This window comes from Spirosoma sordidisoli, assembly GCF_004138325.1.
Lineage (GTDB): Bacteria > Bacteroidota > Bacteroidia > Cytophagales > Spirosomataceae > Spirosoma > Spirosoma sordidisoli.
The window spans coordinates 633,332-716,721 of sequence record NZ_SBLB01000004.1 but is presented as its reverse complement, the minus strand read 5'-3'; the positions used below and the strand labels follow the sequence as shown (position 1 = coordinate 716,721).

Sequence of the window (83,390 nt, the reverse complement as noted above, 5' to 3'; positions counted from 1 at the left end):
CTGGGTACCCAGAACCGGCAATCGGCACCGAACTGCTTCAGTGCCGATTTATCGGTTACGGGTAGCTATCTCGAATGCCTTGATGGTAGTCTTTGCCATCACTCAAAATTCGGGATGACTCATGTTTCCAAAGGACCCCGTCAGGGGGTTTACCCCTGACGGGGTCCTTTGGAAACACCTGATCAAACTGGATGGTACTGCCAGGGGTAAACCCACTGGCAGACCGCCCCCCGTCAGTGGGTTTACCCCTGACGGGGGGAATCGAATGCCCCGCCCTGCCAGGAATAAATCCACTGGCAGGGCGGGGCATTTATACGAAATCGTTTCGCCAACGATAAGTCCGGTTACCGAACGATATTAACGGGGGCCGGTTTGGCCGGCCACGACCTTCCATTGGTTGCCCTCCAGCGAGAGAACGTCGGTGAAACGGAAGGTGGTGGTGTCCGGTTTGGCGTGTGAGGCTGTGCCCTGCGCCACAATGACGTTCTCGCCCAGTACGGCCGTCGTATCGAACCGGATGCTTTGTGCGTCGACCTTGTCATGATCGGCAATCAGGCGTCGGGCAATAGAGTCGACGGCGGTTTGCGACAGAGCCTCTTTTTTGGGTTTACCCCGTCCGAACGCTTTCTTTCCCGCGTTGGCCAGGTCTTTGAACACCGGCCAGTCGGCCGCGATACCGACCACGAACACAACCGTAATCAGGCTCGGAATAATCAGTTCGCGCTGAACGCTATTAGTGCGCCGGCTGACCGAATACCCTTTGATCGACGACCAGTTGTTGATAATGTGAAAGACGGCCGCACCGAAAAACAAAACGCCAAACCAGGCGTGGGTATGGTCGATGGTATGGTTACCCTGGCCCAGATAGATGAGTAGACCCGTTACGGAAAGGACTGCAAAGACGGCCGCAACCGACAGACTAACAAGGTTTTTTGATTTCATGGATGTTTAAGTGACGATTCTGCTCAAAATAGCACCAAACCCGGAAAACTACTTAAGGTGTTTGTCAAGGAACGCAAATACCTTCGCCAGGTTCTCCGGCGTATTGAACTGAGGACCACCGTGCCCCGCTCCCTCAAGCAGGGTAAGCGATACGCTGGCTGGGCCGAGTACGTCCTGAAGCGCAGCTGCCAGTAGTTTCGACTGCTCAGTCGGCACCAGCGGATCTTCGGTGCCGTGCTCAATAAAGAAGGGCGGGGATGCCGGGCTGATGTAGGTAGCGGGACTGGCTCGTTTGACCAGATCATGAGCTTCCTGGATGGGTTTGCCAATCAGCGCCGACTCGGGTGAGTTGGCCGCGTCATGGTCAGGACGACCTTTGCCGCTGGCTCTGAACTGAGCGTCCATCTGATCAAACTGGATCGGGCCAAACCAGTCGACAACGGCCTGAACCCGCGCAGGCTGACCCACGTTCGGGTCGCTCGGATCGTCGAAGTCCGTGAGGGTGCCGGTTGTTCCGGCCATAGCTGCCAGGTGACCGCCTGCCGAGCCGCCCCAGGTAGCCAGCTTGTTGGGGTTCAGTTTGTAGGTTCTGGCGTTGGCCCGAACGAAGCGTATGGCTCTTTTTACGTCCTGAATCTGCGCCGGGAAGATGGCTTCTCCACTCAGCCGGTAGTTGATACTGACCACCGCATAGCCTCGTTTGAGCCCTTCCAGCATGGGCGTAAGCTGTCCATCGGCTTTATCGCCCATTTTGAACGCTCCCCCGTGAATAGCAACAATAACCGGAAAGGGCCCTGCGCCGGTTTCGGGCAGGTAAATATCCAGCTGTTGAGCGGGTGATTGGGCTGCATAAGGCACATTGAGCCATTTCCGACTAATGGATTGGGTGTTGGGTTTGCCCATAGGTCCTCCGCGCGGCATGCCCGGCGGTTGAGCCAGCAATACACCCGCCCAACCCATCAGGCAGGCCAGCCGGACCAAATTACGCATCCATTTTACTGATTGGGCAAAGGGGGTCACGTACATAAGATTATGAGAGAAAGAATACATCAAAATAATGACTGGCACAGCTGGCAAAGTTGCTGGCGACAGGGCGGGTCATCAGGATACGTTTCGGCTTTTTTCAGACATAAATCGAACATGCAGATCCGATGGACCGGGCAGGCACCGGACTAGCCTGCTCCTGGTCAATGTAGGTATTTATAGCCATCTTTAGGCCAAAACGCTTTTCCATGCGCATTACTCAGTACGACGGACTTTACGGAGAAACAATGACCGGTGCCGACGGCGAATACCTGTTCTCGGAACTGATCGAAACGCGCAGCCGTACGTTCGACTGGATCATACAACCCCACATTCACGCCCGGCTGTTGCAGGTATTCCTGGTTCTTTCCGGACGCGTCGAGTTTAAAGACGCCAGTCGAACGCGCCAGCTGGAGGGCCCCTGCCTCCTGCTGATTCCACCAACGGCGCTGCATGGCTTTGTCTACAGTGCTGACGTAACGGGCCATATTCTGACCCTGTCTGATACCTGGATAGACGGGCTGTTTCCGGCTTCGTCGGGCGTGGCTTCCATGCTGGGTCATGTGCAGTGTCTGACGGTCTTCGACGGGGCGTACTCGCCCCAGACTGTTCAGGAGCTGATCCGGCATATCGACGACGAGTTGTTCGACGACCGACCCGAAAAACGCGGTATGGTGCAGGCCTGTCTGCAGCGGCTCTTCATTGTGTTATACCGAATCTGGCAGCAGAACCACGACCTCGAAAACCGGCCGGACGATCCGTACCTGCGCTATTTTCGGGCGTTTCAGCAGCGGATCCGGCAGGTTGGCGGTCGGCACAGTATTGGCCAGTTTGCCGACGAACTGGCCGTCAGCCCTGTTCATCTCAACCGAATCTGTCAGGCCGTAGCCGGGAAGTCGGCGCTGCAACTGGTGCAGGAACATCGGCTCAACGAAGCCCGCAAGTACCTGCTTTATACCAGCTATACGGTATCCGAAATAGCCTACCTGCTGGAGTTCGATTACCCGAACTACTTTGCCCGGTTCTTCCGCAAACATACCGGCCTGTCGCCAACCGATTACCGGGCATCGACTAACCAGCGGGTTTAAATCGCCATCAATGCCCCGGTTATGAAACCGGCTGCGACTGGCGCTGCCGGTAATAAACAAGCAGCGTTGTTACGATCAGTAACAGCAACCACAGCGGGGCATAGCGAGCCAGCGTTTCAACCGCGGTAGTAAGCCAATTGGTTTGTCCCGACAGTCGTTCTGCGATCCAGGCCAGGGCCGCAACCGAAGCAAAGAGGGCGCCTGATAATCGCACCCTTGTGTATACCATACTGCGACTCAGAACTATAAGCCAGGGCATAACAAGTCCGATAACGAATACCTGTGTGCACTCTATACCCAGGTTGAACCCCAACAGGCTAAGTGCCAGATGGCTCGGATCGAGCGATAAGTTACTTAGCGTGTCGGCAAAAGCCAGGCCATGGATAAGCCCGAAACCAGCCGCTACGTAGCCCTCCCGCCCCGGAAACAACGGGCGGAGTGCGTGAATCGCCGAAACCAGAATTGACCCCGCAATCAACACCTCAACGGGTTGGGCCGGCACCCGTAACCACCCAACCGTGCCTGCCAGCAAGGTGAGCGAATGCCCCAGCGTGAAAGCCATCGTTAACCTGAGTAGCCGGATCAGACTGTAGCGCACACCGCCGTCCGGATGCCACCGCTGACGCCCGGCCCGCAGGGGTGCCGGCAGTAGGAGCACCAGCAGAAAAAGCAGATGATCGGTACCCTCGGCAATGTGCTGAACGCCCAGCTCGACCATTGTCTGAAACCCCGTATATAGAGTTCCAGGCTTCAGCCTAACGGCCAGGGGCGGAACCGTGCCGCTGGGTATGTCAAGTTCAATCAGACCTATCTGAACGGGACTTTCGTCGGCCAACGCCCCCGATGCCCAATCCTGACGCACAGAAACCAGTATTTTATGCGTAATCACCTGATGAACGATCGCGTCGTAGTAGAGCGTAAACTGGCGCAGATCAGCGCCGGAAGGTGGTTTGAGCCAGCAGTGAGCTACCAGTTCGCGGTAAGTACCATTGATCGAATTCGTGCTGGAGTCGACCGACAGAGCGCCGATACCGACCGACCAGGGCTGCCCTCCCGGACCAACCGCGCGGATATGCTGCCGGAGGTAGGCGCTGAGCTGCGGACCAAAACGGGTTATCAGCCGGGCAGAACTATCGTTAACGGCATGACCGAAGGCAAACTGTAATTCGCTGAGTGGTAGCTGAACGGTCGCGTCGATACGGTCGCGCTGAACGGTCAGCAGCACGACTGAGTTGGGCATAGGGTGCGCTGACAACCGGTTTGCCGGTGTAAACGCTATACACACTATACACGTAGCCAGCACCCAGTAATACAGGCCACGCAACGGTTGGGGAGCGAGCTGCATCAGAATGTGAAGTTGGCGCCATAATCGCGTTTGCGATCCCGCCAGATGGTGTGGAAATGGGTAACGTTGCGGATCACAATACCGCCCTGACCCGAAAACTCGATCCAGACGCTTGGTCCGTCGATTCGGGCATAATCGCCGTTGCTGTTAAGCGCCGTTGTGCCAGAATAGGCAATGTAGGTCTGGTCGAGTTCGCTCTCGTACGTTTTGAGCAGTTCAGCCGCCGTTGCATTATCCACGTCCTGCACCCAGGGCTTCATGGCTGCCAGAACCAGGGCTTTCTGCGCGGTGGTAAGTCCACTAACCGCCAGCCCCGATTTGGCAGTTGGAAACTGGCCGTCCTTACCCGGGCCCATCAGGATGTCGGTCAGCGATGTCGTTAGTTTCGCCGTAGTCAGCTGCGTTGCCGATAAGCCTGCCAGCATGGCTACCATACCGGCCTGTTCATTCCCCATTGCCTGAATGGTTGTGCCATTACTAACAAAAGAGGCCGGTTCAATCGCTTCAAAATACGGAGTCGCTCCCACAACGGTTCCATTCTTATACGTCATCGCTACCGCCAGATGATGGCCCCCAAACTGGAGTTGCCAGGCATCGGTGAGCGAGGGCGTTCCCAGCAGGGCGATGTAATAATTGCCGGAGCCATAGGTTGAGCCACCTCCGTTTGCATTCAGATAATCGTCGGCCAGCAATAGCTGCTGTACTTCGGCATACCCTTCACCCGCCTGCGAGCCGGTAGCCGCCTGAACCAGGGCTTTGGCAGCCGCCAGCTGGGTGGCTGATAACGAACTGAACGCAATGCCCAGTCGCTTGGCCTGGTAGAGGGCCTGGGGCAGATTAGACCAGCGTACAACATTATCACGGGTGTAGGCGAGCTGGGCCGTTGCCAGCTGCGAGGCCGATAAAGTTGCCTTAAACGCTTCAGCCAGGCAAACGATGTTGGCAACCCCGGTTGCGGTTGTGCAGTTGGCGGTATTGGAACTGGGGGTCGACGCGCTCACCGTTAGGGCCAGATTGCATGACTGACCACCAAAACTGATAGCAAAAGTAGCCGTTCCGGAACCGCTGGGCGTGCCCGATAATGAGTAGGTCAGACTGCCGGACCCATTGGCCAGTGTACCGGCCTGTAACGTAGCGTTCAGCCCCGTAATGCCAGTGGAAGCAATGGCGGTAGCGGCTGCGTAAGCGGCTCCATTTCCGCCGGTGTAAGGGAGGGTAGCCGTGGCTGTATAGGCTGTACCACTCAGGGCTGTGGCCGAAAACGTAGCCGACCCGCAGGATAAGCCCGTTATCGTTGCCGTTGGACTGACGGCGTCGTTCGTTGACGAGTTACAGGCATACAGGGCTACGAACAGACTTGACACTAGGAAAAGCTTCCGGAAGATTGCTGGCATAAGCTGGTTTTTAAGAACAGACGGAATGACTATGTATTGTACTGTCTGTACGCAGCCCTAACCTGGCGTGTTGCAGGGCTGGTGGATACATTCAGAACATAGTCGTATACAATTCCAACCTGATAGAGACAGAGCTGTAGGTCCGCTGCGGATCTACCTGTCGATGAATAAGCCGGAGTCCAGCCAGGTAGTAGATTCGGCCGGTTGGGCCCTTCAGCAACCAACGAGCTGTAGTTCAGCGCTTCGCCGATTTTGTACCAACTGCAACCGGGTTGGCCAGCGGCTGGCTATTTCGCTCATAACCACCTTAACCTGCTTGTCTGCTCCATGAATAGTACCCCCATTTATCTGGGGCTGATGCTGATGCTGTCAGTCTCAACAGCTACCCCATCGGTCAATGCCCAGTCGCGCGTGCAGCAGCCCGTACTGGGTGCCCGAACCGTTCGTGTTCTTACGCTGAACGGACTGAAGTTTAAAGACCTGAACCGAAATAATCAGCTGGACCGATATGAGGACTGGCGCCTGTCGGCCGAAGAACGGAGTCGGGATCTGCTGGCAAAAATGTCGGTCGAGCAGAAAGTAGGGTTTATGCTGATCAGCGATACCCGCCTGAAAAACGAACGCTCCGGCTTCGGCCCGAATCAGCCGGCGCCCACCGGACCCATCACCAGCGAATTCAGCGAGGACGATATCGTTCAGAGTTCGAACATATTCACCCGTCGGCCGCTGCCAACCCCCGTCATGAACGCGGCTGGCACCACCAAAGGGGTTACTCAGTTTCACCTGCGCCATTTCATTCTGCGGGCCAACGTAAGCGCCCGAACAACGGCCGAGTGGGCCAACCGGCTACAGGCCCTTTGCGAGAGTCAGCCATTGGGTATTCCGGCCATTGTGGCGTCGAACCCGCGCAATCACATCACCGCTTCGGCCGCCATGGGCACCAGCGTCGGCAAAACCGTTTTTTCGGTCTGGCCGGGCGAACTAGGGCTATCGGCCATGCGCGATCCGGAACTGGTTCGGGAGTTTGCCGACGTAGCCCGCCAGGAATGGGCCGCTGTGGGACTTCGGAAGGGGTACATGTACATGGCCGATATTGCCACCGAACCCCGCTGGCAACGGGTCGACGGTACATTTGGCGAAAATGCCGACTGGGCGGGGCGGATGATTACCGAAATTGTGCTGGGATTTCAGGGCAAAACCCTGGGACCAGCGTCGGTTGCGCTCACGACCAAGCATTTTCCGGGCGGGGGAGCTACCAAAGCCGGACAGGACCCGCATTTCGAGTTCGGCAAAGAAGAGGTTTTCCCGGGAGGTATGCTGGAAAACAACCTCATTCCGTTCAAAGCCGCTATCAAAGCAGGCACCTCGTCTATTATGCCCTACTACTCGATGCCAGTCGGCACGAAATACGAACAGGTGGCTTATGCGTATAACAAAGGTATCCTGAGCGATCTGCTTCGGAAAGAGCTGGGCTTTACGGGCATCATCAACTCCGACACGGGCCCGATCGATATGATGCCCTGGGGGGTAGAGAAGCTGTCGTTGACAGAGCGCTACAAAAAAAGCCTCGAAGCGGGGGTGAACCTGTATTCCGGCAATGCCAACCCGGCTAAACTGCTCGAAACGGTGCAGACCGGCATGGTCGACATGGCGCTGATCGATGACTCGGTACTGCGGCTGTTGCGGGAGAAGTTTCTGCTTGGCCTGTTTGAGAACCCGTACGTTGACGAGGACGCAGCCGAAAAGCTGGTTGGTAACGCCCGATTCACCGAGCGGGCCAATCTGGCCCTGCGTAAGTCCATTGTGTTACTGCGTAACGAAGCCCGGACCCTGCCGCTGAAGGCGAAGACAAAAGTGTATTTCGAATCGTACCAGAAAAAGTACGGCACTCCGCCTACGGGTCCGGGAACGGTTTATGCACCCGCCAACCCCCAGGCGTACGCCGTTGAGTTTGTAAACACCCCCGAAGCGGCCGACGTTATCCTGCTGTGGATCGCGCCATCCATGCAGCCGCTGTTTGGGTCCGACGGGTCACCACTTCAGCTGGCTTTATCCAAATGCGCAGTCGAAGTAGGCTACATCAACGCGCTGGCAGCCAAAAAACCGACGATCCTGGCGCTCAACTACACCAATCCATGGATTATCGACGAGGTCTATAACACCACTACGAACAGCAACATGCCAGCCGTTCTGGCTACATTCGGCACCACCCCAGAAGCACTGCTGGATATCGTTACGGGCAAGTTCAAACCAACGGGTAAGATGCCGTTTACTACGCCCCTGTCAGAGTCGGCCGCCAGCCAGCAGCGCGAAGATGTACCTGGCTATCGGGAAGGCGCGAACTACGCGCTGTTCAAATACAACGAAGGAATCAGTTACTAAGGCGGGGCGTAACCCGTTGCCCTAAAACAGGAGAGCCGCAAAAGCGGCTCTCTCAAAACGGTACAGATAGGTTGTGTTTACAGCGGAAAGACGAGGTCGAACCGCAGTGTCATCAGGTCATCGGTCTTGAGTCCCATCAGCGACGGCCGCTCGACATTGTATTCGGTCAGGCTGACCGGAAATTCGCCGGTAAGTGTCATCTTGCCACCAGCCTCTTTGCGGGTGACCTGTACGCTCACCGGCTTTGCTACCCCATGAAAAGTCAGATTGCCTCTGGCGCTCAGCGTGCCGTCTTCGTTGGCTTTGATACCCGAGCTGACAAACGTAACGTTCGGATACTTCAGCCCCTCGAGCACTTCGATGGCGTGCGAATCGCGGTTGTTGTTCTGACTGTCGAACGAGGCTACCTTGATCGAAACGGCCACACTCTCGGGTGTTTTGGTCTCGTCATTGTAGATCATGGCGCAGTTGACGTCATGACTAACGCCCTCCCACTTGTGAAGCGGGTGTTTGGCCGCGTAGGTCACGGTTGACAGCGATTTGTCGGCCACGAGTTTGCGCTTGGCCAGCGGCCCGGCAAAGCCCCACAAGCACAGGACGAATAAGCAGAGTAGGATACGGGTCATAATTTCTAAAACGTTAGGGCCACAATAGAAGCCGCATAAGCACCAAATGTCGTATAGGCCGCTGCCCGGTGAACGGGTTTGAGGCTGCTGTCGGTCTGGATTTTCTGGGCCAGCACATTGGTAGCTACCATACCGGCCAGGTGAACTACGGCCAGGTATTTATGGACTCTGATCCAGCTCAGCCCTCGTTTGGCACCTACTACCGGCGGTGGAGCCGTTAGCGACAGAGCGAGCGTAGTGCCGTAAGAAACGTTGATGTACGAGGCCATTCGTTCGTGCCAGACTTTGGTATCGGCGTATTCCTGCCCCTTCGCGTTATAGAGTTTAGCGCCCAGAAGCCCCTGCGCCACAAAGCCGGCCAGCGTGACAAAGCCGCCGATCTGGTGCGCCACCAGCATCGTTCTCCGAATCTTGAGTTCCTTAGCACGCCCAGCCGATGAGAGCGGAGCCATGTTCGTTACGCGCAGCAAACCCTTCGGCCCCCAAAATGCCCGCTGGGTGAAAATCATTTTCTGCGGCAGCAGACTGGGCGTTTCGTTGGCGTCAGCCAGCCCCTCCAGCAGGGCATTGGCCGACTCATCGGCGGTTGCCGGCAGGGTATCTGAAGCCGCCGGGGCGTTTCTGGAGGTGGTATCAGTGGCCGGGGTTTGCGCCAGCAGGCTCAGGCTCGTCAGCAACAGCGATAGAAAGGCAAGTGGGCGTAGGGACGTCATATAGAATGATAAAGCTGGATTACGCGGTTATCTGGAGCGAGTTGCCGTTGGTGCTGAGCGTCGTTTTATACAGTTTCATGGCGGGCTGGCTCGGGCCTCCGGCTGCTACTTTCACGCTGCCGTCGAGCGCAAAAACGGAGCCGTGAACGCTACAGCCGAAGTCGTTGGACGACAGCCGGTACGAAACGGCATCCTGCCGCTCGTGCGAACATAACCGCTGGATCGCCACGTATTTGTTGCCGCTCGTATTGGCCACCAGCACGTCGCCTACCCGAACAAATTCGCCCTGTGTCTTGAGCTTGCTGAAATCGGTGCTGGTTAGATCAAGCGTAAAGCTGATAGCGCCTTTGCTGGCCTCCGCATTGCCCGTCAGGCCGGGCGAGGTAACCGGGGTGGTAGTGCCGCCACCGGGGGCAGGATCGTCACCACCACCGGAGCAGGACGTAAGGGTGCCCAGGCAATAGAATGACATCAGCGCAGCGCTGCTCAGACCGAGGCTGCGAATAAATTCACTGCGGTCCATCGTGTTTTCGTTCGTTGGTTTGGTTAGCATAGATGATAAAATATAATGTAGTTACATGAATTAACGGACTTCGGATCAGGAAATTGCCGACGTTGGTCTGGCAGAAAAGCTGGCCCGAAACAGCGGTTTATGTTACAGTTTATACCGAAGCGAGAGGAACGCTCCGGTACTGAGCAGATCGATCTTAAAATACCCCACACCTTTGAGCGGCACTTTCATGAACGGCTCGATCTGCCACGACAGCCGCCTGCTCAGCGCGCGTTCGTACCCGACAGACAGGTTGAGGTGGCTGAGTCCATACTGGGTGGTGCTATCTACGGCCAGGGACCGATATCGGATGCCCGGATCGCTGGGTGTGGCATAGTTGTAGGTGTAATCTTCTTTCAGGAGAATATAGCTCGTTACTCCTCCGCTTACAAACCAGCGGCTGGGTGGGCGTCCGTTGCTGCGGGTTTGGCTGATAACATCGTAACGGAGGTTTATCGGAATGTCGATCATGGTACACTCGCCACTAACGCCGGTCGGCTTTACTTTCCAGTACCAGTGGGCGGGCCATTCGTAATCCGTAGGGCGGGCGTTGTACACTTTATGGCTCCATACTGCACCAGCCTGCAGGCTCCAGCGCGACGCAAGCCGGTACTCCAGCGCCAACCCTACGTTTGTGCCCGGTCGCGCAAAGTTGCGTAATCCAACGGCGCTCAGATCCGGAGACACCATAAACCGTACGCTCAGCCCCCGCGGTATTGACGATGACGCCGACGCCGGTTGTTGCCGGGCAGCGGTATCAGGCTGAGCCGTTACGGGCCGGGTGGTAAACGCTACCTTGTCCGGCCATTGCCCCGGTCGAATGGCCAGCCACGTCACCGATGAAGACGAAGTGGTAGTCAGCCGGGGTTGGTCAACCGTCTCCACGGGCTGGCTTGCTGCCGAACTGACATCGGCCACGGGTGCGGTCCAGTCGGGGTTGGCAGTACGGAATGGCTGTCGGGCCGGTTTGAAACTGTTGGCAGAACTGGTAAGTCCAATCATGGCCAGCGAACGTTGGTCAGCCCGGCTGGTGAGTGGGTTGTATGGGCTGGTTAGCCGGCGTCTTGTCTGGCGCGTCTGGCTCCGGTTACGGCTGGAGGTCGATCGCTCCGTAGCCGGGCGTACGGGCAACGGTTCAGGTGCCGAACTAAGGGCTGCCGGCCGATCAGGAACGGCTTCGTCGACAGGTCGTATGGTCGCTGGTTCTGGCAAAGGTTTGTTTGTTGATGAGGTTCCGTTTGGCAGGGCTTTGGTTTTGATCCGGGCCAACGTAGCCGCTGCCGGGATTGTTACCTTTTTTTCCTCCTTTACGCGGGCCAGGGTCCGCTCCGTTGCAGGCTCCGGTCCCGGACTGGCCAGCGGATCAAACGCAAGCGGTGCCCAGACCCGCCGGTTGGGGGGGGTGTTGCCAGTGGTTGCCAGACCCGATTGCGCGGGGGCGGTACGACGGCTGTACTCTTGGCGGGAGGTGTACCAGCTACCACCTATCAGGAGCAGCATAAAGAGTAACACCAGCGGAAGTCCCCACCGAATGAGTCGTTCGCGCAGTTGTACAGGCCCCGCCGTGGTTCGGTCGTGGGTGTCGAGCTGGTTGCGCATGGCCTGCCAGGCCGCCGGATCGAACGGGGGATCGAACTCTTCAGCCGACTTTCTGAAGAGGCCGTCCAATTGGTCATCGGTTAGCTCTTGCATACTCATCGTGGTTTAATTGCTTCAGCAGTTGGCGCAGGTTCTCCCGCGCCCGGGCCAGGTTCGATTTTGATGCACCCACCGTAATGCCGAGTTGATCGGCAATTTCGTCGTGCGTAAATCCGTCCATGACATACAGATTAAAAACCAGCCGGTAAGCTGGCGACAGCCGCTGAATAAGCTTCAGCAGGTCTTCATGAGCGAGCAGGCTAAAGGCATCGGCCGACGGGCTGACCGCCGTTGGTTCAGCCTGCTCAATGGTATCGTGATAATGATGACGCACCTCCTGCCGATAATGGTCGATGGCTGCGTTGATCAGAATACGCCGGAGCCAGCCCTTGAACGGTTGGGCCGAATCGTACTGATCCAGCCGGGTAAATACTTTCAGAAAGCCATCGTTTACTACCTCCAGCGCGCCTTCGCGGGTGGGCGAGTAACGCAGACAGATGCTCATGGCATACCCGTAGAACTGTCGGTACAACAGCTCCTGACTCTGCCGGTGGTTGCGGAGACAACCCGCCAGCAGATCAGACAGCGCCGGTATGTTGGGAGCGTTGGACATTCGGTTTAGTTCAGGTGCCGGAGGTACTGGCGAGGGGCTGCTACGCGGGCAACGCCCTGTCGTTATAACAGAATCGATTACGGCAAGGGCGCTTCGGGGGTAGTGGCGTTAACAACGGGCCAGACGCCGGGGCGCGGTACGCTGACCCCTTTGGTACTGCCCCGCTGTCCCTGATCATTGCCGAAGTAGTACAGCGGCCACCCTTTGTAGGTAAGCTGCGTTTTGCCAACGGCTGTAATCGTCCCGAAATCGCTCTTTTTTAACGCTGAGGGAATGTCGCCCAGGCTGGATACTTCGGCAATGGGCCAGGTGGCGTTATTGCTTAGGTCGGCCTGGGTGTACCTGTTGGTGTTCTTTTTATCGTTGGCGAAGGCGTATAAAGTACGGCCTGTATTATCTGTCAAATATAACGAGTTGCCGATCCCTTCTTTCTGATCGAAGGTGTAGTTCTTGCCGTCCAGCCCTACCAGCTGCCGGGATGCGAACAGGACCGTATACGTTGGTTTAGCCACCTGCCAGACGTTACCTACGTTTTCGCCGTTGACATCGCCCGCCTTGGTGTCGTTTTTATAATAGTAAAGCGGCCATCCTCTGAACGCGGTTTGTTTTGTGCCGTCGGCCCGGGTAATCGTAGTGAAGTCGGCCGGGTTCAGGCCCGTAGCAATGGCTGGCGCTTCTTTGTAAAAGATGGGCCAGTTTGTCAGGCAGTTGCCGGTGCAGTTGGCTTTGCCGTCGGCGTCGTTGGCGAAGAAATAAAGGGTTTTGCCGCCCTCGCCCGCCAGCACATTCCCCAGCGTAGTCGATGCCAGTACAAGATCCGGCGAAGCAACGGTAGGATTCTCCTCGTTGCAGCCCGTCAGGCTTACGATGAACAGAGCCGTCAGCATCAGCAGCCGACGCGAAAAGGTATAGTGGGTCATTGTATCAACTGTGTTTGGGGGTGAGAAATGAACAGTTGAACCGGTTCATTCGTCTGTACGGGCAAACTGACGAATGGTTGCGTGGGTTGAAAAAAAATCTGATCGGCCTAATACCCCCAGGCCAGCAATCCCCCATCGACCGAAATTGTCTGGCCCGTTATATAGCCCGATGCGGGCATACACAGAAACGACACGGCCGATGCTACCTCGGCGGGCTCGCCAACCCGGTTCATGGGCGTTCGGGCCAGTATGCTCGCTAACTTATCGGGATTGTTCAGCACCGGTTCGGCCAGGGGGGTACGTATATACCAGGGCGCCACGGCATTGACCCGGATGCGGTCCGGCGCCCACTCGACGGCCAGGTTGCGGGTCAGTTGTAACATGGCGGCTTTGCTCATGCCGTAGAGCGAGCCGCTGCTGGTGTGGGTAAGGGCCGACACCGACGATACCATGACTACCTTACCCCCAACGGCGGAGGAGCGTAGCAACGGGTAGGCCGCCTGCGTAAGTTCGTAGGCCGACCGGAGATTCGTGTTCAGAATGTGTTCATACTCGGCCGGGCCGTAGTCGGCGGTGGCTTTGCGGATATTAGTGCCAGCATTATTGACCACGATATCGAGCTGGCCCCACTCGGCCTGGATGGCCGCCATAACCTCGGCAGCGGCACCCGGCTGACCAATGTCGGTTGCCCGGCCCGCCACGGTATGGCCCTGCTGGCGGTACGTATCGAGCTGATCCTGCAGTAAGCTATTGTCGCGGGCTACGATGAATACGGCTGCCCCCAGACTCAGAAACTGGTTGACTATGGCCTCGCCGATACCTTTGGTTCCGCCCGTTATCAGAGCATATTGACCGCTGAGGGTCCATAAGGGTTGATTCATGGACGAAAGGTCATTAAATTTAGCGATTCTCCCAACTCATTTTCATCCCATGAACTACCGAATCAGGCTGCTGACGGGGCTGTTGGTCACAGCAGGCCTTGTTGTACACGCCCAGAACAAACCAAAGCCGGAAGACGTAAAGACGTTTACGCTCCGGAACGGCATGAAATTTATGGTCCTCGAAGACCACTCCATTCCGAACGCCAATTTTTATACGTTCTGGAAGGTGGGCGCCCGCAACGAAGTACACGGCATTACGGGTCTGTCTCACTTTTTCGAGCACATGATGTTTAACGGTGCGAAGAAGTACGGCCCCAAGCAGTTTGACCGCGTCATGGAGGCCAACGGCGGCTCGAACAACGCCTATACGACCGAAAACACAACGGTCTATACCGACTGGTTTCAAAGTGGCGCTCTTGAAACGATCTTCGACCTCGAAGCCGACCGTATCCGCGACCTGGCTATCGACCCCAAAATGGTCGAAAGCGAGCGGGGCGTCGTGCTGTCGGAGCGGAGTACAGGGCTGGAAAATAGTAACTACCGGGTCATCAGCGAGCTGGTAAAATCGGTGGCCTTTGTCGAGCATCCGTATATGTTCCCGGTCATTGGCTTCGAGTCGGATATTAAAAAGTGGACGCAGGCCGATCTGGAGCGGTATTTCAAAACCTACTATTCGCCCAACAACGCTGTAGCCGTCGTAGTGGGTGACATTACAGCCGCGCAGGTACGGAAACTGGCCGAGCAGTACATCGAACCCATACCGGCCCAGCCCTTACCCGACAGCATCCGTACCGTAGAACCGCCCCAGAATGGCGAACGGCGCGTAACGACCTACAAGGACGTAGCTACCCCCAATATCCTGCTGGCCTATCATACCCCCGCCACCCGCCATCCTGATTATTACGCCCTCGATCTGCTGAGTGGGGTGCTGAGCGCCGGTAACTCGTCGCGGCTGGTGAAGGCGCTGGTGCTGGACTCGACCATCGCATCGCGGGCGTTCACGAACTTTGGCGAGTCGTTCGACCCGAATCTGTTTTACATCTACGGCATTGCGGCCAGCAACGTATCGGCCGAGCAGCTGGAACGGTCAATCTTGAACCAGATCGACAAGGTAATTGCCGAGGGAATCTCCGACGCCGAGCTGCAGAAGCTGAAGAACCAGAAGCTGATGGAGTTTTACCGAACCATGGAAACCATTAACGGAAAAGCCAACTCCCTCGGTACCTACGAGCTGTTCTTCGGCGATTACAAAAAGCTCTACGAAGCCCCGTCGCTTTACGAAAAAGTGACTAAAGAAGACGTACAGCGCGTTGCCAGAACCTACCTCACCGCGCGTAACCGCACCGTCGGCTACCTGCTGCCAGAACCCACCAAAAAAGGAGCCGCCAACTAAATCGACATGAAAACAATTCTTACGCTCATTACGGCGCTTCTCTTCGCGGGTACAAGCCAGGCGCAGACTTTTAAAGTGCCACCGTATCAGAAACTTAAACTTAAAAACGGACTTACGGTCTACCTGATGGAGCAGCGCGAAGTGCCGCTCATCAACGTATCGGTAGTGTTCGATGCCGGGGCGGTGCAGGATGGGAACCGCTACGGGCTGGCCAACATGACCGCCGAGGCCCTGCTGTTCGGCAGCGCGAAATACACCAAAGCACAGCTGGAAGAAAAAGCCGAGTACGTTGGAGCCAGTATCGAGACCTATGCCGGTAAGGAAGTAGCCAAGCTATCGGCCTCTTTTGCGGTGAAAGATCAGGATCTGCTGTTCGATATCATTCAGGATGTGGTTACCAAACCGACGTTCGATCAGGGCGAATTTGATAAGTACAAACAGCGCCAGCTGCTGCAGCTCACCCAGCAGAAAGAAAGCCCGCGGGCCGTGGTGAACAGCTATTTCAATCGGTTTGTCTACGACGCTCACCCATACGCCAATCCCATTACCGGAACACCCTCGGCGGTGTCGGCCATTACCACCAGCGACGTTCGTCAGTTTTATCTTAAAAACTACACGACCGATCGGGCGGCTATTGCCATTGTGGGCGATTTTAACTCCGCCGACATGAAAAAAAGAATCACCAGCCTGTTCGGGAACTGGAAGACCGCAGCCGCTACAACGCCCAAACTGCCCGAACCGCAGGTAACGTTCGACAAAAACCGGGTGCTGCTGATCAACAAGGACGACGCCCGTGAAACAACGTTTCTGATCGGAGGCAAAGGCATCACGCAAAACAACCCCGACTTTATTCCGGTAACCGTTGTCAACACCATTCTGGGCGGTCGGTTTACGTCCTGGCTGAACGATGCGCTGCGGGTCAACTCGGGGCTTACCTACGGGGCAGGCAGCCGCTTTGGTACCTATCGCAACAGCGGTACGTTCGCCATCTCGACCTTTACCAAAGTCAGCACAACCACCGAAGCCATCGATCTGGCGCTGCACGTGCTCGACAGCCTGCACCGAACCGGTATCGACGAAAAGGTGCTCGAATCGGCCAAGAATTACGTCAAAGCCGACTTCCCGCCCCGCTACGAGTCGGCCAGCGAACTGGCTAACCTGCTGACCGATATGTTCAGCCTGGGTTTCGACGAGTCGTTTATCAATAATTTCCAGAAGAACGTCGACGGCCTGACCGTGGCCAAAACCCGGCAGATCATCGATCAGTATTTCCCCAAAAACAACCTGCAGTTCGTCCTGATCGGTAAAGCCGATGCCATTCGGGAAAAGGTAAAAAAATACGGGACGATCACCGAGAAAGAAATAAAAGCCGAGGGATTCTGATCAGATGCCAGCTAATACAGAACATGGCCGCCATAGTGATAACGCCTATCACCCCGGCGGCCATGTTCTGTATTAGCACCAGATATACCTGAGCCATGACCCCATGGCAATGACGTTCTGTGCCTTAGTAATTACACTCTGACTGTTGCACTTTACAGATCATCCCTGGCCCGTTAGGGCCTTCACAGCGCAGCGTCGGTAGCAACCATTCGAGATCATCCCTGGCCCGTTAGGGCCTTCACAGCGCAGCGTCGGTAGCAACCGTTGAAGATAATCCATGGCCCGTCAGGGCCTTTACAGCGTAGCGTCGGTAGCATTCGGGAGGAAAATTCTCTACCTTTACGCTTGAGTTTTCGGTGCCTGATGCTGCTTCATAGTAGCTTTCACGGCTTAAAAGGGAATCCGGTTACAGACCGGAGCTGTCCCCGCAACTGTACGTTTCACGGAGAACCGGTTCAATCCACATGGTCACTGTCACTGCCGAAGCCGGCAGAAGATGGGAAGACCCGAACCGGTGAAACAAGCCAGGAGACCTGCCGAAGACCATCCGTTGTTCTGGCGTTCGGAGGAAACGCCCCAACCGCGTGCCGGTCCGTTTTGACGGGCGGTGCCTACTTTTTTCTCGATGTATTGGTGAAAAAAATCCTGCATGAGCGGGCTATGCTGGTACTTGTCGGTCTGCTGATCAGACAGGCTACTATGGCCCAGTTCGTTTCGGTTCCGGCCGATTCGGGTCGGGTGCTGTCAGCCGTGACGGTACGGGCTATCGCGCCCGAGCGATTCCTGGCCGGGCAAAAGCTCCAGCGGGTCGATTCGGCTACGCTGCTCCAGTTCCGGTTCGGCGCGCTCACCGACCTGCTGGCGTTCAGCAGCCCGCTGGCGTTCCGAAATTACGGACCGGGTCAGCTCGCTACGGTATCGTTTCGGGGCACCTCGGCCAACCATACGGCCGTACTCTGGAACGGTATCAACATCAACCAGCCTAACCTGGGCCAGACGGATTTTTCGACCCTGCCCGTGGCGGGTTTCGACCGACTGGCGGTGCAGTACGGCTCGTCGGCCAGCGTAGTGGGGTCAGACGCCGTTGGAGGGAGCGTGCTGCTGAGTAGCGGTCCCGACTGGCGGTCCGGACTGGGCGTATCGCTGGGGCAGCAACTGGCCAGCTTTCAAAACAATCAGACACAGCTGGGGCTTCGCTATGGTACGCCGACCGGCCGGGTCTGGCAGCTATCGGGCAAGACACTGGCGTACCGCAGCCAGCTGAACAACCAGTACCCGTACGCCGAGCGACGCAATTATTTTGTTGAGCAGTCGCGCACAGGGCAGCGGGGCTTTATTCAGGACGTGTACCTCCGTCATCGGAACGGACGGCAGGTATCCGTCAATACCTGGCTGACTGATAATGATCTGGTCGTAACCCCCCAGGATACCATTGCCCGCGAACGCACCCGGACCCAGTCGGCCCGGCTGCTGGCTACCTACGAGGCCGACAGAACAACCCTGCGGCTTGGCTGGATACGCGACCGGTTCGATTACGCGAAAGGTAACTTCAGCACGCCCAGCCGCACCCGCACAGACCGATTGCTGGGCCGTGCGGAACGGGAGTTTCGGTTGTGGCCGGGTCGGAGTAGTCTGCTGACCGATCTGCGTATAGGGGGCGAGTGGTCACATTACCGAACCTATACCGACGGCTACGGAGGGCAGCTGATCACCGAAAACCGGCAGGATGTGTATGCGCTCCTGCGGATGCAGGCCACCCGCTGGCTTGTGTCGGCCACTATCCGTCAGGCCTTCGTAACGCGCTTCAACCCACCCCTGACCCCATCGCTGGGAGCCGAACACCAGATTATACGTCAGAATCGACTCACATTAACTGCCAAAGCATCGGCCGGGCGCAGTTACCGCGTACCCACGCTGAACGAACGCTACTGGGAGGGGCTGGGCAACCCGGACCTGCGGCCCGAAAATGGGCTGAACCTGGAAACGGGCCTTAGCCTGACCGCCACCCTGACCGATCAGTTGCGTATGACCGCCGATGTAACCGCGTACCGCAATCGAATCGACGACTGGTCGTACTGGAATCCGGATTATGGATACCGGGTCGAGAATCTGCAACTGGTCGTGGCCCGCGGAGCCGAACTGACTACCTCACTGGCGTACGATCATAAGGGGTGGCGGGCCGGAATCCGGGCGGGGTATGCGCTTACCCGTTCGGCCCAGCAGCGGGCCTATAGCACCTACGCCCAAGATGTGATCGACAAGCAACTTCCCTACGTACCCATCCATACGGGTACCATCAACGCCTACGTAGGCCGGGGCCCCACCCGCCTGACCGTACAGACCCAGGCTACCTCGCGCCGGTATATCACCTTCGACGAAAGCCAGTCGTTCGACGGAGTCAGCCTGACCAATGTGCTGCTGGAAAGTACCGTTCGTGTCGGTCCCGCATCGATTCGGGTACAGGGGCAGGCCAACAATGTCTTCGACGCGCTCCTGTTCAGCGTAAAGCGTAATGCCCTGCCCGGACGAAATTTTGCTATCAACCTGCTTATTAATTCATCGTTTGTTTCTCATGACTAATCAATTGACCAACGCACTCGTGACCAGCTTGTTGGCGGTCGGCCTCTGGAGCTGTAATACCACCGACCCGACACCGTCTCCCTACGAGTCGGGCGCTTATATCCTGAACTCCGGAAATTTTACGGACAACAACGGGTCCATCACCTTCCTGGCGCGCAACAGCACCAACCCAGCCACTGACATCTTCAACGCAGCCAACGCGCGGACGCTGACCGGCGGTTTGCAGGATTACACAGAAATTGACGGGAAAGGAATCATCCTGGTCGATAACAGTACGGCTGGGCAGGATAAAATCGAAATTGTCGAAATCGGTACCTTCAAATCGCTGACTACCCTGAAAGCGCCCGACGTAGAGAATCCGCGTTACGTTGTCCGGGCAGGTCTCAACAAAGCCTATATCACCTGCTGGGGAGCTACAGGCAGCGGAGCTAACTTCTTCGCCAGCCCCGGCTACGTACTGGTGGTGAACCTGGCATCGCGTACGGTTTCCAAAAAAATTACGCTGCCCAAAGGCGCTAACCGGATCACCGTGGTTGGCAGTGAAGCTTTTGTCGGCAGCGACGGGGGCGACCGGACCCTGACCGTAATTAATACCGAAACGGATGAACTGAAACAACCCGGTATCGATGTCGGGGTAAACACCAACCCCATTGACGTTGATGCAAACGGGCGGCTGTGGGCGTACGTGCAGGAGACCAACGAAATGGTACGGGTCAATACGGCCAGTAAAGTTGTCGACAAGCGGCTCAAGGTAGGCGGGTCGCCCAAAACACCGGGTTCGTTTGCGCTGAGCCAGGATAAGAAGACGTTCTATTTTGTCAACTCGTTCTACGACGCGGCTGATAACTATCGGCAGAAAGGGGAAACCTACCGCTTCGGCATCGATGATACCAGCATACCGGCTACGAGTCCGTTTATCGGGCGGCTGTTCAGTGGGCTGGGGGTTGATCCGCAAACGGGCATTATCTACGCCGGGGTAACACCTTCTTACAAGCAGGCCGGGTACGTAATCCGTTACCAGCCGGGTGGCGCGCTGATTGATTCGGTACGGGCCGAGATTGGTCCGTCGCGGTTTTTCTTCCGATAGGCCAATAGGCCAAATACTGTGAAGGAGCCAAGCTAGGTCGGGTTCGGTTATCCCAGTCAGAAAGTCGATTAAATTTTTGGAATATTTTTCTGTTTGTCAGACTAATTGTCTACTTTTGCACTCCCAAACTCGGCACACGAATCAACAACATACGAGGGTGAAGGTCTGCCTCGGCAGAAACCACATCTGACTTTTAGGCAAACAAACCTTGCATAGCGGGGTCTTGTCTGCCTGTTTAAGGTCAGGTGCAACGCGCCCGACCTTTTTTCATGTTGTTTGAGGGCCTGAAAACGAAGCAGATACTAGGAAGTATCCTACTATTTGCCTACTTTTGCGGCCCGATTTGGCAAGTCGCCGGGTCTGGAAACGAGTACCTTAAATTACCTGCTTACTTTAAACAAACACAAATGTCTGGTTTAATTGGCAAGAAAATCGGGATGACCAGCGTGTACAATGCGGACGGGCAGGCTCTGGCATGTACAGTGATTGAGACGGGTCCCTGTGTCGTAACTCAAGTTCGTAGCGTCGAGAAAGACGGCTACGCGGCTGTGCAACTGGGTTATGGCGAGCGTAAAGAAAAGCACACCAACAAGCCGGAGCTGGGCCACTTCAAGAAAGCTGGTACCACCCCGAAGCGCAAACTGGTTGAATTCAAAGAATTTGAGCAGGAGTTGAGCCTCGGAGCAACACTTACGGTAGCCGACGTTTTCAACGAAACTGATTTCGTTGACGTAGTCGGAACCGCCAAAGGCCGCGGTTTTCAGGGCGTTGTGAAACGTCATGGATTCGGTGGGGTAGGCGGTCAGACGCACGGCCAGCATAACCGGGGTCGTCACCCGGGTTCGATTGGCGCCTGTTCGTTCCCCTCGCGGGTATTCAAAGGCCTGCGCATGGCCGGTCGCATGGGTGGCAATCGCGTGAAAGTGCAAAACCTGCGTGTGTTGCGCGTAATGCCCGAGCAAAACCTGCTCGTTGTAAGCGGTTCTATTCCGGGGGCTAAGAATTCATACGTTATTATCGAGAAATAGGCCATGGAAGTAATCGTATATAACAGCAAAGGCGAAGACACCGGCAAGAAAGTTACCCTGCCCGAAGAAGTCTTCGGTATCCAGCCCAATCAGCACGCGATTTACCTCGACGTGAAACAGTATCTGGCCAACCAGCGCCAGGGTACGCACAAAGCGAAAGAGCGTGCTGAAAACGCCCACTCGACCCGCAAACTGAAGAAACAAAAAGGTACGGGTGGTGCCCGCGCCGGTAGTGCCAAATCGCCTGTATTCGTAGGTGGTGGTACGATCTTCGGTCCCCGTCCCCGCGATTATAGCTTCAAGCTGAACAAGAAAGTGAAATCGCTGGCCCGCAAATCGGCATTTGCCGTAAAAGCGCAGGCCGACAAGATTTCGGTTATTGACAGCCTTACGCTCGAAGCACCCCGCACGAAAGATTATATCCAGTTCCTGAATGACCTCAAGGTGACCGGTCGCAAAACGCTGCTGATTCTGCCTGACGTTAACCAGAACGTGGTTCTGTCGAGCCGGAACGTGCAGAAGACGAAAGTAACGACGGCTTCTCAGGTAAATACCTATGACCTGATGAACGCTGATCAACTGCTCATCAGCGAAGAAGCACTGACATCCATCCAAACGCTCTTCGACAACGCAAACTCATGAACGTACTGAAACGACCAATCGTCACCGAAAAGATGACGGACCTGAACAAGCAGGGAAAGTATGCTTTTGAGGTCGAGCTAAAAGCGAACAAACTCGAAATCGGCAAAGCCATCGAGAAGATGTATGGTGTTAATGTTTCTTCGGTTCACACCATGCGTGTGTACGGCAAGAAGCGGAGCAAGAACATCAACGGACGCATTGTAACGGGTAAGACCCCAACCACCAAGAAGGCAATTGTAACGGTGGCAGAAGGCGAAGTAATCGATATCTACGCTGACCTGTAAACCGGGCATTGCCCTACCAATTAATCAGTCATGGGAGTTAAAAAAATGAGACCAGTTACGCCAGGTACCCGCTTCCGGGTGGCACCTGATTTTGCGGAACTGACAGCCTCCAAGCCGGAAAAAAGCCTGCTGGAGCCCCTGAAGAGAACCGGTGGCCGCAATAGCGAAGGTCACCGCACTATGCGCTACATTGGTGGAGGTCATAAGCGGCACTACCGCATCATTGACTTCAAGCGCGATAAAGTCGGCCAGCCCGCCGAAGTTTTGACTGTAGAGTATGATCCCAACCGTTCGGCCCGTATCTCGCTGGTACAATACGCTGACGGCGAGAAACGCTACATCATTGCCCCCCAGGGTATCACCGTTGGCCAGACGATCATGTCGGGCGAAGGGTCTACGCCGGATGTGGGTAATGCTCTGCCGCTGAGCGCTATGCCAATCGGTACAATCGTTCATAACATTGAGCTGACACCCGGCAAAGGGGGCTCGATGGCCCGTTCGGCCGGTACATATGCCCAATTAGTTGGTCGTGAAGATAAATATGCTATCCTGCGGTTGCCTTCGGGCGAAACCCGCCGGGTACTGAGCGCAGGTATGGCTACGGTTGGTTCGGTATCGAACCCCGATCACATGAACGTGGTCATGGGTAAAGCCGGTCGTAACCGCTGGCTGGGCATTCGCCCCCGTACCCGTGCCGTCGTAATGAACCCTGTCGATCACCCCATGGGTGGTGGCGAAGGCCGGGCTTCGGGTGGTCACCCACGCTCGCGCAACGGTCAGATGGCCAAAGGTCAGAAGACCCGCAAGAAGAACAAGGCTTCGAACAGCATGATTATTAGCCGACGCAAAAAGTAACAGATAACAATGGCACGTTCACTCAAAAAAGGCCCATATATTGATTTTCGCCTAGACAACAAAGTCCAGGCGCAGAACGATTCGGGTAAGAAATCGGTCATCAAAACCTGGTCGCGTCGTTCTATGATCTCGCCGGATTTCGTTGGCCACACGTTCGCTGTTCATAACGGCAACAAGTTCATTCCGGTCTACGTCACGGAGAACATGGTAGGACACAAGCTCGGCGAATTCTCGCCGACCCGCAACTTCCGGGGACACACCGCGAAGAAAGACAAGGGCAAACGATAAACTAGCATAGGGTTTTGGGCAGCGGGCTCGGGTAACTTACCCCAACGCCCCTTCTCCCAGGCCCAAAGCCATACAAACATGGAAGCAGTAGCAAGACTTAAAGATGTGCCCACGTCGCCCCGTAAGATGCGGTTGATCGCCGACCTGATTCGGGGTCAGCGCGTAAGCCGGGCGTTGGGTCTGTTAAAATACCAGCCTCAGGCTAGTGCCGCTATACTACAGAAGGTGCTGCTGTCGGCAGTAGCCAACTGGCAGCAGAAGAACGAGGACGAGCGTATCGAAGACGCCGACCTCTATGTAAAAACGATCTTCGTCGACGGCGGTCCGATGCTGAAGCGTCTTCGTCCGGCTCCGCAGGGTCGTGGTCACCGGATCCGGAAACGCTCGAACCACATCACCATCGTGATCGACAGCGCAGCCCAGCCGGTGTTAGAGCAGGCAGAAGCACAAACCCCAGAAAACGAGAACTAAGAAATGGGACAAAAAATTAATCCAGTTGGCCTACGACTTGGTATTGTTCGGGGCTGGGAATCAAGCTGGTACGGCGGCAAAGAGTTTTCGGACAAACTCGTTGAAGACGAGAAAATCCGGAAATACGTAGCGGCTCGTATTCCGAAAGGCGCCATTGCGCGGGTCGTTATCGAGCGTACCCTGAAGCGCGTAACGCTGACCATTCACACAGCCCGTCCGGGTATCGTGATTGGTAAAGGCGGTGGCGAAGTTGACAAGATCAAAGAAGAGCTGAAAAACATCACGGGCAAAGACGTACAGATCAACATTTTCGAGATCAAGCGGCCCGAAATTGATGCCAAACTGGTTGGTGAAGCGATTGCTCAGCAACTGCAGGCTCGTATCTCGTTCCGTCGCGCCATGAAGCAGGCTATCCAGTCGGCCATCCGCGTAGGCGCACAGGGTATCAAAGTGAAAGTATCGGGTCGTCTGGGTGGTGCTGAAATTGCCCGCTCGGAGCAGTACAAAGAAGGTCGTGTACCTCTTCACACCCTGCGTGCCGATATCGACTATGCTATCTCGGAAGCGCAGACTGTATACGGCAAGATCGGTATCAAAGTCTGGATCTTCAAAGGTGAAGTCTACGGCAAGCGCGATCTGTCGCCAGCCGCTATGATGAGCCAGGCGCAGGCCGGTGAGCGGGCTGCTGGTGCCAACGACCGTGGCGATCGCCGGGGTCCGCGTGGTGACCGCGATGGCAACGACCGCGGTGGTCGTGGTCGTGGTGACCGCGGTGGCAACGATCGGGGTGGTAACAACCGCGGTGGCCAGGGTGGCGGCCGTGGTGGTAACAACCGGGGCGGTGGCCAGGGTGCTGGCGGTAACCGGGGCGGTGGAGGTCCAAGACGATAAATGAGTTTCAGTTTTCGGTTTTCGGTTCAGTGGTTGTGAAGCCCGGGCAGGAAACGGAAAACTGCAAACTGTAAACTTCTTATACAGATGTTACAGCCAAAAAGAACTAAATTCCGTAAGCAGCATAAAGGCAGGATTCCAGGTATCGCATCGCGCGGTCATGAGATTGCCTTCGGTACGTTCGGCATTAAGTCACTGGAGCCGGGTCGTATCACCGCCCGCCAGATTGAAGCCGCCCGTATCTCCGTAACCCGGGCCATGAAACGCGAAGGTCAGGTTTGGATTCGCATTTTCCCCGATAAGCCGATCACCAAAAAGCCGGCTGAAGTACGGATGGGTAAAGGTAAAGGTGCCCCTGAGTATTGGGTTGCCGTGGTAAAGCCTGGTACGATCATGTTCGAAACGACGGGTGTTGATCTGGCAACAGGCATGGAAGCGCTCCGCCTGGCCGCTCAGAAATTACCGGTTCGGACCAAGTTTGTTGTCCGGCGTGATTATCAGGAGCAAGTCGAAGACTAGTCCCCCTAAGCGACGAACAAAATGAAAAAAGAAGATTTGAAAGGATTGTCGGTCGATGAAATTCGTGCCGAGATCGGTGCCGAACAGAATCGTTTGCTGAAACTGAAGTTTGCCCATGCCGTGTCTCCAATCGAGAACCCCATGCGCATTCGCGAGAGCCGGAAGCGGATTGCTCGCCTGAACACCGAACTGACAGCTAAATCGCGGCAAGCCTAATAAGACACGACGATGGAAGAGCAACAAGCACCAGCACCACAGGAGGAAGCACAAGCCCCGGTGGTAGCAGCCACAGAACAGCCGCAGGCCGTCGCTACTCCCGCCAAAACGGGTGAGTCGACAACAGAGCGGAACGCTCGTAAAGAGCGGATCGGGCGGGTAACGAGCAACAAGATGCAGAAAACGATCACGGTTGCGATCGAGCGTAAAGTAAAGCACCCGCTGTACGGAAAGTTTCAGAAAAAAACGAAGAAACTGACGGTTCACGACGAGAACAATGACTGCGGCATCGGCGACACCGTCCGCGTTATGGAAACCCGTCCGATGAGCAAAAACAAACGTTGGCGTTTAGTCGAAATCATCGAAAAAGCGAAGTAAGCCATGGTACAGCAAGAATCTAGATTAGGAGTAGCCGATAACTCAGGTGCTAAAGAAGTACTGGTTATCCGCGTTCTGGGCGGTACGGGCAAACGGTATGCATCAGTAGGTGACAAGATTGTCGTCACGGTGAAGCAGGCCCTCTCGTCCAGCAATATGAAAAAGGGTACGGTTTCGAAAGCCGTTGTGGTTCGCACCAAGAAAGAAATCCGTCGGAAAGATGGATCGTACATCCGGTTCGAAGACAACGCTGCCGTACTGCTCAACAACAACGATGAGCCACGTGGCACCCGTATCTTCGGACCCGTAGCCCGTGAGTTGCGCGAGAAACAGTTTATGAAGATTGTATCGTTAGCGCCGGAGGTAATCTAAGCAATGGAAAAGAAAATAACGCTGCCGAAACATAAATTCCATATCCAGACGGGCGATACCGTTCTGGTCATTGGTGGAAACGCAAAGGGCCAGCGCGGTGTAGTGAAAGAAGTGATCGTTGAGAAAGATCGCGCCCGGGTTGAGGGTGTGGCCATGATCACCAAACACATGAAGCCGACTGCGTCGAACCCACAGGGGAGCCTGGTTAAAACGGAAGGATCAATTCACATCAGTAACCTGAAACTGGTTGATCCTGCTACGGGCGAGCCGACCCGTACGGGCCGCAAACTGAACGAGAATGGCAAATTGCAGCGGTACTCGAAGAAGACGGGTAACCTGATTCCAGACTCGTATCGTAAGCAATAACACTAAGCAAGGTCTAAGAAAATGGCAACGCCAAGACTGAAAGAAAAATATTTGAGCGAGGTCGTACCTCAGTTGAAAGACAAGTTTCAGTATAAGTCGGTTATGCAAGTACCGCGTCTGAGCAAAATTGTCATCAACAAAGGGATCGGAGCTGCCGTCGCTGACAAAAAGCTGGTTGATGTAGGCGTCGAAGAACTGACGACCATCACGGGTCAGCGCGCTATCCCGACTCTGTCGAAGAAAGCCGTCTCGAACTTCAAACTGCGGGAGAAAATGCCCATCGGTGCGAAAGTGACCCTGCGTGGTGAGCGGATGTATGAATTCCTGGATCGCCTGACAACGGTTTCGTTGCCCCGCGTTCGTGACTTTAAAGGCATCAGCGACAAGGGCTTCGATGGTCGTGGCAACTACACCTTCGGCGTGCAGGAGCAGATCATCTTCCCCGAGATCAGCATCGATAAGGTTTCCCGGATTTCGGGTATGGACATCACCTTCGTGACGACTGCCAATACGGATAACGAGAGCTACGAACTGTTGAAAGCAATGGGCATGCCGTTCGCCAAGAGTGGCAAATAATAACCAACCGACATGGCAAAAGAATCAATAAAAGCACGGGAGCGGAAACGCGAGGCATTAGTTGCCAAATACGCTGCAAAGCGGGCAGCCCTGAAAGCCGCCGGCGATTACATCGGTTTAGATAAACTGCCCAAGAATGCATCACCTGTTCGGTTGCACAATCGCTGCAAACTGACGGGGCGGCCCCGGGGTTACATGCGCAAATTTGGTATTTCACGGGTAACATTCCGGGAAATGGCATCGGCGGGCAAGATTCCGGGCGTAACTAAGGCAAGCTGGTAGTTTCCAGACCCTACTATCATTTGTAATTCAGTTTCCGTAATTTTGCGAACTCTTTCGGAAACAGGGGTTTGCAAGTAACGCAACGCTAAGAATGAATACAGATCCTATAGCAGATTATCTGACCCGCGTCAGAAACGCTATCCGGGCGAAGCACCGGGTCGTGGAAATCCCTGCTTCCAACATAAAGAAAGAAATTACGAAGATCCTGTACGAAAAAGGATATATCCAGAACTACAAGTTCGACGATAGCACTCCACAGGGAACGATTAAAATCGCCCTGAAGTACAACCCGACGACCAAACAGTCGGCGATCGTTGATCTACAACGCATCAGCCGTCCGGGTCTGCGTCAGTACCGGGGTGCCGACAATCTGCCGCGCATCTATAACGGGCTGGGTGTTGCCATCCTGTCGACCTCGAAAGGGCTCATGACCGACAAAGAAGCCAAAACGCTGAACGTCGGTGGTGAAGTATTATGTTACGTGTATTAATCCGAAATAGAACGATGTCACGCATAGGTAAGAAACCCATTGCCCTGCCCAGCAACGTAACGCTGACTGTGAACGATGATAACGTCGTAACAGTAAAAGGGCCTAAAGGAACGCTGACCCAACCGATTGACCCGGATATTTCGGTAGCCGTTGAAGATGGTCAGATCCAGGTGTCACGCCCCACGGAGCAGAAGCGCCACAAAGCGCTGCACGGACTGTACCGCTCGCTGGTCAATAACATGGTTACGGGTGTAAGCGAAGGCTTCAAACTGGATCTCGAGGTAATCGGGGTTGGTTACAAAGCGTCGGTTGCCAACAACATTCTCGAACTGCAGCTGGGCTACTCGCACAACGTGTACGTAGCCGTGCCGAGCGAGGTGAAAGTAACAGCCGTTACGGAAAAAGGTCAAAACCCGAAAGTATATCTGGAAGGATCAGACAAACAACTGCTGGGCGATGTAGCGGCCAAAATCCGCTCGCTGCGTAAAGTTGAGCCGTACAAAGGCAAAGGTATCCGCTTCATTGGCGAGCAGGTTCGTCGGAAAGCTGGTAAATCTTCGTCTAAGAAATAAGTCATTAGCTGGTCGTTACTTGTCCGGCTGTGGTACATAAGACTACGGCTCGTGACGATTACCGGCCGACAATGGCCATCCATGACAACTTAAATCGCCTATTTGGTCGGAATCAAATAACATGGCAACGAATAAACAAGAAAGAAGACAACGGATTAAGTTCGGTATCCGGGCCAAGGTGTCGGGTACGGCAGAACGCCCCCGTTTGTCAGTGTTTCGCTCGAATAAAGCGATCTATGCTCAACTGATCGATGACGTTGCCGGCAACACGCTGGCTTCCGCTTCCTCGGTTGAACTGAAAAGCGAGACAGAAGGTAACACTGTCGAAACGGCGAAAAAAGTCGGACAGCGGCTTGCCGAAAAAGCACTTGCCAAGAACATCGACGCCGTCGTGTTCGACCGTAACGGCTACCTGTACCACGGTAAAGTAAAAGCACTGGCCGATGCAGCCCGCGAGGGTGGCCTCAAGTTTTAAGCGATAGCGCGAAGCAATGAACACGAACGCAGCAAGACCGACAAAATTTAACGAAGCCGACCTGAAAGAAAAGGTGGTGGCCATCAACCGCGTAGCGAAGGTGGTGAAAGGTGGTCGCCGGTTTAGTTTCTCGGCCATCGTCGTCGTCGGCGACGGTAACGGCGTAGTTGGTTACGGATTGGGCAAAGCCAACGAAGTAACGGACGCCATTGCCAAAGGTGTAGAAGACGCCAAGAAGAACCTGGTGCAAGTGCCGCTCCTGAAGCGCACGGTACCTCACGAAATGGAAGGTAAGTTCAGCGGTGGCTTTGTGCTCCTGAAACCGGCCGCTCCTGGTACTGGTCTGATCGCGGGTGGTGCTATGCGCGCCGTTCTCGAGTCAGCTGGTGTACATGACATCCTGGCAAAATCGAAGGGGTCGTCAAACCCGCACAACGTAGTTAAAGCCACGCTTGATGCACTGCTGAAAATGCGTCTGCCTCACCAGGTAGCGTTCCAGCGCCAGATCAGCGTAGCCAAAGTATTTAACGGTTAACCAACAGCAACATGGCACGGGTACGCATCACGCAGATCAGAAGCACGATCAAGCGGCCGCAAACGCAGAAAAACGCCATCAAGTCGTTGGGCTTGGGCAAAATCAACCGTAGCGTTGAAGTTGAATTCAACGACGCAATGAAAGGAGCCATTAACAAGGTCCAACACTTAGTGCGGGTTGAAGAAATTTAAGTATCTTTGCGATTCTTTTGGCTTTCTGTCCGCGCCGACATCTCTGTCTGCGTCGTGACATAGGGTCAAAAGAATCATCTTTTTACTACTAACACAATGAACTTAAGCAACCTTAGACCGGCAAAAGGTTCCGTCAGAGAGCGCAAGCGAGTCGGACGCGGGCAAGGCTCGGGGATGGGCGGTACGTCTACCCGTGGCCACAAAGGAGCGCAGTCGCGCTCGGGCTATAGCCGTAAAATCCACTTTGAAGGTGGTCAGATGCCGCTGCAACGGCGTGTACCGAAATTCGGTTTCAAGAACATCAACCGCGTTGAGTACAAACCCCTCAATCTCGATTCGATCCAGGCTTTGGTTGACGAAACCAAGGTTACGGTCGTTGATTTTGATTTCATGGTAACGCACGGTCTGGTCAGCAAGAAGGACCTGATCAAAGTGCTGAGCCGGGGCGAAATTACGTCGGCCATTGAAGTGCATGCGCACGCCTTCTCTACCAGCGCTAAAGAAGCCATTGAGAAAGCAGGTGGCAAGGCCATTGTGCCGACAAAACCAGCTAAAGAGGAAGCAGCGAACTAACCGTGTGAGCGCGGCAACAGCCGCCGTACCTGTATGAACCGACTCATCACCACGTTTAAGAATATTTTTGCAATTGACGAGTTGCGGAGTCGAATCCTCAACACATTGCTTTTCATCACGGCGTTTCGCCTTGGTTCAGCTATCGTGTTGCCGGGTGTTGACCCCAACAAACTGAATCTGAACCCCCAGGGTCTGCTCGGTTTGTTAGACACTTTTTTAGGAGGTGCGTTCAGCAAAGCGTCGATTTTTGCATTAGGCATCATGCCGTACATTTCGGCATCGATCGCCATTCAGCTGTTGACGCTGGCTCTGCCTTACTTCCAGAAGATGCAGAAGGAAGGTGAGTCGGGGCGTAAGCGGTTAAATCAAATCACGCGCATACTGACCATCGGTGTAACAGCGGTTCAGGCGATTACGTACGTAAACACAACCATTCCGCAGGAAGCACTCCTGATTGATCGGGGCCTGTTTACCATTTCGTCGCTGTTTATACTGACTTCAGGTACTATTTTCTGCATGTGGCTCGGTGAGCGGATCACAGATAAGGGTATCGGTAATGGTATATCCATGATCATTATGATCGGTATCGTGTCGCGGCTTCCGGGTGCTATCATCGGCGAAGCTCAGTCGCGCGGATCATCAGGGGTGCTCCTGTTCGTACTTGAGCTGGTTGCCCTGTATTTCGTTGTCATGGGCGCTGTTGTACTGACGCAGGCCGTTCGCCGGATTCCGATTCAGTATGCCAAGCAGGTTATTGGAAACAAAGTAGTGGGTGGTCAGCGGCAGTATCTGCCGTTGAAGCTAAACGCAGCCGGTGTTATGCCGATCATCTTTGCCCAGGCGCTGATGTTCATTCCGGGCTACGTAGCCCAGCTGTTTGCGGATAAAAGCGACTTTGCCGCCAGTGTTCAGAACGCATTCGCCAGCTATACATCCTGGCAGTACAATGTGCTCTTCGCGCTGCTGATCATTGTCTTCACGTTCTTCTACACGGCTATCTCGGTTAACCCAAACCAGATTGCTGATGACATGAAGCGGAGTGGTGGGTTTATCCCCGGCGTTAAGCCTGGTATTCAAACCTCCGATTACATCGGAACCGTTCTGGACCGGATCACGCTGCCGGGGGGTATCATGCTGGCGATCGTGGCTATTCTGCCCGCTATCGCTAACCTGTTCGGTATGACAAGCGGCTTTGCCCAGTTCTTCGGCGGTACGTCGTTGCTGATCATGGTCGGTGTGGTGCTGGATACCCTGCAGCAAGTGGAGAGTTATCTGTTAATGCGCCGGTACGAAGGCCTGATGAAATCGGGTCGGGTACAGGGCCGGACAACAAGCGAGACGGCAGCAATAGCCTAAAGACAATGGCTGGTTCTGATAAAAAAGACAAGATGATTTTTCTGAGGAGCGATGAAGAAATCGCCCTCATCAAAATCAGCGCGCAGGTACTCGGAAAAGCGCATGCCGAAGTGGCAAAGCTGATCCGGCCTGGAGTCACGACAAAGGAACTGGATGTAGTTGCTGAAACGTTTATTAGAGACAACGGTGGTATCCCTTCTTTCCTGGGATTCAATAAATTTCCGGCTTCCCTCTGCATTTCGGTCAACGACGTAGTGGTTCACGGATTCCCCAGTCGGTATGAGTTACGTGATGGCGACATCATCTCGGTCGACTGTGGCGTAAAGCTGAACGGCTATCACAGCGATAGTGCCTACACTTACCCGGTCGGTGATGTAAACCCGGCGATTCGTCGGCTACTGGCCCGGACCAAAGAGTCGGTATACATTGGCGCTGAGAAAGCCGTAGAAGGTAATCGGGTAGGGGATATCGGTTTTGCTATTCAGACCTATACCGAGAAATTTGGCTACTCTGTTGTTCGGGAGCTGGTAGGACATGGCGTCGGTCAGGATCTGCATGAAGCCCCCGAAGTTCCTAACTACGGTAAACGCGGACAAGGGCCACGGCTACGTGAAGGTATGGTGCTGGCTATTGAGCCGATGATCAACTTCGGTAAAAAAGGCATCACCCAGGACAGAGATGGCTGGACAATCCGGACTATTGACCGGAAGCCTTCGGCCCACTTTGAACATACGGTTGCCGTACGGAAAGGTAAGGCTGAAATTTTGACCACCTTCGAGTACATCGAGGCCGTCACTGCTAACACGAGCCTGATGGTTGAAACACAGGATTTAGTAGCGGCTTAAAGCAGACATGGCAAAGCAGAATTCTATAGAACAGGACGGTGTGATTTTGGAGGCATTATCGAATGCTATGTTTCGGGTCGAGTTGGCCAACAAGCACGAGGTAATCGCTCACATCTCCGGCAAAATGCGGATGAACTACATCAAGATTTTGCCAGGAGACCGCGTAAAGTTAGAAATGTCGCCTTATGATTTAAGTAAGGCGCGGATTGTGTACCGGTATAAATGAGTTTACAGTTTTCGGTTTACAGGTTTCGGTTGGCTATCAATCGAAGTGTTGAAAACCGGAAACCAAAGACCGAAAACTTTTTAAACCATGAAAGTTAAAGCGTCGATTAAGAAGCGCAGTGAAGACTGCATCGTGATCCGTCGGAAAGGCAAGCTGTACGTGATCAACAAAAAGAATCCCCGTTACAAACAAAGACAAGGCTAAGCATGGCACGTATTGCAGGTGTTGATATCCCGGACAAGAAGCGCGGTGAGATTGCGCTGACTTATATCTACGGCATTGGTCGTAGCCGGGCGAAGAAGATCTTGACCGACGCTGGTATCAGTGTTGACAAGAAGGCCAGTGAGTGGTCTGACGATGAAGCGAGCGCAGTGCGTAACGCCATCTCGAGCGAATACAAAGTTGAAGGTCAACTGCGCTCCGAAGTTCAGTTGAGCATCAAGCGTCTGATGGACATCGGTTGCTACCGGGGTCTGCGTCACCGCAAGGGCCTGCCGGTTCGGGGTCAGCACACCAAGAACAACTCGCGTACCCGCAAAGGCAAGCGTAAGACAGTTGCTAACAAGAAGAAAGTAACCAAGTAATAAACTGGTCGCTCATGGTCATGCTGGATCATTTGACATCATTGGGTTGTTCATCAGCCGGTGGTAAGTAATGACATCCCGTGACACACTGACGATTACCTCAAAACAATGGCTCAAGCAAAACGCAAAGACAAAGCGAAAAAGCGGGTAGTAATTGTTGAACCCGTTGGTCAGGTACACATCCGGGCTACGTTCAACAACATTATTATTTCGATCACCAACATGAACGGCCAGGTTATCTCCTGGGCGTCGGCTGGTAAAATGGGATTCCGTGGTTCGAAGAAGAACACGCCCTATGCCGCCCAGACGGCTGCTCAGAACTGTGCTGCCGTTGCTCACGACCTGGGTATGCGGAAAGCCGAAGTATTCGTGAAAGGTCCGGGATCAGGCCGTGAGTCGGCTATCCGTACCATTCAGAACTCGGGTATCGAAGTAACTACAATCCGTGATATTACCCCGCTGCCGCACAATGGATGCCGGCCGCCAAAACGTCGTCGCGTATAATAACGGATGACATGAATAGGGGCAGGCGACATTTGGTTGTGTCTGTCCAATGTTTCACAATTATTCATTCATTAAAGAATGGCACGTTACACAGGGCCAAAAGCCAAAATTTCGCGCAAGTTCGGTGAGCCGATTCTCGGACCGAGCAAAGCGCTTCAGAAAAAGAATTACGGACCGGGTATGCACGGTCGGGGTCGTAAGCGGAAGCAGTCTGAATACGCACTCCAATTGCTGGAAAAGCAAAAAGTGAAATACACCTATGGCATTCTGGAACGCCAGTTCCGTGCCTTGTTCCACCGGGCTCAGGTTCGGGAGGGCATTACGGGTGAAAACCTGCTCAAACTGTGCGAAGCTCGTCTCGACAACACCGTTTACCGCATGGGTATCGCTTCGTCACGCCGGGCGGCTCGTCAGCTGGTGTCGCACAAGCACATCATTGTTGATGGTGAAGTAGTCAACATCCCATCGTATTCCCTCAAGCCAGGTCAGCTGATCGGCGTTCGGGAAAAGTCGAAGTCGCTGGAAGCCGTTACCTCGAGCCTGTCGGCCCGCAACACCAAGCGGTACAACTGGGTAGAGTGGGACGGTACGCAAATGACGGGTAAGTTCATCAGCTACCCTGAGCGCGACCAGATTCCGGAGAACTTCAACGAGCAGGCCATCGTCGAATTGTATTCGAAGTAATCGGGCTGGCAGAACTCCAAGGGGTTCTGCTGCCTTCATATATAGTTTACGGTTTTGCAGTTTTCGGTTGTGAACCTCGTAAAGGCGGTCGTTTGACCGGAACCATCCAACCGAAAAACTGAAAACTCTTTTTGAGTCTTCACGCCAAGGCAGAGAACTGCTGTAAACAATACGAAACGTATGTCCATTTTAGCGTTCCAAATGCCCGACAAAGTCGTCGTGGAGAAAGCCGACGACTTTCACGGGGTATTTGAATTTAAACCCCTTGAGAAAGGATACGGTGTAACAATCGGTAACGCGCTTCGGCGGATTCTGCTGTCGTCGCTGGAAGGGTATGCTATTACGAGCGTAAAATTCCCCGGTGTGCTGCACGAATTCTCGTCCATTGAGGGCGTCGTTGAAGATGTGACGGAGATCATTCTGAACCTGAAAATGGTTCGTTTCAAGAAGATCAACGACATGGTCGACAACAAAATTACGGTTAATATCAAAAAGCAGTCTGTTCTGAAGGCTGGTGATATATCGAAGTTCTCGCCGTCGTTCGAAGTGCTGAATCCCGAACTGGAGATTTGCCATATCGATGATACCCGGGATCTGGAGATGGAAATCTTCGTTGAGAAAGGCCGGGGCTACGTTCCTGCCGATGAGCCACGCGCCAATGAGCTGCCGTTTGGTCACATCCCGATCGATGCCATCTACACGCCGATCAAGAATGTAAAGTACAGCGTTGAGAACACGCGGGTTGAGCAGAAGACCGACTATGAACGGCTGCTGCTGGACATCGAAACCGATGGATCCATTCACCCCGAAGAAGCGCTCAAAGGAGCTGCTTACATCCTGATTCAGCACTTCATGCTGTTCTCGGATCAGACGATGACTTTTGAAACGGCTAAGCCGGAAGAAGAAAACGTCGTTGACGAAGAAGTACTGCACATGCGCAAGCTGTTGAAAACCTCGCTGGCTGATCTTGACCTGTCGGTGCGGGCTTACAACTGCCTTAAGTCAGCTGACGTTCGGACGTTGGGTGACCTGGTTCGGCTTGAGATTTCAGACATGATGAAATTCCGCAACTTCGGTAAGAAATCATTGACGGAGCTTGAGCAACTGGTTGCTGAGAAAAACCTGACGTTCGGTATGGACGTCGCTAAGTACAGACTAGACGAAGATTAAGATTTCGGGCCTAGGGCTTTGGACATCGGGAGAAATTGCCCCATGCTCTTTGCCCCAAGCCCTAAGCCAAGATAACAATGAGACACGGTAAGAAAGATAATCACCTCAGCCGGACGCACTCGCACCGCGAAGCGATGTTGCAGAACATGGCTTCGTCGCTGATCCTGCACAAGCGGATCGAAACGACGCTTGCCAAGGCAAAAGAACTCCGCAAATTCGTGGAGCCCATCCTGACGCGGGCTAAAGAAGACAACAACCAGAACCGCCGGGTGGTGTTTCAGTCGTTGACGAACAAAGAAACGGTTAAAGAACTGTTCGGTACGGTAGCCGATAAGATCGCTGACCGTCCGGGTGGTTACACGCGGATCATCAAGCTGGGCAACCGGGCTGGTGACAATGCCGAAACCTGCCTGATCGAACTCGTCGACTTCAACGAAACGCTGCTGGCTGCTGCTGCCGAGAAAGCAGCTGCTACGACCAAAACGCGTCGGAGCCGTCGGGGTAGTGGAGCTCGCCAGGCTGCTGGCGCTGCCGAAGCCGCACCCGTTGCTGCCGAGGTAGTTGCGGAAACACCTACAGCTGAAGCGGCTCCGGCTGCCGAGGTTGAGACCGCGCCCGTAGCTGAAACGTCGACAGAAGCACCTGCTGATGAGACGCCTGCAACGGATGCTGCTGCTCCTGAAGCTTCAACCGACGACGAGAAAAAATAAAGCCGATGGCGCACTGCCTGAAATATAAGATTGGGTTAGCCGGTATCGGTTAACCCTTTTTTTTAGTCCTTTGTATTCCAAAACGCATTCATGAAACATACGCAGCAACCCGAAGCCCTGCTGGTTTTACAGGACGGCACGGTATATCGAGGCCTGGCACTCGGTAAGAAAGGAACCGCCGGGGGCGAGATTTGCTTCAACACCGGCATGACCGGTTATCAGGAAATCTATACCGACCCCTCCTATTATGGGCAGGTTATTATCAATACCACGTCGCACATTGGTAACTATGGCGTGTTACACGATGCTGAACAGGAGTCGGGTAGCGTGAAAATCCGGGGCATGGTCTGCAACTTCTTCTCGAACATTCACTCGCGCTACACCGCCGATGGATCGTTGCAGGATTATTTCGAGCGGGCCAATATCGTAGGTATTCACGGTGTCGATACGAGGCAGCTGGTACGCTACATCCGCTCCAAAGGGGTAATGAACTGCATTATTTCGTCGGAGATCCTGGACCCGGCAGCCCTGCTGGCAGAACTGCACAAAGTACCCGACATGGAGGGACTTGAGTTATCGTCGGAAGTCAGTACACGAGAATCGTACGAGCAGGGTGATCCGGAATCCCGCCTGCGGGTGGCCGTGCTCGACCTGGGCGTAAAACGGAGCATCCTGAGCAACTTCAACGAGCGGGGCGTATTCACGAAGGTATTCCCTGCCCGGACGCCATACGCTGAACTGGCGGCCTGGAAACCCAATGGCTACTTCATCGCAAACGGTCCGGGCGATCCCGCAGCTATGCCGTATGCCGTTGAAACGGTGAAGCAGGTGCTGGACGAAGAGAAACCCGTGTTCGGCATCTGCCTGGGTCACCAGATCCTGTCGCTGGCCAGCGGTATCTCGACCTATAAAATGCACAACGGCCACCGGGGCCTCAACCACCCGGTCAAGAACCTGATCACGGGCCGCTGCGAAGTAACGTCGCAGAACCACGGTTTTGCGGTTCGGGCCGAAGAGGTGCTGGATCATAGTAACGTTGAACTGACGCACGTCAACCTGAACGACAACACCATTGAAGGAATCCGGCGCAAGGATAAGCCCGCCTTCTCGGTGCAGTACCACCCCGAATCGTCGCCGGGGCCGCACGACTCGCGCTACCTGTTCGATCAGTTCGTGCAAATGATGAATGAATAAACGAAAGTCCGGAGTTAACGCTCCGGACTTTTTAGTTTATGCCGAATGAGCGCTAGTCCCCGTTTGTCGGTTTGCGAAAAAAGTTGAAAAGTTTTGTGAGAACAGCCTTGTCGGTTGCACTACTAATCGAAACGCACCAGGTCAGTCTTTAAGTCTGCTCTGTCAGCGAGTCGATGAATCAAAACTTCTTCAACATGTTTAACGCAAATCAATTCATGAAACGATTAGCCGCCTTATCGCAACAGTGGCTACTGTTGCTGACAGTTCTGTTCGTAACCTGTTTAGCCAGCTGTGAGCGGGGAATAGAACCCCGGTCCACGTCTCCCGCCAATGGGGCGCGCGTTCGTGTCAATCAGACCATTACAGAGGTCGTTGTCGGCAATGATAATTTCTCGTTGCTGCGGGCAGCCGTTGTTCGGGCCGGTCTGGCCTCGGCCCTGGCCTCGGGTAACCTGACTGTTTTTGCGCCTACCAATGCCGCCTTCCAGGCCGCCGGCTTTGCCGATGAGACCGCTATCAACAATGCGGATCTGAACACACTGCGGCAGATCCTGCTCTACCACGTGATCGGAACCGAGCGTTATTTCTCAGACCGAATACCTGATGCATTGTCCTCTATTAAAACCTTGCAGGGCGAAGATGTGCAGGTGATTCGTGATCAGCAAGGGGCCGTTGCCGTGAACGGGGTTCTGGTCTCGCAGCCGGATCTGGAAACCAACAACGGCGTTATTCATGTCATTGGTCAGGTTCTTTTGCCGCCGGCCGGCAATACGGTTGAGGTAGCAGCTGGTAACCCTAATTTAACGTATCTGGTAGCGGCATTACAGCGGGCTTCACAAGCCGGTTCGGATCTGTTCCAGCTACTGGTGCAGGAAACGGTCACGGTTTTTGCGCCGACCAACGCGGCTTTTCAGGCAGCTGGCTTCCCTACGATTGCGTCCATCCAGTCGGCTGATCCGGTTGTCTTACGGCGTATTCTGACCTATCATTTGGTTCGACAGCGGTTCTTTACGCCCCAGTTTTCGGTTGGTGATCTGGAAACGATTAATGGTGAACGGCTGACAACGACCCAAACGGTCACCGGAGCAACCGTGCAGGGTGTTGGCAATGCCGCTCCTATTCGGATTCAGCTGCAAAATCTGATTACATTACGCGGGGTGGTGCATGTTATTGATCAGGTGCTGTTGCCAGATGGCGGGGCTCAGGCCCGTACCGTTACCGATCTGGTCGTTGCCAACCCTAATTTCTCATTGCTGCGGATGGCCGTTGTTCGGGCGGGGCTGGCCTCGGCCCTGGCCTCGGGTAACCTAACTGTTTTTGCGCCGACCAATGCTGCCTTCCAGGCCGCCGGCTTTGCCGATGAGACCGCTATCAACAATGCAGATCTGAACACACTGCGGCAGATTCTGCTCTACCACGTGATCGGAACCGAGCGTTACTTTGCCGACCGCTTACCCGCGCGTCTGACCGGGTTTCGCACATTACAGGGCGAGCAGGTGTACGCCGTTCGGGAGCAACGGGGTATTCTGGTTAACGGGATTACGGTAACGCAGGCTAACGTGCGGGCCACAAACGGTGTCGTCCACGTTATTGATCGTGTGCTACTGCCACCGGCCGGTAATCTGGCCGAGATAGCCGTTGCTAATCCGAATCTGACGTATCTGGTGGCCGCTCTGCAACGGGCCGGGCTGGTACAGACTATTGCAACGGGTGGTCCATTCACAGTCTTCGCGCCAACCAACGCGGCTTTCCAGGCGGCCGGCTTCCCTACGATAGCGTCCATCCAGTCGGCTGATCCGGCCGTGTTGACACGCATCCTGACGTACCATGTGCTGAACGAGCGGGCGTTTGCGGCTGGGCTGCGTACCAATGCCGTTACAACCATTCAGGGTGGTCAGGTCTTTATTACGGCCTCGTCGGCAGGGGTGTCGGTGAAAGGAAACGCTAACGCGAGTCCGTCTACTGTAGTTACTGCCGATGTGCTGGGGCTCAATGGTATTGTACACGTCATCGATCAGGTACTACTGCCATAAGCCACTCTGACCGGCTACATGGTATATCGCAGGCACTGCCCAACGGTAGTGCCTGCGTATTTATCGGCTTATGTAGGTTGCATTATAGGCCGCAAAGACTCCGTAGCCGCCTTCCATGTTGGAGAACAAAACGGGTGTGCCGGCAAAGAGGCTGTTAGGCGTATTGAGCTGCTCACGGAGTGTGGCGTGGTACTGGTAGTAATTCTGATCGGTATTGAACAGACCAAAGCGCGTTCGAGCCGTGCGCACGAGGCTTCCTGGTGTTACAGTCAGCGTAAACGAACCGGTAGTCGAATAAGGCCCTGGACCGGTATTATTCTCACGGAGAACAAAGAAGTCGGGGCGGCTGATACGTGTCTCGGGTAATCGACCCTGCTGGGTTTGTATAGTCTGAGTCAGCTCACCCCAGCCCCGATAATAGTTGAGGCCACCGGGCGAAGCCCAGTCTATGGTTGTTGTGTAGCGAATACTGGTACGGTTGCCGGTCTGAGCCAGTATACTGGAGTCAATCCGAACCTGCCCAATCGGAATAGCGGGCGGAACCGTTGCCGTAGCCTGCACACGTCGGTCGTCGCCCATCGATACGGTTAACTGATACGTTTGCCCCGCCCGTATCCGAAAACGCCCCAATGGCCGAGTCACGTAATAGCCCAGGCTATCGCTGTACAGCAGGGGGATAGATGCCTGACCATCGCTGAGGGTAACCGTAGCGGTTTTTACCAGTAAAGTAGGCTCAAGTGTGGCAATAATCTGTGGCTCAGACATGGCCACTTTAGCCGTCAGTAATGTGTCCTGGGGTGAAATAAAGCACAGGACGTATAGCTTCGACTGCCGATCGGCGGCTAATCGATTCGGGTCGATGGAGTCGGTTGTTTTCAGGCAGCCGACCAGCAGCCATGAGAAAAAAAATACCAGACCAGCGCGTACCATTCAGAAACGCAGTGTATAGTTTACCGATGGAATAAAGGTAAACAAAGATATGCGCTTCAGCGTCAGCTGGTTGTTCTCTTCCAGATGCAGGTCATAGTAGAGGGGGTTTCTGCGTCCGTACGCATTGACGATACCAAGTTCGACCAGATGGGTGAGCCGCCGGGCTACGTATGATTTTTGCAGCGTAAGATCGAGCCGATGAAACGGTTCTGCCCTGAAGGTATTGAACGATCGGCGAACCTGTACCAGCGGCCCTTCGGTACCGAATAGCTGCTCCGAAGGTGTATTCAGGTCGTTGGGTTTACCCAGCCCCAGATGCCCGAAACTCGGAATGCCCGAAACCGGAAGTGATTGCGGATTACCCGAGCTGAACATCCAGTTGGCCGACAGTTTCAGCGTTGATCTGATGGCATACGTGCCTACCCAGGAAAGGGTGTGTCGCCGGTCATGATTCGGATAAAACGGCTGTCCGTTATTCAACTCGTCGAACCGCCAGCGGGTTATAGCCCAGGTATAGGCCAGCCAGCCCGACAGGCGGCCTACTTTGCGCTGGAGCATCAGCTCCACGCCCGATGCACTCCCATTGCCTGTAGTTACGTTGCGCTCCCACTGTATATTGGCTGCATCCTGGGTGTTGGTGATGCCAATAAAGTCGGCATTCGGGTGGTAGCCAATGATGTGCTGCATCTGCTTCTGATATACCTCCAGGCTGAGCTGCCATTTCGGGGTCAGATCGTGTACCGCTGCCAGAACAAACTGCCGAGCCTGTTGCGGACGAACCCGATCCGTGGCAGGAACCCACAAATCGGTAGGCAGGCCCTGCCCGGTGTTGGTTAGCTGATGAACAAACTGATTCATCTCCGCGTATGAACTCCGCAGAGCGGTCTTATCGGTCAGCCGGACTGTGATTGACAGGCGGGGTTCTGCCCGGAAAAACGACTGACCCTGTACGCGGTAACGCGTAACCCGCCCGCCCGCTTTTAAGGTGAGCCTGTTGTTTGTGGTCCATTCGTCTTCGGCATAAACAGAGGTTTCCTGGGATTGGTTATGTTCTACCGATGTCTGTTGGCCAGGGGTAATGGCGTTAAGCAATTCGTATCCATTGAGCCGGAAGGTGCGCCTGGTCAGTATTACTCCTGCCCGAATCTGATGATGTAGCCGGGGAAAATAATCCAGGTCATATTTAGCCGAGTAGTCGGTTAGCCCATCGAACGAGCGCCAGGTTTGAGCTACGCCATCGGGGCTGGTCGGTATGAACCGGGTATGGCTCGAAAAATAGTAGTTGCTATAGATGAGCGATAGGTTCGAGAACAAACGCTCGCTGAACAGGTGGTTCCAGCGGAGGGTACCCGTGGCGTTTCCCCAGCGAATACCATTTTCCCAACGCCGGTTCTGATCGAGGCTGTCGCCCCCGCCGAAGAAGTCGCGACCGAAATAGCTGCTCAGGTACAGTTGATTCCGGCGATCCAGATCGGCGTTTACTTTCATGTTGAGGTCGTAAAAGTTGGCTTTCCAGTCGGTTCCGGTGAAGTTATCGAGCAGACCGACTACAAAGTTGCCCAGGGCGGAGGGGAAGTTAGTTCGGCGCGCGGTCAGCAAAAAAGACGCTTTGTTTTTGATCAGCGGCCCTTCGAGCAGCAACCGGGAGGTTACCAGCCCCGTACCTATTTCGCCATGGTGGGTTTGTCGATTACCATCGCGCATGGTCATATCCACAACAGAGGATAGTCGGCCGCCGTAGCGGGCCGAAAAGCCTCCTTTCTGCATGGTGGTGTTCTTCAGGGCATCGACGTTAAAGACCGAGAAAAAGCCGAACAGATGATTGGCATTATACACCGGAGCATCGTCCAGAATCAGCAGGTTCTGGTCGCCCCCGCCCCCGCGCACGTGCAAGCCTGCCTGCCCGTCGAGACCTTTCTGTACGCCCGGTAGTAGTTGCAGCGTTTTGAGTACATCCTTTTCGCCGAGCACGGCCGGCAACTCGTTCAGCGTAGCTACGGGCATGCTATGCTGGCTGGTTTGTGGACTGGCTCCGGCCCGTTCAGACGCATCGGCCACCAGCACTACCTCGTCGAGCTGATCGTTATTAGGCAGTAATATGTTGATTGACTGGTTGCGGTCGAGCCGAATACGCTCATAGACCCGCTGGTACCCAACCAGGGAAACAAGCAGCTCCACATCGTCGCTCGCTGGAAGCGACAGCGCAAAATACCCGTAGGCATTGGTCGTGGTAGCCACTTTACCGACTACATAAACCATGGCCCCGGCCAGCTGTTCACCGCTGTTCTGCTCTTTTACGTAGCCACTGATGGTATACCGCCGGGTTGGTTGACTGGCCCGACTGACGGGAGGAGGAGGGGGGGCTGGTGCCGTTGCAGCTTCGATCAGGTAGCAATCGCCGACCTTACGAAACGACAGCTGAGTGCCGCGTAGCAGTTGGGTAAGTAACGGCTCGGTGGGCAACGACCAATCGGTGGGTACGCTAGCTGAGCGGCCGTTGATAACCGCCGGATCGTACAGGAAATAAAGCCCTCGCTTCTGGTTAAGCTTCTGCAAACCTTCCTGGAGCGACAGGCGAGATTGCCCAAGCGCCGTGCTGACCATAAAAAGCAGACCGGCCAACAAACGATGGGTATAGATGAGACAACTACCGGCATGTAATGGTCTGTACCGCATAAGCCTCTGGTGGGTTAAGGACTCAGAACGAAACCATGGTCTGTTTTTGTAAGGCTTAATTGACTCAGTTCCGCTATGGCCCGCAGAACCGTTTCCGGGTCGCTGATGGGTAAGACACCGGTTACGGTCTGATTGCCCGATACCGTATTCGCCAGCCTGACCGGAATCCCAAACTGCTCCTTAAGTGTCCATACCACCTCAATCAGGCTGGCATTTTCAAATACCAGTTGATTGCGAATCCAGGCGTTGTAAAGGGTAGGACGCACGGTTCGCTGGCGCGGTTGGGGGTCAGATGCGCTGGTTTCTACCAGTTGGCCCGGCTGGAGCGTTACGGCTGGCTGTGCATCGTGAAAACTGACCCGCACCTGCCCCGTATTCAGCACAACCCGTTGCTGATGGGGACGATTCTGTACGGAAAAGGTTGTACCCAGCACCTGCACATCAAAAGGCCCATTGGTGCGAACGGTAAACGGTGTATGCGTGGCGGTATGGGTAACGTCGAAAAAGCCTTCTCCCGTCAGTTCAATGGTTCGAGCCGATTCGGTGAAGCTGCTGCGCTGGTAACGAACGCTTGAGTGGCTGTTGAGCGCTACGGTTGAACCGTCGGGCAGGGTTATGGTCCGGCGTTCGTTATAAGCGGTCACTTCCGTTACGTACTGTTGCTGCCAGAACCAGTACCCCGCCCAGCCGGCCAGCACCAGGGCGGCTACCGATGCCGCTACCGTCCACCACCCCGTCCTCAATACCGGTTTGTGCATTGGTAGAACCGGCGCTGGCGCTGCGGTTGGCGTCGGTTGTTGCTGGATCAGTGCTTCCAGTTCCTGTAATGAGTTGTCCAGTCGGGGTTGTTGGCCACTCAGGATACCATACATCCGCTCGGCTTCCCGGAAAGCAGCCAGGTTCGGCGGGTTGGCCTGTTGCCATTGCTCCCAGAACAAGACCGCTTCCTGATCGTTTCCGCGACAGTAGGCCAGAAACTGATCATCGAGCAGGAAGTCGTCGGCGGTGTAGGTATCATACTTCATGGGGTATTGGTACAGCACGTATAGGTGGTGCTATCTGATTGCTGGTTTGTTGATGACGTGTTTTTGTATAGTGCAGCCTGGTCGGCCAATCTCACAGACGATTGCTAATTTATTTGTACAGCCAGTCTATCCGAGGCCTGTAGCAAGACCGGTAACCAAAGTGGCCAGGCGCTCAGAAGGTTATGATACTCGGCCTGACTCAGCGTTTGCCGAAGTGTTTTCAGGGCCGATGAGAGGGTGTTATAAACCGTATTGATGTGCATACCGGTTTCTTGACAAATCTGTTCGTTTGACATTCCCCTGAAAAAGCGCATCTCGATCAGCTCTTTCTGGCGGGGCGTAAGCTGAGCCAGGGCAGTCCGGAGTCGGCTGCGGATCTGCTCTTCCTGCTGGGCATGAATAAGAATGTCTTCATACGACTGTTCAGAAGACTCTTCCTGATTGTCGATGGGTGTAAACCGGCTCGTTTGTTCAAACACACGCAGCAGTTTGCGACGCAAATAAGTAATCAGATACGAACGAACGTTATCGACCGGCATCAGGGTATCAGCGCGCTCCCAGATTTCCAGAAAAATCTGGTTGATCGCGTCTTTAGTCGTGTCGGCGTTGTGACCAAACCGCTGACCGAAGCGAAGCAGATCTGAATACAGGTGCCGGTATAGATTGGTCAGGCTCTGGTAATCGCGACGGCGAACCCCTTCCCATAGAGCATGGAGGGTTCCAGACGAGTCGGCAGAAGGAGTTTCGATTGATAGCATCGAGGTCGTATTGACAGAACAAACACGAATCAGGGGAATACTCAGTACTATGTAACGCGAAACCCACCAAATAGTTAGCCGGCATCAGTATAATTAATACGGCTGACGGCCAGTGCTATACGACAAAAAAGACGGTCTGCCGTTAGCGGATCTGGGTATTGCCGTCAATTGACTGCCGCCAGAACTCGCGACTCCAGATTCGTTGGAACGGCCAGTGTCGGCTTTGTAAAGCAACCGGCAAATAGGCGTGCGCTTGCTTGGGCGATTGCTGGTAATACGTATCATCGTCAGTCAATATAAGCGATCGATAGATCTGATCTACTTTAACTGTCAGATCGGCAAAGGGCAGTTCGGGTTGCCAATTGGGTCGTTGGGCGGCCAGTTTATCTTTCAGTAAAAAACTGGTCGGTACTGGCGTTACAGGTTGCGGCTTTGGTTTGAAGCGACCCTCCGATACGCTAAGCGCATAATGTAGGTACGCTTTCAGCAGCCGGGGACCTTCGTTGGTGACGTTCTCGACCGCGAGCTGATCCGGCCACAGACTCGTTACCACATAGACCCGTTCCCGCGCCCGCGTTACGGCCACGTTGAGCCGGTTTTCGCCCCCGCGCGCGTTGAGGCTTCCGAACTGCATGGTCAGACGACCGCGTTCGTCAGGCGCGTATCCCACCGAGAAAACGATGACATCGCGCTCATCGCCCTGAACGTTCTCTATATTCTTAACGAACAAACCGGGAGGGGGCGCGGCAAGCGGAAGTCCCGTAATGCGTTCGTCGAGCCGATCCTGGATCAGCTGCTGTTGCTGGTAGTTGAACGTCACGATACCGACCGATCGGCCGGGTAGCTCAACCGCAATCTGATCGAGAAGGGACAGCACCGCTTCAGCTTCGGCCAGGTTGGTATTTTGCTGCCATAGTCCCGCTACGTTCCTATACTGTATGGCGGGCGTATGGCGGTTAACGTCGGCGAAATGGGGCAAAAGCTGAAGTTTGTCCTGGTAGAAATACGTGTTCGAGAACGTGATCAGATCGAGCGAACGACTCCGGTAGTGTTCAGTCAGCGATAGCTGCGGCAACTGTTGAGAGGCCAGCTCGAGCAGGGATTCAACCTCCAGTTCGGCCGGGGTTTCTTCGTCGACTTCGTCGGTCAGGCGAGTCCGATAGAGATCGCTGGGGCGCAGCTGCTGGTTGTCGCCGGTTACGACGATCTGTTTGCCCCGGGCCATGGCAGGAATACCCTGTTCGGCAAAGCACTGCGAGGCTTCGTCGAAGATCACCAGATCGAACAGGTCTGCCCGTAACGGAAACACAGCCGATACCGTTTCGGGGGAGGCCAGCCAGCACGGAACGAGCCTGAATACCTCGTCGGCAAAGCGTTCCATTAGTTTACGGACGGGCCATATGTTCCGTTTCTTGGTAGTCTGGTGCAGCAGGTCGCGGTAGGTAACTACGTTGTTGAGCCGGTTGAAGGTCAGGTTTTTATACGTCTGCTCCCGAAGCTTGACCAGCAAATTGTCCTGGCTGAGTACCTGTTTGCGATGGACGCTCGTTTGCAGGGCCTGCTCCAGCTGGGTCATCCGCAGCGAAGAAACCATGCGTAACACGGGATATTGCTGCTCAAGAGCATCGATCCAGGCCAGGTAAAGCGCGTTCTGAACGGTAGCGGTCCAGGCTGTTGGTTCGGTATGCATCAGGCGGTCGACTAGAATTCGCTCGGCTTCTAAAAAACCGGCTTGTAGCCGGTCGGCCTCCAGCAGGTAGTCAAAGTCGCGCTGGAGCGACTGCCGCAGCCTGTCGGCCTGAGCTGGATCGGACCAGATGTGGTCGAGCTGGGTGCTGGTCAGGTACGACTGGCTGCTGATCTGTTGAGCGTCGACCTGCCGGGCCAGGGCCAGCAAACGGGTAACGCTGTTGATGAACTGCGCATGCGTTTGCCAATGGGCTTCGGGGAGCGAACGCAGAACCGGCAAGTCGGCCAGCCGGTCGAGTACAGACCGAACCCGGCGCAGGAGCCGCAGACTATCGGGCCCGTCAGACAGCGGCAGACCCGCCAATAGAGGTCCGGCTTCGTATCGAACGGCTTCGAGTCTGATGCGGGTATCGACCTGGGTGGCCAGCTTCATCAGATCGGCTTCGCTTAGGGTCAGCCGGTTAGCAGCAGCTACGGCCACGAGCTGGCGATTGCCGGGATGGGTTAGCTGCCACCAATTCCACCGAATCCAGGAGGGGCGGGCGGCCAGCGCATCGGTAAGGAGGGCACGAAAGGACCGCAGCTCGGCAACGGGCAGCGAGGTTTCAGGATTGTCGGCGTCGGCCCAGGTGTCGGCGAGGTCGGTAAGTCGCGTTTCGGGTATCGCCAGGGCCGGATGGGCTGGGTTTACCCGTAGGGCCTGCAGCAGGTGCCACTGGCTGTCAGCGTCGGGCGTATCGAGTAGTGCCAGCAGCGCCGTAAGTGACCAGTCGTGGGCGTGCCAGTCGGCGAGTTCGGCCAGCGTTAGTGGTTTGCCCAGCTGGGCGGTAGTCAGTTTGTGGGCGTCAGTCCGGGTTTGTACCCAACGACTGATGGTCTGATCGATTCGGGGCTGGTCGGCGGTGGTATAGTCTGCCATTGACTGGCGATCGGCCCAGGGGTGATCAGTGCCCAGCCGTTGCTGATAGGCTGAAAAGTCACGTAGTCGCTCGACAAAGTTATCCACATTGGCTTTGTGGAATTGTTGATAAACATCGTCGACCTGAGTGGTTGGGCCGGATGTGTCGCTGATCAGGTATAATTCTTTGGCCGACAGGCCGAACAAGCTCGTGTCGAACAGGGCTTCTTTGAACGCGCCGAGTTCGGCAACCGCTTCGTCGATTCGGCGGCTCTCTACCTCAAAGTCGCGTTCCAGCAGCACGGCGTTCAGGCTGTTGTTCTGCTGTCGATAGGTATCCAGCTGCTCGATCTGCCCGGCTATCTGAGCGTACAAGCCCCGGCGGTCGTCCTGAAAATCATGAATCAGGGCCAAAAAGGCACCAATACCGACGTCCTGCAACCGCGCCTGGACCACATCGAGCGCGGCCCGTTTCTGACAAACCAGCAGTACGCGTTTGCCACCCGCGGCCGCATCGGCCATCAGATTCGCAATCAACTGCGACTTTCCCGTACCTGGCGGCCCCTGCACTACCAGCGATTGCCCGGCTTTCACGGCCCGCAGGGCCGCTTCCTGCGATGCGTCGAGCGGTAGTGGCGTATGGATCTGTTTTTCGGAAAGCAGCGAAGAGGCCGACGGCGAGGGTATGTCCGCATCCTGTGGCCCGTTCTCCTGTTCCAGAATCAGCTGATCATAATCGGGAACTAGATACGAACCGGCCTGCGGAAAAATGCCCAGTACGGCTTCGGGGTATAGCTTTAGCTCGCCGGTGCGTTCGAGCTGGTCGAGTGTTTTGGCGGTTTGTTTGTTGAAAAACCGGAGCTGATCGGTGAATAAGTCCTGGTTGAAATGGATGTCGAACGGGCTGTCTTTAAGCCATTCGTACAACTGCGTACGAAACACCAGCGGGTCGCGGTCGAAATCGTCGGCTGTTTTCTCGATGACCTCATCGGGTAGCCTGATCTGGTTAAACTGACCATACGCCAGAGCGAAAGTCGGATTCAGAAACGCTACTTCGTCGCCCCGGCGAACGAGCGTCCAGACTTTACCCCGCTGTTCGATCCGTACCGGAAAGAAGAGGAGCGGGCCATGAACAACCGTGCCATCGCCAAACTTACCCTGTACAAACGGCCAGCCTACATACAGGTCTTCGGTGCCGCGTTCTTCTTCGATAAACCGGGCAGTACGATCTATACGCCGAAGTTTCCGGCTTACTTCGTTGCTCCGTTCCTGCCGGGCATCGAGTACGTCGCAGACCGGCACCGCAGCTTTTCGGGCCATCAGCTCAGCCACGATCGTGAACGAAGGCTTGTTGAGCACAAAGTTAGCTTCGTGCAGGTCCAGAAACTGACCGGCTGGCAAACTGGTCAGCAGCAGCGATCGGTTACGGCTGCTGAGGTTGGTCAGGCGTCGGCGGTAGGCGCGCAGGATGTCGGAACGAAAGGTTGGCCCCATATTCCTTACAAGATTAAACACAATCGCAGGACTTGCCATAGCGCGCTATGATAAGTCCTGCGATGTATAGGAACGCTAGAATAGAAAACCGGCCCGGTCAGGCATCTTCCTTTACGCGTTCAACCTCCTCTTTCTTCTCTGGAATGAGCCAGGAAGCCAGCACACTGATGGTCAGGATGGCGATGATGATGTAGAGCGAGTAAACGGGCTGAAAACCAAGCTCTTCGAGCCAGTGTTCGGTCAGCATTTTCACGCCTATGAACGTCAGCAGCACCGCCAGGCCGACTTTCAGGAAGCGGAACTGACTCATGATACTCGACAGGAAGAAGAACATGGACCGCAGCCCCATGATGGCAAACACGTTCGAGAAGAAAACGATGTACGGATCTTTGGTGATCGAGAAAATAGCCGGGATCGAGTCGACGGCGAAGATCAGGTCCGTAAACGCCACCACAATAACGATAATGAAGAGGGGCGTAACGAACAGTTTCTGATCCGACTTCCGGCGGACAAAGAAATTATCGGTTACGTTGCGCTTGTACACGTTGAGGTATTTGCTCGCAAACCGAACAACCGGGTGTTTACTGGGCTCGATTTTTTCGTCCTCGTCTTTCTGGAAGAAAAGCTGAAGACCGGTATAGACCAGAAATGCGCCGAAGATGTAGATGATCCACTCGAAACGCTGCAACAGGGCCGCCCCCACGAAGATGAAGACGAAGCGTAGGACAATAGCGCCCAGAATCCCCCAAACCAGAATCTTCTTATAGTACCGTTCCCGAACGCCGAAGGAGTTGAATATCAGAATGAAGACAAAGATGTTGTCGGCCGAGAGCGAGTATTCGACCAGATAGCCCGTTATGTACTCGAGGGCCATGTTATTCTGAAACCGGGCCAGGCTGGTTGCAAAATCGCCGGGGACCAGATCAACGTGGTCGGCATACAGGTTCTGTACTTCCTGCAACCTCGCCATATCGGTGATGCCGTGAACGAGATACCCGTAGTTTTTGAGCAGAAAATAAAACCCGACCGACAAGGCGACCCAGATGGCACTCCAGGTGGCGGCTTCTTTAAAATGGACAACGTGGCTTTTCTGCCGGGAAAAAACCCCGAGGTCGAGTGCCATCACGATCAGCACAAAAGCGGCAAAAGCCAGAAAGAACGTAGTTTCGCTGGTTAGCATAGCATATCGGCAAGAACATCAGTCTAACCCTGTCCTGCCGGAAAAGTTAGTTTAATTCGGTAAAACTATAATCAATACGCCGAATGGTTTCGCTTGGTTCGGCATAATATTGGCTTAGTGAGTCTTAGGCCTTAGTTTTGACCCATGTTTAATAGTAAAAAAGTCGTTGTAGTGATGCCCGCCTACCGGGCTGCCCTCACGCTGGAGCGTACCTACCGTGAAATTCCATTCGATCTGGTTGATGACGTCATTCTGGTTGATGACGCCAGTCCGGATAATACCGTTGAGGTTGCCCGTAAGCTGGGGATCCGGCATGTTATCCGGCATGATCGGAATAAAGGCTATGGTGGTAACCAGAAGACATGCTATGCACAGGCACTGGAGCTGGGAGCCGACATCGTTATTATGCTGCACCCTGATTACCAGTATACGCCCCTCTTACTGCCTGCTATGATTACCATCATTGGCAATGGGCTTTACCCGGTTGTGTTTGGCTCCCGAATTTTGGGGAAAGGCGCTCTCAAAGGGGGAATGCCTATGTATAAATACATTGCCAACCGCTTTCTGACGTTCACGCAGAACCTGCTCATGAACCAGAAACTGTCGGAGTATCACACCGGCTACCGGGCGTTCTCGGGCGAGGTGTTGCGCAGCCTCGACTTCACTCACAATTCCGACGACTTCATCTTCGACAACGAGATGATTGCGCAGATTTTCTACAAAGGCTTCGATATTGGCGAGGTGACCTGCCCCACCAAGTATTTCGAAGAAGCATCGTCCATCAATTTCCGGCGCTCCTCGATCTATGGCCTGGGTGTACTGCGCACCTCGCTCTTCTACATGCTCACAAAACTCGGGCTGATGCGCTGGAAGGTGCTGTCGTAGCGTAGACCGGTGCGTCCGTAACTACTTCCAGTACCATCGCTTCGAGGGTCAGGCCGGGGCCAAACGCACAGCTCAGTATGTTATCGGGTTGAGACAGCGTAGGTTCCGTCTCGTCGGCCGACGCCGGTTCGGTCAGTTGCCGGCGCTGCAGCTTGTTCCATACCTCTTTCAGCACGAACAGAACCGTGGCCGACGACATATTCCCGTTCTGGCGCAGCACCTCGTAGGCGTGGCGGTTGTCGAAGGGGGTTATGCCCAGCTGCCCTTCGATAACTTCCAGAATCCGCCGGCCGCCAGGATGGAGGGCGTAGTGGCCAATATCATCGAGGGTCAGGCCGCACTGGTCGAGCAGGCGCTCCATCAGCTGACCAATCCCCTGCTGGATAAACGTCGGTACTTCGGCGGTGAGTGTCATCTCAAAGCCGAAGTCGCTCACGTGCCAGGCCATAGCGTGTTTCCCTTCGGGGAGCAGGTCGCAGTAGAACGACCGCAGCCGGAACGACTGCTCGGGCCGAGGTCGGCTCTCTACCAGCACCGCGGCCGAGCCGTCGGCAAAGAGCGCGTTGGAAAGCAGGTGGTCGGTTTCGGTTTTTTTCTGGAAGTGAATCGTACACAGCTCTACGCACACCACCAGTACCCGCGCGTCGGCATCGGACCGCACAATGGCATCGGCTGCTTTCAGCCCGTTAAAGGCTCCGTAACAGCCCATAAAATTGATGGCGAGCCTCTGGGTGGTATTCGGCAGGCCCAGTGCTTCGATAATCTCGATGTCGGGACCTGGTGCATACAGGCCCGTACAGCTGACCGTGATCAGGTGCGTAATGGTCTGCGGATCGAAGTCGGCATAGTTGGCAAAGCAATCCTGAATGGCTTTCAGGGCCAGGGGAACAGCCTCCTGCCGATATACGCCCATCCGCTGACTCACCGTCGGAAACGGCTCCATACCGGGCGTGTTGGCATAAAAGGTAAACTCGTCTTTGGGCCGAACGTAATCGGCCAGTACGGTATGGCGCTGGTCGATACGCGTATGGCGATAAAGAGCCATAAGCCGTCGGCTGTCACGCTCGTCGAGTTGCAGCACATCGGCCATAAACTCAGCCGCTTTCTGTTGGGTCGATGAATAGGCGGGTACGGCGGTGCCGATGCTATTGATATAGCCGCTGCGATGCTGTCTCATAGAGTGGGTGCTCCGCCAGTACGGAGGCTAAACGTATGAACAAAACTGGGTTCTCGTATAACTGCGCGTTGAGCTGAAAGTTCTTTAAATTGAGCGCACTTTAACCAAAAAGCCATGAACGCCCGAACCCTGTGGCTGCACCTGCGGGTACCTTTCTCGTTTTTTCTGCTGCCCATCTTCTGGTTCGCCGTCAGTCAGTCGCCCACCTTCCACCTGGGTCGTATCGTTGCCGTAGGACTGATCATTCATCTGCTGCTGTACCCGGCCAGCAACGCCTATAACAGCTATTTCGATAAAGACGAAGGGCCCATTGGCGGACTTGAATCGCCCCCGCCCGTTACCAGCAGCCTGTACTGGCTCTCGTGGGTGCTCGATGTCGTTGCGTTGCTTCTGGGTGCTTTTGTCAACTGGGCCTTTGTCGTCTATCTGCTTGTCTACGGCTTTATCACCAAAGCGTATAGCCACGACCGCATCCGGCTCAAAAAGTACCCGATCTTCAGCTGGCTACTCATCAGCGGGTTGCAGGGCGGGATCACCTATGTCATGACCTATGTGTCGATCAATAACCTGCCGCTGTCGGCGGTACTGGAACCCCGGCTGTTGCTGGGCGGATTGCTGGGCGTGCTGAATCTGATGGCGCTGTATCCGGTTACGCAGGTCTACCAGCACCACGAAGATGCGCGCCGGGGCGACCGGACGCTCAGCCTGCTGCTCGGTGTTCGGGGCACATTTATCTGTGCCGTGTTGATGTATGGTCTGTCGTTGCTGGCCTTTTACGTCTACTTTCAGGACGGTTATTACTTCTGGCTCTATTTGGTATTTCTGTTGCCGGCGGTCCTGTACTTCCTGCGCTGGTTCTGGCGGGTGTGGCATAACCCGGGCCTGGCCGATTACCGCCATACGATGCGCATGATGTGGATATCGGGCGTGTGTCTGAACAGTTTTTTCATTCTGCTGATCGCCCTAACCCATTCGTAATCAGTTTTTCGACCCGATCGACGTGAGGTAGATGTAAATTTTTTTGGGTCTAAGACTTGACAAGCGTCGAAATAGCGCTAATTTTGCATCCACAATTCGCCGACATACTGGGAATTGCAAAATTATAATACGCGAAAGTAGCTCAGCTGGTAGAGCGCGACCTTGCCAAGGTCGAGGTCGCGGGTTCGAACCCCGTCTTTCGCTCCACGAAAAAGGCACCGACCAACGGTGCTTTTTTCGTAAATGCCGGGATGGTGGAATCGGTAGACACGCCGGACTTAAAATCCTGTGGGCCACAAGCCCGTGCGGGTTCGACTCCCGCTCCTGGTACCTCCCGAAAGGGGAAGAAACAAACAGAGCCGCTGACATCAGCGGCTTTTGTGTTTATGTAGGTACACCAACACAGGGGCCGCTTACCTTTGTATCTTCCTTGGTATTTAGGTTATTTTGAGCTATTGCGACTAACTATACGCACGCACTTATGCAGGAAGATTAGCAGTTGGACAAAAAAGCGTTCATCTTTCTCAAGGTAGAGAAAACACCGATTGGAATGAACTGACAAAAGACTGTGTGAGCTTTGCCAACGCCTAACCGAAGTTTGAAGGCAATAACATTTCGTTCAAGGCCCGGTAGTACTATCCACTGAGGTCATTGAACAAAAGAGATGGGATCTTTTGCTAATGGTAATGTATATATTAACTTTGCATCAACATGCTCACCCCGCTTCCCGTTAGAACAGCGCGCTTAGGGTGAGCTTTCTATTTTTAGGGCATGAGTAAAGTCCCTTATCGCAAGCCTGCTCTCACTTATCAGGATCAACTTAATCGACTTAAAGGAAGAGGTTTAATCGTTCATGACGACGTTAAAGCCCTTCATTTGTTGGCTCAGGTTAGCTATTACCGACTGAGCGGCTATTGGTATCCTCTTTTAGATAATAAGCAAACTCATCGCTTTAAGCCGGGAGCCACGTTTGAAACAGGTTTTCGGCTGTATTGCTTTGACCGGGAGCTACGAAAACTAGTGTTGGCCGAGTTGGAAAAAATAGAGGTGGCTATACGAGCACACATGATTTATGTGCTCTCACATAGGTTTGGCCCTTTCTGGTTCACAGATACAACTTTGTTTACCGATACGGCCAGCCACACAAGAACTATTAGTAGCCTAATGGCCGAATATAGTCGTAGCGATGAAGAATTTATAAGAGCGTTCCGGCAGAAATATAACGATCCGTTGCCGCCGAGCTGGATGATGTTGGAAGTTGCTTCATTCGGTTCGCTATCTATGTTATACAAGAATTTGAATACAACTATAGAGAAGAGACAAATCGCGAGCTATTTTGGGCTTGATGATGGTACGTTTGCTTCATGGCTTCATTGTATCGTCTACCTACGTAACGTATGTGCTCATCATAGCCGGTTGTGGAATCGAGTAATGAGTATTCAACCTCGTATTCCCAAAAACCCCCGCAAACCTTGGTTGATAAACCCGTTAGTGAGCAATAACCGGACATATTTCGCCCTATCTATGATTCTTTTCTTGTTGTCAACGGTGAATCCCAATCATCGTTTTTTGCAGAAACTGTCTGCTCTATTTCATAACTACCCAGAAGTGGATAAAAATGCAATGGGTTTTGAAGCCGGTTGGGACAATGAACCGCTTTGGCAGTAAGCAAAGCTATTACAAAATACTCTGGAGAATTATCGCAACATAAAAATTCAATTTGAAAAGAATCAACGTACCCGCTCCTGGTACCTCTAAAGGGTAAGAAACAAACAGAGCCGCTGACATCAGCGGCTTTTGTGTTTATGCCCGGCCTTGCCGGGACGCAAGTAGATGCGCCGGAACGCTTCTTTATCTATGGCTATCCCCCAATCGATACAGGGATTCATCTCTATCGAGAAAATTCGGGGAAACTGGATCGCATGCTATTAATATCAAAACCATATGGACAGGCTTTGTTGCCTCTGCGGAGTGGATTAAAGATGCTGCTCGTGCTGTGGAACATCGGTGCGGGCCAGGCTCAGCCGATAGACCGACGGGCAGTGGTAGATCGGCATCGGGTAACGATCACCCAGCCCGATACGCTCGGGTCGCTAACGGTGGGCAACGGTCGGTTTGGGTTTACGGTAGATGCTACCGGTCTGCAATCGTTTCCCGAGCAGTATGCCCGCGGTATTCCGCTGGGCACTCAGTCCGAATGGGGCTGGCACCGCTTTCCTAATCCCGCCAGGTATCAGTTTACCGAGACGCTGCAATCGGTCGAGGTCAACGGCACGCCACGTCCGTATGCTGTGCAATGGCGGCAGGCGGGGCGCCATCAGCAGGCCGCCGACTACTTTCGGCAAAATCCGCACCGGCTTCAGCTGGGTAATCTGGGCTTCATTATCCTCAAAAAAGATGGGCAGGCGGCACAACTGGGTGATCTGAAGAACGTTCGGCAGCAACTGGATCTGTGGACAGGTACCATCAGCAGTACGTTTACCGTTGAAGGCGCTCCCGTCAGCGTGACCACCTGCGCCCATGTTCAGCAGGATATCGTAGCCGTACGGGTTGTGTCGGACCTACTTCGGCAGCAACGAATCTCGCTCCGGCTCCGGTTTCCATACCCGACTAATGCATTCACCGACGTAGGGACTTACTACGCCAGCGCATCGGCGCATCAGACCCGGCTGGAGCGCCCGGGGCCCACGTCGGTACGGTTCCATCGCCAGCTTGATCAGGACCGCTATTCCGTGACGGCCCGGTTGAGCCAGCCTGCGCCGGTGCGGGCGGCTGCTGGCCATGATTTCAGGATAGAGCCGTCAGGAGCGTCGGCTTTCGAAGCTGTAGTGCAGTTTTCGGCGGAGTCGTTACCCAGTCGGTTGCCCACTTTTACCGAGGTACAGACCAGCAGCCGGTTGGGCTGGGAGCGGTTCTGGCAGTCGGGTGGGGCCATTGATCTGGCGGGCAGCACCGACCCGCGAGCCGCCGAACTCGAACGGCGCGTTGTGCTGTCGCAGTACCTGACCCGCGTACAATGCGCCGGCGACTCGCCCCCGCAGGAAACGGGACTGACCTATAACAGCTGGTATGGTAGGCCCCATATGGAAATGTACTGGTGGCATTCGGCCCATTACGCCCTCTGGGGCCGTACCGATCTGTTGTCAAAAAGTATGGGCTGGTACCAGCGGGCACTGGCGGGGGCCCGGGAGATAGCCCGCCGACAGGGGTACCGGGGCGTTCGCTGGCAAAAGATGACCGATCCGAACGGGGGCGAAACAGCCTCATCGGTAGGGTCTTTCCTGATCTGGCAACAGCCGCATCCGATCTACCTGGCCGAACTAATTTACCGGAACCAGCCATCAAAAGCCGTTCTGGAACAATACCGGACCGTGATTTTTGAAACCGCCGACTTCATGGCTTCGTTCGCCAGCCTGAACCCCAAAACGGGCCGTTATGATCTGGGGAAGGGTATTATTCCGGCGCAGGAATGCTTCGACCCGGCCCAGACCCTGAACCCACCTTACGAACTGGCCTACTGGACATGGGGCCTGCAGGCAGCCCAGCGCTGGCGTACCCGGCTCAACCTGCCGCCCAATCCAGACTGGCAGCGGGTCATTGACGGGCTGGCTCCTTTGCCACAGCAGGACGGCGTATACCGGGCGGCCGAGAACGTGACGGATTCATACTCGCCCGACAGCCGCTATACCATCGATCACCCGGCTGTGCTGGCCGCGCTGAGTACCCTGCCCGCCAACGGCGTGGTCGACCGGGCGGTGATGCAGCGTACCTACGATACCGTTGACCGGGTCTGGCACTGGGATCATACCTGGGGCTGGGATTTTCCGATGGTGGCCATGACGGCTACCCGGCTGGGGCAGCCCGACCGCGCGCTGGATGCGTTGTTCAAAGAGGTGGCGAAAAACACGTACCTGGTTAACGGCCATAACTACCAGGACAAGCGACTTACGCTCTACCTGCCTGGCAACGGTGGTTTGCTGGCGGCCGTAGCGCTGATGTGTGCTGGCTACGATGGCAACACCACCCCTACGCCGGGATTCCCTAAAAACGGACGCTGGATGGTGAAGTGGGAAGGGCTGAAACCCATGCCTTGATGCTTAAATGACTTTTCCTGTAGAATAGCATCTGGGCCAGATGAACAGGCAGGCCGACTAGCTCAGGGGGCATTTGGGGAAGATATTTGCTGACGTTAGTCGGCTCGAAAGGCTGCCCTTTGTACCCCCCAGCCCCCTAAAGGGGGGGCAGTCGGCGCGGACGGCTCCTCCTTTAGAGCTTGTTTGGGGAACATACTTGCGGACGTTAGTCGGCTAGATGGGCTGCCTTTTCGTCCCCCAGCCCCCTAAAGGGGGAGCCCATTCGGCGCGGACGGCTCCCCCTTTAGGGGGCTGGGGGGTGAAAAATTCGGCGTCTGCGTGGGTTTGCCTTCTTAAACACCTATCAAAGAGGCAGTATCAAAATGCAGGGCACAAAAAAAGGTCGCTTTCGTAAAAGCGACCAGGGTATTCATCTATAGGCTACAGGACGCAAAGAGGTCCCGGATGGATTGATTCACTAGAAAAGATCTTTGATGTCGATCCGGCGATGCAGATGCTCTTCGTCTTTGAAGGGTAGCATAATCATTACCTGACCGTGTTCGTGAATGGCTTCGATCTGGTCGGCGTCAACAAAAGACGGGATGTCCAGCACCCGCAGAAACATGGGTACCGCCAGCCGCTGCGAGCCGCCTTCTTCATCCTGAGTAACCGAGGTATTGACCAGCAGGGTATACAGTACGAGTTTACTGCCTTCGACCAGCACGTTGAACGCGTTGGCACGCACACCGGGAGCTGATAACGTAATTACCAGCCGTTCGTCTTCTCGCTCAACCTGCATCGTTGTCTGACTCGAACCGCCATATAAGGTATTAAGCAAATCAATCTGTCCGCCCGTACCCTGAAATACATTTTCTATCGCTTTCATAGGTGTTGCTGTTTACTGTTCAGATACTATTTGATAAACAAACCCCGTGCCTAAGCGGCCTCGGCCCGCCAAAGCCGACAGGCTGTCAGGAATTTGGCCGCCTTTTGGCTCATTATATGCCTTTTTGACGCGATCCTGCCCTATTTTCCTAAATAAGGCAGTTACCGATTAGCGCTCATGAGTGTATAAGGATTGTCGCGGTTTGTGGGGATTCTGTGGTTCACATTCCACACAGCGTCAGCACGGAAGCCGCAGCAGGAAGCCTGTTTTTCGGCTTGTAATGCCGTATCTTTGTCGGCATTATGCATATCCGAATTGGAACCCGCAGCAGCCGCCTGGCCGTGTGGCAGGCGGACTATATACAGACCTTACTGCAAGCCGGCGGACTTACGTCCGAGCTGGTCCTGATCGAGACAAAAGGGGATCAGATTCTGGATCGGTCGCTGGCCAAAATCGGCAGCAAAGGCGTTTTTACGCAGGAGCTGGAAGATCAGCTCCGGGCCGGTACGATCGACATTGCCGTGCACAGCGCCAAAGACCTGCAATCATCGCTGCCGGCTGACCTGGGTATTATCGCTTTTACGGAGCGTGAACAGGTGAACGATGTCCTCGTAAGCCGTGATCCATCCCTGTCGCTGACCAGCGGACAGCCGTTTGTGATCGGGACCTCGTCGACCCGGCGGGTGGCTATGCTGCGCCATTTTTGTCCGCACATCCGGGTGGTCGACATGCGGGGTAACCTCCAGACCCGGCTGCGCAAACTCGACGAAGGCCAGTGCGATGCGCTGCTGCTGGCCTATGCGGGCGTACACCGCATGCAGTACGATGATCTGATTGCCGAACAGCTACCGGTTGCTGAGTTTACGCCCGCCGTTGGTCAGGGGAGCGTAGCCATCGAAGCGGCCAGCACACTGGCTATCGGGAAACAGGAAGCCATCCGCCGACTGACCAACCACGAACCAACCGAGGCTGCCCTGAAAGCCGAGCGGGCTTACCTGCGCCGTCTCGAAGGCGGGTGCAGCATTCCGGTATTTGCCCTGGCTACCTACGCTGAGGAGACGCTGAGCCTGACAGGTGGGCTAATCAGCCTCGACGGGCAGGACATGCTGCGCGAAACGTACAGCGGCCCGGCCCATGACGCCGAACGGCTCGGACATGCTCTGGCTGAACACATTCTGGCACAGGGGGGCGACGTTATTTTACAGGCAATCCGGCATCAACTGAGTGAATAAAAGCCGGGCCAGCCGGTTGGCGGGCCCATACATAGCCAGCGCTACAACCTGACCAGACGAATCATGAACCTTTTCCGAATCAGCTGGAGTAACCTTACCGACAAACCCCTGAGCAGCTTTCTGAGCGGGCTGCTGATGACCTTCGGGATCACGATTATTTCGCTGTTGCTGTTGCTGAATAAACAGCTCGACGATCAGTTCCGGCGGAACATCCGTGGCATCGATATGGTGATTGGCGCCAAGGGTAGCCCGCTGCAACTGATCCTGTCGAGCATTTACCAGGTCGATGCGCCAGTGGGGAATATCCCGCTCGAGGAGGCCGAACGGCTGACGCGCAACCCGATGATCAAGACGGCCATCCCGCTGGCCATGGGCGATAATTACCGCTCGTTCCGGATTGTGGGTACGAACAAAAAATACCTCGATCATTTTGGCGCTACCGTGGCGCAGGGGCAGCTGTTCAAACAGGATCTGGAGGTGGTGATCGGGCCGAGGGTTGCCGAAGTGGCCGGGCTGAAACTCGGCGATACGTTTGCCAGCTCGCATGGGCTGGACGATGAGGGCGAAGAACATGCCGACTCGAAATACAAGGTAGTAGGCATCCTGAACGGAACCAATACCGTTACGGATCAGCTCATCCTGACTCCCGTTTCGAGCGTCTGGGCTATCCATGGACACCACGAAGCCGGTGAGGAGCACCACGACGAAGATCATCACGAAGGCGAAGCCCACGAAGACGGCGAAGCGCACGAAGAGGAACCGCGTGAGATTACGAGTATGCTTATCAAGTTTCGGAACCCGCTGGGTATGATGCTGGCGCGGGGTATCAACCAGAACTCCAAACTACAGGCGGCCCTGCCCAATATTGAGGTGAACCGGCTGTTTTCCCTGCTCGGCGTAGGCGTCGAAACGCTGCGGGGCCTGGCCATTGTCATCATGCTGATTTCCGGGGTCAGCGTGTTCGTGTCTCTGTATAACTCACTGAAAGAAAGGCGCTACGAAATGGCCCTGATGCTGTCGATGGGCGCTACCCGCGTTCAGCTGTTCATGATGCTCCTGCTCGAGGGGCTGGTGCTGGCGCTGATTGGCTTTGGGCTGGGTATACTGCTGAGCCGGGTTGGTTTATGGCTTTTCTCGACGAGTGTGTCCTCCGAATATCATTACAACCTGGCGGCTTTTGGCATCCTGCCCGAAGAGTGGACCCTGCTGGGCGTAGCGTTGCTGATCGGACTCCTGGCTGCGGCCCTGCCTGCCCTGGGCGTTTACCGCATGAACATCTCCCGGACGCTGGCCGAAGAGTAAACAAAAAGCGGGAAGAGGCCGGACTGTTCCCGCTTCTTCCCGCTTCTGGCCGGGCTCGGTTTAGCCCATTACATTGTAAATCATAACCGGGGCTGCTTTATTCTTGAGGGTGGCTTCACCGAGAGGCTCGCAGGTGAACGACTCGGCTACCTGTTGCTGAGCCGCTTCGGTGATGACAATCTGCCCCGCCCGGGCCACCGACTGCAGGCGCTGGGCCGTATTGACGGTGTCGCCGATGACGGTGTAGTCGAGCCGCCGGAGCGCCGTTGAGCCGATGTTCCCCGAAACCATCTCGCCCGTGTTGATGCCGATGGCCACCTGCGGGTGGTAGCTGGTATGATGAGGCAGGTTGTCTTCCAGCGAAGCGATCTGCGCGCGAACGCCCAGCGCGGCTTCGATGGCCCGGTCGAGGTGGTAGTCGCCCCGGAATACGGCCATCACGGCATCGCCCATGAACTTATCGACGTGGCCGCTCTGCGCAATGATCTCCTTGACCATCACGTCGAAATACCGGTTTACCAGCCTGACTACGGTATCGGCCGTTTCGCGTTCGGCAATAGCCGTAAAACCGCAGATGTCGATGAACATGACGGTGGCCGTTACGGTTTCGCTGGCCAGAAGGGAGGTTTCAAATTCCGCGCGGCTCATGAACGTCAGCACCGACTCGTCGACGTACATCCGCAGAATATTGTTTTCCTTAATCGCCTGCAAGGTCTGGCGGAGCTGGCCGATGTAGGCCATTGTTTTCTCCATCGTCACCTCAAGGTCTTCGAAGTTGACCGGCTTGGTTACGAAATCAAAAGCCCCCCGGTTCATGGCGGTACGAATGTTATCCATGTCGCCATAGGCCGACACGATAACGGCTTTGAGCATTGGATTTGTCTCATGGAGCCGGATCAGCAGCGTCAGCCCATCCATACCGGGCATGTTGATATCGGTCAGTACCATATCGATATCGGGCTGCTGGTCGATCAGCGTAAGCGCTTCGTTGCCATCGTGGGCAAATACAAACTCGTACTGTTTTTCACGAATCTGACGCCGAAACTTCTGCTTGATGAGGAGTTCAAGATCGGTTTCGTCGTCAACCACCAATATTTTCGCTTTCATGCAATGGTGCGAAGTTTTTCTTTAAGTACAGTGAAGTCGAGCGGCTTGGTCAGGAAATCGTTGGCCCCGAGTGTAGCCGCCTGCTGCTGCGATTCGGGATCGCCATAGGCCGTAATCATCATGACAACGGGCGGGGGCGGAGCGTTGAAGTCGGCCCGGATATGCCGTAACAGCTCGAAACCGCTCATGCCGGGCATGTTGATGTCCGACAGAATCAGCACTACTTCTGAGGGCCTACTCGACAAATAGGTTATGGCTTCTTCGCCCGAGTTGGCAAAGGCCAGTTCAAACTCACCATTCCGAACTTCGCGTCGAAACCGCTGCTCAAACAAATCTTTTACGTCTGGTTCGTCGTCAACAACTAATATTTTCATGGCAGATCGAGTTAGTCAAAGATAAGCGGTTTGTGGGCAGCGTGGTGCCGTCAGGTCGGTAGTTTAAGGGTAAATGTTGTACCCTGTCCTTCGTGGCTGTCAACGTCCAGGGTACCGCCGTGCCCTTTGGTAATGATATCGTAGGCCAGCGACAGGCCCAGCCCGGTTCCTTCGCCGGTGGGTTTGGTGGTGAAAAACGGCTGAAAAATCTTGGAGAGCAGCGCGGCCGGAATCCCGGTACCGTTATCCCGAATCCGGATAACGGCCTGGTCATTTTCCAGTCGAACCTGGGCCGTTACTTCGGGTTGGTAGCCAGCCGTCGGCGTGGTTTTCTGCCGGCTCTGAACGGCGTAGAAGGCGTTGGTGTAGAGGTTGAGCAGCACCCGGCCCAGATCCTGAGGCATCACCTGTACCGGACCCAGCGCCGGGTCCGGATCAACCTGAAAACTGGCGTTAAAGGTTTTGTCTTTAGCCCGCAGGCCGTGGTAGGCCAGCCGCAAGTACTCCTCGCAAAGCGCGTTCAGATCGGTCGGCTCGCGCTGGCCGCTGGAGGCCCGGCTGTGCTGGAGCATGCCCCTGACAATGCTGGAAGCCCGGCCGCCGTGCTGGCTGATCTTCTGTAGGTTCTGGCGCAGGTCGGTCAGCAGCTCGTCGGTGAGCTGGGGGTCGGGGTTTGGTTTGTGGTGCTCGTCGGCGATTTCGTCGATGAGTTCGACGGAGACCTCGGCGAAGTTGTTGACGAAGTTGAGGGGGTTCTGGATCTCGTGGGCGATGCCGGCCGTCAGCTCACCCAGCGAGGCCAGCTTTTCCTGCTGAATGAGCTGGTTCTGGGCGGCCTTCAGTTCGGCCTGCTGCTGCCGGAGCTGGGCATTGGTACGGGTCTGCTGGCGGTTGCTACGCCATAAAACGAGGGCCACAACGCCCAGTAATCCCAGCCCGATCAGCGCCCCGATCAGCCGTTGCTGTTGTCGTTGGTCTTCTTCGGCCTGCAAAATGGCCGCGGCCTGCTGTTCGGCTGCCTTGGCGTTCTGCTGAAGAATGGTTAGCTGCTGCCGGGTCTGGGCGCCCAGCAGGGTGTCGTTGTAGGCTATGAATGTCTGCTGATACTGGTAAGCGCGCTGGTAGTCATTTTGCCGGGCGTAAGACTGCGCCAGTATCTGGCTGGCATCCCGGATAACTTCCTTATAGCCAATTTGCCGGCTGAGGTTCCAGCTCTTCTGCCCGTAATAGACGGCGCTGTCGGCCCGGTTGGTGGCCAGCTGCGCCCGGGCCATCACCGTCTGCGCCCAGGCAATTACCTCGTAGGCTCCTTCGGCCAGCAGCACCCGAAGCGACCGGTGGGCGGTTCGGATAGCCGCCAGGGGCTGACCCTGCTCCGTTTCTACGGCCGCCAGATTACTCTCGGCCTCTGCCCGTAGCAGTGGGTTCTGGAGCGATTCGGCCAGCCGGATCGATTTGTCGTAGTAGTTCTGCGCTTTTTCCGGGTCGCCTTTCAGCCGGTACAGTTCGCCAAGGGCGTTCAGGGTTCGGCATACGCTTCTGAGGTCGTTAGCCCGCTCGTGTTCATCCATGGCGGTTGTCAGGAACTCGAGGGCCAGGGTATAATCGCCAAGCAGAATATGGAGGGAACCCAGGTGAGAATGCGTCTGTCGAATCAGCAGCAGGTCGTTCCGTTGTTCAGCAACGCGCAGGCTCTGCTGGCCCAGTTCAAAGGCGGTGGCATAGTCGCCCCGCTGAATGCTTACCCAGGCGAGTCGGCTCTGGACCCGGGCCACCCCCAGGCTATCCTGCAACTGGCTGAAGCCATCGCCGGCTGCGTTCAGATACGATACCGCCCGGTCGTAGTTGTTGAGGTTGCTGTAAGCCCGACCCAGCGTGAACTGCGCCATGGCGATGCCTGGCTTGTAGTTGATAGCGCGCGCGAGCGCCAGAGCCTCGTTGCTATATTGAAGGGCCGACACTCGATTGGTATCGGTTGAGGCATTGGCCAGATCGATCAGCCGGTTAACCCGACCAGTATCGGTTTTGGTAATCGCCAGCTGCCGGGTGAGCGCCCTGATCAGCGAGTCCTGCGCCCGTACCCGATAGCCCAGGGTCAGGAGCAGCAAGCAGGTAACACCAAGCAGCCATTGTCTTCTCATAGGAGCATATACCTAGGCGGGTAGTTCGATAATAAACTCGGTGCCTTCGCCTTCGCGGCTTTTGACTTCTATTGTACCACCGTGTCCCTTAGTAATGATGTCGTAGGACAGAGACAGGCCCAGTCCGGTTCCTTCGCCGGTGGGTTTGGTGGTGAAAAATGGCTGAAAAATCTTGGTCAGGATCGACTCGGGCATACCAACGCCGTTGTCCCGAACCCGAATCCGGACTTCGTTACCAACGCATTCGGTCGTAACCGTTACGGTAGGCTGGTACGAACTGGTCTGCCCCTGTTCAGCTTTCTGCCGGCTCTGAACGGCGTAGAAGGCGTTGGTGTAGAGGTTGAGCAGCACCCGGCCCAGGTCCTGGGGAACAACCGTCACGAGGCCGAGGCTGGCGTCGAGTTCAGCGCTGAAACTGGCGTTGAATGTTTTGTCTTTAGCTCGCAGGCCGTGGTAGGCCAGCCGCAAGTACTCCTCGCAGAGCGCGTTCAGATCGGTCGGCTCGCGCTGGCCGCTGGAGGCCCGGCTGTGCTGGAGCATGCCCCTGACAATGCTGGAAGCCCGGCTGCCGTGCTGGCTGATCTTCTGCAGGTTCTGGCGCAGGTCGGTCAGCAGCTCGTCGGTGAGCTGGGGGTCGGGGTTTGGTTTGTGGTGCTCGTCGGCGATTTCGTCGATGAGCTCGACGGATACCTCGGCGAAGTTGTTGACGAAGTTGAGGGGGTTCTGGATCTCGTGGGCGATGCCGGCCGTCAGCTCACCCAGCGACGCCATTTTCTCGCTGTGGATGAGCTGGTTCTGGGTCGCTTTCAGCTCGGTCAGCGCCTGTTCCAGCTCTTCTTTCTGACTGGTAATTTCGGCCGTACGCTGGGCCACCAGGTACTCGAGTTCCTGCTTGCGGGCCTCAATTTTTCGTCGTTCGGCCGCTTCGATCTCACGTTCCTGTTCCAGCTTGATCAGCGCTTTTTTCTGGCGGCTGGCCACAATCAGGAAGGCAACAAGCCAGATCAGCGAAAAGCTGACGGCCGAGTCAATGAAGTTGTCGTATGTTTTGGCAAACTTCGGAAACAGGTCCTCGATGACTTTGAAAACAGACATCAGGACCATGAACGGCGCTACCGCCAGGAAGGCCGTACGGGCGGCCTGGTTGGGGCTAAGCAGGTGGACCGTATAGCCGACCATGCCCAGGGCAATCAGCCAGATCAGGCGGAGCGGAAAGTCCTCGTCGGTAACGGTGCTGAGACCGATCAGGGCAACGTTGATAAACCAGTAGTTCTTGAGCCACCAGTCCCATTGAGGAACCCGATTTTTTGTATCAAGAAATCGCCTTGTCTGCCAGATGATCAGCAGCGTAAAGAGTGACGACGAGATTTCATCCTCATCCATGGTCAGGTAGGTTTGGCGTGTGGGTGGTTTAGTGTGGGCAAGATAGATACCAAACGCCAACCGAACAACGGCTGATACACGCCAGCGGAGCTTACGTATGTTAGTCGGTTGATTAGGTAGATACCGACGTGGGCCGACCCGCCAGAAGCTCATTCTGCCGCCGAATTCGCCCCGACAAACTTCTGACGATGCTACGCAGCACCTCGCCCCGCTCTTCCATCAGGTCAAAGAAGTCGTCCTGGTCGAGCCGCAGCAGCCTGACTTCTTCCACCGCTTCGGCGGTAGCTGATCGGGATTCGGTATCGAGCAGCGCCAGCTCCCCGAAAAAATCGCCCCGGCCAAAACGAGCCAGCTCGGTGTCGCCGTCCAGAATACTTACCTGGCCGGTATCGATGACGTACAGTGCCGTGCCGAGGTCGCCTTTCCGGAAGATGACATCGCCAGGCTGGTACGATTCTTCCTTCATGATCGGGGTAATACTGGCCAGTACGTTTTCGGGCGTTTGGGCAAACAGGCTGGTGTTGGCCAGCAGCAACACCCGGTCATAGTCGGGAATCTGGCTGGTAGAAGTAGACGAGTGATTCATAAGTAAAGGCGACAGAACAGACGTACGGCTCAGCAGCTGACGAGCTTCGTCGGCCTGGCTGGCGGGTATGGCGCGCAACACGAGACCAACCGTCCAGGCCGAAAATACAGTTTCGCCGGTTCGGAGTATATACGAACGGATGGATTCAGGGTCCTTGAACGGACCGAGTTCGGCATCGAGAATACGCACTTTTTCGGCCCGGTTTAGGTCGTCGACCAGTACCTGCAGAGTCTGGTAAACGTTGCGCGGAATCAGGTTGTCGAGAAGTTCTAGGGCGTTGGCCCGGCGCTCGCGGGCGGGGTGGCCTACCCCCAGTCGGGCACCGGCAATGGTTTCGGAGTCGTAAAGCTGGGTCAGCACGTCGAACAGGCGTTGCCGCAGTACGGTCAGCTCATAGTCCAGCGACTGAACCAGGCTGTCGTCCGTTTCGGTGAGGGTGCCATGCAGAATTCGGTGGGCCAGCGCCAGTTCGTCGTGGAGCAGGGACCGGAAGGCCTGATCGTCGGCGGGTTCGTTGGGAAAACGGCGGAGGGCCCGCAGCGCAGCGCCCCGCACCCGTAAATCGGACTGCCGGGCCAGTTCGTTCAGAAACTGACGGCTCCGGGGGGTGCGGATGGTGCCGCAGATAATGGCTATACGCTGAATCAGTACGGGGTCGGTCGTACTCCGCCAGGCTTCCTGCAAAAGCGGCAGCACGTCGGCCTGGCTGCCTTTCAGGGCGTTGGCCGCAACACGTCCGGCCGTTTTGCTGGTTAGGCGGTCTACCAGGTGCCGGGCCAGCCCCAGATCGGTGAGTTGACCAGCGGCCAGCATGGCGTCGTTCAGCAGCCCGTTCTGGCTCTGGGTCAGGTAACGGGTTACGGTAGGGGCAAAGTCGGTCAGGCGCAGTCGGCCAATCAGGCCCAGTGCCATTCGCTGCCGCCCCGGGTCCGACGCGTTGGTCAGCTCGGTCAGGCTACGTACACCCACCGGATCGCGTGGGTTCAGCTCCAGCACTCCCCGGATGGCACCCTGGCGAATGGTGACGTCGGTATGGTTCAGGAGCGGGGCCAGCTCAGCCGGGTCGGCGCTGATGCGTCGGCCCAGCAGGTAAGCGGCCTGCTCGCGCAGGGCAGGGTCGGAATCGGTCAGGGCAATATGACGAACGGGCGCAACCGGCAGGGGCTGGTTAGTCCGGGCGGCTACGGTCAGGGTACGTTGCCGCACCGACGGGCTGGCGTGGGTCAGTAAGGTTGGTAACTGCCGGCCCAGTTCGTCGGGGTTGTGCTGATCGAGCCAGCCGATAGCTGCCGTCACATCGTCGGGGTTGCTGCTGCGCAGCCGGGCTGTTACTGCCGACGACGCCGTAGCGGGCATGGCCAGCTGGTCGCGTTCGAGAAACCGTCGGCCAATGGCGTCGTTGAGTTCGTGCAGGTAATGATTGTAGGTTTGGTCGAGCAGCCACACCAGTACGCCCAGCAGCACGATCCAGACCAGAGGCATCAGCGCTTCGATGGCGGGGCGGGCGTGCAGCGCAAATATCAGGAAACCCGCTATTCCCAAACCGATCGGCTCGTAAAACCCTTTGGCTACCGTATGGCCCTTGAGCCGCTGCGGAGCCGACAGGGGCTGGAACAACACCAGAAAGACGGGGTCGAACAGCGATCGGCGTACTACTTCGAAGAGCAGGTAGAGGCCGCAGAAGTATACCAGCCGGGTTGTCTCGTCGGTCGTGATCATGTTCAGAACGACCAGTCCGGCCAGCCCGGCCAGCGCTACCCAGGGCAGCACGAGCAGCGAACGCTGTACCCCAAACCGGTCGAGGGCCTGCCGCGACAGCAGGAGCTTAACGACCATGGCTACCCCGTAGGTAAGCGCCAGCACCAGGCTGACGTAGTAGATGACGTCGGTCTGGTCATGAAAACGGTGCTTTACGTTGACAAAGAAACTGTACTCGATCTGGGTAGCCACGGCCGCCAGCGTAGCCAGACTCAGGCACATGAAGAAGATCAGCTTACTGCCCCCGAATCGTTTCTCGATCAGCTGCGACTCTTCCCGGCGGGAAGCCCGGCTGGGGCGGTGGGGGGCGTGAACCTCGTGCGATCGGACCGTAAGCCGCAGAATATAGAGCGAGGCAACAAACGCGGCCAGCGCGACGACCAGGAGCCGAAGTACTTCTTCGTGGGCATGCACCAGCGCGGCCAGAACGGCACCGATGGCTTTGGCGGGCATATCGCCCGAACTGATGACGCTGAACAGCCGCTTGCTCTGGCGGGTATCGAACACCACCGCCGAAACGCCCCAGAACTCCAGATTGGTCAGCAGATAGATGATTCGGTACCCAACCATGATGGCCACCGCAGCCGCCACCGAATGACCTACCTCAACCAGCACGCCCACCACCACCGTCATCACAACGACCGAAAGCAGCACCCGCATGGCCAGGTTGCTCAACAGCAGATGATGTTCGTAATACGCGTAGAGCCGTCCCACCACGATCATCCCCAGCGCAGAGGCTACGTACGCAATTGGCAGGCTGGTTTCGGGATGGTTCTCGAGCAGTATGGCATTGGCGGCTACGTAAATCAGGATGGTACCGATGCCCAGCAGGAAGTTATGGACAAAAAAAAGCCCAACCGTACGGGCTTCTTCGGGTCGAATACCCACTGCCCGCTGCCAGCGTTGAGCCAGGGGTGATGGTGATGCAGAAGAGGTGTCGGTTCCGACGTTCATGGTGAAATGGAAACGCGATTTACCCTCAAAGATAAGCACTGACCGTCTAAACCGCTTTTAGGGCGCGGGTTTAGTTTCGGCAGCTCTATCCGCCCGCCATCGGGCAGGCTAACCGGATAGCTGGTCTGCGCCTATCTACCGAAGGCATATACGTGCGTATAGGGTCTACTAATCGGTATGGCTGCTGCCGGGCTGGCGATACACGTCGGGAAAGGTCGCTGAATCACCTGCTCGATCGGTACAGCGTGTATTCGGGAGGGTTCGGCAACCGGGGCAGGACGAGAGAACGTAGGGCAGAAGCGGGGATGCCAACCAAACGGACATAAATACTGTTGTATTGGTACGGGCGTCGTTACCTGAACGGAATCAATAAAAACGATAATTTTTGCGGTCAACTGTCTGACTGATACGCTACCTTTGCGGGTCAAAACAACGACGCGCCTTCGTCATGGACCAGTATTCATACATTGCCAACTCTGACGCGGCTTACGTAGATCAACTGTACCAGTCTTATAAGCAAGACCCTCAATCAGTTGACCAAAGCTGGCAGCAATTTTTTAAAGGATTTGAGTTCTCCTTAACCTACGGCGAAACTGCCGGATCAACAACCAACGGCGCGGCCAAAACCAACGGCGCAGCCACAAACGGCCAGGCGGCTGCTACGAAACCCGTGGATGCCAGCCATGCCGACCCGTCGGACCGCGAAAAAGAAGTATCAGTAGCCAGCCTGATCAAAGCCTACCGCTCGCGGGGGCACCTGCTGGCCAAAACCAACCCGCTCAAAGCCCGGAAAGATCGTCAGCCCCGCGTTGACCTGCCTGACTACGCCCTGTCTGACGCCGACCTCGATACGACCTTCGAATCGGGTAAGCTGCTGGGTATCGGACCGGCTACCCTGCGCAAGATCATGGAGTCGCTCCAGAAGATCTACGCGGGGAACATCGGCTTTGAGTATATGTACATCCGGGAGCTGGACGTTAAAAACTGGCTCCGCAACAAAATCGAGAAAGAAGCGCTGGTCTTCAGCCCTTCGGTGTCGGAGAAGAAGCGTATTCTCGAAAAGCTGAACGAAGCGTCGGTATTCGAAAACTTCTTGGCTACCAAATACCTCGGTCAGAAGCGCTTTTCGCTCGAAGGCGGTGAAGCCACCATTCCCGCCCTCGACACCATCATCAGCACAGCCGCCGATATGGGTGTTGAAGAGGTGATGATCGGGATGGCCCACCGGGGTCGTCTCAACGTGCTGGCCAACATTCTGGGTAAATCGTACGAATCGATCTTCGACGGTTTCGAAGGCAATGTACCCCAGCAGGTGCATGGCGACGGCGACGTAAAATACCACCTCGGCTACTCGAGCCTAACCGAAACGCCCAACGGTAAACAGATCAGCGTGAAGCTGGCCCCTAACCCCTCACACCTCGAAGCCGTCAATCCGGTCGTGGAAGGATTCGTGCGGGCGCAGGCCGATGAAGAATATAACGGCGATTTCACCAAGATCATGCCGATTCTGATCCATGGCGACGCGGCCGTGGCGGGACAGGGTATCGTGTACGAAGTAACCCAGATGGCCAAGCTGGCTGGCTATCAGACCGGCGGTACGGTACATTTCGTGATCAACAACCAGGTCGGCTTTACCACCGATTTTGACGATGCGCGCTCGTCGATCTACTGCTCGGATATTGCCAAGATCATCGACGCTCCCATTTTCCACGTCAACGGCGACGATCCGGAAGCGGTAACTTTCTGCGCCAAGCTGGCGGTTGAATTCCGTGAGAAATTCAACCGCGACGTGTTTATCGACATGGTATGTTACCGGCGCTACGGACACAACGAGTCGGATGAACCGAAGTTTACCCAGCCGACCATGTACAGCATCATCGACAAGCGGGCCAACCTGCGCGAGCTGTACAAAAACCTGCTCATCGAGCGGGGCGATGTAGACGCGGAGCTGGCGCAGCGGATGGATACCGAGTTCAAGAAGCAACTGCAGGATCGGCTCGATCGGGTTAAGCAGAAAGCCGAGATTCCTTACAAACCCCTCCGGCTTGACCTCGACTGGGCTGAGCTCCGCTTTGCCGAGCCGCAGGATTTCGAGAAGTCGCCCGAGACGGGGGTGCCCGCCGAAACGCTCGATCAGATTGGTCAGGCGCTGGTAAAAATACCCGAGGGCTTCAAGCCACTGAAGCAGATCGAAAAGCTGCTGAAAGATCGGCAGACCATGCTCACCGAAACCAAAACGGTAAACTGGGGAACGGCCGAGCTGCTGGCCTACGGGTCGCTGCTGCTGGACGGTCGCCCCGTTCGGCTGAGCGGCCAGGACGTACAGCGGGGCACGTTCTCGCACCGCCATGCCGTCCTGCACGACGTAGAGACGAACGCAACCTATTCATCGCTCGACTTCATCAAAGAAGGCCAGCCGAAGTTTCAGGCCTACAACTCGCTGTTGTCGGAGTACGGCGTTCTCGGTTTCGAATATGGCTACGCCATGGCCAACCCCCACGCGCTCGTGATTTGGGAAGCGCAGTTCGGTGATTTCTCGAACGGCGCCCAGCTGATCATCGACCAGTTTATTGCGGCTGCCGAGTCGAAATGGGGCATCCAGAACGGCGTAACGCTGCTTCTGCCGCATGGCTACGAAGGCCAGGGCCCAGAGCACTCGAACGCCCGGCCCGAGCGATATCTGCAGCTGTACGCGGAGCACAACATGATCGTGGCTAACGTATCGTCGCCGGCTAACTTCTTCCACCTGCTGCGTCGTCAGCTGGCGTGGTCGTTCCGGAAACCGCTGGTCGTTATGTCGCCCAAGTCGCTGCTGCGGCATCCCAAGTGCATCTCACCCCTCGAAGACCTTACCAAAGGCTCGTTCCAGGAGGTGCTGGGCGATACCTACGCCAAGCCGAAAAAGGTAAAACGGGTACTGCTCTGCACGGGTAAAATTTATTACGACCTGCTCGACAAACAGCAGGCCGACCAGCGCGAGGATGTGGCTATCATCCGGCTCGAACAGCTGGCTCCGCTGCCCAAAACGCAGCTGGATGCCGTGCTGGCGCAGTATGGCAAAGCCGAGAAGTTCTGGGTACAGGAAGAACCCGAAAACATGGGCTACTGGACCTACCTGCTTCGGATCGGGCTGACCCTGCCCATTATCTCGCGCCATGCCGCAGCTTCGCCCGCTACCGGCTATGCCAAAGTACATACCCAGGAACAAGCTGACATCGTTCGTAGAGCGTTTGACTAAATAGGAGTAGGGTATACGGTATGTAGTTTCGGGTAGTTTCTTTACCTGGTAGCTACATACCGCGAAGCCTGAAAACCGAAAACCGATAATTATGGCCGTTGACATGAAGATCCCCGCAGTGGGGGAAAGCATCACCGAAGTGACCGTGGGCACCTGGTACAAAAAAGAAGGTGACCACGTAAAGATGGACGATGTCCTGTGTGGACTCGATTCCGATAAAGCGACGTTTGAACTGACGGCCGAAGCTGATGGCGTACTGCACATCCTGGCTCAGGAAGGCGATGTACTGCCCATTGGCGCCAGCATCTGCTCGATCGACACCGACGGATCGGGCTCAACCGGTAGTGCTACTCCGGCTCCGGCGGCCGAACCCGCTCCGGCCGAAGCGCCCAAAGCCGATCCGCAGCCCGCTCCGGCCAGCGAAGCCCCTAAGGCCGACGCGCCAGCCGCGGCTCCTGCAACGGGAGGTAACGTTATTGACATGAAAGTGCCGGCCGTTGGGGAGTCGGTTACGGAAGTTACCATTGCTTCCTGGAGTAAGAAAGACGGCGATCAGGTAGCGCTGGACGAAGTACTCTGCGAACTGGAGTCAGACAAAGCTACCTTCGAACTACCCGCCGAAGCGGCTGGTATCCTGCGCATCGTTGCCCAGGCTGGCGAGACCCTGCCCATCGGGGGGCTGATTGCCAAAATCGAAACAAGTTCGGCAGCTGGTCAGCCCGCACCCAGCTCCGCTCCGTCGGCGCCCGCAGCGGCCACTGCGCCGGCCCCTTCGGCTAACGGCAGCAACGGACAGGAAAGCTACGCGGCTAACCACCCCTCGCCCGCAGCGGCTAAAATCCTGGCCGAAAAAGGGATCGATGCCAAACAGGTAGCTGGTACCGGCGTAGAAGGCCGCATCACCAAAGAAGATGCTATGAAAGCTGCGCCCAGCCCGGCGCAGCCAGCCGCGCAACCCGCTCCGTCGGCGCCCGCACCAGCCGCCAAGGCAACTGCGCCCAGCCCGCAACCCGCAGCCGCCCCAGGCAGCCGCAACCAGCGTCGTGAAAAAATGACCTCGCTGCGCCGGACTATTGCGCGTCGGTTAGTGGCCGTCAAGAACGAAACGGCCATGCTGACTACCTTCAACGAGGTGGACATGAAGCCGATCATGGACCTGCGGAACAAGTACAAAGATAAATTCAAGGAGAAACACGGCGTGGGCCTCGGCTTCATGTCGTTCTTCACCAAAGCGGTTTGTGCGGCCCTGAAAGACTTCCCGGCGGTAAACGCCCAGATCGATGGCGACCAGATTGTCTACAACGACTTCTGCGATGTATCGATTGCGGTATCGACCGATCGGGGGCTGGTCGTGCCGGTTATCCGGAACGCCGAGCAGCTGAGCTTTGCCCAGATCGAGAAAGAGATTGGCCGACTGGCTGGCCTGGCCCGCGATAACAAGCTGACCATCGAGCAGATGACAGGGGGTACCTTCACGATCACCAACGGCGGTACGTTTGGGTCGATGCTCTCGACGCCCATCATCAACGCACCGCAGTCGGCTATTCTGGGAATGCATAATATTGTAGAGCGTGCGGTTGTAGTGAATGGTGAGATTGTAATCCGCCCGATCATGTACGTAGCGCTGAGCTACGACCACCGCATCATTGACGGCAAAGAGTCGGTAAGCTTCCTGGTTCGTGTGAAACAGATTCTGGAAGACCCCTCCCGGCTCCTGCTGGATATGTAAGCCCTTCGGTTCCTAGAGCCAACAAGCCCCGCCAGATCGCTGGCGGGGCTTGTTGGCTCTAGGAACAAGTTGACCTTCTACTGCCCAATCAGACTGACGCCGGTCATTTCGCGGGGTTGCTGGATGCCCATCAGGTGCAGAATGGTAGGCGCAATGTCGGCCAGTTTGCCGCTGTTCAGCGTTGGGTGATAATCTTTGTCGACCAGGATACAGGGTACGAGGTTGGTCGTATGCGCCGTGTTGGGCGACCCGTCGTCGTTGACCATATATTCGGCGTTACCGTGGTCGGCAATGATGATGGCCGTATAACCATGCTCCAGGGCAGCTTCAACTACCGCTTTGGTGCAGGTATCGGCGGTTTCGGCCGCTTTCTTAACGGCTTCGAACACGCCCGTATGACCCACCATATCGGTATTGGCGAAGTTGAGGCAGATGAAATCCGTTTCTTCGTTCTGCAACTCCGGAATAATAGCGTCGCGGATGTCGTAGGCCGCCATTTCGGGCTTTTGATCGTAGGTCTTGACCGGAATGGTGGTAGCCACGCCCTGCGCATCGTAAACGACCATTTCTTTGGGCGAAGGGCACAGAATGCGCTTCTCGCCGGCAAAAGGCTCCTCGCGCCCGCCCGAGAAAAAGAACGTAACGTGCGGATACTTTTCGGTTTCGGCAATCCGAATCTGCTTTCGGCCCGCGCCGGCAATGACTTCGCCCAGCGTATTCTGCAGGTTGTCTTTCTCGAAGATGATTTTTACGCCGGTGAAATCGTCGTCGTATTTGGTCAGGGTGATGTAGTTGAGCGCCAGCTTCGTCATGCCCTGCTCGGGGTAGTCTTTCTGCGTCAGCGCCTGGGTGATCTCGCGGCCCCGGTCGGTACGGAAATTGAAACACAGCACCACATCCCCTTCTTCGATGACAGCCGCTGGCGACCCATCGGCTTTCGTAACAATGATCGGCTTCACGAATTCATCGGTTACGTCGGCGTCGTACGAATCCTGAAGAACGCGGGTTACGGCCTCAGGCGCGCAGGTAACGGCGCCCAGTCCATGGACCATCGCGTCGTAGGCTACCCGAACGCGTTCCCAGCGGTTGTCGCGGTCCATGGCGTAATACCGGCCGGTTACGCTGGCGATCTGACCGGTCGTAGCGGCCATGTGCTGCTGCAGGTCCGTCAGGAAACCAATGCCACTTTTGGGGTCGGTGTCGCGGCCGTCGGTGAACGCATGAACGAACACATCGGTCAGGGCATGCGTGTGGGCGATGGACAGCAACCCTTTCAGATGGTCGATATGGGCATGAACGCCCCCGTCAGACACCAGCCCGATGAAGTGTACTTTTTTGCCGGTACGTTTGGCATAGGCCAGCGCGTCGACCAGAACGGGTTCGGTGTCGAGGGTATGTTCGTCGACTGCTTTGTTGATTTTCACCAGGTCCTGATAAACGACCCGACCGGCGCCGAGGTTCATGTGACCTACTTCGGAGTTACCCATCTGGCCGGCTGGCAGACCAACGGCCAGCCCCGATGCCTCGAGGGTACTGTTCGGGTATCGGGGGTAAAGCGACCGCACAAACGGAACGCTGGCTGCTTCGATCGCTGACACCTCCGGCTTGAGCGGAATACCCCAGCCGTCGAGAATGATGAGAATGACTTTCTTGTTCATGACAGGTTTAATGAGTGATTTTGGGCCTGAGTGACTGAGTGTCTGGCTGGTCTTTTATTCGTTCTGTTCGGTCGGACCAGCCTGCCATTCACTCATTCGCTCGTTGACCAGATAGGTTAGTAGCTGCCGGCAGCAGCGGAGGGTTATCTGATAGACCTCTTCAAATACATCGGGGCCTTCGTAATACGGGTCGGGTACGTTGGGCTGGTCGCTGACCTCAGGGTCAAATTCGCGCAGCAGAAAAATGGTATCCTGCGTGTAGAGCCCGGTGGCGCGGTAATTCAGTTTCTCGATGGCTTCGAGGTTCTGCTCATCCATGGCCACGAAGTAGTCGAACTGGGCCAGGTCTTCGCCCGTCAGGCGCCGGGCGCGGTGAGTGAGCGTCAGGCCGTGTTCGAGGGCATTCTCGCGGGTTCGGCGGTCGGGTAGCTGCCCGAGGTGATACGACGAGGTACCGGCTGAATCGCAGCGGATCTGTTCGCTCAGGCCGGCCGCGGCCACCAGGTCCCGAAATACTCCCTCTGCTACCGGCGACCGGCAGATGTTGCCATAACAGACGAAGAGAACAGCAATCATAGAATGAGGTGATGAGTTATGAGCGATGAGTTATGAGGGTTGGCATCGCTCACAACTCATCGCTCATACCTATTTTTCAAGCGGTTCATTGTTCTCGTCTACGATGACGAAGATGTCTTCGGTGGGCTTCTTCATCAGGTACTTCTCGCGGGCGTACTTTTCCCGAAGCCGGTCGTTACCCAGCACCTCGCGCCGTTCCCGACGGATGTCTTTGATGCGCCCTTCGTAAAATGCAGCGTCGCCCTCCAACTCGCGAAGCTTCCACCAGTTCCGTATTTGCGACGGCAAATCGTTGGCGTCGAAAAACGTCATCCAGGTCAGCAGCACCAGCGCCGTAGCGACGTAAAAATTGCGGAGACGACGAAGGAGGGTCTGCATAACGAAACAATGTATTAGAATTCGGTATTCAGGGTTTGATTCACACCGTGGTCCATGTCCTCACGAACCACTTATCCGGATGGTTTTGCTGACGCCTGTGTGGTCCGACTGCGCGTCCCGGTGAGGACACGGACCACGGTATGAACCATAGTCTGAATACCGTTATTAGAACTTCAGGCCGGGGAAGTAGGCGGTTTCGCCCAGTTCTTCCTCGATACGCAGCAGCTGATTGTACTTGGCCATACGGTCTGAGCGCGAAGCCGAACCGGTTTTGATCTGGCCTGTGTTGAGTGCTACGGCCAGGTCGGCAATGGTCGCATCTTCGGTTTCGCCCGACCGGTGCGACATCACACTCTTGTACGAGTTGCGGTGAGCCAGATTTACGGCGTCGATGGTTTCGGTGAGCGAACCGATCTGGTTTACCTTAACCAGAATGGCGTTGGCGATACCGCCGTCGATACCCTGCTGAAGCCGCGTTACGTTGGTCACGAACAGGTCGTCGCCCACGAGTTGGGTTTTCGTACCTTTCAGGAGTTCGGTATGCTGTTTCCAGCCATCCCAATCATCTTCGGCCATGCCGTCTTCGATGCTCAGGATGGGGTATTTGCTAACCCACTCTTTCCAGTAGCCGGCCATCTCGGACGACGTCAGTTTGTCGCCGGTCGATTTTTTAAAGTAATACTGTTTGGCATCGGCATCGTAGAACTCCGACGAAGCGGCATCCATCGCGATCCAGACGTCTTCGCCCGGGCGGTAGCCTGCTTTTTCGATGGCCTGCAGAATGGTCTGGATAGCCTCTTCGTTCGATTTGATGTTAGGCGCAAAACCGCCCTCGTCACCAACGTTGGTCGCCAGGCCCTGGCTCTTCAGTACTTTCTTGAGCGTATGGAAAATTTCGGTACCCATGCGCAGCGCTTCCGAGAAGCTGGGCGCGTTGGCCGGCATAACCATGAACTCCTGGAAGTCGATTGAATTGTCGGCATGCGAACCGCCGTTGAGGATGTTCATCATCGGTACCGGCAGGGTGTTGGCATTGACGCCCCCAATGTACCGGTACAGCGGCAGACCCGCTTCCTGCGCAGCGGCTTTAGCCACGGCCAGCGATACCCCCAGAATAGCATTGGCGCCCAGGCGGCCTTTGTTGGTCGTGCCATCGAGCTCGAGCATGATTTTGTCGATCATGCTTTGTTCGTATACCGAAATGCCAACCAGTTCCGGGAAGATCAGTTCGTTAACGTTCGATACCGCTTTCAGCACGCCTTTGCCAACGTACACTTTCGCATCGTCATCGCGCAGTTCAACAGCTTCGTGGGTGCCTGTAGACGCGCCCGATGGTACGGCCGCCCGACCCAGGTAGCCATTTTCGGTGCGGACGTCAACTTCTACAGTTGGATTGCCGCGCGAATCCAGTATTTGCCGGGCATGAATGCTTTGGATGGTACTCATTGTGTAAGAAAAAAGGGTTAACAACGAAAAAGTCTATTTTTTCAGGTATGATTACCAAGCCATTAGGTTGGTAGGTATACCGGGCGCAAAGTAACGCAAAGTGGCGCAAAACTTCAGGCGGCAGGCCCGTAAAAGACAGGCTAGGGTTTGGAACACCGGCGAATTATTGGCGCTCACGATCAGGACGGACTGAAAGTTACCGGAAAATTTTGTCTATTTGTGCGGTCATACATTGCTACTAAACCAACAAGTCGATGCGAGGCATTCTGTACTTCCTATTGTTTCTATTAGTCGTTTTCGGCATTCTGTACGTGCTTACCGGCTGGAGTTACAGCGACGGCGAGCGGGCCGGAACGGTTTCCAAATTCAGCCGCCGTGGCTTTGTCTTTAAAACCTACGAAGGCGTGCTGAACGTGGGCGGCTTCTCGGGCGAAACCGGCTCGCTGACACCCCAGTATTTTGATTTTTCGGTCAAAGATGAAGCCGTTGCCGCCCAGATTACGCAGGCGGTAAAAACCGGCCAGCGCGTTACGCTGCATTACGAAGAAAAAATCCTGAAACTGCCCTGGAACGGCGACACCAAGTACTACATCACCAATGTGGAAGTGATTGGGCCACCGCAGCAGCCCTACGGCGCCAACCCGAACTACCCGGGTGGCCAGCCCCAGGGGTACCCGCAACCGCAAACCCAGCCCCAAACCCAGCAGCCCGCGGCTCCTGATCAGCAAACCGTACCGGCCGACTCAACGCTGTAAGCAAACCCAAACGCCTGATCCGGTAAGAGACCAGGCGTTTGGTGCGTTTTGAAGGGCTATGTAGCTGACACAGACCCGTCTGGAAAACAGCCTTTGCGGGCTCCGTTTCGGGTCTTCCGAAAGCGTATTTAAGTTGGGTCAGAAGCTCTAATTATTTCCGAAACAGGCCTTGGAAATCTGGGCGTTTTTGGGTAATTTTATCTGTTTAAACAACCATCCAACATGGCAAAATCAGATACGGCGCAAGCCACAGCATCTGCTAATGACAGTAAACTAAAAGCGCTTCAGACCACCATTGAAAAGCTAGACAAAGCGTTCGGTAAAGGCACCGTAATGCGGCTGAGCGAAAGCAAAGTCGTTGACGTTCCGGTGATCTCGACGGGCTCGCTGGGACTGGATCTGGCGTTGGGTATTGGCGGTATGCCGCGCGGTCGCGTCGTTGAAATCTACGGCCCTGAATCGTCGGGTAAAACCACGCTCACGATGCACTGCATCGCCGAAGCGCAGAAAGCGGGCGGTCTGGCGGCCTTCATCGACGCCGAACACGCTTTTGACCGCGTATACGCCGAAAAACTCGGTATCGACACCAAAAACCTGCTGATCTCGCAGCCCGATAATGGCGAACAGGCTCTCGAAATTGCCGAGCACCTGATTAGCTCCGGTGCTATCGACATCATCGTTATTGACTCCGTAGCCGCCCTCGTGCCAAAAGCCGAGATCGAAGGCGAAATGGGCGAAAGTAAAATGGGTCTGCAGGCTCGTCTGATGAGCCAGGCGCTGCGGAAACTGACGGGTACGATCAACAAAACCGGCTGCTGCTGCATATTCATCAACCAGCTGCGCGAGAAAATCGGCGTGATGTTCGGTAACCCCGAAACAACCACCGGTGGTAACGCTCTCAAATTCTACGCGTCGGTTCGGATCGATATCCGCCGTATTGGTCAGATCAAAGAAGGTGCCGACAATGTAGTGGGTAACCGGACCAAGGTGAAAGTCGTGAAAAACAAACTGGCCGCTCCGTTTAAAGTGGTTGAGTTTGACATCATGTACGGACAGGGTATCTCGAAAGTCGGCGAAGTTCTTGACCTGGCTGTCGAAATGGAGATCGTGAAGAAGTCGGGCTCGTGGTTCTCGTACGGTACCAGCCGCCTGGCACAGGGTCGCGATGCCGTGAAAGAATTGCTGCTCGATAATCCGGAACTGATGGCTGAGCTCGAAGGCAAGATCCGGGCTAAGATCGCCGAAGACGATGACGCGCTGACCGATCCTGTTCTGGCGGCTACCGAAGGGGACGACGAAGGCGAAATCGACGATTAAGCGCAAACAACGCATACAGGCACTGACCTGAACTGCATGACGGCTGGACGTAATCCAGCCGTTTTTTTATGCCCCCGCAATCTAAGTATATCCGGCGGTCGTAGGTTAAATCAGCTTATCCGGCAGTCGGGTGAGCCATTAACTACCAAACGTTATGAAAACGATCGTGATCGCACTCAGCCTGTCTATGGCTGCTCTTATGGCTACTGCCGAAACACCCCGCCCCGCTGGCGCCCCCCAGGCGGCCAAGGTCATAATCTTCCGGGATGGCTGCCTGTATGGCTCCATGGCCAAATACAAAGTAATTGCCGACGGCCAGGAGCTGACCCGGCTGAAAAATAAATCGATGTACACAACGAGTCTGGCACCCGGCATGCATACCATTTCGGCCAGAGAGGGCTCGAAACGCATGGTACAGCTGGACGTACAAGACGGTCAGACGTACGTTGTGCAGTACAAAACCCGCTTTGGTCTGTTCGGAGCCCGCCCTAAACTGGTCGTGAAGAGTGTTGACGACGCCAAACGTGACTCGAACTACTTTGAGAAGAACGCCGATAGGAGCGTGACTATGTAAATAAACTGCTCTTACAACGACAGAAGCCCCGACTATTGGTTAGTCGGGGCTTCTGTCGTTGTAAGGATATACCTGCGTTACCGGTTTTCCAGCGGCACGAATTCGCGGAGGGTAGCGCCGGTGTAGATCTGGCGTGGTCGGCCGATCGGCTCTTTCTGCTCACGCATTTCTTTCCACTGGGCAATCCAGCCCGGCAGACGGCCAATCGCAAACATCACCGTAAACATATTGGTCGGGATACCCAGCGCGCGGTAGATGATACCCGAGTAGAAATCAACGTTCGGATACAGTTTCCGCTGTACGAAATACGGATCGTTCAGGGCTGCTTCTTCGAGACCTTTGGCAATCTCGAGCACCGGATCGTTGACGCCCAGTTTGTTCAGCACATCGTCGGCGGCTTTCTTGATGATTTTAGCGCGGGGATCGAAATTCTTGTAAACGCGGTGGCCGAAGCCGAACAGCCGGAAGCCCGTCGTTTTCGCGTTCTTAGCCATGTCGATATACTTGCCTACATCGCCCCCGTCGGCTTTGATGTCTTCGAGCATCTCGATCACCTCCTGGTTGGCACCGCCGTGGAGCGGTCCCCAGAGCGCCTGAATACCGGCCGAGATAGACGAATAAATATTGGCCTGCGAAGAGCCTACGAGCCGTACGGTGCTGGTCGAGCAGTTTTGCTCGTGATCGGCGTGCAGGATCAGCAGCACGTTCAGCGCTTCGGCAACTACCGGATCGACCTTGTACTCTTCGACCGGCAGGGCGAACATCATATTCAGGAAGTTCGGAATGTAGTCGAGGTTGTTTTTCGGGTAGTTGGTCGGGTGACCCAGCGACCGTTTGTACGACCAGGTGGCAATGGTTGGCAGTTTGGCCAGCAGCCGGATAATGTGCTGATCGGTATTGCCATTGCCTTCGTGCGAGTCGGGATAGAACGCGCTCATGGCACTCACCAGCGATGCCAGCACGCACATGGGGTGGGCATTGACCGGGAAGCCGTCGAAGATTTTGCGCATGTCTTCGTTGACGAGCGTATGTCGGCGAATCGAGTTGACGAACGTTTCATACTGCTCGGCAGTAGGCAGCTCGCCGTAGATCAGCAGGTACGATACTTCCAGGAACGTCGCTTTCGACGCCAGGTCTTCAATGGAATAACCCCGGTAACGCAGAATGCCTTCTTCGCCGTCAAGAAACGTAATGCCGCTTTGGGTAGCACCAGTGTTTTTATAACCCCGGTCTAACGTAACATAGCCGGTTTGATCACGGAGGGACGAGATATCGAAGGCTTTTTCGTGTTCGCTCCCTTCCAGAGTCGGGAACGAGAACGATTTGCCATCGACGGTTAGTTCAGCAGAGTTCGCCATATAAAGTTTTAGGGTAGTGTACTCAAATAGAAAGGATTATAAATCCCAATTGGCATTGACCGGCGAAGTTAGGCCAAAAACACAAATGACGGGAGAAAGGGGCCTAAAAATCCCGATAACCGCCGGTTCTGGTTGAGTAACCCGACAATTGCCCAATAAGTTTTGGTTTATTGGTGATACCATTGGCCGCCTTTCATGACAGCTCGTACCTGCCTGAGTGCCAGTATGGCGCGCGTAGGGTCGCCTTCTACCGCGACGAGGTCAGCCAGCAGACCCGCCCGAACGCGGCCCCGGTCGGCCAGATGAAACACATCGGCATTGATGGCGGTAGCGGAGCGAAGTACGTCCAGCGGTTTCATGCCGTAGTCGACCATCATCTCCAGTTCGCGGGCGTTGTCGCCATGGCTAAAGACACCTACGTCGCCCCCGGCACAGATGGTTACGCCCGCGTCGAGGGCCTGTTTGAAGGTATTACGCTTTTCGCGGATGCGGGCGGGCTCGGGCTCCTGTCCTTTTTTCCAGCCTCGGTACTGGCTGACGGCATCGCCTGCGGCCAGCGTCGGACAGAGCGCCGTGCCGTTCTTTTTCATGAGGGCAAAGATCTCGGGGGTGCCGGCGTCGCCATGTTCTACGGTTTCGCAGCCGGCCAGAATGGCCCGGCGCATGCCTTCGGCGGTGCTGGCGTGGGCTACAACGCCCCGGCCGCTGCTACGAGCCGTTTCGACGATCAGCTTCAGTTCTTCAATCGTGAAGGTAGGGCGGGCTTCGGCCATGAGGCCCCAGCGGTAATCGGCGTAAATCTTGATGGCGTCGGCTCCTTTACCGATCTGCGTCCGAACGGCGCGGATCAGCGCATCGTGGCCGTCGGCTTCTTCGGCCCCCTGCGGCACGCTGATATCGGGGCTGAATCCTTTGGGGCCGTAACTGCCACTGGCAATGAGCGCCCGCGTTACGACCATCATGCGGGGCCCCGGAATGATACCCTGATCGATGGCCTGTTTCAGGCC

At 55.5% G+C, this 83,390-nt stretch carries 78 protein-coding genes, 2 tRNA genes and 1 riboswitch (1 of these 81 cut by a window edge); of the genes, 50 read left to right on the top strand and 30 right to left on the bottom strand.

The genetic code is table 11. The annotated features are described in order from the left end of the window. Positions 1-357: 357 nt before the first annotated feature. Complete coding sequence (locus EQG79_RS17960) at positions 358-942, bottom strand: DUF4405 domain-containing protein (protein WP_129602945.1); 585 nt, start codon at positions 940-942, stop codon at positions 358-360. 48 nt (positions 943-990) lie between these two features. Then, entirely contained in the window at positions 991-1,932 is a 942-nt protein-coding gene (locus EQG79_RS17955; RefSeq protein WP_240699383.1) for an alpha/beta hydrolase, read from the bottom strand. A gap of 242 nt (positions 1,933-2,174) precedes the next feature. Here EQG79_RS17955 and EQG79_RS17950 point away from each other — a divergent pair, with 242 nt between their 5' ends. After that, on the top strand, positions 2,175-3,053 hold the full coding sequence (locus EQG79_RS17950; protein ID WP_077919310.1) for a helix-turn-helix domain-containing protein: 879 nt from the start codon (positions 2,175-2,177) through the stop codon (positions 3,051-3,053). Positions 3,054-3,072: 19 nt separating this feature from the next. Here the strand turns inward: EQG79_RS17950 and EQG79_RS17945 are convergent, their stop codons facing one another. Continuing rightward, positions 3,073-4,293, bottom strand: a complete 1,221-nt coding sequence (locus tag EQG79_RS17945; protein ID WP_129602943.1) for a HupE/UreJ family protein — start codon at positions 4,291-4,293, stop codon at positions 3,073-3,075. 104 nt (positions 4,294-4,397) lie between these two features. Further along, on the bottom strand, positions 4,398-5,792 hold the full coding sequence (locus EQG79_RS17940) for a DUF3500 domain-containing protein (RefSeq protein WP_129602941.1): 1,395 nt from the start codon (positions 5,790-5,792) through the stop codon (positions 4,398-4,400). Between the two features lie 327 nt (positions 5,793-6,119). On the opposite strand from EQG79_RS17940, the gene EQG79_RS17935 reads away from it, so the two are divergent. Continuing rightward, complete coding sequence (locus tag EQG79_RS17935; RefSeq protein ID WP_394343314.1) at positions 6,120-8,174, top strand: glycoside hydrolase family 3 protein; 2,055 nt, start codon at positions 6,120-6,122, stop codon at positions 8,172-8,174. Positions 8,175-8,251: 77 nt separating this feature from the next. Here EQG79_RS17935 and EQG79_RS17930 read toward each other — a convergent pair whose 3' ends face one another. From EQG79_RS17930 to EQG79_RS17900, 7 genes are all read right to left on the bottom strand, one after another. Next, entirely contained in the window at positions 8,252-8,800 is a 549-nt protein-coding gene (locus EQG79_RS17930) for a YceI family protein (RefSeq protein WP_077919307.1), read from the bottom strand. A 5-nt stretch (positions 8,801-8,805) separates the two neighbouring features. Next, positions 8,806-9,513 (bottom strand): hypothetical protein, encoded by a 708-nt coding sequence (locus EQG79_RS17925; RefSeq protein WP_236648560.1) that lies wholly within the window; start codon positions 9,511-9,513, stop codon positions 8,806-8,808. A 19-nt stretch (positions 9,514-9,532) separates the two neighbouring features. Continuing rightward, complete coding sequence (locus EQG79_RS17920) at positions 9,533-10,066, bottom strand: Rieske 2Fe-2S domain-containing protein (RefSeq protein WP_129602939.1); 534 nt, start codon at positions 10,064-10,066, stop codon at positions 9,533-9,535. Positions 10,067-10,168: 102 nt separating this feature from the next. Continuing rightward, positions 10,169-11,755 (bottom strand): porin family protein, encoded by a 1,587-nt coding sequence (locus EQG79_RS17915; protein ID WP_129602937.1) that lies wholly within the window; start codon positions 11,753-11,755, stop codon positions 10,169-10,171. After that, complete coding sequence (locus EQG79_RS17910; RefSeq protein ID WP_077919304.1) at positions 11,736-12,314, bottom strand: RNA polymerase sigma factor; 579 nt, start codon at positions 12,312-12,314, stop codon at positions 11,736-11,738. The genes EQG79_RS17915 and EQG79_RS17910 overlap by 20 nt, the downstream gene beginning before the upstream one ends. Before the next feature lie 77 nt (positions 12,315-12,391). Then, positions 12,392-13,234, bottom strand: coding sequence for a hypothetical protein (locus tag EQG79_RS17905; RefSeq protein WP_129602935.1), 843 nt, complete (start codon positions 13,232-13,234; stop codon positions 12,392-12,394). A 107-nt stretch (positions 13,235-13,341) separates the two neighbouring features. Further along, positions 13,342-14,115, bottom strand: a complete 774-nt coding sequence (locus EQG79_RS17900; RefSeq protein ID WP_077919302.1) for an SDR family oxidoreductase — start codon at positions 14,113-14,115, stop codon at positions 13,342-13,344. Between the two features lie 49 nt (positions 14,116-14,164). Between EQG79_RS17900 and EQG79_RS17895 the strand changes: the two genes are divergently transcribed. The 35 genes from EQG79_RS17895 to EQG79_RS31335 all read left to right on the top strand — a co-directional run bounded on the left by EQG79_RS17895 (position 14,165) and on the right by EQG79_RS31335 (position 39,868). Then, entirely contained in the window at positions 14,165-15,508 is a 1,344-nt protein-coding gene (locus EQG79_RS17895) for a M16 family metallopeptidase (protein ID WP_129602933.1), read from the top strand. Between the two features lie 6 nt (positions 15,509-15,514). Further along, positions 15,515-16,891, top strand: coding sequence for a M16 family metallopeptidase (locus EQG79_RS17890; RefSeq protein WP_129602931.1), 1,377 nt, complete (start codon positions 15,515-15,517; stop codon positions 16,889-16,891). A gap of 337 nt (positions 16,892-17,228) precedes the next feature. Further along, a riboswitch (cobalamin riboswitch) is annotated at positions 17,229-17,446 on the top strand. Between the two features lie 78 nt (positions 17,447-17,524). Then, positions 17,525-19,471, top strand: coding sequence for a TonB-dependent receptor plug domain-containing protein (locus EQG79_RS17885; protein WP_240699382.1), 1,947 nt, complete (start codon positions 17,525-17,527; stop codon positions 19,469-19,471). Continuing rightward, positions 19,464-20,558 (top strand): DUF5074 domain-containing protein, encoded by a 1,095-nt coding sequence (locus EQG79_RS17880; RefSeq protein WP_129602929.1) that lies wholly within the window; start codon positions 19,464-19,466, stop codon positions 20,556-20,558. The genes EQG79_RS17885 and EQG79_RS17880 overlap by 8 nt, the downstream gene beginning before the upstream one ends. Before the next feature lie 407 nt (positions 20,559-20,965). Further along, positions 20,966-21,586 (top strand): 50S ribosomal protein L3, encoded by a 621-nt coding sequence (gene rplC, locus EQG79_RS17875; RefSeq protein WP_077919298.1) that lies wholly within the window; start codon positions 20,966-20,968, stop codon positions 21,584-21,586. Positions 21,587-21,589: 3 nt separating this feature from the next. Continuing rightward, the gene (gene rplD, locus EQG79_RS17870; RefSeq protein ID WP_077919297.1) at positions 21,590-22,228 is read left to right on the top strand and encodes a 50S ribosomal protein L4; all 639 of its coding nucleotides are present in this window, start codon (positions 21,590-21,592) and stop codon (positions 22,226-22,228) included. Further along, positions 22,225-22,512: a 50S ribosomal protein L23 gene (rplW, locus tag EQG79_RS17865; protein WP_077919296.1), complete on the top strand. Its 288-nt coding sequence runs from the start codon at positions 22,225-22,227 to the stop codon at positions 22,510-22,512. The genes rplD and rplW overlap by 4 nt, the downstream gene beginning before the upstream one ends. A gap of 30 nt (positions 22,513-22,542) precedes the next feature. Continuing rightward, positions 22,543-23,367, top strand: coding sequence for a 50S ribosomal protein L2 (gene rplB, locus EQG79_RS17860; RefSeq protein WP_077919295.1), 825 nt, complete (start codon positions 22,543-22,545; stop codon positions 23,365-23,367). 9 nt (positions 23,368-23,376) lie between these two features. Further along, the gene (rpsS, locus tag EQG79_RS17855; RefSeq protein WP_012930238.1) at positions 23,377-23,655 is read left to right on the top strand and encodes a 30S ribosomal protein S19; all 279 of its coding nucleotides are present in this window, start codon (positions 23,377-23,379) and stop codon (positions 23,653-23,655) included. A 78-nt stretch (positions 23,656-23,733) separates the two neighbouring features. After that, positions 23,734-24,126, top strand: coding sequence for a 50S ribosomal protein L22 (gene rplV, locus EQG79_RS17850; RefSeq protein WP_077919294.1), 393 nt, complete (start codon positions 23,734-23,736; stop codon positions 24,124-24,126). A gap of 3 nt (positions 24,127-24,129) precedes the next feature. After that, positions 24,130-25,017, top strand: coding sequence for a 30S ribosomal protein S3 (gene rpsC, locus EQG79_RS17845; protein WP_077919293.1), 888 nt, complete (start codon positions 24,130-24,132; stop codon positions 25,015-25,017). 87 nt (positions 25,018-25,104) lie between these two features. Continuing rightward, positions 25,105-25,536, top strand: a complete 432-nt coding sequence (gene rplP / locus EQG79_RS17840) for a 50S ribosomal protein L16 (protein ID WP_012930235.1) — start codon at positions 25,105-25,107, stop codon at positions 25,534-25,536. Between the two features lie 21 nt (positions 25,537-25,557). Continuing rightward, entirely contained in the window at positions 25,558-25,752 is a 195-nt protein-coding gene (gene rpmC, locus EQG79_RS17835) for a 50S ribosomal protein L29 (RefSeq protein WP_129602927.1), read from the top strand. A 12-nt stretch (positions 25,753-25,764) separates the two neighbouring features. Beyond that, entirely contained in the window at positions 25,765-26,130 is a 366-nt protein-coding gene (gene rpsQ / locus EQG79_RS31560; RefSeq protein WP_077919291.1) for a 30S ribosomal protein S17, read from the top strand. A 3-nt stretch (positions 26,131-26,133) separates the two neighbouring features. Continuing rightward, positions 26,134-26,502 (top strand): 50S ribosomal protein L14, encoded by a 369-nt coding sequence (gene rplN / locus EQG79_RS17825; RefSeq protein ID WP_077919290.1) that lies wholly within the window; start codon positions 26,134-26,136, stop codon positions 26,500-26,502. Positions 26,503-26,505: 3 nt separating this feature from the next. After that, positions 26,506-26,868, top strand: coding sequence for a 50S ribosomal protein L24 (gene rplX, locus EQG79_RS17820; RefSeq protein ID WP_077919289.1), 363 nt, complete (start codon positions 26,506-26,508; stop codon positions 26,866-26,868). Between the two features lie 21 nt (positions 26,869-26,889). After that, positions 26,890-27,444 (top strand): 50S ribosomal protein L5, encoded by a 555-nt coding sequence (rplE, locus tag EQG79_RS17815; protein ID WP_077919288.1) that lies wholly within the window; start codon positions 26,890-26,892, stop codon positions 27,442-27,444. A gap of 12 nt (positions 27,445-27,456) precedes the next feature. Then, positions 27,457-27,726: a 30S ribosomal protein S14 gene (gene rpsN, locus EQG79_RS17810; RefSeq protein ID WP_077919287.1), complete on the top strand. Its 270-nt coding sequence runs from the start codon at positions 27,457-27,459 to the stop codon at positions 27,724-27,726. 91 nt (positions 27,727-27,817) lie between these two features. Continuing rightward, complete coding sequence (gene rpsH / locus EQG79_RS17805; RefSeq protein WP_077919286.1) at positions 27,818-28,216, top strand: 30S ribosomal protein S8; 399 nt, start codon at positions 27,818-27,820, stop codon at positions 28,214-28,216. 14 nt (positions 28,217-28,230) lie between these two features. Next, on the top strand, positions 28,231-28,788 hold the full coding sequence (gene rplF, locus EQG79_RS17800) for a 50S ribosomal protein L6 (protein WP_077919285.1): 558 nt from the start codon (positions 28,231-28,233) through the stop codon (positions 28,786-28,788). A 121-nt stretch (positions 28,789-28,909) separates the two neighbouring features. After that, a complete protein-coding gene (gene rplR / locus EQG79_RS17795; RefSeq protein ID WP_077919284.1) occupies positions 28,910-29,263 on the top strand; it encodes a 50S ribosomal protein L18 in 354 nt (117 codons plus the stop codon). Positions 29,264-29,279: 16 nt separating this feature from the next. After that, on the top strand, positions 29,280-29,798 hold the full coding sequence (gene rpsE, locus EQG79_RS17790) for a 30S ribosomal protein S5 (protein ID WP_077919283.1): 519 nt from the start codon (positions 29,280-29,282) through the stop codon (positions 29,796-29,798). An 11-nt stretch (positions 29,799-29,809) separates the two neighbouring features. Continuing rightward, positions 29,810-29,989, top strand: coding sequence for a 50S ribosomal protein L30 (gene rpmD / locus EQG79_RS17785; RefSeq protein WP_077919282.1), 180 nt, complete (start codon positions 29,810-29,812; stop codon positions 29,987-29,989). 96 nt (positions 29,990-30,085) lie between these two features. After that, complete coding sequence (rplO, locus tag EQG79_RS17780; RefSeq protein WP_077919281.1) at positions 30,086-30,562, top strand: 50S ribosomal protein L15; 477 nt, start codon at positions 30,086-30,088, stop codon at positions 30,560-30,562. 33 nt (positions 30,563-30,595) lie between these two features. Further along, positions 30,596-31,918 carry a preprotein translocase subunit SecY gene (gene secY / locus EQG79_RS17775; RefSeq protein WP_077919280.1) on the top strand — a complete coding sequence of 441 codons (1,323 nt, stop codon included), beginning with the start codon at positions 30,596-30,598 and terminating at the stop codon, positions 31,916-31,918. Between the two features lie 5 nt (positions 31,919-31,923). After that, the gene (gene map / locus EQG79_RS17770; protein WP_369822664.1) at positions 31,924-32,763 is read left to right on the top strand and encodes a type I methionyl aminopeptidase; all 840 of its coding nucleotides are present in this window, start codon (positions 31,924-31,926) and stop codon (positions 32,761-32,763) included. 7 nt (positions 32,764-32,770) lie between these two features. Continuing rightward, positions 32,771-32,989, top strand: coding sequence for a translation initiation factor IF-1 (gene infA, locus EQG79_RS17765; RefSeq protein ID WP_009284801.1), 219 nt, complete (start codon positions 32,771-32,773; stop codon positions 32,987-32,989). A gap of 87 nt (positions 32,990-33,076) precedes the next feature. After that, positions 33,077-33,193, top strand: coding sequence for a type B 50S ribosomal protein L36 (gene ykgO, locus EQG79_RS17760; protein ID WP_009284800.1), 117 nt, complete (start codon positions 33,077-33,079; stop codon positions 33,191-33,193). 2 nt (positions 33,194-33,195) lie between these two features. Further along, positions 33,196-33,573, top strand: a complete 378-nt coding sequence (gene rpsM, locus EQG79_RS17755) for a 30S ribosomal protein S13 (protein WP_077919279.1) — start codon at positions 33,196-33,198, stop codon at positions 33,571-33,573. Positions 33,574-33,681: 108 nt separating this feature from the next. Continuing rightward, positions 33,682-34,077: a 30S ribosomal protein S11 gene (rpsK, locus tag EQG79_RS17750; protein ID WP_077919278.1), complete on the top strand. Its 396-nt coding sequence runs from the start codon at positions 33,682-33,684 to the stop codon at positions 34,075-34,077. 78 nt (positions 34,078-34,155) lie between these two features. Then, positions 34,156-34,761 (top strand): 30S ribosomal protein S4, encoded by a 606-nt coding sequence (rpsD, locus tag EQG79_RS17745; protein ID WP_077919277.1) that lies wholly within the window; start codon positions 34,156-34,158, stop codon positions 34,759-34,761. A gap of 180 nt (positions 34,762-34,941) precedes the next feature. Further along, positions 34,942-35,931, top strand: a complete 990-nt coding sequence (locus tag EQG79_RS17740) for a DNA-directed RNA polymerase subunit alpha (RefSeq protein WP_046577854.1) — start codon at positions 34,942-34,944, stop codon at positions 35,929-35,931. A 77-nt stretch (positions 35,932-36,008) separates the two neighbouring features. Beyond that, entirely contained in the window at positions 36,009-36,641 is a 633-nt protein-coding gene (gene rplQ / locus EQG79_RS17735; RefSeq protein ID WP_077919275.1) for a 50S ribosomal protein L17, read from the top strand. Between the two features lie 90 nt (positions 36,642-36,731). After that, entirely contained in the window at positions 36,732-37,835 is a 1,104-nt protein-coding gene (gene carA / locus EQG79_RS17730) for a glutamine-hydrolyzing carbamoyl-phosphate synthase small subunit (RefSeq protein ID WP_077919274.1), read from the top strand. A gap of 215 nt (positions 37,836-38,050) precedes the next feature. Beyond that, positions 38,051-39,868, top strand: a complete 1,818-nt coding sequence (locus EQG79_RS31335; protein ID WP_240699381.1) for a fasciclin domain-containing protein — start codon at positions 38,051-38,053, stop codon at positions 39,866-39,868. Between the two features lie 60 nt (positions 39,869-39,928). Here EQG79_RS31335 and EQG79_RS17715 read toward each other — a convergent pair whose 3' ends face one another. The 6 genes from EQG79_RS17715 to EQG79_RS17690 all read right to left on the bottom strand — a co-directional run bounded on the left by EQG79_RS17715 (position 39,929) and on the right by EQG79_RS17690 (position 50,518). Then, entirely contained in the window at positions 39,929-40,798 is an 870-nt protein-coding gene (locus EQG79_RS17715; RefSeq protein WP_129602925.1) for a DUF4249 domain-containing protein, read from the bottom strand. After that, a complete protein-coding gene (locus EQG79_RS17710) occupies positions 40,799-43,474 on the bottom strand; it encodes a TonB-dependent receptor (RefSeq protein ID WP_129602923.1) in 2,676 nt (891 codons plus the stop codon). 14 nt (positions 43,475-43,488) lie between these two features. After that, positions 43,489-44,499 carry a FecR family protein gene (locus EQG79_RS17705; RefSeq protein WP_129602921.1) on the bottom strand — a complete coding sequence of 337 codons (1,011 nt, stop codon included), beginning with the start codon at positions 44,497-44,499 and terminating at the stop codon, positions 43,489-43,491. 104 nt (positions 44,500-44,603) lie between these two features. After that, positions 44,604-45,257, bottom strand: coding sequence for an RNA polymerase sigma factor (locus EQG79_RS17700; protein WP_129602920.1), 654 nt, complete (start codon positions 45,255-45,257; stop codon positions 44,604-44,606). Between the two features lie 142 nt (positions 45,258-45,399). Further along, positions 45,400-49,338: an AAA domain-containing protein gene (locus EQG79_RS17695; protein ID WP_129602919.1), complete on the bottom strand. Its 3,939-nt coding sequence runs from the start codon at positions 49,336-49,338 to the stop codon at positions 45,400-45,402. 97 nt (positions 49,339-49,435) lie between these two features. Then, complete coding sequence (locus EQG79_RS17690; protein WP_129602917.1) at positions 49,436-50,518, bottom strand: TerC/Alx family metal homeostasis membrane protein; 1,083 nt, start codon at positions 50,516-50,518, stop codon at positions 49,436-49,438. A gap of 144 nt (positions 50,519-50,662) precedes the next feature. On the opposite strand from EQG79_RS17690, the gene EQG79_RS17685 reads away from it, so the two are divergent. Further along, positions 50,663-51,403 (top strand): glycosyltransferase family 2 protein, encoded by a 741-nt coding sequence (locus EQG79_RS17685; protein ID WP_129602915.1) that lies wholly within the window; start codon positions 50,663-50,665, stop codon positions 51,401-51,403. Here EQG79_RS17685 and EQG79_RS17680 read toward each other — a convergent pair. Then, on the bottom strand, positions 51,363-52,580 hold the full coding sequence (locus EQG79_RS17680) for a type III polyketide synthase (protein ID WP_129602913.1): 1,218 nt from the start codon (positions 52,578-52,580) through the stop codon (positions 51,363-51,365). The two genes, EQG79_RS17685 and EQG79_RS17680, sit on opposite strands and share 41 nt — an antisense overlap. Positions 52,581-52,694: 114 nt before the next feature. On the opposite strand from EQG79_RS17680, the gene EQG79_RS17675 reads away from it, so the two are divergent. The 5 genes from EQG79_RS17675 (at position 52,695) to EQG79_RS17655 (ending at position 57,652) form a co-directional block, all read left to right on the top strand. Further along, entirely contained in the window at positions 52,695-53,558 is an 864-nt protein-coding gene (locus EQG79_RS17675) for a UbiA family prenyltransferase (protein WP_129602911.1), read from the top strand. Between the two features lie 131 nt (positions 53,559-53,689). Continuing rightward, positions 53,690-53,765 (top strand) — tRNA-Gly (locus EQG79_RS17670). Between the two features lie 38 nt (positions 53,766-53,803). Then, positions 53,804-53,888: transfer RNA gene (locus tag EQG79_RS17665), tRNA-Leu, on the top strand. Positions 53,889-54,329: 441 nt separating this feature from the next. Beyond that, positions 54,330-55,226, top strand: coding sequence for an Abi family protein (locus EQG79_RS17660; RefSeq protein WP_099077417.1), 897 nt, complete (start codon positions 54,330-54,332; stop codon positions 55,224-55,226). Positions 55,227-55,480: 254 nt separating this feature from the next. Continuing rightward, entirely contained in the window at positions 55,481-57,652 is a 2,172-nt protein-coding gene (locus EQG79_RS17655) for a hypothetical protein (RefSeq protein WP_206445596.1), read from the top strand. Between the two features lie 457 nt (positions 57,653-58,109). Here the strand turns inward: EQG79_RS17655 and EQG79_RS17650 are convergent, their stop codons facing one another. Further along, the gene (locus tag EQG79_RS17650) at positions 58,110-58,517 is read right to left on the bottom strand and encodes an Hsp20/alpha crystallin family protein (RefSeq protein ID WP_077924483.1); all 408 of its coding nucleotides are present in this window, start codon (positions 58,515-58,517) and stop codon (positions 58,110-58,112) included. A gap of 302 nt (positions 58,518-58,819) precedes the next feature. Here EQG79_RS17650 and hemC point away from each other — a divergent pair, with 302 nt between their 5' ends. Together hemC and EQG79_RS17640 are read left to right on the top strand one after the other, a co-directional pair. Beyond that, positions 58,820-59,749, top strand: coding sequence for a hydroxymethylbilane synthase (hemC, locus tag EQG79_RS17645; protein ID WP_077924484.1), 930 nt, complete (start codon positions 58,820-58,822; stop codon positions 59,747-59,749). A gap of 63 nt (positions 59,750-59,812) precedes the next feature. Then, entirely contained in the window at positions 59,813-61,051 is a 1,239-nt protein-coding gene (locus EQG79_RS17640) for an ABC transporter permease (protein WP_077924485.1), read from the top strand. A gap of 60 nt (positions 61,052-61,111) precedes the next feature. Here EQG79_RS17640 and EQG79_RS17635 read toward each other — a convergent pair whose 3' ends face one another. From EQG79_RS17635 to EQG79_RS17615, 5 genes are all read right to left on the bottom strand, one after another. Beyond that, the gene (locus EQG79_RS17635) at positions 61,112-62,158 is read right to left on the bottom strand and encodes an adenylate/guanylate cyclase domain-containing protein (RefSeq protein ID WP_077924486.1); all 1,047 of its coding nucleotides are present in this window, start codon (positions 62,156-62,158) and stop codon (positions 61,112-61,114) included. Further along, positions 62,155-62,532: a response regulator gene (locus EQG79_RS17630; RefSeq protein WP_077924487.1), complete on the bottom strand. Its 378-nt coding sequence runs from the start codon at positions 62,530-62,532 to the stop codon at positions 62,155-62,157. Before EQG79_RS17630 ends, EQG79_RS17635 begins: the two co-directional genes overlap by 4 nt. 50 nt (positions 62,533-62,582) lie before the next feature. Further along, positions 62,583-64,673 (bottom strand): tetratricopeptide repeat-containing sensor histidine kinase, encoded by a 2,091-nt coding sequence (locus tag EQG79_RS17625; protein ID WP_129602909.1) that lies wholly within the window; start codon positions 64,671-64,673, stop codon positions 62,583-62,585. A gap of 12 nt (positions 64,674-64,685) precedes the next feature. Beyond that, positions 64,686-66,056, bottom strand: coding sequence for an ATP-binding protein (locus EQG79_RS17620; protein WP_077924489.1), 1,371 nt, complete (start codon positions 66,054-66,056; stop codon positions 64,686-64,688). A 112-nt stretch (positions 66,057-66,168) separates the two neighbouring features. After that, positions 66,169-69,354, bottom strand: coding sequence for a cyclic nucleotide-binding domain-containing protein (locus tag EQG79_RS17615; protein WP_129602907.1), 3,186 nt, complete (start codon positions 69,352-69,354; stop codon positions 66,169-66,171). 448 nt (positions 69,355-69,802) lie between these two features. Here EQG79_RS17615 and EQG79_RS17610 point away from each other — a divergent pair, with 448 nt between their 5' ends. Next, entirely contained in the window at positions 69,803-72,592 is a 2,790-nt protein-coding gene (locus EQG79_RS17610) for a 2-oxoglutarate dehydrogenase E1 component (protein ID WP_129602904.1), read from the top strand. 91 nt (positions 72,593-72,683) lie between these two features. Beyond that, complete coding sequence (odhB, locus tag EQG79_RS17605; protein ID WP_129602902.1) at positions 72,684-74,321, top strand: 2-oxoglutarate dehydrogenase complex dihydrolipoyllysine-residue succinyltransferase; 1,638 nt, start codon at positions 72,684-72,686, stop codon at positions 74,319-74,321. A gap of 77 nt (positions 74,322-74,398) precedes the next feature. Here the strand turns inward: odhB and gpmI are convergent, their stop codons facing one another. The 4 genes from gpmI to eno all read right to left on the bottom strand — a co-directional run bounded on the left by gpmI (position 74,399) and on the right by eno (position 78,379). Beyond that, positions 74,399-75,979, bottom strand: a complete 1,581-nt coding sequence (gpmI, locus tag EQG79_RS17600) for a 2,3-bisphosphoglycerate-independent phosphoglycerate mutase (protein ID WP_077924394.1) — start codon at positions 75,977-75,979, stop codon at positions 74,399-74,401. A gap of 54 nt (positions 75,980-76,033) precedes the next feature. Beyond that, positions 76,034-76,555: a low molecular weight protein-tyrosine-phosphatase gene (locus EQG79_RS17595; protein WP_077924393.1), complete on the bottom strand. Its 522-nt coding sequence runs from the start codon at positions 76,553-76,555 to the stop codon at positions 76,034-76,036. A gap of 69 nt (positions 76,556-76,624) precedes the next feature. Further along, positions 76,625-76,933: an FtsB family cell division protein gene (locus EQG79_RS17590; RefSeq protein ID WP_077924392.1), complete on the bottom strand. Its 309-nt coding sequence runs from the start codon at positions 76,931-76,933 to the stop codon at positions 76,625-76,627. A 165-nt stretch (positions 76,934-77,098) separates the two neighbouring features. Further along, the gene (gene eno, locus EQG79_RS17585) at positions 77,099-78,379 is read right to left on the bottom strand and encodes a phosphopyruvate hydratase (RefSeq protein WP_077924391.1); all 1,281 of its coding nucleotides are present in this window, start codon (positions 78,377-78,379) and stop codon (positions 77,099-77,101) included. 254 nt (positions 78,380-78,633) lie between these two features. Here eno and EQG79_RS17580 point away from each other — a divergent pair, with 254 nt between their 5' ends. The 3 genes from EQG79_RS17580 to EQG79_RS17570 all read left to right on the top strand — a co-directional run bounded on the left by EQG79_RS17580 (position 78,634) and on the right by EQG79_RS17570 (position 81,025). Further along, positions 78,634-79,134, top strand: coding sequence for a hypothetical protein (locus EQG79_RS17580; protein ID WP_077924390.1), 501 nt, complete (start codon positions 78,634-78,636; stop codon positions 79,132-79,134). Positions 79,135-79,356: 222 nt separating this feature from the next. Beyond that, positions 79,357-80,451, top strand: coding sequence for a recombinase RecA (gene recA / locus EQG79_RS17575; protein WP_077924389.1), 1,095 nt, complete (start codon positions 79,357-79,359; stop codon positions 80,449-80,451). Positions 80,452-80,605: 154 nt separating this feature from the next. Beyond that, entirely contained in the window at positions 80,606-81,025 is a 420-nt protein-coding gene (locus EQG79_RS17570) for a DUF2846 domain-containing protein (protein ID WP_077924388.1), read from the top strand. A 77-nt stretch (positions 81,026-81,102) separates the two neighbouring features. On the opposite strand, the gene EQG79_RS17565 is transcribed toward EQG79_RS17570, so the two are convergent. Continuing rightward, positions 81,103-82,383 carry a citrate synthase gene (locus EQG79_RS17565; RefSeq protein ID WP_129602899.1) on the bottom strand — a complete coding sequence of 427 codons (1,281 nt, stop codon included), beginning with the start codon at positions 82,381-82,383 and terminating at the stop codon, positions 81,103-81,105. A gap of 167 nt (positions 82,384-82,550) precedes the next feature. Further along, on the bottom strand, positions 82,551-83,390 hold the 3' portion of the coding sequence (locus tag EQG79_RS17560) for a metal-dependent hydrolase family protein (protein ID WP_129602897.1). The gene runs 408 nt beyond the window's last position; only the last 840 of its 1,248 coding nucleotides appear in the window; its start codon lies beyond the right edge, outside the window — the gene reads right to left on this strand; it ends in the stop codon at positions 82,551-82,553.

What these genes read in the sequence shown, in the direction of transcription:
- rplW (WP_077919296.1), top strand. Translation starts at nt 22,225, where the DNA reads ATGAACGTACTGAAACGACCAATCGTCACCGAAAAGATGACGGACCTG.
- EQG79_RS17950 (WP_077919310.1), top strand. Translation starts at nt 2,175, where the DNA reads ATGCGCATTACTCAGTACGACGGACTTTACGGAGAAACAATGACCGGT.
- EQG79_RS17610 (WP_129602904.1), top strand. Translation starts at nt 69,803, where the DNA reads ATGGACCAGTATTCATACATTGCCAACTCTGACGCGGCTTACGTAGAT.
- EQG79_RS17660 (WP_099077417.1), top strand. Translation starts at nt 54,330, where the DNA reads ATGAGTAAAGTCCCTTATCGCAAGCCTGCTCTCACTTATCAGGATCAA.
- rplV (WP_077919294.1), top strand. Translation starts at nt 23,734, where the DNA reads ATGGAAGCAGTAGCAAGACTTAAAGATGTGCCCACGTCGCCCCGTAAG.
- EQG79_RS17890 (WP_129602931.1), top strand. Translation starts at nt 15,515, where the DNA reads ATGAAAACAATTCTTACGCTCATTACGGCGCTTCTCTTCGCGGGTACA.
- EQG79_RS17620 (WP_077924489.1), bottom strand. Translation starts at nt 66,056, where the DNA reads ATGGATGAGGATGAAATCTCGTCGTCACTCTTTACGCTGCTGATCATC.
- odhB (WP_129602902.1), top strand. Translation starts at nt 72,684, where the DNA reads ATGGCCGTTGACATGAAGATCCCCGCAGTGGGGGAAAGCATCACCGAA.
- rplC (WP_077919298.1), top strand. Translation starts at nt 20,966, where the DNA reads ATGTCTGGTTTAATTGGCAAGAAAATCGGGATGACCAGCGTGTACAAT.
- EQG79_RS17960 (WP_129602945.1), bottom strand. Translation starts at nt 942, where the DNA reads ATGAAATCAAAAAACCTTGTTAGTCTGTCGGTTGCGGCCGTCTTTGCA.
- EQG79_RS17920 (WP_129602939.1), bottom strand. Translation starts at nt 10,066, where the DNA reads ATGCTAACCAAACCAACGAACGAAAACACGATGGACCGCAGTGAATTT.
- EQG79_RS17900 (WP_077919302.1), bottom strand. Translation starts at nt 14,115, where the DNA reads ATGAATCAACCCTTATGGACCCTCAGCGGTCAATATGCTCTGATAACG.
- rplQ (WP_077919275.1), top strand. Translation starts at nt 36,009, where the DNA reads ATGAGACACGGTAAGAAAGATAATCACCTCAGCCGGACGCACTCGCAC.
- EQG79_RS17695 (WP_129602919.1), bottom strand. Translation starts at nt 49,338, where the DNA reads ATGGGGCCAACCTTTCGTTCCGACATCCTGCGCGCCTACCGCCGACGC.
- EQG79_RS17640 (WP_077924485.1), top strand. Translation starts at nt 59,813, where the DNA reads ATGAACCTTTTCCGAATCAGCTGGAGTAACCTTACCGACAAACCCCTG.
- EQG79_RS17690 (WP_129602917.1), bottom strand. Translation starts at nt 50,518, where the DNA reads ATGCTAACCAGCGAAACTACGTTCTTTCTGGCTTTTGCCGCTTTTGTG.
- EQG79_RS17590 (WP_077924392.1), bottom strand. Translation starts at nt 76,933, where the DNA reads ATGCAGACCCTCCTTCGTCGTCTCCGCAATTTTTACGTCGCTACGGCG.
- rplN (WP_077919290.1), top strand. Translation starts at nt 26,134, where the DNA reads ATGGTACAGCAAGAATCTAGATTAGGAGTAGCCGATAACTCAGGTGCT.
- rpsN (WP_077919287.1), top strand. Translation starts at nt 27,457, where the DNA reads ATGGCAAAAGAATCAATAAAAGCACGGGAGCGGAAACGCGAGGCATTA.
- EQG79_RS17680 (WP_129602913.1), bottom strand. Translation starts at nt 52,580, where the DNA reads ATGAGACAGCATCGCAGCGGCTATATCAATAGCATCGGCACCGCCGTA.
- rplF (WP_077919285.1), top strand. Translation starts at nt 28,231, where the DNA reads ATGTCACGCATAGGTAAGAAACCCATTGCCCTGCCCAGCAACGTAACG.
- EQG79_RS17935 (WP_394343314.1), top strand. Translation starts at nt 6,120, where the DNA reads ATGAATAGTACCCCCATTTATCTGGGGCTGATGCTGATGCTGTCAGTC.
- EQG79_RS17595 (WP_077924393.1), bottom strand. Translation starts at nt 76,555, where the DNA reads ATGATTGCTGTTCTCTTCGTCTGTTATGGCAACATCTGCCGGTCGCCG.
- rplR (WP_077919284.1), top strand. Translation starts at nt 28,910, where the DNA reads ATGGCAACGAATAAACAAGAAAGAAGACAACGGATTAAGTTCGGTATC.
- EQG79_RS17630 (WP_077924487.1), bottom strand. Translation starts at nt 62,532, where the DNA reads ATGAAAATATTAGTTGTTGACGACGAACCAGACGTAAAAGATTTGTTT.
- EQG79_RS17940 (WP_129602941.1), bottom strand. Translation starts at nt 5,792, where the DNA reads ATGCCAGCAATCTTCCGGAAGCTTTTCCTAGTGTCAAGTCTGTTCGTA.
- EQG79_RS17880 (WP_129602929.1), top strand. Translation starts at nt 19,464, where the DNA reads ATGACTAATCAATTGACCAACGCACTCGTGACCAGCTTGTTGGCGGTC.
- EQG79_RS17710 (WP_129602923.1), bottom strand. Translation starts at nt 43,474, where the DNA reads ATGCGGTACAGACCATTACATGCCGGTAGTTGTCTCATCTATACCCAT.
- EQG79_RS17930 (WP_077919307.1), bottom strand. Translation starts at nt 8,800, where the DNA reads ATGACCCGTATCCTACTCTGCTTATTCGTCCTGTGCTTGTGGGGCTTT.
- ykgO (WP_009284800.1), top strand. Translation starts at nt 33,077, where the DNA reads ATGAAAGTTAAAGCGTCGATTAAGAAGCGCAGTGAAGACTGCATCGTG.
- EQG79_RS17905 (WP_129602935.1), bottom strand. Translation starts at nt 13,234, where the DNA reads ATGACCCACTATACCTTTTCGCGTCGGCTGCTGATGCTGACGGCTCTG.
- rpmC (WP_129602927.1), top strand. Translation starts at nt 25,558, where the DNA reads ATGAAAAAAGAAGATTTGAAAGGATTGTCGGTCGATGAAATTCGTGCC.
- infA (WP_009284801.1), top strand. Translation starts at nt 32,771, where the DNA reads ATGGCAAAGCAGAATTCTATAGAACAGGACGGTGTGATTTTGGAGGCA.
- EQG79_RS17685 (WP_129602915.1), top strand. Translation starts at nt 50,663, where the DNA reads ATGTTTAATAGTAAAAAAGTCGTTGTAGTGATGCCCGCCTACCGGGCT.
- secY (WP_077919280.1), top strand. Translation starts at nt 30,596, where the DNA reads ATGAACCGACTCATCACCACGTTTAAGAATATTTTTGCAATTGACGAG.
- rpsH (WP_077919286.1), top strand. Translation starts at nt 27,818, where the DNA reads ATGAATACAGATCCTATAGCAGATTATCTGACCCGCGTCAGAAACGCT.
- EQG79_RS17715 (WP_129602925.1), bottom strand. Translation starts at nt 40,798, where the DNA reads ATGGTACGCGCTGGTCTGGTATTTTTTTTCTCATGGCTGCTGGTCGGC.
- EQG79_RS17915 (WP_129602937.1), bottom strand. Translation starts at nt 11,755, where the DNA reads ATGCAAGAGCTAACCGATGACCAATTGGACGGCCTCTTCAGAAAGTCG.
- EQG79_RS17945 (WP_129602943.1), bottom strand. Translation starts at nt 4,293, where the DNA reads ATGCCCAACTCAGTCGTGCTGCTGACCGTTCAGCGCGACCGTATCGAC.
- EQG79_RS17625 (WP_129602909.1), bottom strand. Translation starts at nt 64,673, where the DNA reads ATGAGAAGACAATGGCTGCTTGGTGTTACCTGCTTGCTGCTCCTGACC.
- rpmD (WP_077919282.1), top strand. Translation starts at nt 29,810, where the DNA reads ATGGCACGGGTACGCATCACGCAGATCAGAAGCACGATCAAGCGGCCG.
- EQG79_RS17565 (WP_129602899.1), bottom strand. Translation starts at nt 82,383, where the DNA reads ATGGCGAACTCTGCTGAACTAACCGTCGATGGCAAATCGTTCTCGTTC.
- EQG79_RS17705 (WP_129602921.1), bottom strand. Translation starts at nt 44,499, where the DNA reads ATGAAGTATGATACCTACACCGCCGACGACTTCCTGCTCGATGATCAG.
- EQG79_RS17700 (WP_129602920.1), bottom strand. Translation starts at nt 45,257, where the DNA reads ATGCTATCAATCGAAACTCCTTCTGCCGACTCGTCTGGAACCCTCCAT.
- rplE (WP_077919288.1), top strand. Translation starts at nt 26,890, where the DNA reads ATGGCAACGCCAAGACTGAAAGAAAAATATTTGAGCGAGGTCGTACCT.
- rpsQ (WP_077919291.1), top strand. Translation starts at nt 25,765, where the DNA reads ATGGAAGAGCAACAAGCACCAGCACCACAGGAGGAAGCACAAGCCCCG.
- rpsE (WP_077919283.1), top strand. Translation starts at nt 29,280, where the DNA reads ATGAACACGAACGCAGCAAGACCGACAAAATTTAACGAAGCCGACCTG.
- gpmI (WP_077924394.1), bottom strand. Translation starts at nt 75,979, where the DNA reads ATGAACAAGAAAGTCATTCTCATCATTCTCGACGGCTGGGGTATTCCG.
- EQG79_RS17615 (WP_129602907.1), bottom strand. Translation starts at nt 69,354, where the DNA reads ATGAACGTCGGAACCGACACCTCTTCTGCATCACCATCACCCCTGGCT.
- EQG79_RS17925 (WP_236648560.1), bottom strand. Translation starts at nt 9,513, where the DNA reads ATGACGTCCCTACGCCCACTTGCCTTTCTATCGCTGTTGCTGACGAGC.
- eno (WP_077924391.1), bottom strand. Translation starts at nt 78,379, where the DNA reads ATGAGTACCATCCAAAGCATTCATGCCCGGCAAATACTGGATTCGCGC.
- EQG79_RS17655 (WP_206445596.1), top strand. Translation starts at nt 55,481, where the DNA reads ATGCTATTAATATCAAAACCATATGGACAGGCTTTGTTGCCTCTGCGG.
- EQG79_RS17650 (WP_077924483.1), bottom strand. Translation starts at nt 58,517, where the DNA reads ATGAAAGCGATAGAAAATGTATTTCAGGGTACGGGCGGACAGATTGAT.
- EQG79_RS17635 (WP_077924486.1), bottom strand. Translation starts at nt 62,158, where the DNA reads ATGAAAGCGAAAATATTGGTGGTTGACGACGAAACCGATCTTGAACTC.
- rpsC (WP_077919293.1), top strand. Translation starts at nt 24,130, where the DNA reads ATGGGACAAAAAATTAATCCAGTTGGCCTACGACTTGGTATTGTTCGG.
- recA (WP_077924389.1), top strand. Translation starts at nt 79,357, where the DNA reads ATGGCAAAATCAGATACGGCGCAAGCCACAGCATCTGCTAATGACAGT.
- EQG79_RS31335 (WP_240699381.1), top strand. Translation starts at nt 38,051, where the DNA reads ATGAAACGATTAGCCGCCTTATCGCAACAGTGGCTACTGTTGCTGACA.
- EQG79_RS17570 (WP_077924388.1), top strand. Translation starts at nt 80,606, where the DNA reads ATGAAAACGATCGTGATCGCACTCAGCCTGTCTATGGCTGCTCTTATG.
- EQG79_RS17955 (WP_240699383.1), bottom strand. Translation starts at nt 1,932, where the DNA reads ATGCGTAATTTGGTCCGGCTGGCCTGCCTGATGGGTTGGGCGGGTGTA.
- rplX (WP_077919289.1), top strand. Translation starts at nt 26,506, where the DNA reads ATGGAAAAGAAAATAACGCTGCCGAAACATAAATTCCATATCCAGACG.
- rplB (WP_077919295.1), top strand. Translation starts at nt 22,543, where the DNA reads ATGGGAGTTAAAAAAATGAGACCAGTTACGCCAGGTACCCGCTTCCGG.
- rplD (WP_077919297.1), top strand. Translation starts at nt 21,590, where the DNA reads ATGGAAGTAATCGTATATAACAGCAAAGGCGAAGACACCGGCAAGAAA.
- rpsS (WP_012930238.1), top strand. Translation starts at nt 23,377, where the DNA reads ATGGCACGTTCACTCAAAAAAGGCCCATATATTGATTTTCGCCTAGAC.
- carA (WP_077919274.1), top strand. Translation starts at nt 36,732, where the DNA reads ATGAAACATACGCAGCAACCCGAAGCCCTGCTGGTTTTACAGGACGGC.
- hemC (WP_077924484.1), top strand. Translation starts at nt 58,820, where the DNA reads ATGCATATCCGAATTGGAACCCGCAGCAGCCGCCTGGCCGTGTGGCAG.
- rpsD (WP_077919277.1), top strand. Translation starts at nt 34,156, where the DNA reads ATGGCACGTTACACAGGGCCAAAAGCCAAAATTTCGCGCAAGTTCGGT.
- map (WP_369822664.1), top strand. Translation starts at nt 31,924, where the DNA reads ATGGCTGGTTCTGATAAAAAAGACAAGATGATTTTTCTGAGGAGCGAT.
- EQG79_RS17580 (WP_077924390.1), top strand. Translation starts at nt 78,634, where the DNA reads ATGCGAGGCATTCTGTACTTCCTATTGTTTCTATTAGTCGTTTTCGGC.
- rplO (WP_077919281.1), top strand. Translation starts at nt 30,086, where the DNA reads ATGAACTTAAGCAACCTTAGACCGGCAAAAGGTTCCGTCAGAGAGCGC.
- rplP (WP_012930235.1), top strand. Translation starts at nt 25,105, where the DNA reads ATGTTACAGCCAAAAAGAACTAAATTCCGTAAGCAGCATAAAGGCAGG.
- EQG79_RS17675 (WP_129602911.1), top strand. Translation starts at nt 52,695, where the DNA reads ATGAACGCCCGAACCCTGTGGCTGCACCTGCGGGTACCTTTCTCGTTT.
- rpsK (WP_077919278.1), top strand. Translation starts at nt 33,682, where the DNA reads ATGGCTCAAGCAAAACGCAAAGACAAAGCGAAAAAGCGGGTAGTAATT.
- EQG79_RS17895 (WP_129602933.1), top strand. Translation starts at nt 14,165, where the DNA reads ATGAACTACCGAATCAGGCTGCTGACGGGGCTGTTGGTCACAGCAGGC.
- rpsM (WP_077919279.1), top strand. Translation starts at nt 33,196, where the DNA reads ATGGCACGTATTGCAGGTGTTGATATCCCGGACAAGAAGCGCGGTGAG.
- EQG79_RS17740 (WP_046577854.1), top strand. Translation starts at nt 34,942, where the DNA reads ATGTCCATTTTAGCGTTCCAAATGCCCGACAAAGTCGTCGTGGAGAAA.
- EQG79_RS17910 (WP_077919304.1), bottom strand. Translation starts at nt 12,314, where the DNA reads ATGTCCAACGCTCCCAACATACCGGCGCTGTCTGATCTGCTGGCGGGT.